General features: G+C 70.8%; 83 protein-coding genes and 1 pseudogene. 47 read left to right on the forward strand and 37 right to left on the reverse strand.

Annotated features, from left to right (window positions below):
- Window positions 1–402: nucleotide pyrophosphohydrolase (locus tag Aph01nite_RS19430; RefSeq protein WP_373872309.1), on the forward strand; the 402-nt coding region annotated here is incomplete at its 5' end.
- A gap of 85 nt (window positions 403–487) precedes the next feature.
- Here the strand turns inward: Aph01nite_RS19430 and Aph01nite_RS19435 are convergent.
- Both Aph01nite_RS19435 and Aph01nite_RS19440 read right to left on the reverse strand, forming a co-directional pair.
- On the reverse strand, window positions 488–1,360 hold the full coding sequence (locus tag Aph01nite_RS19435; protein ID WP_204042336.1) for a hypothetical protein: 873 nt from the start codon (window positions 1,358–1,360) through the stop codon (window positions 488–490).
- A gap of 164 nt (window positions 1,361–1,524) precedes the next feature.
- Window positions 1,525–2,112: a phosphoribosylanthranilate isomerase gene (locus Aph01nite_RS19440; protein ID WP_204042337.1), complete on the reverse strand. Its 588-nt coding sequence runs from the start codon at window positions 2,110–2,112 to the stop codon at window positions 1,525–1,527.
- Window positions 2,113–2,252: 140 nt separating this feature from the next.
- Between Aph01nite_RS19440 and Aph01nite_RS19445 the strand changes: the two genes are divergently transcribed.
- Window positions 2,253–4,112, forward strand: coding sequence for a DNA/RNA helicase domain-containing protein (locus Aph01nite_RS19445; RefSeq protein ID WP_204042338.1), 1,860 nt, complete (start codon window positions 2,253–2,255; stop codon window positions 4,110–4,112).
- Here Aph01nite_RS19445 and Aph01nite_RS19450 read toward each other — a convergent pair.
- From Aph01nite_RS19450 to Aph01nite_RS19485, 8 genes are all read right to left on the reverse strand, one after another.
- Window positions 4,109–4,570: a MarR family winged helix-turn-helix transcriptional regulator gene (locus Aph01nite_RS19450; RefSeq protein ID WP_204042339.1), complete on the reverse strand. Its 462-nt coding sequence runs from the start codon at window positions 4,568–4,570 to the stop codon at window positions 4,109–4,111. The two genes, Aph01nite_RS19445 and Aph01nite_RS19450, sit on opposite strands and share 4 nt — an antisense overlap.
- 1 nt (window position 4,571) lies before the next feature.
- Window positions 4,572–4,943, reverse strand: a complete 372-nt coding sequence (locus tag Aph01nite_RS19455) for a DoxX family protein (RefSeq protein WP_204042340.1) — start codon at window positions 4,941–4,943, stop codon at window positions 4,572–4,574.
- A gap of 67 nt (window positions 4,944–5,010) precedes the next feature.
- Window positions 5,011–5,205 (reverse strand): helix-hairpin-helix domain-containing protein, encoded by a 195-nt coding sequence (locus Aph01nite_RS19460; protein ID WP_204042341.1) that lies wholly within the window; start codon window positions 5,203–5,205, stop codon window positions 5,011–5,013.
- Between the two features lie 73 nt (window positions 5,206–5,278).
- Window positions 5,279–6,733: a family 43 glycosylhydrolase gene (locus Aph01nite_RS19465; protein WP_204042342.1), complete on the reverse strand. Its 1,455-nt coding sequence runs from the start codon at window positions 6,731–6,733 to the stop codon at window positions 5,279–5,281.
- Between the two features lie 93 nt (window positions 6,734–6,826).
- Window positions 6,827–7,588: a class I SAM-dependent methyltransferase gene (locus Aph01nite_RS19470; protein WP_204042343.1), complete on the reverse strand. Its 762-nt coding sequence runs from the start codon at window positions 7,586–7,588 to the stop codon at window positions 6,827–6,829.
- Window positions 7,589–7,593: 5 nt separating this feature from the next.
- Window positions 7,594–8,583, reverse strand: a complete 990-nt coding sequence (locus tag Aph01nite_RS19475; RefSeq protein ID WP_204042344.1) for a hypothetical protein — start codon at window positions 8,581–8,583, stop codon at window positions 7,594–7,596.
- A 241-nt stretch (window positions 8,584–8,824) separates the two neighbouring features.
- On the reverse strand, window positions 8,825–9,514 hold the full coding sequence (locus tag Aph01nite_RS19480) for a zf-HC2 domain-containing protein (protein ID WP_204042345.1): 690 nt from the start codon (window positions 9,512–9,514) through the stop codon (window positions 8,825–8,827).
- Window positions 9,507–10,019 (reverse strand): RNA polymerase sigma factor, encoded by a 513-nt coding sequence (locus Aph01nite_RS19485; RefSeq protein WP_204042346.1) that lies wholly within the window; start codon window positions 10,017–10,019, stop codon window positions 9,507–9,509. The genes Aph01nite_RS19480 and Aph01nite_RS19485 overlap by 8 nt, the downstream gene beginning before the upstream one ends.
- Before the next feature lie 113 nt (window positions 10,020–10,132).
- Between Aph01nite_RS19485 and Aph01nite_RS19490 the strand changes: the two genes are divergently transcribed.
- The 3 genes from Aph01nite_RS19490 to Aph01nite_RS19500 are packed head-to-tail and all read left to right on the forward strand — an operon-like array spanning window position 10,133 to window position 13,196.
- The gene (locus Aph01nite_RS19490) at window positions 10,133–11,188 is read left to right on the forward strand and encodes an alpha-hydroxy acid oxidase (protein WP_204042347.1); all 1,056 of its coding nucleotides are present in this window, start codon (window positions 10,133–10,135) and stop codon (window positions 11,186–11,188) included.
- Window positions 11,185–11,850: a sulfotransferase family protein gene (locus Aph01nite_RS19495; RefSeq protein ID WP_204042348.1), complete on the forward strand. Its 666-nt coding sequence runs from the start codon at window positions 11,185–11,187 to the stop codon at window positions 11,848–11,850. The genes Aph01nite_RS19490 and Aph01nite_RS19495 overlap by 4 nt, the downstream gene beginning before the upstream one ends.
- Window positions 11,847–13,196 (forward strand): cytochrome P450, encoded by a 1,350-nt coding sequence (locus Aph01nite_RS19500; protein WP_204042349.1) that lies wholly within the window; start codon window positions 11,847–11,849, stop codon window positions 13,194–13,196. The genes Aph01nite_RS19495 and Aph01nite_RS19500 overlap by 4 nt, the downstream gene beginning before the upstream one ends.
- A 292-nt stretch (window positions 13,197–13,488) precedes the next feature.
- Here Aph01nite_RS19500 and Aph01nite_RS19505 read toward each other — a convergent pair whose 3' ends face one another.
- Complete coding sequence (locus Aph01nite_RS19505) at window positions 13,489–14,022, reverse strand: hypothetical protein (RefSeq protein WP_204042350.1); 534 nt, start codon at window positions 14,020–14,022, stop codon at window positions 13,489–13,491.
- A gap of 133 nt (window positions 14,023–14,155) precedes the next feature.
- Between Aph01nite_RS19505 and Aph01nite_RS19510 the strand changes: the two genes are divergently transcribed.
- The 3 genes from Aph01nite_RS19510 to Aph01nite_RS19515 all read left to right on the forward strand — a co-directional run bounded on the left by Aph01nite_RS19510 (window position 14,156) and on the right by Aph01nite_RS19515 (window position 17,945).
- A complete protein-coding gene (locus tag Aph01nite_RS19510) occupies window positions 14,156–15,613 on the forward strand; it encodes a class I adenylate-forming enzyme family protein (RefSeq protein WP_204042351.1) in 1,458 nt (485 codons plus the stop codon).
- Between the two features lie 156 nt (window positions 15,614–15,769).
- Window positions 15,770–15,895 carry a hypothetical protein gene (locus Aph01nite_RS42190; RefSeq protein ID WP_275419255.1) on the forward strand — a complete coding sequence of 42 codons (126 nt, stop codon included), beginning with the start codon at window positions 15,770–15,772 and terminating at the stop codon, window positions 15,893–15,895.
- A gap of 739 nt (window positions 15,896–16,634) precedes the next feature.
- Complete coding sequence (locus tag Aph01nite_RS19515) at window positions 16,635–17,945, forward strand: DNRLRE domain-containing protein (RefSeq protein ID WP_204042352.1); 1,311 nt, start codon at window positions 16,635–16,637, stop codon at window positions 17,943–17,945.
- A 272-nt stretch (window positions 17,946–18,217) separates the two neighbouring features.
- Here Aph01nite_RS19515 and Aph01nite_RS19520 read toward each other — a convergent pair whose 3' ends face one another.
- Entirely contained in the window at window positions 18,218–18,604 is a 387-nt protein-coding gene (locus Aph01nite_RS19520) for a YxiG-like protein (protein WP_444978686.1), read from the reverse strand.
- A gap of 131 nt (window positions 18,605–18,735) precedes the next feature.
- Window positions 18,736–19,578: a LysR family transcriptional regulator gene (locus tag Aph01nite_RS19525; RefSeq protein WP_204042354.1), complete on the reverse strand. Its 843-nt coding sequence runs from the start codon at window positions 19,576–19,578 to the stop codon at window positions 18,736–18,738.
- 77 nt (window positions 19,579–19,655) lie between these two features.
- On the opposite strand from Aph01nite_RS19525, the gene Aph01nite_RS19530 reads away from it, so the two are divergent.
- The 3 genes and pseudogenes from Aph01nite_RS19530 to Aph01nite_RS19540 form a co-directional block, all read left to right on the forward strand.
- Entirely contained in the window at window positions 19,656–20,366 is a 711-nt protein-coding gene (locus Aph01nite_RS19530) for a CTP synthase C-terminal region-related (seleno)protein (protein WP_204042355.1), read from the forward strand.
- A gap of 545 nt (window positions 20,367–20,911) precedes the next feature.
- Entirely contained in the window at window positions 20,912–22,564 is a 1,653-nt protein-coding gene (locus Aph01nite_RS19535; protein WP_204042356.1) for a pentapeptide repeat-containing protein, read from the forward strand.
- Between the two features lie 32 nt (window positions 22,565–22,596).
- Window positions 22,597–23,172: pseudogene (locus tag Aph01nite_RS19540) on the forward strand (IS3 family transposase); the annotation flags it as partial.
- A gap of 160 nt (window positions 23,173–23,332) precedes the next feature.
- On the opposite strand, the gene Aph01nite_RS19550 reads toward Aph01nite_RS19540, so the two are convergent.
- The 5 genes from Aph01nite_RS19550 to Aph01nite_RS19570 form a co-directional block, all read right to left on the reverse strand.
- Entirely contained in the window at window positions 23,333–24,748 is a 1,416-nt protein-coding gene (locus tag Aph01nite_RS19550; RefSeq protein ID WP_204042358.1) for an aminotransferase-like domain-containing protein, read from the reverse strand.
- A gap of 267 nt (window positions 24,749–25,015) precedes the next feature.
- Complete coding sequence (locus Aph01nite_RS19555) at window positions 25,016–26,953, reverse strand: hypothetical protein (protein ID WP_239161816.1); 1,938 nt, start codon at window positions 26,951–26,953, stop codon at window positions 25,016–25,018.
- 233 nt (window positions 26,954–27,186) lie between these two features.
- Complete coding sequence (locus Aph01nite_RS19560) at window positions 27,187–28,890, reverse strand: monocarboxylic acid transporter (protein ID WP_204042359.1); 1,704 nt, start codon at window positions 28,888–28,890, stop codon at window positions 27,187–27,189.
- A gap of 1 nt (window position 28,891) precedes the next feature.
- Window positions 28,892–29,293, reverse strand: coding sequence for a DUF485 domain-containing protein (locus Aph01nite_RS19565; RefSeq protein WP_204042360.1), 402 nt, complete (start codon window positions 29,291–29,293; stop codon window positions 28,892–28,894).
- 96 nt (window positions 29,294–29,389) lie between these two features.
- Window positions 29,390–30,253, reverse strand: a complete 864-nt coding sequence (locus Aph01nite_RS19570) for an NAD(+)/NADH kinase (protein WP_239161817.1) — start codon at window positions 30,251–30,253, stop codon at window positions 29,390–29,392.
- A gap of 150 nt (window positions 30,254–30,403) precedes the next feature.
- On the opposite strand from Aph01nite_RS19570, the gene Aph01nite_RS19575 reads away from it, so the two are divergent.
- From Aph01nite_RS19575 to Aph01nite_RS19585, 3 genes are read left to right on the forward strand one after another with little or no spacing between them, the layout of a single operon-like run.
- Window positions 30,404–30,946, forward strand: coding sequence for a hypothetical protein (locus Aph01nite_RS19575; RefSeq protein WP_204042361.1), 543 nt, complete (start codon window positions 30,404–30,406; stop codon window positions 30,944–30,946).
- Complete coding sequence (locus tag Aph01nite_RS19580; RefSeq protein ID WP_204042362.1) at window positions 30,947–33,031, forward strand: flotillin family protein; 2,085 nt, start codon at window positions 30,947–30,949, stop codon at window positions 33,029–33,031. It abuts the gene before it with no gap.
- Window positions 33,028–37,806 carry a DNA repair ATPase gene (locus tag Aph01nite_RS19585; protein ID WP_204042363.1) on the forward strand — a complete coding sequence of 1,593 codons (4,779 nt, stop codon included), beginning with the start codon at window positions 33,028–33,030 and terminating at the stop codon, window positions 37,804–37,806. Before Aph01nite_RS19580 ends, Aph01nite_RS19585 begins: the two co-directional genes overlap by 4 nt.
- Here the strand turns inward: Aph01nite_RS19585 and Aph01nite_RS19590 are convergent.
- On the reverse strand, window positions 37,803–38,669 hold the full coding sequence (locus Aph01nite_RS19590) for a serine hydrolase (protein ID WP_239161818.1): 867 nt from the start codon (window positions 38,667–38,669) through the stop codon (window positions 37,803–37,805). The two genes, Aph01nite_RS19585 and Aph01nite_RS19590, sit on opposite strands and share 4 nt — an antisense overlap.
- A 125-nt stretch (window positions 38,670–38,794) precedes the next feature.
- On the opposite strand from Aph01nite_RS19590, the gene Aph01nite_RS19595 reads away from it, so the two are divergent.
- Window positions 38,795–40,459, forward strand: coding sequence for a spherulation-specific family 4 protein (locus Aph01nite_RS19595; RefSeq protein WP_204042364.1), 1,665 nt, complete (start codon window positions 38,795–38,797; stop codon window positions 40,457–40,459).
- Here the strand turns inward: Aph01nite_RS19595 and Aph01nite_RS19600 are convergent, their stop codons facing one another.
- The 4 genes from Aph01nite_RS19600 to Aph01nite_RS19615 form a co-directional block, all read right to left on the reverse strand.
- Window positions 40,460–41,314 carry an inositol monophosphatase family protein gene (locus tag Aph01nite_RS19600; protein WP_275419256.1) on the reverse strand — a complete coding sequence of 285 codons (855 nt, stop codon included), beginning with the start codon at window positions 41,312–41,314 and terminating at the stop codon, window positions 40,460–40,462.
- A 23-nt stretch (window positions 41,315–41,337) separates the two neighbouring features.
- Complete coding sequence (locus Aph01nite_RS19605; protein ID WP_204042366.1) at window positions 41,338–41,931, reverse strand: hypothetical protein; 594 nt, start codon at window positions 41,929–41,931, stop codon at window positions 41,338–41,340.
- A gap of 52 nt (window positions 41,932–41,983) precedes the next feature.
- The gene (locus Aph01nite_RS19610; RefSeq protein ID WP_204042367.1) at window positions 41,984–42,967 is read right to left on the reverse strand and encodes a hypothetical protein; all 984 of its coding nucleotides are present in this window, start codon (window positions 42,965–42,967) and stop codon (window positions 41,984–41,986) included.
- A gap of 126 nt (window positions 42,968–43,093) precedes the next feature.
- Window positions 43,094–43,528 carry a hypothetical protein gene (locus Aph01nite_RS19615; protein WP_204042368.1) on the reverse strand — a complete coding sequence of 145 codons (435 nt, stop codon included), beginning with the start codon at window positions 43,526–43,528 and terminating at the stop codon, window positions 43,094–43,096.
- Window positions 43,529–44,367: 839 nt separating this feature from the next.
- Here Aph01nite_RS19615 and Aph01nite_RS19620 point away from each other — a divergent pair.
- Both Aph01nite_RS19620 and Aph01nite_RS19625 read left to right on the forward strand, forming a co-directional pair.
- The gene (locus Aph01nite_RS19620) at window positions 44,368–44,613 is read left to right on the forward strand and encodes a hypothetical protein (RefSeq protein WP_204042369.1); all 246 of its coding nucleotides are present in this window, start codon (window positions 44,368–44,370) and stop codon (window positions 44,611–44,613) included.
- Window positions 44,614–44,703: 90 nt separating this feature from the next.
- Window positions 44,704–46,221, forward strand: a complete 1,518-nt coding sequence (locus tag Aph01nite_RS19625; RefSeq protein ID WP_204042370.1) for an AMP-binding protein — start codon at window positions 44,704–44,706, stop codon at window positions 46,219–46,221.
- Here Aph01nite_RS19625 and Aph01nite_RS19630 read toward each other — a convergent pair.
- Window positions 46,151–46,570 carry an ATP-binding protein gene (locus Aph01nite_RS19630; protein ID WP_204042371.1) on the reverse strand — a complete coding sequence of 140 codons (420 nt, stop codon included), beginning with the start codon at window positions 46,568–46,570 and terminating at the stop codon, window positions 46,151–46,153. The genes Aph01nite_RS19625 and Aph01nite_RS19630 overlap by 71 nt on opposite strands.
- A gap of 175 nt (window positions 46,571–46,745) precedes the next feature.
- Here Aph01nite_RS19630 and Aph01nite_RS19635 point away from each other — a divergent pair, with 175 nt between their 5' ends.
- Together Aph01nite_RS19635 and Aph01nite_RS19640 are read left to right on the forward strand one after the other, a co-directional pair.
- On the forward strand, window positions 46,746–47,588 hold the full coding sequence (locus Aph01nite_RS19635) for a helix-turn-helix domain-containing protein (RefSeq protein ID WP_204042372.1): 843 nt from the start codon (window positions 46,746–46,748) through the stop codon (window positions 47,586–47,588).
- A complete protein-coding gene (locus Aph01nite_RS19640) occupies window positions 47,585–47,803 on the forward strand; it encodes a DUF397 domain-containing protein (RefSeq protein ID WP_204042373.1) in 219 nt (72 codons plus the stop codon). Before Aph01nite_RS19635 ends, Aph01nite_RS19640 begins: the two co-directional genes overlap by 4 nt.
- A gap of 77 nt (window positions 47,804–47,880) precedes the next feature.
- Here the strand turns inward: Aph01nite_RS19640 and Aph01nite_RS19645 are convergent, their stop codons facing one another.
- The 3 genes from Aph01nite_RS19645 to Aph01nite_RS19655 all read right to left on the reverse strand — a co-directional run bounded on the left by Aph01nite_RS19645 (window position 47,881) and on the right by Aph01nite_RS19655 (window position 51,006).
- Window positions 47,881–48,237: a DUF8711 family protein gene (locus Aph01nite_RS19645; protein WP_204042374.1), complete on the reverse strand. Its 357-nt coding sequence runs from the start codon at window positions 48,235–48,237 to the stop codon at window positions 47,881–47,883.
- Window positions 48,238–48,506: 269 nt separating this feature from the next.
- The gene (locus tag Aph01nite_RS19650; protein WP_204042375.1) at window positions 48,507–50,015 is read right to left on the reverse strand and encodes a serine/threonine-protein kinase; all 1,509 of its coding nucleotides are present in this window, start codon (window positions 50,013–50,015) and stop codon (window positions 48,507–48,509) included.
- Window positions 50,002–51,006 (reverse strand): LacI family DNA-binding transcriptional regulator, encoded by a 1,005-nt coding sequence (locus tag Aph01nite_RS19655; RefSeq protein ID WP_204042376.1) that lies wholly within the window; start codon window positions 51,004–51,006, stop codon window positions 50,002–50,004. The genes Aph01nite_RS19650 and Aph01nite_RS19655 overlap by 14 nt, the downstream gene beginning before the upstream one ends.
- Before the next feature lie 703 nt (window positions 51,007–51,709).
- Here Aph01nite_RS19655 and Aph01nite_RS19660 point away from each other — a divergent pair.
- The 4 genes from Aph01nite_RS19660 to Aph01nite_RS19675 all read left to right on the forward strand — a co-directional run bounded on the left by Aph01nite_RS19660 (window position 51,710) and on the right by Aph01nite_RS19675 (window position 55,415).
- Window positions 51,710–53,008 (forward strand): DUF4331 domain-containing protein, encoded by a 1,299-nt coding sequence (locus tag Aph01nite_RS19660; RefSeq protein ID WP_204042377.1) that lies wholly within the window; start codon window positions 51,710–51,712, stop codon window positions 53,006–53,008.
- Entirely contained in the window at window positions 53,005–54,249 is a 1,245-nt protein-coding gene (locus Aph01nite_RS19665; protein ID WP_204042378.1) for a tetratricopeptide repeat protein, read from the forward strand. The genes Aph01nite_RS19660 and Aph01nite_RS19665 overlap by 4 nt, the downstream gene beginning before the upstream one ends.
- Window positions 54,239–54,607: a hypothetical protein gene (locus Aph01nite_RS19670; protein WP_204042379.1), complete on the forward strand. Its 369-nt coding sequence runs from the start codon at window positions 54,239–54,241 to the stop codon at window positions 54,605–54,607. The genes Aph01nite_RS19665 and Aph01nite_RS19670 overlap by 11 nt, the downstream gene beginning before the upstream one ends.
- A 127-nt stretch (window positions 54,608–54,734) precedes the next feature.
- Window positions 54,735–55,415, forward strand: coding sequence for a DUF305 domain-containing protein (locus Aph01nite_RS19675; protein WP_204042380.1), 681 nt, complete (start codon window positions 54,735–54,737; stop codon window positions 55,413–55,415).
- Between the two features lie 4 nt (window positions 55,416–55,419).
- Here Aph01nite_RS19675 and Aph01nite_RS19680 read toward each other — a convergent pair whose 3' ends face one another.
- On the reverse strand, window positions 55,420–56,028 hold the full coding sequence (locus tag Aph01nite_RS19680) for a hypothetical protein (protein ID WP_204042381.1): 609 nt from the start codon (window positions 56,026–56,028) through the stop codon (window positions 55,420–55,422).
- Between the two features lie 42 nt (window positions 56,029–56,070).
- Here Aph01nite_RS19680 and Aph01nite_RS19685 point away from each other — a divergent pair, with 42 nt between their 5' ends.
- From Aph01nite_RS19685 to treZ, 7 genes are all read left to right on the forward strand, one after another.
- Window positions 56,071–56,745, forward strand: a complete 675-nt coding sequence (locus tag Aph01nite_RS19685; RefSeq protein WP_204042382.1) for a response regulator transcription factor — start codon at window positions 56,071–56,073, stop codon at window positions 56,743–56,745.
- Entirely contained in the window at window positions 56,742–58,037 is a 1,296-nt protein-coding gene (locus Aph01nite_RS19690) for an ATP-binding protein (protein ID WP_204042383.1), read from the forward strand. Before Aph01nite_RS19685 ends, Aph01nite_RS19690 begins: the two co-directional genes overlap by 4 nt.
- 28 nt (window positions 58,038–58,065) lie before the next feature.
- Window positions 58,066–61,275, forward strand: coding sequence for an ATP-binding protein (locus Aph01nite_RS19695; protein ID WP_204042384.1), 3,210 nt, complete (start codon window positions 58,066–58,068; stop codon window positions 61,273–61,275).
- 94 nt (window positions 61,276–61,369) lie between these two features.
- A complete protein-coding gene (locus Aph01nite_RS19700) occupies window positions 61,370–62,074 on the forward strand; it encodes an oxygen-binding di-iron domain-containing protein (RefSeq protein WP_204042385.1) in 705 nt (234 codons plus the stop codon).
- A gap of 241 nt (window positions 62,075–62,315) precedes the next feature.
- A complete protein-coding gene (glgX, locus tag Aph01nite_RS19705; protein ID WP_204042386.1) occupies window positions 62,316–64,418 on the forward strand; it encodes a glycogen debranching protein GlgX in 2,103 nt (700 codons plus the stop codon).
- A gap of 31 nt (window positions 64,419–64,449) precedes the next feature.
- Window positions 64,450–66,657, forward strand: a complete 2,208-nt coding sequence (gene treY / locus Aph01nite_RS19710) for a malto-oligosyltrehalose synthase (protein ID WP_204042387.1) — start codon at window positions 64,450–64,452, stop codon at window positions 66,655–66,657.
- Window positions 66,658–66,680: 23 nt separating this feature from the next.
- Window positions 66,681–68,378, forward strand: coding sequence for a malto-oligosyltrehalose trehalohydrolase (gene treZ / locus Aph01nite_RS19715; RefSeq protein ID WP_204042388.1), 1,698 nt, complete (start codon window positions 66,681–66,683; stop codon window positions 68,376–68,378).
- On the opposite strand, the gene Aph01nite_RS19720 is transcribed toward treZ, so the two are convergent.
- From Aph01nite_RS19720 to Aph01nite_RS19730, 3 genes are all read right to left on the reverse strand, one after another.
- Window positions 68,337–69,272: a YbgA family protein gene (locus Aph01nite_RS19720; RefSeq protein ID WP_204042389.1), complete on the reverse strand. Its 936-nt coding sequence runs from the start codon at window positions 69,270–69,272 to the stop codon at window positions 68,337–68,339. The two genes, treZ and Aph01nite_RS19720, sit on opposite strands and share 42 nt — an antisense overlap.
- Complete coding sequence (locus Aph01nite_RS19725; protein WP_204042390.1) at window positions 69,269–69,763, reverse strand: RNA polymerase sigma factor; 495 nt, start codon at window positions 69,761–69,763, stop codon at window positions 69,269–69,271. The genes Aph01nite_RS19720 and Aph01nite_RS19725 overlap by 4 nt, the downstream gene beginning before the upstream one ends.
- Window positions 69,764–69,842: 79 nt before the next feature.
- Window positions 69,843–70,763 carry a MerR family transcriptional regulator gene (locus Aph01nite_RS19730; protein WP_204042391.1) on the reverse strand — a complete coding sequence of 307 codons (921 nt, stop codon included), beginning with the start codon at window positions 70,761–70,763 and terminating at the stop codon, window positions 69,843–69,845.
- A gap of 127 nt (window positions 70,764–70,890) precedes the next feature.
- On the opposite strand from Aph01nite_RS19730, the gene Aph01nite_RS19735 reads away from it, so the two are divergent.
- The 3 genes from Aph01nite_RS19735 to Aph01nite_RS19745 all read left to right on the forward strand — a co-directional run bounded on the left by Aph01nite_RS19735 (window position 70,891) and on the right by Aph01nite_RS19745 (window position 73,575).
- On the forward strand, window positions 70,891–72,174 hold the full coding sequence (locus tag Aph01nite_RS19735) for a cryptochrome/photolyase family protein (protein ID WP_239161820.1): 1,284 nt from the start codon (window positions 70,891–70,893) through the stop codon (window positions 72,172–72,174).
- A gap of 63 nt (window positions 72,175–72,237) precedes the next feature.
- Complete coding sequence (locus Aph01nite_RS19740; protein WP_204042393.1) at window positions 72,238–73,011, forward strand: SAM-dependent methyltransferase; 774 nt, start codon at window positions 72,238–72,240, stop codon at window positions 73,009–73,011.
- 24 nt (window positions 73,012–73,035) lie between these two features.
- Window positions 73,036–73,575 (forward strand): MOSC domain-containing protein, encoded by a 540-nt coding sequence (locus Aph01nite_RS19745; protein ID WP_373872310.1) that lies wholly within the window; start codon window positions 73,036–73,038, stop codon window positions 73,573–73,575.
- On the opposite strand, the gene Aph01nite_RS19750 is transcribed toward Aph01nite_RS19745, so the two are convergent.
- Window positions 73,572–75,491, reverse strand: coding sequence for a glycosyltransferase family protein (locus Aph01nite_RS19750; protein ID WP_204042394.1), 1,920 nt, complete (start codon window positions 75,489–75,491; stop codon window positions 73,572–73,574). The genes Aph01nite_RS19745 and Aph01nite_RS19750 overlap by 4 nt on opposite strands.
- A 105-nt stretch (window positions 75,492–75,596) precedes the next feature.
- Between Aph01nite_RS19750 and Aph01nite_RS19755 the strand changes: the two genes are divergently transcribed.
- Together Aph01nite_RS19755 and treS are read left to right on the forward strand one after the other, a co-directional pair.
- Window positions 75,597–77,303, forward strand: coding sequence for an asparagine synthase-related protein (locus Aph01nite_RS19755; protein WP_204042395.1), 1,707 nt, complete (start codon window positions 75,597–75,599; stop codon window positions 77,301–77,303).
- A 153-nt stretch (window positions 77,304–77,456) separates the two neighbouring features.
- Window positions 77,457–79,100 carry a maltose alpha-D-glucosyltransferase gene (gene treS / locus Aph01nite_RS19760; protein WP_239161821.1) on the forward strand — a complete coding sequence of 548 codons (1,644 nt, stop codon included), beginning with the start codon at window positions 77,457–77,459 and terminating at the stop codon, window positions 79,098–79,100.
- Window positions 79,101–79,151: 51 nt separating this feature from the next.
- Here the strand turns inward: treS and Aph01nite_RS19765 are convergent, their stop codons facing one another.
- Genes Aph01nite_RS19765 through Aph01nite_RS19780 form a run of 4 tightly spaced genes read right to left on the reverse strand, consistent with a single transcriptional unit; the run spans window position 79,152 to window position 82,818 of the window.
- Window positions 79,152–81,407 (reverse strand): ABC transporter permease, encoded by a 2,256-nt coding sequence (locus Aph01nite_RS19765; RefSeq protein ID WP_204042397.1) that lies wholly within the window; start codon window positions 81,405–81,407, stop codon window positions 79,152–79,154.
- Window positions 81,397–81,567 carry a hypothetical protein gene (locus tag Aph01nite_RS19770; protein WP_204042398.1) on the reverse strand — a complete coding sequence of 57 codons (171 nt, stop codon included), beginning with the start codon at window positions 81,565–81,567 and terminating at the stop codon, window positions 81,397–81,399. Before Aph01nite_RS19770 ends, Aph01nite_RS19765 begins: the two co-directional genes overlap by 11 nt.
- 10 nt (window positions 81,568–81,577) lie before the next feature.
- A complete protein-coding gene (locus tag Aph01nite_RS19775; protein WP_204042399.1) occupies window positions 81,578–82,312 on the reverse strand; it encodes an ABC transporter ATP-binding protein in 735 nt (244 codons plus the stop codon).
- A complete protein-coding gene (locus Aph01nite_RS19780) occupies window positions 82,309–82,818 on the reverse strand; it encodes a PadR family transcriptional regulator (RefSeq protein ID WP_204042400.1) in 510 nt (169 codons plus the stop codon). Before Aph01nite_RS19780 ends, Aph01nite_RS19775 begins: the two co-directional genes overlap by 4 nt.
- Before the next feature lie 113 nt (window positions 82,819–82,931).
- On the opposite strand from Aph01nite_RS19780, the gene Aph01nite_RS19785 reads away from it, so the two are divergent.
- From Aph01nite_RS19785 to Aph01nite_RS19810, 6 genes are all read left to right on the forward strand, one after another.
- On the forward strand, window positions 82,932–84,170 hold the full coding sequence (locus tag Aph01nite_RS19785; protein ID WP_204042401.1) for an ABC transporter substrate-binding protein: 1,239 nt from the start codon (window positions 82,932–82,934) through the stop codon (window positions 84,168–84,170).
- Window positions 84,171–84,172: 2 nt separating this feature from the next.
- Entirely contained in the window at window positions 84,173–85,489 is a 1,317-nt protein-coding gene (locus Aph01nite_RS19790) for an ABC transporter substrate-binding protein (protein WP_204042402.1), read from the forward strand.
- Window positions 85,490–85,493: 4 nt separating this feature from the next.
- Entirely contained in the window at window positions 85,494–86,807 is a 1,314-nt protein-coding gene (locus tag Aph01nite_RS19795) for an ABC transporter permease subunit (RefSeq protein ID WP_204042403.1), read from the forward strand.
- A complete protein-coding gene (locus Aph01nite_RS19800; protein WP_204042404.1) occupies window positions 86,804–87,670 on the forward strand; it encodes a carbohydrate ABC transporter permease in 867 nt (288 codons plus the stop codon). Before Aph01nite_RS19795 ends, Aph01nite_RS19800 begins: the two co-directional genes overlap by 4 nt.
- Before the next feature lie 72 nt (window positions 87,671–87,742).
- Entirely contained in the window at window positions 87,743–88,420 is a 678-nt protein-coding gene (locus Aph01nite_RS19805) for a uracil-DNA glycosylase (RefSeq protein WP_204042405.1), read from the forward strand.
- Window positions 88,421–88,431: 11 nt separating this feature from the next.
- Window positions 88,432–88,767, forward strand: a complete 336-nt coding sequence (locus Aph01nite_RS19810; RefSeq protein WP_204042406.1) for a hypothetical protein — start codon at window positions 88,432–88,434, stop codon at window positions 88,765–88,767.
- Between the two features lie 68 nt (window positions 88,768–88,835).
- Here Aph01nite_RS19810 and Aph01nite_RS19815 read toward each other — a convergent pair whose 3' ends face one another.
- Window positions 88,836–89,651, reverse strand: a complete 816-nt coding sequence (locus tag Aph01nite_RS19815) for a PP2C family protein-serine/threonine phosphatase (protein WP_204042407.1) — start codon at window positions 89,649–89,651, stop codon at window positions 88,836–88,838.
- 61 nt (window positions 89,652–89,712) lie between these two features.
- Here Aph01nite_RS19815 and Aph01nite_RS19820 point away from each other — a divergent pair, with 61 nt between their 5' ends.
- The 6 genes from Aph01nite_RS19820 to Aph01nite_RS19845 all read left to right on the forward strand — a co-directional run bounded on the left by Aph01nite_RS19820 (window position 89,713) and on the right by Aph01nite_RS19845 (window position 96,886).
- Window positions 89,713–91,431, forward strand: a complete 1,719-nt coding sequence (locus Aph01nite_RS19820; protein ID WP_204042408.1) for an HsdM family class I SAM-dependent methyltransferase — start codon at window positions 89,713–89,715, stop codon at window positions 91,429–91,431.
- 9 nt (window positions 91,432–91,440) lie between these two features.
- Complete coding sequence (locus Aph01nite_RS19825) at window positions 91,441–92,328, forward strand: serine/threonine-protein kinase (protein WP_204042409.1); 888 nt, start codon at window positions 91,441–91,443, stop codon at window positions 92,326–92,328.
- A 224-nt stretch (window positions 92,329–92,552) separates the two neighbouring features.
- Window positions 92,553–93,197: a DALR anticodon-binding domain-containing protein gene (locus Aph01nite_RS19830; protein WP_204042410.1), complete on the forward strand. Its 645-nt coding sequence runs from the start codon at window positions 92,553–92,555 to the stop codon at window positions 93,195–93,197.
- 59 nt (window positions 93,198–93,256) lie between these two features.
- Complete coding sequence (lysA, locus tag Aph01nite_RS19835) at window positions 93,257–94,639, forward strand: diaminopimelate decarboxylase (protein ID WP_204042411.1); 1,383 nt, start codon at window positions 93,257–93,259, stop codon at window positions 94,637–94,639.
- Window positions 94,636–95,925, forward strand: a complete 1,290-nt coding sequence (locus Aph01nite_RS19840) for a homoserine dehydrogenase (RefSeq protein ID WP_239161822.1) — start codon at window positions 94,636–94,638, stop codon at window positions 95,923–95,925. Before lysA ends, Aph01nite_RS19840 begins: the two co-directional genes overlap by 4 nt.
- Window positions 95,926–96,118: 193 nt before the next feature.
- On the forward strand, window positions 96,119–96,886 hold the full coding sequence (locus tag Aph01nite_RS19845; RefSeq protein ID WP_204042412.1) for a polysaccharide deacetylase family protein: 768 nt from the start codon (window positions 96,119–96,121) through the stop codon (window positions 96,884–96,886).
- The last annotated feature ends 99 nt before the right edge of the window (window positions 96,887–96,985 follow it).

Consider the following 96,985-nt stretch of genomic DNA (forward strand, 5'->3'; position numbering starts at 1 on the left):
GGCCCGCCGTACTTCGGTGCGGCAGTAAGGTCGCCAGACATGACTGATGACCTGGGTGAGCTTTCCGCGCGGCTGCGGGAATTCGTGCGTGTACGGGAGTGGGAGCAGTTTCACACGCCCAAGAATCTTGCGATGGCCCTTGCCGGAGAGGCGGGTGAGCTTCTCGCCGAATTTCAGTGGCTGACTGCTGCTGAGTCCCAGAATCCGGATCCTGAAACGCTGGCGAGAATTCGTGCGGAAATCGCCGATGTGACCCTGTACCTACTCCGTCTGGCCGACGTTCTGTCCATTGACCTGATCGAAGTCGCCACCACCAAGCTGGAAGAGAACAACCGCCGTTACGATCCCGCCAACTACCGAGGGTCGGCCAGAAAGGCCCCACCCGCTCACCCCCAAATCTGACCTGGCTCCGTGCACGCTTGCGGGCGGGAGATGATGCGCAGCCACCGTGGCAGTTGGCGGTAGCGCAAGACCAGGTCAGGTTAGGTCAGGCTGGGTTTGGCAGGGCGGGTTTGGTGTGGTTGGTGGCAGGGCGGTTGCGGCGGGTTTCGACGGTTTCGTTGTGGGTCCAGATGAGGGGGCGGAGGGTGGCTGGGTCGTTTGGGGTGGGGTGGGTGGTCAGGGTTTCGCGGCGGGAGACTTTGGCGGTGGAGACCCGGCGGTGGTAGTCGGTGAACGTCTGGACCTCTCCGTTGGAGCGGCAGAGTTCGTAGTCGGGGTGGTCGATTTCGGTGTAGGACATCCCGTAGTAGACGTCGTCGCGCATTGTCGCCACGAGTAGCGCCCAGTTCCGGAGGAGGCTCGGGGTGCCGCGGAAGGTGAGCATGCCGCCGATCATGTCGACCTCGCCTCCCCGCCCGTCGGGGCTGGGGTGATACTCCCGCCACCAGGTGCGGTCGGCGCGCATCGCGTGATAGCGGGCGACCTCGGCGTCCAGGCCCCACGTGTGCCAGCGCACCGTGCCGCGCGGCTCTCCCGGTGCGGCCAGGCTTTGCCGTACGCGATGGGCGGTTTTGTGGAGGAGGTGGGTGAGGTCGGCGGGGACGAGGGCGATGGGGGCGGGGGGTTCCGCGTCGAAGGGGTTGGGGTCGAGGTGGGGGTGGCCGATGACGATCAGCGTGTCGGGGTGGCGCTGGTAGGAGAGGCCCCAGAGGAGGCGGGCCAGGAGATGGGCGCCGTGGGGGTCGGAGAGGATGTGCCAGGTCTGGTGGTAGTAGTTCGTGGAGAATCTGGCGCGTACGCCCGGCCGGGGCGTTATCACGTGGAATTCGCGGCCGTCGGCGCGAGAAGTGCGCAGGTGGAGTTTGAGGCGGTCGTCGATGTGGCGGGCGTTGGACGGTCGCAGCTGTTTGCGGCTCACGTTCCTCCATGGATCTGTGAAAAGGTGACCCAAGGAAGCGCGCGGCTCACGTTCCTCCACGGATCTGGGAAAGGTGATCCAAGGGAGCGCGGCCCACGTTCCTTCCATGGATCACACGGGTGATCCCATGGAAGCGCCCGTCCCGCGTCGCGCACAAACGAATTTCAGCCGCCGCGAGCCGCCGCGACGAATTCCCGGATGAGATCCGGGTCCTTCCTGCCGTCGCGTTCGACGCCGCTGGACACGTCCACACCCCAGGGCTGAGCTTCGGTAATCGCCCGGCGGACGTTCCCGGCGTCGAGTCCTCCGGCGAGCATCCATTTGCCGGACGGCCGCCCCCGCACCCCCGACCAGTCCCACGGCTCCCCGGACCCGGGCTTGGGCGCGTCCACGATCAGCAACTCCTCCCCGTACGCCCCGCACCGCAGATTCGCATGCGAAGCCACCGCCCGCACCAGCGTGACCCCCAGGTCCGCCAGCGCCAGAAAGTCGCCGTGCGGATGATCCCCATGCAGCTGCACGGCCCGCACCCCGGCCTCGGCCGCCATCGCCCGTACGACCTCCGGCGCCTCACCCGCGAACACCGCGACCGTCAGCACCCCCGGCGGAACCGCCTCCCCGAGCACCCGGGCCTCGTGCGGCGTGACCTGCCGTTTGCTGGCCGTCAGCACGAACCCGACCGCGTCGGCGCCCGCCTCCACGGCGGCGTCCACCTGCCCGGCTTCCCGCAACCCACAGATCTTCACGTACACGAACGAAGAGACTATCCACCCGGAAACCCCGCCCGCTAACCTCTAGCTGACCATGTGATGCGGCCCGACGGGCTTCCGCGTACCAACTCCGGATAAGCCCCCACCCGCACGAGTCTTCTCGTGCTGCCTGGGGGAAGTCCGTGACGGCGTTGCGGCTGTCGGTTGGGAACCTGCTCGCCTCCCCGAACGAGGTCGCGCTGGCGGCGGTGATCGCGGAACACGTGCGTACGGCCACCGGGCGCGGGCCGTCCCCGGCGGAGATCAGATCCTGGCAGCGGAGCCTGCCCGCGCTGGCCCGGGACCTGGCCGACGCCGGCCTGGACGGGGTCGAGATGCTGGTCGAGTACAAACTTCCGCTGACGAGCAGGCGCGCGGACGTCGTCCTCGCGGGTGTGCATCCGCGTACGGGCGCGGATTCCTACGTGGTGGTCGAACTCAAGCAGTGGAGCCGGGCCGAGCCGTCCGAACTGGGTGAGCACCTGGTCGTCGTGGAGGGTCACCCGGGTGGTGAGACGCTCAATCCGGCCGAGCAGGTCCGCCGCTACTGCGAATACATGCGGGACTTCCTGGGCGTCTTCAAGGACGAACCCGATGCCGTGCACGGTGTGGCCTACCTGCACAACGCGATGGACATGGACGTGGACGGTCTGGCCGACCAGGTCCGTGACGAGAGAAGCCGGCTGTTCACGAAACAACGGCGGGGCGATTTCCTCCGCTACCTGGGCGGACGGCTCTCCGGCGATTCCGGTGCGGCCGCCGCGGATCGGCTGCTGAAAAGCGTCGTGGCGCCGAGCAAGCAGCTCATGGCGTACGCGGCGAGGGAGATCCGCGAGCGGGAGCAGTTCACGCTGCTGGACGAGCAGCAGGTGGCCTTCGAAATGGTGATGCGCGCGGTGACCGACGCCCGCAGGGCCGACACCAAACAGGTCGTCCTGGTGACCGGTGGCCCGGGCAGTGGGAAGAGCGTCATCGCCCTCTCCCTGCTGGGCGAACTGTTCCGCCAGGGCCGCGCCGCTTTGTACGCCACCGGCTCCCAGTCCTTCACCCAGACCCTGCGGCGTTATCCCGGCCGGGGCAGCACCCGCATCAAGAACCTGTTCACCTACTTCAACAGTTTCGTCGACGCCGACCCGAACGACCTGGCCGTGCTGATCTGCGACGAGGCCCACCGGATCCGCGAGACGTCCACCAACCGCTTCACTCCCGCCGCGAAACGCACCGGCCGCAGCCAGCTCGACGAACTGCTGTCCGCGGCGCGCGTGCCCGTCTTCCTGCTCGACCAGCACCAGGTCGTACGGCCCGGCGAAGTCGGCACCGTGGAGCGCATCGAGACCGGCGCCCGGGCCAGAGGCTACGACGTGCACCGCGTCTCCCTGGACGAGCAGTTCCGGTGCGGCGGCAGCCGGAAGTACGAACGCTGGGTGCTGAGCTTTCTCGGCCTGACCGAAGCGCAGCCCTTCGCCTGGGACGGCGACGAGGATTTCGAGGTGCGCTTAGCCGGCTCGCCGCACGAACTCGAAGCCGCGCTTCGCGCCAGGCACGGCACGGCCAGGATGACCGCCGGATTCTGCTGGCCGTGGAGCGACCCGACCCCGCACGACACCCTCGTGGACGACGTGGTGATCGGCGACTGGGCCCGCCCGTGGAACGTCAAGAAGGACCGCGCCGTGGGTGACGCGCCGCCCAGCATGCTGTGGGCCAGCGAACCCGGGGGATTCGCCCAGGTGGGCTGCGTCTACACCGCCCAGGGCTTCGAGTACGACTGGAACGGCGTCATCCTCGGACCGGACCTGACCGTCCGGGACGGGCGGCTGGCCACGGTGCGCGAGGCCAACCGGGACCCGGCCTTCAAGAGCCGCCGATCCGTCTCCGACGAGGAGTTCGACCGGCTTGTCCGCAACGTCTACAAGGTCCTGCTGACCAGGGGCATGCGCGGGACACTGATCTACGCGGTCGATCCCGGCCTGCGGGAGCACCTGGCGGGGATCGTCGCCGCCTAGCTCTGGCCCGTGCACATGCGGAGGCCGGACATCACTGAGGTGAGGGCGTCGGCGAGGGCGCGGGTCTGGGCGGGGTCGAGGTTGTCGAAGATGAGGCGGCGGACGTCTTCGACGTGTTCGGGGGCGATCTTCTCGACGAGGGTGCGGCCGCTGGGGGTGATCTCGGCGATGGTGACGCGGCCGTCGTCGGGGCATTGGCTGACGGAGACCCAGCCGTGGTCGCGGAGTTTGTTCATGCGGTGGCTGAGGCGGCTCTGCGACATGTTGAGCATCGAGGCGAGGTCGCTGAGGCGGTAGGCGCGTTCGCTGAGGGCGGCGAGCAGGCCGTACTCGATGTGGACGAGGCCGTGGCGGCGTTGGGCGCGCTCTAGTTCGGGGAGCGCGAGCATGGCGAAGGCGAGGAGGCCCTGCCATGCCCGCTGTTCGGTGTCGTCCAGCCATCCACCCCGTGGTTCCACACTAGAAAGCGTACGGACCGAACCTCCCCCACGCGACGACGGCCGCGAGAGCGAACAGGACCAGGGTGACGGCGATGGCCGGGGTCTCCTTGCGGCGCACGTGGGTGAGCACGGCGCCGAGCATGATGATGGCGAGGCCGGCGGCGGCGAGGGGCGTGAGGATCGGCAGGATGCCGGTGAGGGCGGGCAGGATCAGCCCGATCCCGGCCAGGAGTTCGAGGGCGCCGATGGTCTTGATCTGGCCGGCCGAGAAGTCCTCGGTCCACGGCATCATCGGTTTGAGCTTCTCTTTGGGCTGAGTGGTCTTGGTGACGCCGGCGCCGGCGAAGATGACGGCGAGCAGGCCCTGGAGGACCCAGAGGAACACGTTCACATACACTCCTAGAAAACTTGATGCTTCAAGTTATCGGCTAAGTGATTGAAGCATCAAGTTCCTGGAGTCAGCTGGCGTTGCGGAAGGAGAGGCCCTTCTGCTGGAGGGCCTCGCGCAGGATTCCCACGGCCTTCGGGCCCATGCCGTGCAGCCGCAGCAGGTCGGCCTCGCTGACGTCGGCGAGCTGCTCAAGGTGCGTGTAACCGGCGGCGTCCAGCGCGCTCTGCGCCGGGCGGCTCGTCTTCGGGAACGGGGTGCCCATGCGGATCACCGTACCCGCCCTGCCGCGGACAGGGCGGGTGACGGCGGGCCGGAGCGAGGTCAGGACGCTCCGGTCAGACCGGGTTGAGGGACCACTGCTGGCAGTTGTTGTTCAGCCACGTCCACAGGCGGACGTCGGCGCCGTCGCCGGTGCCGCAGTTGGCGACGTCGGCCACCTTGCCGGTCGCCGCGTTGTGCAGCCGGACGAAGCCGCCCGTGGTGTGGATCAGCCGGAACCGCTGGCAGGTGTTGTTGAGCCAGGCCCACTGCCGGATGTCGGTGCCGTCGGCGGAGGCGCAGTTGGCCACGTCCAGGACCTTGCCGCTGGCCACGTTGACGAGCCTGCTCGTGTCGTCGGCCTGGTCCTCGATCCGCCAGCGCTGGTTGTTGCCGCCGGTGCAGGTCCACTGCTGCACGTTCGCGCCGTCGGCGCCGGACGAGCCGCTGACCTCCAGGCACTTCCCGCTGTTCCGGTTGACCAGTGTGTACGCGCTGGGCGTGCCGGCCGTCTCACCCGCCGGAGCCGCCAGAGAGACCCCGGTCGCGACCGGTGTGCCGAAGTTCGGGCTGCCGTCGGAGTTCCAGGTGAACCGCTGGGCGCGCGTGGTACGCCCGTTGTCGCACCCGCCGGAGGAGGAGCTGTTGGCGTGGTAGACGATCCAGTTCTCGGCGCCGTTGGGGGAGGTGAAGAAGCCGTTGTGGCCGGGGCCGTACACGCTGCCGGACTGCTGGAAGACCGGGGTGGACTTCTTCACCCAGGAGGAGGCGCTGAGCGGGTTCCCCCCGTTGAATGTGAGCTGCCCGAGCCGGTAGTTGGGCCCCCAGCAGGCGCTGGCGGAGTAGATGACGAACGTCTGCCCGTTGCGTTGCAGCGCCTCGGGGCCTTCGTTGACCGTGCCGCCCTGGGTCTCCCAGCTGTAGGTCGGGCTGGAGATCAGGCTGAAGGTGCTCCCGCTGACCGTGTACGGATTGCTCATCGGCGCGATCACCAGGCTCTGCGTGCTGCCGTTCACGAACCCGCTGCCGAGCAGGTAGAGCGACCCGTTGAGCTGCATCGGGCTGGCGTCGATGAGCCAACCCCCGATCCCGAGGTTCGACCCGGTCAGCATGTTCCGGTACGTGTACGGCCCGAGCGGATCGCTCCCCGCGCTCTCCAGCACGTGCGTGCGCTGGCTGTCACAGCAGGTCGCGCCGACCGCCCCGGCCGAGTAGTACAGGTACCAGCGGTTGTTGAACAGGTGGAGCTCCGGCGCCCACATGTTGGTGCCCCGGGACGCCGTGGTGTCCTGCCACACCTGCACGCTCGGCGCCGTCGCGAGACCTCCCAAAGTCGGAGATTTCCGGATCACGAGCGTGTTCGTGAACGAGGTGGTGATCAGGTAGTAGTTGCCATTGTAGTAGCGCAGCCAGGGATCGGCCCCCTTCTGGGCCTTGATGGGATTGCTGTACGACGTGGCCGCCGACGCCGGCAACCCGGGCATCAGCCCGAGCAGCAGCACGGCCAGCAGTACCAGGGATCTTCGGACCACGACTCCTCCTTGTGTTAGCGCTAACATTTCGCGCCGGAAAAGTGCTCCGTCGTTTTCCTGGGATGGTCGGTCGCCAACACCGGCCTGTCAATATCACTTGCGGGCGATGACGAACAGAACAGGCATGTCGCAGATGCCCGGATCATCGCCCAGTTCGGCCATCCGGGCCAGATAACGCGCCTCCGCCGCCGCAGGCACCTCCGGATGGAGCGGATTGCCCACGGCCTGCCGCCACAGCTCGTCCCCCGGCAGCGGTGGCCGGCGCACCACGTCGACCGCGATCCGCTCGACCCGGAACCCGGCCCGTTCGCACGCGTCCCGGCTGGCGCGCTCACTGCCCAGCTGCGCCATCGGATCCGGAATCGGCACGCCCGCCTCGGCCGCGCACTCCCGGAAGACCCGCATCGCGACCGGGAAACCCTCCCGCATGGCCGAATAGGCCAGCGTTCCCCCCGGCCTGAGCACCCGATGCCAGGCCGCCAGCGCGGGCGCGGCGTCCAGGTAGAGCACGCTCGACGAGCACAGCACGACATCGAACGACTCGGGAGCGAACTCCGGCAGAACGGTCACGTCTGCCTTCTGGTAGCGGACGTTGTCCAGTCCCGACTCCGCCAGCAGCGCTTCCGCCTCCCGGAGCATGCCCGACGAGATGTCCACCCCGACGACCCCGCCGGACGGCCCGACCGCCCGCGCGGCGGCCAGCGCGGCCAGCCCGGTCCCCGTCGCGGCGTCCAGCACCGAGGCCCCCGGCGGCAGCTCCGCCAACTCCACCAGCCGCTCCGCGTACCAGACGTGCCAGGTCAGCTTGGCGTACGTGCCGGCGCGCTGGTCGAAGTACGCCTCGTTGAGCTCCACGCCGATCATGATGCCGGATGCGCGGGCATCCGGTGGAGGCTGACCTCCAGGACGGTCGCCGTCGCCTTCGGCTCCTCGCTGAAGTAGAACTCGGCCGTCACGTCGCAGCTGTACGGCGCGTCCGCCACCGCGACCCGGTACACCCGGGTGTGCGGGCTGTCCCAGTGCACCCGGGGCGGCACGAACCCGATCCCCAGCAGCGCGTCCAGGTCGGCCCGGATCAGCGCGGTCGAGGACGGCTGGACCTTCACGTACTTGAACCGGCCGGCCCGGCTGCTGATGAGGAGTTCGGCCACGCCGGGCGGCGGCGGCTCCACGGCGAACTCGCCCCGGCGCGGCACCAGTTCGCCCAGCAGGCCGAGCGAGCGTGCCACCAGCGCGGGATCGTCCGTGCTCAGCCGGCAGAGCGCCTGCGCCCACGCCTGGAGCAGCCCCGCGTCCAGCGGGACTTCCGCCCGCCGCCGTACGCGGGCCTCGGCCAGTTCCAGCAGCTGGCGCGGCATCGGCGGGCGCACCCACGACCGCGGCCAGTCGTCCAGGTCGAGGTGTTCGTGCCCGTTCACGATCAGCGTGTAGAGCGGTTCCGCCGGGAAGTCGTTCACCCGCAGCGTCAGCGCGTCGCCGCCGACGTCCGCCCGGTAGGGGAACTCGCCGTCCCCCGTGTGCGCCCACGCGATCGGCGCCGAGGCGAAGTCCGGCCGCGACCGGCCCGCCACCAGGCCCACCAGGAGCCCGCGCAGGTCCTCGGGCGCGCACCAGCCCTCCTGGCCGTGCAGGCTGACCCTGACCCTGTTGCCCAGCCGGTCGAAGGAGAGGTCCTGGAAGCCGATGTCATGCCCGGCGCGCAGCCGGACGACCACCTCGTGCACCTCGGCCGGGCCCAGCCAGCCCAGCTCGATGGCGCGGACCACGTGGTTCCAGCAGTCCCGCAGACCCGGATCCACCGGCCGCAGCAGCCTGGCCGAGGCCAGGAGCCGAGTGTCGATGTCTGGCATGCAGTTGGTCCTTTCGACGACCGGCCGCGGCGGACGGCCGGGTCGCCGACGGCTCACGACACCGGATCGGTGATGCGGAGGCCGAGAGTGGTGGTGGCGGAGGAAGCGGGGAGGCCGGACGTGCCGCTGATGGTCACGGTAGACGACTCACCGCGCGTTCGGGTGATTTGCGACCAGCGGTCAACCTGACCGTGACCGGCGGTGACGCCGGGCGTCGGAGCCGTCGCGGAGCGCCTCACCGTCAGGTGGAGCGTGGCGGGCCGAAGTCGGCGCTCAGGCAGGGCATGTCGTCCGCGCCGGTCAGGCTCACCTGGGCGATTCGCGAGACCGGCACGTCGATCATGCGTCCCCACGCGCCCGACCCCGACTGCACGGTGATCGTCCCCAGCGTCTGGAACCCGCCGTCCCTGGTGCTCAGCCTGACCGTGTACGGCCCGGCGGTCGTCCCGTACTTCACCGTGATGAAGATCCACGAGGGTGCGCCCTGGTAGGCGAAGATGCGGCCGGCGGTGCTGCCGTCCGGGGCGGTGAACGTCTTGGCCGTCATGTACCGGCCGTTGGCCGCCTCCAGGGTGCGGCGGTAGCTGTCGGCCACCCGGCGGTCGTCGGCCGTGGCCTGCCACACCCCGACCCCGCCGAGCGCCATCGCCACCAGGATCGCCGCCGCCAGCCGCAGCAGCCTCGGCCACCGCCGCCGCGGCGGGTTCAGCGCGGCCAGCACGCCGACCTCGAAACCCGGCGGCGGCTCCACCGCCGGCGCCAGCGGCAGCAGTTCGTCCACCACGAACGCGGCGGCGTCCAGTTCGCGGTTGCAGTCGGTGCAGGTGGCCACATGCCTGAGCGCGCGGGCCCGCTCGTCGCCCGCGGCCACCCCGGCCGCGAGTTCGGGAATCAGCTCCCGGACGGCCGCGCATTCCGGTGTCTCAGTCATCGGTCACCCCCAGTTCCTGCCTCAGTCTGGCCAGTCCACGCCTGATCCGGGTCTTGACCGTGCCCAGCGGAATGCCCTCCCGGTCGGCGATCTCTTTGGCGGTAAGTCCGTAAAATACTGACATCACGATGGGGCGGCTCTGTTCCAAGGGCAGCGCCCGCAGACCCGCGCGGAGCTGGTCGGATCCGTACGGCCCGGTCTCGAACGGATCCTCCGCCGGGGCGGCGTACATCGCCCGCAGCAGCGACTCCGGGTCGGACCGGTGTTTGTGGTTCAGCCGGATGGCGTCCACCGCCAGGTTGCGGGTGATCGTCAGCAGCCAGGTGGCCACCCGGCCCCGGCGGGGGTCGTAGGTGGCGGCATGCCGCCAGACGCGGACGAACGCCTCCTGGGCCACCTCCTCGGCCAGGCCGGTGTCCCCGACCACGCTCAGCGCGAGTCCGAAGACCCGTGCCTGAAACCTCCGGACGAAGGCCGCGGCGGCCTCCGCGTCGCCCGAAGCCATCCCCGCGACGAGAGATTCATCCGACAGCGCCACACGTCTACGACGAATCGCGGACGCCGTTGGTTCAGTGAATCTTCTGACGATTTTTCACCGTATAACCGGGCGTGGAGGCCATGGTGAATGTCCGGGACTTCGAGGGCGCGGCGAAAGCCGTACTCGATCCCGTCTATTACGACTATTTCGCTTCGGGCGCGCAGGACGAGGTCACCGTACGGGCCAACGAGGAGGCGTTCCGGCGTCTCGCCCTGGTGCCCCGAGTCCTGCGTGGTCACAAGCCCCCCCGTCTCGGTCATACCGTGCTCGGCAGTCAGGCCTCCATGCCGATCATGGTGTCGCCCACCGCGTTCCACCGGCTCGCCCATCCCGAGGGGGAACGGGCCAGCGCCAGGGCGGCGGCCGAGGCGGGGGTCATCATGATCGCCGCGATGCTGGCCACCGTGGCCGTCGAGGACATGGCCGCCGAGGCCCGCAAGGTCGCCGACGACCCCGCCCTCTGGTTCCAGCTCTACCTCCAGCCCGACCTGGGCTTCACCGAGGCGCTCGTACGCCGGGCCGAGGCGGCTGGCTGCGCCGCCCTGGTCGTCACCGTGGACTCCCCGGCGCTCGGCCGCAACGAGCGCGGCGACCGCAACGGCTTCCACGACCTGCCGCCCGGCATCCGCTGCGAGAACCTCCGCGAGGCCGGCGGCGACGTCCGGAGTGTGGTGCTCTCGCCGGAGATCTCCTGGCGGCACATCGACTGGCTGCGCGGCGTCACCGCCCTGCCGATCGTGCTCAAGGGAGTGCTCCACCCGGCCGACGCCGCCCTCGCGCTGCGCCACGGCGTGGACGCGATCCTGGTGTCCAACCACGGCGGCCGCCAGCTGGACGGCACGCCCGCCGCCGTCGACCGGCTGCCCGTGCTCGCGGACGCGGTCGGCGGCGAGATCCCGCTGCTGCTCGACGGCGGGATCCGGCGCGGCACCGACGTCGTCAAGGCCCTCGCCCTGGGGGCCAGCGCCGCCGCGATCGGCCGGCCGGTGCTGTGGGGGCTCGCGGCGGACGGCGAGCAGGGCGTCAGCCGGGTGCTCGGCCTGCTCCGCACCGAACTGCTCAACGCGCTCACGTTGTGCGGCTGCGACTCGGCCGAGTCGGTGCCGCGTGATCTCGTCGTCCGAGGAGCCATGTGAAGATCATCGGGGCCGGCGTCGGCCGGACCGGGACGTTGTCGCTCAAATCCGCCCTGGAAGTGCTCGGGCTCGGCCCGTGCTTCCACGGCCGGCACGTGCTCGACCACCCCGACCGGCTCGCCCTCTGGGAAGCCGCCGCCGAGGGCAGGCCGGTCGACTGGACGGCCGTCTTCGACGGCTACCGCGCCAGTGTGGACTGGCCGGGCGCCGCGTACTGGCGGGAGCTGCTCGCCGCCTTCCCCGACGCCAAGGTCATCCTCACCGTCCGCGAACCCCAGGGCTGGTACGACAGCGTCAACCGCACCATCTACCCCATGTTCGGCAGCGGCGCCGACCCCCGCGCCCAGCACGCCCTGCGCGTCGTGCCCGGACTCGACGTGTTCACCGCCTTCCACCGGCGGATGATCTGGGACGGCTTCTTCGGCGGCAGGTTCGCCGACCGCGACCACGCCGTCGCCGTCTACGAGGAGCACAACGCGGCCGTGCTGCGGGAGGTGCCGGCCGAGCGGCTGCTGGTCATCCAGCCGGGGGACGGGTGGCAGCCGCTCTGCGACTTCCTCGGGCTGCCGGTGCCGGTGGAGCCGTACCCGCATCTGAACGATCCCGACCGGTTCTGGGGGCGGGTGGCGGCCCGGATGGCGGAAGCCACGCGGGAAGGATGATGCTGCTCGCCGGGCTTCTGGTGGCGGTGGGGAGCCTGCCGTACTGGATGCCGAGGGCGGTGGTGGGCCTGCGGATGTGGATCTTCACGAGGATCAACGGCGAGGAGGGCATCCCGATCCCCGGGCCGCTCGTGCCCGTCGAGCGGTTCCGGCAGGTCTACGCCGACCCCGCCGCCAGCGGGCGCAGCCGCGGCGCCGCCCTCTCCGACCTGTTCTGGTACTGGCTGTCGCCCGGCGCCCACCTCCACCAGGAGCACCTGGAACCCGGCGAACGCTACGACGAGGTGGCCCGCGCCACCCGCCGTTTCCTCTCCCTGCCCACCGCCGAGGTCACCGCCCTCGCCGAACGCTGCGCCGCCCGCGTCCACCCATCCCGGCGGGTACGCCTCCGCGACCTGATGATGCCGCTCTGGGCGGAGTTCTTCTACGAGGTGGTCTTCGCCGAACGCTGCCCACCCGACGCCCGCGACCTGATCGTCGCCAACGCCGACGACGTGGTCACCGCGCTCAAGGGCTGCGGCCTGCGCCACATGGACCGCCGCCACCGCCTCACCGCCTACCTGGAAACCCGCCTCGGCGACGTACGGCATCCGCTCCCCGCCGGCCTCACCCCCCGCGAGCAGGCCCTCTACCTGCAGGGCACGTTCTTCAACACCGCCGTCGTGCAGCAGTCCGAGGCGTCCGCGCACATCCTGATGGCGCTGGCCCGGCATCCCGAGTCCCAGCAGGCTTCACTGGCCCACGTCATCGACGAGACCTTCCGGCTCTACCCGTTGTTCGGCGTCGCCCACCGGGTCACCTCCGCCGACATCGCCGTCGACGAGCGCACGGTGCTGCCCGCGGGCTCCGTGCTCTGCTTCAACTACCCGGCCTTCCACCGCGCCGGCTTCGACCGTCCCGGCGACTTCGACCCCGGCCGGTGGGAAGGCGTGTCGGCCAAGAACGCCAACCACATTCCGTACGGGATGGCCGCCAACCGGCCCTGCCCGGCCTGGCGGCTCTCCCCGATCGCCCTGCGCGCGGTCGTCGCCGAGCTGACGCGGCGCCACTCCTTCCACAGCACGGCCGCGCAGACGCGCTCCCTGCCCAACCGCGGGCCGTGCCTCGTGCTGCCGGCGGGGGCCAGGCCCTCCGCGCTCGCTCTGCTGTTCATCCGGGTCAGGGACCGCTGGGAGGACGTCGGGCGCGGGCTCGTGCAGCTCGTGCTCGGCAGCTACATGGTCTGGGACGCCCGGCGGGAGCGCCTGTGCGAACGCCACTTCGCGGCGAGTGGCAGCAGCAGTCCGGCTCCCGCGACCAGCATCAGCGACGTGACGATCCACTCGTTGGAGCCACCGGGGCCGTAGACGTACGCGCGGCGGCCGATGTCGACGGCCGGGATGCGCTGGCCCTGGGTGAGGGCGGGGCTGCCGTACAGGTAGACGTCGCGGCGTTCGCCGCCGGCCGTGAACGTGCCGTACCAGGAGCAGGCCTCGTGGCCGAGGTGGGAGACGCACCGGGAGTAGGTCGCGGTGAACGTGCCGGGCACCCCTTCGGCGCGGGCCGCGCGCAGCGCCGGGCCCATCGCCGGGACCGCCAGCACCAGCAGGAGCACCGCCGCCGTGGTGGACACGGCGACGGTGAACCCGGACGGCCCGCTCAAGCGGGCGCGCACGTGCAGGCGGCGTTCTCGGACTGCCTGCGGTGCAGGACCATGGCGACGATCATGGGGATGAAGACCAGGGTGTTGTAGAACAGGTGCAGCTCCACCCGGGGCACGATCAGCTGCGCGATGCTGGTGGGCACGGCCTTGCCGGCCAGGAAGAGGCCCGACTGCGCCTGGAAGAGCAGAAGCAGGTGCTCCAGGTGGTGCCAGACCTGGATGCCGAGCGAGATGTTCCACCACGTGCGAGCCGTTCCGGTGAACCCCTTGCGAAGCACGATCAGACCGACGAGCATGATCAACGCGTACCCGTAGTGCAGCGCCTCGGACTTGACGACCCACGGGAAGAACTGCCCGAGAACGCCGCGCGATTCGGGGACCGGCCAGCCCAGACCCCAGATCTGGATGGCTTGGACGATGTGTTCGGCCCAGTGGGCGATGACGATGAACAGGAAGACATTGAGCGCTGTGCGGTGACCACCCGCGTTGAGCGACTGCCACCTACCTCCACGGATCGGGATCGCTGTCATCCAGGTCTCCTTGGTAATTGCCTACCTTCTCACCATGTTGTACGGGAAATCGGTGGCGGCGAGATTCCTCGACATGGTCTGAATCCCGTGACTTTCCCCCGCCGTACTACCGAATGACCCCAGGAGGAGATCGATGTTCCCCGCCCCCGTTCTTGACGCGCTGCGGATGTCGCCGGACCGTACCGCCATCGAGTACGGAGGGCGCGAGATCTCCTGCGGTGAGCTGCTCACCACCGTCGCGCGCATGGCCGCGGGACTGCGCGCCGCCGGGCTCGGCCGCGGCTGCGGCGTCGCCCTCATGACCGCCACCAACCCCGACGCGTACGCCGCCCACCTGGCCGCGCACGCCCTCGGCTGCCGGGTCGCCGCCTTCCGCCCGCGCTGGAGCGGCAAGCAGATCGCGCACGCCCTCGGCTACCAGTTCGACGCCCTCATCGTCGACCCCGGCGCTCGCCCCGGCGATCTGGACGTCCCCGTCCTCGACACCGCCACCCTGCGCGCCAACCCCGCAGGACCCCTCACCGCCGGCGCGCGCCCCGACGACATCGCCCGGCTGACCTTCACCAGCGGCAGCACCGGCCAGCCCAAGGGCTGCGCCCAGACCTACCGGGCCTTCAGCCTCGCCTACCAGCGCGACGACTGGCCGCCGCAGCTGGCCTCGCTCATGACGGCCTTCCAGCGCTGCCTCATCCACGAGAGTCTCGCCAGCCCCGTCATGATGACCTACCTCGGCCGCTGCCTCGTCGCCGGCGGCACCGTCGTCATGAGCAACGAGGAACTCACCCCCGAGCTGCTGGAACGCCACCGCGTCACCGCCACCATGATGCCGCCGCCGCGCCTGCACGTCCTGCTCGCGACCCTGCACCAGCGCCCCGCCGACCTCAGCGCCCTGCGCGCGGTCGTCCTCGGCGGCTCACCCGCCGACCCCGGCCTCCTCGCCGCCGCCATCGACCGCTTCGGCCCCATCGTCTGGCAGGGGTACGGCCAGGCCGAAGGCGGCGTCATCTCCATGCTCACCCCCACCGACATCGCCACCCACCCCGACGCCCTCACCACCGTCGGCCGCCCCCTCCCGACCGTCGAACTCAGCGTCCGCAACTACGAGGACCACGCCTCCGTACCCGGCCAGATCTGGGTACGCAGCCCGCACATGATGTCCCGCTACTGGAACGACCCCGACCAGACCGCGGAGGTCCTCCAGGACGGCTGGCTCCACACCCGCGACATCGGCTACCTCGGCCCCGACGGCCTGCTCCGCCTGACCGGCCGCAGCCGCGACGTCATCCTCGTCAACGCCGAGGTCTGCTACCCCACCGCCATCGAACGCGTCCTCGCCTCCCACCCCTCCGTCTCCGCCGCGTACGTCACCAGCACCCCCGATCCCGCCACCGGCGAAGCCGTACACGCCTTCGTCGTCCCCACCCCCGGCCACCCCATCGACAACGAAGCCCTCCTCTCCCTGGTCACCTCCTCCCTCAGCAAAGCCCACACCCCCAAAACCATCACCGTCCTCACCTCAGTCCCCACCACCCCCGCCGGCAAACCCGACAAACACGCCCTAACCACCCTCCTCCCCCTCCTCAACCCCTGACCCTTAAGGCACCGTTCAGTTTGGGCATAGACGCGGAGCGTGATGGACGGGTCGGCGTGGCGTTCGGGACACGCGGATGAAGACGGTCGTCGCCGTGGGCGTGAACTGGTTCGTGCTCATCCGCTGCCAGATCCAACTCCCGCCGCGGAGCCGCTCATGACCTCGATGTTGAAGTACTGGTTGCCCGATCTGGTCCAGGCCGAGAACTGGCAGTTGGCTTGGGCCCCGTTCGCCACCGGGGTGATCCTCAAGCTCCGGCCCACCGAGGACCACGTCCCGTAGAGACCGCCCGAGGACAGATCGGCATAATACGAGGGGCTGTGCGCGCCGGAGGGTTCCTCCGCTGTCCCCTGGCGAGGAGACGAACTTCCCGGCGCCGCCATCGTGGTCGAAGGTGAAGCGCGACTGGGGCGGCATGAAAGTGCGGACCTCCATGTCATCGGAGAAGCTCCACGAGGCCGCCTGCGCATTCCCGGGCATTCCCACGATCACGGATGCGACTACGGTGACCACGGCGACCGTCGTACGAGCCAGACGATGCGCGGCGCTTCTCATGCACGCTGCCTTCCGACGGCGGCGGCGACGACGTCAGCAACTTCTCCCATCTCCGAGGCTCAATCTGACGAGAGGGGCACATCAGGGGTTAGACCGGGGAACTGGATCGGCCGCACAGGCGACACCACAGACGGGGTATTGCGAGCCAACCCGCCCGCCGCCCGCCAGGAGATTCGCGTGTCTGCTTCTCTCTATCGGAGGTGCCTACCCAGACCGCCGGACGGCCCGCTCAAGCTGCTCCCGGCCTTTGGGTTGGGTTCGAGGTCGCGAGTGGTGCACCGCTGACCGGTCCACATGATTAATAGACGGATTTTGTCGGTCATTTGAAATTGCATTCGAAAATGTCAATATTTTGATTTGTCGGATGATTTGTTAACGTCCCTGTGATGTCAATGATCATTTCCGCGTCTTAAGGAACTCGATGATGTCTGTGCCATCCCTCCTGCGGAGGAGGGCCCTGTCCCTGATGACCGCCGTCGTGACGGCGGTCGGGCTGGCCATCGTCCCGTCCACCGCCTCGGCCGACGTGCCGACGCTCGTCGTCGTGCAGGATCTCCTGCTGAGGGACGACATCCACGTCACCTCCACGCACGACGAGGATTCCCCCGCGTCGTCGCTCCACGAGATTCTCCTTTCAGGCACCAAGCGCGGTCTGACGGCCCGGAGCTATCTGAAGTTCGACATGTCCTATCTGCCTGAAGGCGTCATCCGGTCGGCTACGCTGCGGCTCACCGGGCTCGGCGCGCCGGCCTGCGGGCCCGTGGTCGGGGAGGGCGTCCAGGTGCGCCGCGTCACCGATCCCTGGTCCGGCGACTTCCTGCACTGGGACAACAAGCCCGATTCGACCGACGAGGACGCCCAGATCGCCACCAAGGGGGTGACCACGCAGTGCGCGGTCTACCCCGACCAGGTGGAGTGGCCGATCACGGACATCGTCAACGCCTGGGCTGGTGGCGCGGAGAACCACGGCCTGGTGCTTCAGTCCCCGGACGAGAGCACCGACGACGGCCTCTGGGCCTTCTCCTCATGGGAGAACCCTGCTGACGCCATACCCGTTCTCACGGTCACCATGGACGTGCCCTCCGTTCCGTACACGAGAGCGTCGTCCATCGCGAGTCATGAGGACGGCGCTAACACCTGGGTGGCCGGGCTGACGCCCCGTATCCAATCGCAAGTGGTCGACCCCGCCGGTGGCAGCCTGACCGCCGAGTTCGAGGTCGAGCACGATCCCGACGCCCCCGGTCAGGGCAGCGGGCAGATCTGGACCGCCACCTCCGCCCCGGCGTCCAGCTTCGGCAGGCCCTCGGTGCTCGTGCCCGTGGGGCTTCTGGAGGACGGCTGGCGTATCCGCTGGCGGGTCCGCGCCCACAACGTGACGGCGGGCACGGTCTCCGACTGGTCGGCGTGGAACTCCGGCACTGTGGCCGCCCACGTCCCCCAGATCAGCGCCCGTCAGGTCGTCCCGTCGTGGGAGAGCGAGGACTCGACGGTGAGCATGAGCCTGACTCCCGAACTGCGGGCCACGGTGACGCATCCGCTCCTCGACTCGACGCGGGTGGTGTTCCAGATGGCGTACGATCCGGACGCGCCGTTGCAGGGAACCGGCCTGATCTGGGAAGAGACCGTCCTGGACGTTCCCTCGGGCGGCCAGGCGGTGGTGACCGTCCCCGATGGCCTCGTCGACGGCGGCTTGCAGGTCCGCTGGCGGGTGGGCGCGTATGGCGGGCCGTTCCAGTCGGGCTGGTCGGACTGGCAGAAGCTCACCATCGACATGTAGATGCACCGACGAGTGACGTATAGATGACATGAAGCTCGCGATGGGCCCTCAGCACGGTCACGGCGTGATCGCCGATGTCGCCGGGAATCTCCGGCGGCCGGGTCGTGCTGAGGGCGGAAACGTTGTACGCGTTCCTCGATCGTCTCACCGGTGAAAGTGCGACCGCCGCCGGGAGGCCGAGCGTCTCACCCGGTTCCGGCATGCCCGGGGCCCGTCATAAGGCTCGAGAGGCGGGTGACACTCCGGCTAGATGATTTGTCGTTCTCCGACGCCTATTGAATCGGAAACTTGTGGTCGGGCATCTGCCATTCGGACGGGAGTTCTTCGATCTGCAGGTCGGAGAAGACCAGGGTCAGATCGTGGGCGTTGGTCTGGATCCGGATCTCGTGGAAGTCGATGCCGACGGCTGCGGCCCAGTTCTGGGCGGTCGGCGAGTCGGTGACGAGCGTGGCTCCGGGATAAAGCAGCTGCCAGTTGACGCCCCAGACGTATCCGTCGAGGTCGGCGCCGGTTCGGTAGGTGGTGAGCCGGTCATCGAGGGACTCTCGCCAGATGCCGGCCGGCACGGTTGTGGTGCAGTCGGCTTGCACGCAGAAGCGGAACAGGTAGCGCAGCGTCGATGGTGTGATCCCGCTGCGCGGGTCTACGATCGCCGCGATGGGCTTTTTCGATCTTCAGGCAGAGCGCAATGGACCGTTTGGCCTGGACCCGCCTCCCCATCAGGGCACGGCGACGGTCATCACCACGACCATCATCATCACAAGCACAGTGCGTGTGGCGAGTAGGGCGACTAACGGAGCCGCCCCGTGACGGCCTGGGCCGGACCCGGCGTACGGAGACCGTGCAGCACCTCCACCCGGTGCACTATGCGCGGCGCGGTCAGCGGCACTCCGACCGCCACCGACGAGGGCAGCAAGGTCAGGCCGTGTCCAGCGGCGGCGAGATTCAGGAGGGTGTGCACATCTTCGCCGCCGTAGCGGAATCCGACACGGAACCCGTCCGTACCCGCCACTTCGCGCAACCGCTCCACCGACACGGCGGCAGGGGCCTGCAGCCACAGTGCGTCGGCCAGGTCGGTCAGCGCGAGCCCGCGCCTGCGGGAGAGCGGGTGATCGCTGGGCAGGACCACCACCAGCTCCTCCTCGGCCACGCCGATGGCGGTCAGCGGTCCCACGTCCGGCAGGCGCAGCGGATCGCTGGGCGCGGCGATCCCGTCGACGAATCCGAGGTCGACAGTGCCGGAGGCGACCTGCTCGGCGACATTCTCACGTCCGACCGTGTGAAGGGTCACCGCCAGCCGCTCCTGCGTCAGGCTCCTGGCGATCGTCGGAGTGCACGCCAGCGGCGAGGCCGCTACGGTCAGCCGCTCGATCGGGCCGGCAGCGGCACGCAGGACGTCGGCGCGGACGGCTCGATGGCGTAGCAGCAGCGGACCGGCGTGTTCCAGCAGGCGTTCCCCCGCCGGGGTGAGCGTCACCGGACGGCGATGCAACAGAGCCAGTCCCAGGTCCGCCTCCAGCACGGCGATCTGCTGCGAGACCGCCGACTGGGTGTAGCCGAGATCCTCGGCCGCGGCGGAGAAGGACCGCCGATGAACGACGGTGATGAACGTGCGCAGCAGATGCGGATCCACGATGCATCAGTATCGCTTATCCAGATAGCAAGAATCATCGTTGGCGCTTACCGCGGTGTTCCGGTGAAGGTGAGGATATGACGATCGCCAGAGTCGCCCTGATCGGCGACAGATCCCCGAGTGTCCAGGCCCATGTGCGCATCCCGTCGATCTTCGGAGCGCTGCGTGGGCGCGACGGGCTGACGCTGGACGGCTATTGGATCCCCACGACCGAGGCTCAGGATCTGGAGGGGTTCGACGGCATCTGGATGATGCCCGGCAGCCCGTATCGCAGCGAGGCAGGCGCGGTGAACGCCGCCCGGGTTGCCCGCGAGCGCGGTATCCCGTTCCTGGGCACCTGCGGCGGCTTCCAGCACACCCTCCTGGAATACGCGCGTAACGTCCTCGGCCTGCCGGTCGCGCACGCCGAGAACGATCCGGACGCCGACGACTTCCTGCTGCTGCCGCTGGCGTGCTCGCTCGCTGGCCATGAAGAGGAGGTCCAGTTGACGCCCGGCTCTCTGGTCGAGAAGATCATCGGCTTCGACAGGAGTGTGGAGAAGTACTCCTGCAGCTTCGGCCTCAACCCCGACTACGTGTCCGTGCTGGAGGAGGGTGGCCTGAGCTTCACCGGCCGCGACAGCGCGGGCGCCGTGCGAGTGCTCGAATTGCCCGGTCACCCGTTCTTTCTGGCCACGCTCTTCCAGCCGGAGTTGGCCGGGGACGGCACCCGGCCGCACCCGATCATCACCGCATTCGCCTCGGCCTCCGTGGCGCGGGCCGCCTCGAGAGTTCCGGCCCCGCTCTAGCCACCGCTGCGACACTATTTCCGCGTGGCGAGTCGGCATTTCGGTGCGTACGTGGATCGTCCGGGCTGATCGAGCCGCGACGCTCAGTTCCGTGCGGCTCAGGTCCACGCGGCTCAGTTCCGCGTCGCCCAGGTTGGCTTGATCTTCGGCCTGTTCGTGCGACGGCTCGCCTTGGTCGCAGGGCGATGTGGCCGGGGGTGCTGGTGGAGGTCGCGGAACGTGCGTCGGGTCCGTCGGGGAGCGGGCGCGGGTAACGCGGCGCCGAGCTGCTGCCCGGATGGCCGCGCACACACGCCTGCGGGCCCCGCCGCGAGGCGCTGATGGTAGTGGCCTCGCGGTAGATCCACAGACTCGTTATCAGGCCCTCGGGCCAGCCACGATAACGCGGCTCCGGCCGATCCCGCGGGGACGGCGACCGCAGGATGCGCCCCCCGATCTCTCCGGAGAGCGGGGGCGCTGTCGTGATCTACACTGCCGGAGGTCGCTGGATCACGGCTTGAGTACTCGCCGCTGAAAGCAGGCCACCACGAGGTGCAATGGGTGACATGGGCTTACTCCGCCGCTCCTCCGATCCGCCTGCCCGGCCCCCAGACCTGCGCCCGCCCCGCTCGATGTGGTGGTGGATCATCCCCGGAGCGCTGCTCATCGGTGCTGCCGCCTGGGCCACCATGCAATGGCTGCTCGGGGACCTGACAACCCTGACCCCCGAGCAGGCCACCATCCGCATCGAGGCGGCCCGCACCGCGCTGGCTGCCGCGGCCGGTGTCGGTGCCGCGGTGACGCTAATGCTGGCGGTGCGCCGGCAGCGGCACCAAGAGCTGGCCACCGCGCACACCACCCATGACGCCACCGAGCGGCGGGTCACCGAGCTGTACACCAAGGCCGTGGAACAGCTCGGCAATGCCCAGGCCCCTGTCCGGCTCGGAGGGCTGCACGCACTGGAACGCCTCGCCCAGGACACCCCTCAACTCCGCCAGACGATCGTGGACGTGATCTGCGCCTATCTCCGCATGCCCTACACCCCACCGCCCGAGCATGAGGACCGGCAGGCGAAGATCCGGGCAGCGCACCGCGCCGTCCGGGCCCGAACCCGGCCATCCACTGATACGCCATGGCGTGATCCCGCGGAGGAGCGGCAGGTCCGCCTCTCCGCTCAGCGCATCCTGCGCGCCCACCTGCACTATCTGCAATCGAACGCACGCCGACGCTGGTGGCAGCGCCCATCTACGCCACCACGGCTCTTCTGGCCCGACATCCGGCTCGACCTGACCGGAGCTACCCTCCTCGATCTGGACCTCTCCGCCTGCCGCATTGGCAACGCCCAGTTCGGCATGGTGGCCTTCTCCGGGGACGCCAGGTTCGACGGCACGACCTTCTCCGAGTCCGTCACGTTCGACCAGGCGACGTTCTCCGAGTCCGTCACGTTCGACCAGGCGACGTTCTCCGGGTCCGCGGTGTTCGACGAAGCGACGTTCTCCGGGTCCGCCAGGTTCGAAGGGGCGATCTTCTCCGGGTACACCAGGTTCGGCCAGGCGACCTTCTCCGAGGGCGCCGGGTTCGAGGGGGCGATCTTCTCCGGGTACGCCACGTTCGGCCAGGCGGCCTTCTCCAGGTCCGCCGTGTTCGGTCGGGCGGCCTTCTCCGGGTACGCCGTGTTCGACCAGGTGACCTTTTCCGGGTCCGCCGGGTTCGACGGGGCGACCTTCTCCAAGGACGCCAGGTTCGGCGGGACGACCTTCTCGGGGTACGCCGTGTTCGGCGGGGCGATCTTCTCCGGGTACACCACGTTCGACGAAGCGACCTTCTCCGAGGACGCCTTGTTCGACAAGGCGACCTTCTCCGGTCCCACCAGGTTCGACGAGGTGACTTTCTCCAGGTCCGTCAGGTTCGGCGGGGTGACCTTCTCCGAGTCCGTCACGTTCGACGAGGCCACCTTCTCCGAGGGTGCCGTGTTCGGCGGGGCGGCCTTCTCCGGGCACGCCGTGTTTAGTCAGGATGAGCAATCCAGGAATGTCGATCTCGACGGGGCGGCGGTATCTCCGGCGTCGGAAGCGAAGCGGGTGTGGCCAACTGGGTGGCGCGTAGAAAAGGCATCAGATGGACAGAGCGACGTCCTTAAGAAAGCCGACTCGGCAGCTACCGAGGGCGAAGCCCCACAACACTCCAGCGAGGCTATTTCAGATCCTCAGCGGGAGTAGTTGAATCTCAATCAGCTCGATCTGCGGTGCGCATGGTCGCCGAGGTCCGTCCGAACTATTCGACCGAGTGGGCGGCGATGAAGGCGGTCGCGGCCAAGCTGGGGGTCAAGACGCCGGAGACGGTTCGGATCTGGGCGCGTAAGGCGCAGGTGGACGCCGGGCAGCGCCCGGGAACGACGTCGCAGGAAGCGGCCGAGATCAAGCGGCTGCGGGCGGAGAACGCCGAACTGAAGCGGGCCAATGAGATCCTGAAGGCGGCGTCGGCCCTCTTCGCGGCCGAGCTCGACCGGCCACACAAGCGCTCGTGCGTTCATCGACGAGTTCAAGCAGGGTTCGGGGTCGAGCCGATCTGCCGTGTCCTGACCGGCCACGGGTTGAAGATCGCAACCAGCACCTACTACGCGGCCTCCCACCGCGAGCCCTCAGCCCGAGCGCTGCGGGATGAGGAGATGAAGAAGGAGATCGCCCGCGTCCATCAGGACAATTAGGGCGTCCGTGGATTCCGGAAGGTCTGGCGGCAGCTGCACCGGGAAGGGATCGTCGTGGCCCGTTGCACGGTCGCCCGGCTGATGCGCGAACTCGGCCTGGAAGGCGCCCGCCTGTCAAAGGTCAGCTTCTCCGGCACCATGTCCCGATGATGAGGCGGGCAGATCATGCCCGTAACCCTCGCACCGCGCCATGGTCGCCTCGGTCCGCTCGGTCTCGATCAATCGATTGGCCAGCGCCCAGCTGCCGTTCTGACAGCGAGGGTTCCCGATATCCGGCCGGTCAGGCGACGGTTCTGGTGTGGCGGGGGAGGCCGTGGGTGTCGAGGGTGGTGGTGAGGGTGCGGAGGGCGCGGCGGAGGGTCATTTCGTCGAGGTGGGCGTAGCCGAGGACGATGCCGTTCTTGGGGTGGGAGTGGGGGTGGTAGTAGTCGGCGAGGGTGGCGGTGATGACGCCCCGGTCGTGGAGGGTGCGGGTGAGGTGGGCGGCGGGGAGTGAGGGTGGGAGGAGCAGGGTGGCGGTTGTGCCGGTGTGGGAGCCGAGAAGGGTGGTGTCGGGGTAGGCGGCGAGGGACTGGCGGAGGAGGGTACGGCGCTGGGCGTACAGGGTGGAGAGGCGGTCGAGGCGGCGGGTGGCGCAGCCGGAGCGGAGCAGGTCGGCGGTGACCTGCTGGGCCATGGCGGACGGGGGTTCGGGGCCGTACGGGACGCGGGCTCGGATGGTCGGCGCCAGGGGGCGGGGGAGGACGAGGAAGGCCAGGCGCAGGGACGGGGTGAGGATGTCGCTGAACGAGCCGTACATGAGGGTGCGGGTGGGGTCGCCGGAGGCGAGGACGCTGGGGCGCGGGTTGACGCTCGGGTTGTAGACGCCGTCGAAGGCGGGTTCGACGATCAGGGCGTCGTGGTCGGCGGCCCAGGCGGAGAGGGCGTGGCGGCGTTCCATGGACATGCGGGCCCCGAGGGGGTCGTTGCGTTCGGGGGAGATGACGACGGCGTCGCAGCCGGTCGGGATCAGGTCGACGCGGGCGCCCGCGCCGTCCACGGGCACAGGACGTACGGTGGCGTGCCGGGCCAGCGCGTTGCGGAAGCCGGCGGGGGACGGGTCTTCGAGGGCGACGGTGACCGGTCGTTCGCCGCCGCCGGGGAGGGCGAGGCGGAGGGCTTCGGCGTACCCGGAGACGACGATGATCTCGTGGTGATCGAGGACGAGACCGCGGGTGTCACGGAGCAGGGCGGCGATCGCGTAGCGGAGTTCGAGGAGGCCGGCGAGGGGCGGCTCGTCGGCGGGCGGGGCGTGGTGGCTGGCGCGGCGCCAGGCCGCGCGCCAGGCGGCGATGGGGAAGGCTTCGGCGGTGCGCCGGCCCGGGGTCAGGTCGACCGGGCCTCGCGCGGGCGCCGAGGGGGCGGTCCGGGGCGTGCGGTCGTTCTCGGCGCGGGTACGGGTCGCCACGTACGTGCCGGAGCCGTGTTTGCCGGTGACGTACCCCTCGGCGAACAGGATCTCGTACGCGGAGAGCGCGACCCCGCGCGATATCCCGAGCACCTCGGCCATGGTCCGGGTGGACGGCATGCGGGTGGCCGCGGCCAGCTGGCCGGAGTCGATGGCCTGCCGCAGCTGGTCCGCCATCTGGTCGTGGAGCGGGGTGGGCAGGCTTCGGTCCAGTCGGATCGGAACACGTAGTCCCTGCGGGTTGCGCATCCATTCCCCCTGTTCACGACAGCATGGCCGCCACGGTCAGGGACGGCGGCAGCGGTGGTCCCGGGTGCGGGCCCACCGGCCGCCTCCCTCATCAGGAAGGCGTGACATCCCGTTCCATCCGATGGAACCCCGCCGGCGAGGCCTCACACACCCAACAGAGCGACCCAAAGCCGACGATTCTCGCCGTCATCCAGCGCCGTCGACGCAGGCTTGGCCGGTTCACGCGGCACCGCCGAGAGCGACCGGGTTTCGTCCCGTTTGGGCCTCTTAGCGGTCCGAGGGGCGGTAGCAGCAGCGGAGGCCGGTCTGGACCGTGGTGCGGAGTTCCTCGCCGATGATGGGGTCGGCCTCGGTGATGCGGGCCAGGGCCCGGCGGATGGCCTTGCCGACGGCGATCCTGGCGCGCTCCTCGCTGCCGGTGAACCGGCGGACCCGGCCGCTCATGCCGGTGGCGGCGGCCAGCTCGTCGACCAGCCAGTCGCGTTCGGCGCGCAGCGCCTCGGTGCGGCCGAGGTCGTGCTGCGACTCCAGCTCGTCGATCTCGGCCTGCAACTGGGCCAGGCGCTGCTTGTACGTGCGCTTGGCCTGCTCGTCCAGGAGCGGCTGCCCGGTGTCGGTCTCGCCCTCCGTCATGCCGGGCCCGGCGGCCAGGTCGGTGGCGCGGATCTCACTGCCGGGGTTGGAGATGAGGGTGGCCAGGTGGCGCATGCCGACGCTGTGGTCGACCAGCACGCTGCGGCCGCTGAGCTCGATCAGCCAGTGGCGGCCGTGGCGGCGGCACTTGCCGGCGTCCTTGGACTTGACCGGGGTGCGCGCCTCCGGAGCGGCCGGCAGCAGCATGCCGAGCTCGTCCGCCTCCTCCTGCGCCTGCGCGAGCTCCCGGTTGGCGGCCTCGTCGTTCGGGCCGCCGCGCCGGGCGAGCGCCTGCCCGAGCCGCCACCGCGACAGCACCGCGGCCGGCCAGTGCCCGAGCGCCAGATTGTCCTGTACGGCCCCGCGCAGATGCTCCACCGCCCGGTCCACGTCGCCGACCGTGAGGCTGGCCATGCCGAGCGTGTGCCGGGTGGAGCCGAAGCAGGAGACGCCCAGACTCACGATCATGGGCAGCCGGGCGAACGGGGTGAGCAGGTGGTACGCCTGGGCCGCGGTCTCGGCGTCGTCGAGCAGGTGGGCGGCTTCCACGATGCCGTACATGGTGGTGAGCCAGCTGCTGGAGCGGGGCAGGTCGCCGAGGTCGCGGCCGCGCAGGCGCGCCACCATGCCGGCGGCGAGCCGTTTGTCGCCGTTGCTGGCGGCGGCGACGGCGAGGGCGGCGAAGTAGGAGTTGTCGACGGCGCTCAGCATCGGCGAGTTGACCATCTCCATCAGCACCGGGACGAGTTCGGCGATCCGGCCCTGGTACCAGCGGATGGTGCCGAGCTGGCCGCCGTACCAGCCGGTGGTGTCGACGTCGCCGGCGGTGGCGCCGCGCTCGGCGGCGACGTTGGCGAGGGTCTCGGCGTGGCCGAAGCGGCCGGTCCTGATGGCGAGCATGACGTCGATGGCGCTGACCACGAAGCCGACGGCGCGGTGGTCGTGCAGGTCCAGCCGGCCGCGCAGCTCCTCCAGGGCGCGCTCGGCGTGCGGGTCGGCGGCCAGGAAGCGGTCCACGGTCTGCCAGAGCAGGCCCATGAGCAGGTCGCCGCGGCGGCCGGTGCTCCCGGCGTGGGCGACGAGCTCTTCGGCCAGGTCGGCGCGGAGCATGCCGTGCTCGGGGGCGAGCAGGCAGTGGTGGGCCAGGCTGAGGGCTTCGGCGAGGGCCTGCGCGTCGCCGGCCCTGCGGGCCTCCGCGACGACCTTGATGATGGCGGCGTGCTCACCGTTGCGGTAGTCCTCCTCGCCGGTGAGCCGGGCCCGCAGGCGGAGGGCGAGGGTGGAGCGCGGGTCGATGCCGGACAGGGCGTGCCGCTGGCGCATCCGGACCAGGCCGGCGTCGACGGTGGTGCGGTGCTCGTGCACCCAGACCCCGCCGAGCCCGAGCGCGGCCCGTGCCATCGCGATGGAGTTGTCCTCCCCCTGCGCCATCCGGTACGCGTCGTCGAACCACCGTCTGGCCGCCTGCAGGTCCCCGTCCACGTAGAGCGCGCGTTCGCCGGCGACGAGCGTGAATTCGATGCCGTCGCCGAAGTCGGCTGATAAGGTCTCCAGCCCTTGTACCAAGCTCACGGCTTCCTCTCATCCTGCAGGTCGTTTCGGTTCCCCCAGGCCCCACGCCTGTACGACTCAAGTGATAGACGACCCGGGTTGCATGTCCCTTGACGGCCGCTTGCTGTGACCCGTGTTGGAACAGCGTGGAACGCCCTATCTGGAGAAGCCCCGCCGGACGCCGGATTTCGGCACAGAGGAACACTCGTTGGTCACAACGGTCCCGAGCGGTGAGCGGTTCATTGAAATGAGAATTATTTGCGCCTGGGCGGGCGGCGGTGCGCGGCCCGGTGCGAGCCGGTGCCGGTCAAAGCGCGGACCGACAGTTCGTCGTACCGCTCCTGGTCGGCTTTCTCCCTGCTCAGCAGGGTGCCGGCGACGGCGCACAGGAAGCCGAACGGGATGGAGACCAGGCCGGGGTTCTCCAGCGGGAAGACGTGGAAGTCCACTCCGGCGGGGAGCAGTGACAGGCTGGCCCCCGTCGCCGGGTCGATCTTGCCGGAGACCACGGGGGAGAAGGCCATCAGCAGCAGCGAGCCGAGCAGCCCGCCGTAGATTCCTGCGACCACGCCGGTGGAGTTGAACCGGCGCCAGAACAGCGACAGCACGATGGCGGGCAGGTTGGCGGAGGCGGCCATGGCGAAGGCGAGCGCCACCAGGAAGGCCACGTTCAGGTTCCTGGCCACCACCGCCAGCACCACGGCCAGCGCGCCGACCAGGAAGGCGGCGAACCGCGCCACCGCGACCTCCTGCGACTCACGCGGCCGGCCCAGCATCAGCACGTGCCCGAAGTAGTCGTGCGCGAGCGAGGTGGAGGAGGCCAGCACCAGGCCGGAGACGACGGCCAGGATGGTGGCGAAGGCGACCGCGCCGATGAAGGCGAGCAGGATGTCGCCGCCGAGCGGCCCGCCCGCGAACTCGCCGAGGGTGTGCGCGAGTTGCAGGGCGGCGGTGTTGCCCGCCGGGTCCTGGGCGGTGATGGCCTCCTGGCCGACGACGGCGGTGGCGCCGAAGCCGAGGGCCAGGGTCATCAGGTAGAAGAGGCCGACCAGGCCGATCGCCCAGTTCACGGAGGTACGGGCGGCGCGGGCGTCGGGCACGGTGAAGAACCGGCTGACGATGTGCGGCAGCCCGGCCGTGCCGAGCACCAGGGCGACGGCCAGGCTGATGAAGTCCAGCTTGTTGATGAGCGTGCGCAGCGGGTCGCCCTCGATCTCCCTGCCGTACTTGAGGCCCGGCTGGAGGAAGTCGGCGGAGCGGCCGCTGGCCTCGGCGGCGGCGCCGAGCATGTCGCTCAGGTTGAAGCCGAACCGGCCGAGCACGAGCACGGTCAGCACGGTCGTGCCGGCCATCAGCAGCACGGCCTTGATGATCTGCACCCAGGTGGTGCCCTTCATCCCGCCGTACGTGACGTAGAAGACCATCATCATCCCGACCACGATGATGGTCAGGACCTTGGCCGAGCCGGCGGACAGGCCGAGGAAGGTCTCGCCGGGGTGGATGCCGAGCAGCAGGGAGACCAGCGCGCCCGCGCCGACCATCTGGGCCAGCAGGTAGAAGACCGAGACGGTGACGGTGGAGACGGCGGCGGCGGTGCGCACCCGAGGCTGCCGCCTGGCCCGGTAGGAGAGCACGTCTGCCATGGTGAAGCGGCCCGCGTTGCGCATCAGCTCGACCAGCAGCAGGGTCAGCAGCCAGGCGACCAGGAAGCCGATGGAGTAGAGGAAGCCGTCGTAGCCGGACAGGGCGATGATGCCGGCGATGCCGAGGAAGGACGCGGCGGACATGTAGTCACCGGCGAGGGCGAGGCCGTTCTGCGGTCCGGAGAAGGCCCGGCCACCGGCGTAGAAGTCGTCGGCGTCACGGGTGTTGGCCCGCGCCCAGAGAGTGATGCCCAGGGTGATCAGGATGAACACCACGAACAGGCCGAACGTCAGGAAACGGCCGTCGCTGTGCATGTCAGCCCCTCGTCCAGTTCTCGATCCGCCGGCGCTCGGCCATGACCCGCTCGATGTGCTCGCGTTCGGCCTGGCGGCGGCCCGCCTCGTCGCGCAGTTGCGCGGAGAGCGGGTCCAGCATGCGGCGGGCGTACCGGGTGTAGCGCCAGGCCAGCAGGAAGGTCGAGACGAACTGCAGCACGCCGAGGAGCAGGGCCATGTTGATGTGGCCGAAGGCCGGGCGGGCCATGAAGTCGCGGGCGAACGCGGACAGCGCGATGTACAGGAAGTACCAGCCCAGGAAGGACGCGACGAGCGTGCAGGCCAGGCGGCGGAACCTGGTCCTGAGCAGGCGGAACCGGTCGTCTTGGGCGAGGGCGGTGAATTCGCCGGGGACGGCGGCGCGGCGCGGCGTCTCGGCCATCGGCCCTCCCATGGTCACCGTCTGTGCTCGTGTCACTTCACAACGAAACCAAACGATAAGGGCGGGTGCTGGCTTTTTCCGGAAAACGCCGAATAACTAATCGGCTTCGGCGCTGCCGCTCACCCGGAGCTTGCGCCGGGCCCGCTCGTAGAAGGTGGTGGTGCCGAGCCGTACGACATGGGCGGCCGAACGCCGGGCGCTCACGGTGATCGACTCGCCGGGGTCGAGGTGGCCGCCGACCTGGCCGTCCACCTCGACGGCGAGGCGACCGCTGGAGGGCAGCACGTCCAGGGTGACCTCCTCGTCGATGGAGAGCACCAGGGCCCGGTTGAAGGTGGAGTGGGCGGCGGCGGGCACCACCAGGAAGCCCTCCACGGTGGGCGAGACGATCGGCCCCCCGGCCGAGAAGCTGTACGCGGTGGACCCCGTCGAGGTGGCCACGATGACCGCGTCGGCGGCGAGCCGGACGAACGGGTGACCCTCCACCGAGACCGACACGGCGGCCAGGCCGTCGCCGGGCGTGCGGACCAGGGCGATGTCGTTGAAGGCCCGCCGCTCGCCCTCCCGGGGGAGCATGGCCTGGATGGCCATCCGCGGCTCGATCGTGTACTGGCGGTTGTCGATGGCGGACAGGGCGGGCTGGAGCTCGTGCACGTCGATCTCGGCGAGGAAGCCGAGTTTGCCCAGGTTGACGCCGAGCACGGGGGTGCTGCGGCCGGCGTTGAGGCGCATCGCGCGCAGCATGGTGCCGTCGCCGCCCAGGCTCACCAGCAGGTTGGAGCGCCCGGCGAGCGCGGCCGCGTCCACGGGGACGGCGCTGCAGTCGATGCGGTCGACCTCCTCGTGCAGGCCGAGCACGGTCACGTCGCGGCTCCTGGCCCAATCGATGATCGTCTGGATGGCCTCTCTGGAGTCCCGCTTCGGGTGCAGGACCATACCGACCGTACTCACCATGCCCATGGGGTAACTCTAGGTGAACCATCTGAACCCCGACTCATCGGCCGTAGTCCCATAAGGACAGAAATCAGATGAAATATTGATCTCCGGAACCCGTGTAAGTAGATTTCACGTTCAGCTGTCCAGGGGGCTTGGCGACGGCCGGAGGGCGGCATGAGCGACTTGGTGGAAACGGCGCTGGAGTTTCCCGCCGTCCTGTTCACGTTCGCGCTGCTGGTCGTGCTGGTGTTCTGGGTGCTCGTGGTGACCGGGCTGGCCGATCTGGACGACGGCGAATTGCTGAGCATTCCGATGGCCGCGGCGGTCTCGTTTTTCGTGGCCGTGGCCTGGTTCGTCACGCTCGCCGGAACACATCTCTTCACTGGTGGCCCGGCCCGGGTCGCCGTGCTCGCCGTCGCGCTGGCCGGGGGCTGGCTCAGCGCGCGCCTGCTGCTGTCCGCCGTGCGCAAGGCGCTGCCCGCGGTCCGGGCGCCGTCCCGTACGGACTTCGTCGGCCGCCTCTGCGTGCTCCGCACCAGCACGGTGACCCGGGATTTCGGCCAAGCCGAAGTGCACGCCGAGGACGGCTCCTCCGCGGTGATCCAGGTCCGGCAGACCGGCACCGACACCTTCCGCGCGGGCGGCACCGCGCTGATCTTCGACTATGACGCGGAAGGCGAGTTCTTCTGGGTCATGCCCTACGAGGGGGAACTCTGAATGGACGTCATCTCCGCCGGGTTCGGCATCTTAGTCGCCGTCATCCTGCTGATCGTGATCGGTCTGGTGTTCATCATCAGCCGCCTGTTCCGCAAGGTGGAGCAGGGTAAGGCGCTGATCGTCTCCAAGGTGCGCCGGGTGGACGTGACGTTCACGGGCGCGGTCGTGCTGCCCGTGGTGCACAAGGCCGAGGTGATGGACATCTCGGTCAAGACCATCGAGATCGAGCGGTCCGGCAACGAGGGGCTGATCTGCCGGGACAACATCAGGGCCGACATCCGGATCACCTTCTTCGTCCGGGTCAACAAGACCGCGGAGGACGTGGTGAAGGTGGCCCAGGCCATCGGCACCGCCAGGGCCAGCGACGAGGGCACCCTGCAGACGCTGTTCAACGCCAAGTTCTCCGAGGCGCTCAAGACGGTCGGCAAGCACCTGGACTTCGTCGACCTGTACACCAAGCGGGACGAGTTCCGGGACCAGATCCTGCGCGTCATCGGCACCGACCTCAATGGGTACAGCCTGGAGGACGCGGCCATCGACTACCTGGAGCAGACGCCGCTGGCCAAGCTGGACCCGGCCAACATCCTGGACGCCCAGGGCATCCGCAAGATCACCGAGTTGACCGCCATCGAGCACGTGCGCACCAACGAGTTCCAGCGCAACGAGGAGAAGGAGATCACCCGGCAGAACGTGGACGCCCGGGAGGCCATCCTGGAGCTGGAGCGCCGCCAGGCCGACGCGGAGACCAAGCAGAAGCGCGAGGTCGAGACCATGCAGGCGCGCGAGGAGGCGGAGACCGCCAAGGTGCGCGCCGAGGAGCGCCTCAAGGCCGAGGCCGCGGCGGTGCGGACGGACGAGCAGCTGGGCATCCAGCGGCAGAACCGGGACCGGGAGATCGCCGTCGCGCAGAAGAACCGCGAGCGGGTCATCGCCATCGAGACCGAGCGCATCGAGAAGGACCGCCTGCTCGAGGTGATCGCCAGGGAGCGGGAGACCGAACTCTCCACGATCGCCAAGGACAAGGAGATCGAGGTCGAGAGGCGGGCCATCGCCGAGGTGACGCGGGAGCGCATCGCGGTCGACAAGACGGTGGCCGAGCAGGAGGAGCACATCAAGCGGCTGCGCGTGGTGGAGGAGGCCGAGCGCACCCGCCAGGCCGTCATCATCGGCGCCGAGGCCGAGGCCCAGGAGAACCTGGTCAAGGACATCAAGGCGGCCGAGGCCGCCGAGCAGGCCGCCAAGTTCCGGGCCCGCGAGGAACTGGTGCTGGCCGAGGCCCGGCAGCAGGCGGCCGAGCTGGACGCCCGCGCCAAGATCCGGCTGGCCGAGGGCGTGCAGGCCGAAGCGGCCGCGGCCGGCCTGGCCGAGGTGCAGGTCAAGGAGCGGGACGCGGCCGCCATCGAGAAGGTGGGCCGGGCCCAGGCCGCCGTCGAGCGGGAGAAGGCCCTGGCGAGCGCGGAGGGCACCCGGGAGCGGCTGAAGGCCGAGGCGGACGGCGAGCAGGCCAAGGCCCTGTCCGCCGCCATGATGGTGGGCGAGAAGCTGAAGGCCGAGGCGGAGGGCCTGACCGAGAAGGCCGCCGCGATCGCCGCGATGACCGACGCGGGCCGGGGCCACGAGGAGTACCGGCTGCGCCTTGAGGCCGAGAAGGAGATCCGGCTGGCCGGGGTCAAGGCGCATCGCGAGGTCGCCGAGGCGCAGGCCGCCGTGCTCTCCGCGGGGCTCCAGCAGGCCAGCATCGACATCGTCGGCGGCGACTCGGTGTTCCTGGACAAGCTGGTCGGCTCGGTCGCGCTGGGCAAGAGCGTGGACGGGTTCCTGGACAGCTCCGAGGCGGCGCGGTCGATCGCGGCGCCGTACCTGAACGGGACGGGGAGCCTGGCCGACGACCTGGCGAAGATCGTCAATGGGGTGGACAGCGCGGACGTGCGGAACCTGACGCTGTCGGCGTTCCTGCTGCGGCTGATCCAGACCGGTGGCGCGGACACCGACAAGCTGCGTGAGCTGCTGACCACCGCGCAGCGGCTCGGCGTGGCCGAGGCCCCCATGGCCACGGTCGCCGCGCTCGACCCGGCCAAGTCGTGACCGCCGATGTCGAGAAGGCCGATGTCGAGAAGGCCGATGTCGTGACGGCCGGTCTGGACGCGGGCACGTACGAGATCCTGCGGGCCCGGCTGGCCGGGCAGGCCGGCGAGCTGGCCGCCGCGGCGGAGCAGCTCAACCAGCGGCGGCTCGGCGTGTTCGGCAGCTCCGAGCTGCGGCTGATCGGGACCGAGCGGATCAGGACCGAGAACAACTGCGTGCCCAGGGACATCGTCTCGGCCGGGGACACGATGGTGTTCGGCTACAACGTGTTCATCGGGCTGAAGCCGCAGACCGCGGTGGCGGACGTCTTCGCCTTCCACCGGTTCTCCCGGGACGGGGACGCCTTCCGGTTCGACGACGCGCCCAGCCTGTTCACCGACCCGCAGTTCGAGCGGGACTTCGGCGAGCTGTACCGGTACTACAAGGAGACGCGCCTGCTGCAGCTGCGCCGGGTGGAAGGGCGGCTGCTGGCGGTCTTCCAGACCGGGCCGCAGGACATCCGGGTGCTGCGCTGGGCGGTCGGCAACGACGGCGGGCTCACCTACCTGGACAACCGGGGCGAGCGCGACCACGTGTTCCCGCCCGCGCACGACTTCGAGTGGGTGGAGACCACCCGGGACGACCACGTGCTGGGACGGCATCCGCACATCTCGATCGGGGGCGAGGTGTTCGTCGAGACGGTCGGCGGCGACCTCACCATCAAGGTCGAGAACAACACGGAGACGGGGGAGGGCGTCTACCGGGAGCCGGTGGCGGAGCCGCTGCAGAGCCTGGCCGACGCGGACGTCTGGCACGCGCGGGTGGGGCCGCTGATCCTGCTGAAGATCAGGCCGTACAAGGAGACCGAGTGGCGGTACCTGGTGTTCAACACCAGGACCAGGGAGGTCGTACGGCTGGACGGCATCGGGCAGGCGTGCCGGCGGCTGCCGGAGGACCAGGGGATCATCTTCCCGGGCGGCTACTACCTGACGACCGGCGTCGTGAAGACCTTCGAGACCGACGTGGCCAGCCTGGAGTACGAGCGGGTCATCCGGGCCGAGGAGGACGTGCTCTACGTCTTCCACGCCCGGGAGGAGGGGCGCTCGCTGCTGCTGCCGTACAACGTGATCCGCAAGGAGGTGGCGACGCCGATCTCCTGCCACGGCTACTCGCTGTTCGACGACGGCACGCTCGTGGTGTTCAAGGCGGTGTCGGACGAGCCGACCCGGGTGCATCCGATGCAGGTGTGGCAGACGCCGTACCAGACGGAGACGGCGGCGCCGACCGGGACCGGGCCGCTGGAGCGGATCGGCAACGGGGAGCTGGTCCGGGGCATCTCGGACTGCCTGTCGATCACCCGGATGGTGCGGGAGATGTCGCCGGCCGCGCCGGTCTTCGAGGCGCTGATCGCGGCCTGCGAGCGGGCCTTCGACGCCTACCACTGGCTGGGCGAGCACGGGCTGCGGGAGCCGCTGACCGCGCTGCGGGCCACCGCCGAGCAGGTGCTCGACGAGTTCGAGAACGTGCAGGAGATGACCGCGCAGGCCGTGCTCGCGCTGGACGAGGCGGCGGCGCGGATCAAGGCCGTCGACGGGGACGGGGTGACCCGGCTGGCCGAGCTGCGGCGGGCGCAGGGGCACCTGGTGACGCTGCGGGAGCGGCGGCACATGGACCTGGCCCGGCTGGACGGCATGGCGGCGGGCCTAGCCGAGGAGCTGGCCGCGACCGCCGGGCGGGTGGTCGGGCAACTGCGGGACGCGGACGCGTTCACCGGCTACCACGACGAGGTGAACCGGCTGGCCGCCGACGCGGAGGCGATCACCACCGTGGCCGGGGCGGGACCGGTCACCGACCGGCTCGACCGGCAGGCGACCGGCCTGGAGACCCTCGTCGAGGTCGTCGGCACGCTCGACGTCGACGCCACCGCGCGCACCGCCATCCTGGAGCACGTCGGATCGGTGCTGGCCGGGATCAACCGGGCCAGGGCCACCCTGGACGCGCGCCGCCGCGAACTGCTGGGCAGCGAGGGACGCGCGGCCTTCGCCGCCGAGTTCGCGCTGCTCGGACAGGCCGTCGCCGCCGCGCTCGCCGGGTCCGGCACGCCGGAGCGCTGCGACGAGCAACTCGGGCGGCTGCTGCTCCAGCTGGAAGGGCTGGAGTCGCGGTTCACCGACTTCGACGACTTCCTCGCCCAGCTGGAACGCAAACGGGAGGACGTCTACGAGGCGTTCTCGGCGCGCAAGCAGACCCTGCTGGACGAGCGGGCGCGCCGGGCCGACCGCCTGGTGGAGTCCGCGGACCGCATCCTCGGCAGCGTACGGCGTCGCTCGGCCGCCCTGGCAAGCCTCGACGAGGTCAACACCTACTTCGCCACCGACCCGATGGTGGGCAAACTGCGCGGGGTCGCCGAGGAGCTGCGCGAACTCGGCGACCAGGTGCGGGCCGAGGAGCTGGACGGCCGGGTACGGGCCGCCCGCCAGGAGGCCGGGCGCAGCCTCCGCGACCGCCTCGACCTGTTCGACGGCGACGCCGTACGGCTGGGCAGGCACCGGTTCGCCGTCAACACCCAGCCCGCGGACCTGACCCTGGTGCCGCACGAGGGCGGCCTGGCCTTCGCCATCACCGGCACCGACTACCGCTCGCCCGTCGCCGACCCGGCCTTCGCGGACACCCGGCCGTTCTGGAACCAGCTCCTGATCTCCGAGACCGCCGAGGTCTACCGCGCGGAGCACCTGGCCACCGCCGTGCTCGCGGCCGGGAACCCGCCCGAGGGCGACCTGCTGGCGCACGTACGGCGGGCCGCCGAGGAACGTTTCGACGAGGGCTACGAGCGGGGCGTGCACGACCACGACGCCGCCGCGATCCTGGACGTGCTCCGCCACCTGCACGCGGGCGCCGGCCTGCTGCGCTACCCCGCGCCGGCCCGCGCCGCCGCCCAGTTCTTCTGGGCCTTCGGCACGGACGAGCCCGCCCGCGCCCGCTGGACGACACGGGCGCGCTCGCTCGCGCGGGCCCGGGAGCTGTTCGGCGGGACGGCGGCGGCCATCGCGGAGCTGCGCGGCGAACTGGCCGAGGCCGTCACCGCCTTCGCGGGCGAACACGGGCTCACGGCCGACCAGGACGCGGCCGAGTATCTCGTCGAGGAACTGGCCGACCACGCCGACGGGTTCGTGACCAGCGCCGAAGTCCGCTCATTCCTGGACAGATTCCGCGGCTCACTCGGACCGGAACGGGCGGCGGCGCTCACCGGGGAACTGGGCACGCTCGACCTGTGGGCCCGCCACCAGCTCGCCCTGGCCTGGCTGACCGCCTACGCGACGACCGCCGGCGGGACGGACCTGCTGCCGGAGGCGGTCGCGGTGCTCCTGTGCGACCTGCCCCGGCAGGAGTCGTCGGCGGCGCTGACCGGCACGGCCGACGGGCTGCTCGGCGCGCACCCCCGCATCGACGGGCGGCGGCTGGAGATTCGGCTGGACGAGATCCTGGCGCGCACCCGGCGGTTCCGCGACGAGCGCATGCCCGCCTACCGCGACTACCAGCGCCGGCGGGGCGAACTCGTCGAGGCGGAGCGGCTGCGGCTGCGGCTGGCGGAGTTCCGGCCGAACGTGATGAACGCCTTCGTACGCAACCGGCTGCTGGACGAGGTCTACCTGCCGCTGATCGGCGACAACCTGGCCAAGCAGCTGGGGGACGGGAACCGCGTCGACCAGATGGGCATGCTGCTGCTCATCTCGCCGCCCGGCTACGGCAAGACCACCCTGATGGAGTACGTGGCCGGCCGCCTCGGGCTGGTCTTCGTCAAGGTCAACGGCCCGGCGCTCGGTCACACGGTGACCTCCGTGGACCCGGCCGAGGCGCCCAGCGCGACCGCGCGGCAGGAGATCGAGAAGATCTCGTTCGCGCTGGAGTGCGGCAACAACGTGCTGCTCTACCTGGACGACATCCAGCACACCTCGCCGGAGCTGCTGCAGAAGTTCATCTCGCTGTGCGACGCGCAGCGCCGGATGGAGGGCGTCTGGAACGGGCGCGCCCGGACGTACGACCTGCGCGGCAAACGCTTCGCGGTGTGCATGGCGGGCAATCCGTACACCGAGTCGGGGCAGCGGTTCCGCATCCCCGACATGCTGGCCAACCGGGCCGACGTCTGGAACCTCGGCGAGGTCCTGTCCGGCAGGGACGAGCTGTTCGCGCTCAGCTACATCGAGAACGCGCTGACCTCCAACGACGTGCTGGCCCCCGGCGCCGACCGCGGCGACATCGCCCAGCTCGTACGGCTCGCGCGCGGCGAGGGCAACGCCGACCAGCTCGACCATCCGTACGGGGCGGCCGAGCTGGAGCAGGTGCTGGGCGTGCTGCGGAACCTGCTGCGCGTGCAGGAGGTGGTGCTGGCGGTGAACCGCGCCTACATCGCGTCGGCTGCGCAGGCGGACGCCAGCCGTACCGAGCCGCCGTTCCTGCTGCAGGGCTCGTACCGGAACATGAACAAGCTCGCCCAGCGGGTGGTGCCGGTGATGAACGAGACCGAGCTCAACGCCATGATCGACGATCACTACCTGGGGGAGGCGCAGACGCTCACCTCGGGCGCGGAGGCCAACCTGCTGAAGCTGGCCGAGCTGCGCGGCACGCTTGGCCCGGCCCAGAGTGCCCGGTGGGCGGAGGTCAAGGCCGGCTACCTCAGGGAGCGCGCCCTCGGCGGGGACGGCGACGACCCGATGAGCCGGGCGGTGGGCGCGATCGGCCTGCTCGCCGACCGCGTCTCCGGCATCGAGAAGGCCCTCACCAGAGGCGAGACCTAGAGGGCGGCGCGGTAGACGTCCCCGACGAGCTTGGTGATCTTCTTCGTGGCGTCGGCCCAGGGGGTGGTCTGGGTCGTCAGCAGGACCATGATGTAGCGGTCGCCGAGCACGCCGGTGGTGTGCAGGACCGGGTGCACGAAGTCCACGTCGGCCGACGCGGCGCGGGCGCGTACGCACGTGGAGGGCGGCACTGAGCCGTACCCGGACCAGCCCTGCTTGACCGCCCAGGGCTTGGGCACGGCCCGGGGAATGCCGAAGAACTGGTCGAAGCCGTCGCTGCCGCACTGGCCGGCCTTGCGCAGCTGAGTCATGATCGTGTCGCGGACCTTGGGCTCGGCCTTCTCCAGCAGGTAGCGGTAGACCTTGGCGATGTCGAGCGCGCTGATGGCGGTGTAACCCCAGAAGCCCGGTTTGTCGGCGGGCGGCGGGCCGGTGTCGGTCAGGCCGAGGCGCTTGGACATCCGCAGAATGATCTTGCCTTGGCCGCCGCGCCGCCACAGGGCGGTGGCCGCGTTGTCGTCGCTGACGCGCAGCATCGGCTGGAGCAGTGCCAGGTCGGGCTTGGCGACGTCCTCAAGGTGGTCGATGGCGATCAGCAGCTTGACGACCGAGGCGGACCGGAAACGTTTGTGCACGTTCCGGAAGACGGTCACCTTGCGGGCCTGGCGGTCGAAGACGACGTAGCCCGCCGTCACTCCCTTGGGCACGAGCACGGGCTTGCGCGCGGTCCGGGTGGGGGAGGGCGTGGCCTCGGAGACGAACGAGGCCGCCTTCGACACCGGGACTTCCGCCTCCGGCGCGCAGCCGGCGACGGCGGGAGCGGCGAGAAGAAGGGCAACGGAGGCCACCATGGTCGGGCGCACGCGCCCAAGCTAGCCGAGGATCACAGTTCGGCGTGACGATATGAATCACTTTCGGGTTGCGCGGGACAGCGGCTTCGCGGTTGTTCGCGCGCCCGGTGAGCTATTGCCACTAACCTTCTGTGCTCATGCTGCTACTGCGGGTCATCGCATCCTTCGTCCTGTTATCGCCGCCCGTTCCCAGCACGGAGGTGGGCCAGCTGCTGGGGGTGCCCGCGTACTTCGCGCCCGCCACCTGGGGGCGGCTGAGCGGCCCCGGGATCGCGGTCGCCAACCCGGTCTCCGGGCCGGGACGCACCGTGGACGCCGAGCTCGCGCAGGCCATGCGGGCGGCGCACGAGCGCGGCGTCACCGTGCTCGGCTACGTGACCACCGGCTACCTCGGGCGGACCGGCAGAGTCACCCGGTTCGGCGAGACCGGCCGCGCCGCCTGGCTGGCCCAGACCCAGCAGGAGATCGCCGCCTGGTACCGCCTCTACGGCGAGCACGGCCTGACCGGCGTCTTCCTGGACGAGGTCGCCGACGACTGCGCCTCCGCCGACGGCTACCGCGACCTGCGCGCCTTCACCCGCCGGTACGACCCGGCCGCCCGCCTGGCCGCCAACCCCGGCACCGGCGTGCCCGAATGCTTCTCCGACGTCGCCGACGTGCTCGTCTCCTTCGAGGGCGACCTGGAGACCTACCGCGGCTGGCAGCCCCCGCAGTGGCAGCTCACCCAGGACCCCCGCCGCTTCTGGCACCTCGTCCACGACGCCCCCGCCCCGGCCGAGGCCATGAACCTGGGCAAACAACGCAACGCCGGATACATGTACGTGACCCCCGACGTCCTCGCCAACCCCTGGGACACCCTGCCCGGCGACGACTACCTGGCGGCCGAGAAACAGGCGGCGCAGGCCACCGACACCGTGCCGCCGTCCCGTCCGGGCCAGCCGGAGGCGGTCCGCCGCGACCTGGTCAGCCTGTCGCTGCGCTGGTCCGCGTCGCCGGACGCCGTCGCGTACGAGGTCTACGTGGACGGCCAGCACGTCACCGGCACCCTCGGCGCGACCCCCGCCGTCGAACTCGCCCAGCTCAGGTCCGGCCGGCCGTACGAGATCCGGGTCCGGGCCAGGGACCACGCCGGCAACCTCTCCCACTTCAGCCCGCCGGCCCGGCTCTCCACGCTCCCGTGCCCCGGCGTACGGCCCGCGCCGCCGGAGGACCTCGCCGCCGCCCAGATCCGCCCGTCCGGGCTGCGCCTGAGCTGGACGGCCTCCCCGGGCGCGCACGCCTACGACGTCTACCGCGACGGCCGCCTCATCTCCACCACCCCCGGTACGGCTCTCGCCGTCGGCGCGCTCAGCCCCGCCACGCCGTACACCTTCACGGTCGTCGCCAGGAACGACGCGGGCGGCGCGTCCGGACCCGACCTGACCGTCACCACCGCCACGGCCGGAAGCGCCCCCATCACCGACCCGGCGGGCGAGATCGGCCCCGACTCGGTCGTCTACTCCGTCCGGTACGGCACCGCCTTCGACGTGCACCAGGTCCTCCTCGACCTGGACGGCGACGAGACCACCGGCCTGCCCGTGCTCGGCCTGGGCGCCGACCACCTGGTGGAGAGCGGCTGGCTGTTCCGCCACCAGGGCCCGGCGTGGGCCTGGACCCCGGTCGCGCCCGTGGACCTGGACGTCTCCGACGACCTGCACGTGTGGCGTGTCCCCAAGTCCGCCCACCCGGCGATCTCCGCGCATCGGGCGGTCTTCCGCGGCGCCACCCCGGACTCCTACAGCGAGGTGATCACCGTCGAGTGATCAGCTGTCCCACAGGTCGGGCACCCGGCTGCTGAGCTTCTCGGCCGCGGACCACAGTTCCAGCAGCCAGGGCACGGCCTCCCCGGTGCCCGCCACCAGCGAGCGGTCCTCCGTGAGCGTGCCCACCCGCGGGTCGAAGGCGCGCCCGGAGGGGTCGGTGACCCGCAGGCCCGCCTCGGTGGCGATCAGCGCGCCCGCGTGCAGGTCCAGCTCGCCGATCTCGTAGCCGACGATGCCGTCCAGGTCGCCCCTGGCCAGCATGACCCAGCTCAGCAGCGGCGCCCACAGCCGCAGCACCCGGGTGGACTCCCGGTCGAGCACCAGCCGCAGCGCGGTCGCGGTCGGGTCCTCCGGCGTGACCCGGTAGCCCTGGTTCCACGCCAGCGTCGGGCGGCTGCGCGGGGGCCGCTCCCGCCGGACGAGCGGGCGGTCCCGGCCCGCGAACGCGCCCTGGTGGCGCACGGCCGACCAGGTGTGCCCGGAGCCCGGCTCGTGCACCGCCGCCACGACCGGCAGGCCGCGCAGGCAGAGCGTGATCCCCACCGTGTAGACGTTGAGGCCCATCGCGATGTTGTTGGTCCCGTCCAGCGGGTCGACCAGCCAGTTCCACCGCACGTCGCCGCTGAGCGTGCCCGCCTCCTCCGAGACGATCTGGTGGTGCGGGTAGCGGGCCCTGATCCGGTCCACGATCAGCCGCTCGGCGGCCAGGTCCAGCTCGGTGACCAGGTCGCCCTCGCTCTTCGCCCAGACGTCGAAGTGCCGGTCGGACCGGCCGCGCAGCAGGCTCCCGGCGCTCTCGGCCGCGTCGATCGCCACATACCGGGCCTGTTGAAGGTCAACCGTCTCCCGCCGCATCCCTGAAGCCCTTCTCGCCGGGATCACCGGTCCAGTCCCAAGACTTTCGCCGCGATGCACAGTTCGTCGTGTCCCCCGGGATGCCTGATCACGTCATGTGAGGGCGCCGCTACGTCTCCCAGACTAAGTTCCTGGTTCTCGCGATGGTTGTCGGCCATCACAAGTGTGGCGGTCGCGCCAAGGGCGGCGGTGGCGTGGAAGCGGCCCGCCGCGAGGCCGTAGAACTGGCCGGCGCCGAAGTGCTCGGAGGCGACCGTGGTCTGCCGGACCAGCCGGGAGGTGCGCCGCAGCCGGTCCCCCGCCGAGCCGGGCCGGATGGTGAAGACCCGGTGGGTGGGCGCGGTGTCGTCCGGCACCACGTCGATCAGGTCGTTGCGGAGCGTCCCGGTGAGCACGTAGCTGGTCAGGCCCCAGCTGTGGGCGTGCACCGGGGAGGTGGTGGGCGCGTCGAACACCAGGTCGTCCGACCAGACGTGCAGGCAGAGGCCGAACCTCGGGCCGCGGTGCATGGGCACGCACAGGAAGCCGAGCGGGTGCCGGACCGTGACGGGGCTCGATCTGAGCAGGTCGTGCGCGGCGGCCAGGAACGCGCCGTCGGGGGAGGCGGCCAGCAGCATGCGCCGCAGGCCCGCCGCGTGTTCGCCGGCCTGGTGCGGCCCGCCGGTCCGCTCAGGAGTACGGGTTCTTCGGCCGGATCGCCTTGGCGACGATCTGCGGTATGAGGTCATGGGAAACCACCAAGGGGACGTCGAGTGCGTCGAAGAGCCGGAGGACCTCATCGACGGTCGGCTCGGCGCTGAGCGCGATTCCGTCTGCTTTATCGAGATGGACCGGCCTGGCCTGATCGAGACTGGTCCGCAGTTCGGTTTCGTACGAGGCGTAGAGGAAACTCTGCCGGGGCACGACCATGGCGGGCCCGTCGTCCTGGGTGATCACCAATCTGTCGTCGGACATATCACACCGGAAGATTCCCATGGTGGTGGCCAGGCCGATCCGCACGTCCAGCAGGCTGTACATGGCCTGGTACCAGCAGGCCGCGAAAATCGTGGCGTACGACTCCAGCTGGGTGCGCTCGGTCGTCCATATTTCGCCGGTTCCGTCCGGGAGTTCCGAGACTGAGCGGCGAAAACGGGCGTACCGATCGCACACGGTTAAGTCGGTGGGGTCCAGGATTTCCAGGCGGACGTTGAGCGGGCGGCGTTCCAGACGGGCGCGGCGAATCAGCTCCGGCAGGGTCACGGCGCGGATGTACGTTCCGGTGCCGCCGCGGAACAGCCACCGCCCGGTGTTCTCCCGCGCCCGGGCGAGTTCCTCGGCCACCGACTCCCGACGTGACCTGATCTGGGCCAGCGACTGCTCGCCGAGCGCCACCGTGGCCTGCGCGAGCACCGTGTTGGCGCGGGCCATCTCGGCGGCCACGCCGTCCATGCCGCGCAGCGTCTCGACGATCTCCTCGGTCATCTCGGCCCGCCGCCAGCGGTCCCGCAGAATCGACAGGGAAAGCACGCCCAATGTGACCAGAACGGCATTTCCGGTCACTGCTTCCGACGCGACGGACGTGATACCCAGGATGCCCACCACGACCGCGATGCCCAGAGCCAGTACGGCGTCCGCCTCGTTGGCGAGCCTGCCGAGTATTCGCAGCAACGTCACCCGACCCCCAGGAATGGTGATGCGAGTAGGGTAACAGGGAAATAGCGGGAAATGCAGTCCTAGTTACTCGGAAATCGGGGCGGGGGGAATCTGGGGAATTACACCGATGTATGCGATCCCGGGAAATCACCGTTCGAAGATTGTCACGGTGATCCGGGTGGGGGCCTCAATCCGGATGATTCGCGTCACCCGGGGGTTGCGCTCCAGTAATGGCCGCTCGATGAGCGTCCAGAAGTTCAGGGTGGCCAGGTCGTAATCCATCGGCAGGATCACCCGCACCTCCCCGGAACAGGCCACCGCGAACCGCGCCGACAACATCGCCCACGCGTCCTCGGCTTCCTCGCCCGGCGCGGACGGCGGGAGCACGACCCCGCGCAGCGACATGACGGCTCCGATGGTCTCGCCGCCGAGCGTCCGGGCGAGTTCCTCCGCGTAGGCGGCGTCCACGCCCGACCAGAAGATCGCCCGGTTGGGGGAGGTGCGGACATCGAGCAGGGCGACGCGGTCACACAGTCCGCCGGGGGCGACGCGGGGTCTGTCCAGCACAATCGCGTGTGCCATGGTCTGAGAATGCGGCAGCGACCCAGCTGATCTCAAGGGGAGCCCGTCCGGGCCCGCCGATCACGACGGAACCGATCTCCCCCACCGCCCACCCTGCGCTTTGGAGGGTTGACCAGGCCTGCGGGGCCTGCCCTGCCTGGGTGTGGTTCTGGCGGGGACGTTTCCACGTTTTGGCCAGCGGTGGTTGTTCCCGCCCGCCCACCCCGTTGCCCTGGCGGGCTGCCTGGCCTCACGGGGTGTACCCGCCCGGAGTAACTCCGACCGGGATACCCGTGCGCGATTTGCCGGCAGTGGCAGTTCCCGCCCGCCACCCCACCGAACCGGCAGGCAGAGCCAGGGCCGGGCAGGCTGGCCGACGGGGATAGCACCCGTGCCGCTTCCGGAGGTCTCGGCAGGGGGTCGATGGTCGCGCGTCCGGGGGCCTGGCTGTGTGTCAGGCTGCGCGAGCGTGAAAGGGGTGGGTGGGGCAGCACCCGTGCCGCTTCTGGGGGTCTCCGCAGGGGGTCGATGGTCGTGTGTCCGGGGGCCTGGCTGTGTGGCCGGCTGCGCGCGAGCGCGAATAAGGGTGGGTGGGTGGGGCAGCAACTGTGCCGCCTTCGGAGGCCTGCGCAAGGGGGCCCGGCCGTGTGTCCGGGGGCCCGGCCGTGTGGCCGGCTGCGCGCGAGCGCGAACAAGGGTGGGAGAACCACGGTAAGCCGTCGCGCAGCGACAAAGAGGGGACATGCGAGGCAGCCCGGGATGGGGGTGCCATCCCGGGCTGGGTGGTGTGGAGGGGTCAGTTGTGCTGGGGGCGCTGGGGCTCCCGGAACGGTGACGAGGACTGTGAGCGCGAGGATGGTGTGGACGAGGTCGACTGCGTGGTTGAGGTGCGCGATGTCGACGAGGCCGCCGACGTGCGCGAAGAGGATGAGCGTGCCGCCGAGGAGCGGCTGGCCGATGAGTCCTGGGAGCCTTCCCGCCGGGCGGTCCGGGCTTCCTTGATCGCGGCCTTCTTGGCCTTACCCGTGGCCTTGGCGGACTTCTTCTTCGGAGTGTCAGGCATCTTGCCCCCGTTTGTCGTGTTATGCGGCCTATGGAGCGGTTGATACCCATTTCAGCCAGTTAACACCCGTAACCTGGAGTCATGCCAGAATGATCCCGACGATTATTCTGGATGATTGTTCTGGAGGCCTCGCGTGTTCGATCTGGCGACGTTGCACGAGGCGCTCGCGGCAGCCGTACCGGACCGGGACTGCCTGGTCTGGCGGGACCGGCGGCTGAGCTGGCGGCAGGTGCACGAGCGTACGAACCGGCTCGGGAACCTGCTGCACGGCCACGGCCTGGGCGTGCCCGACCGCGTCGCCGTGTACCTGCACAACGGCCCCGAGTACCTGGAAACCCTGCTCGCCGCCCACAAGGCCCGCACGGTGCCCTTCAACGTGAACTACCGGTACACCGAACACGAACTCGCCTACCTGTTCGCCGACGCGAAGCCCCGCGCGGTCGTCTACCACGCGACCTTCGCGCCCCTCGTGGAGAAGGCCGCCAAGGACGCGCTCCTCATCCAGGTGCCGGACGAATCCGGCAACCCGCCTCCCGCGGGCGCGCTCGACTACGAGGAGGCCATCGCCGCCGCCGCACCGGACCCCGTCCCCGTCCGGCCCACCCCGGACGACCTGCACATCATGTACACCGGCGGCACCACCGGCATGCCCAAAGGTGTGCTCTGGCGCATCGGCGACCTCCTCGACGGACCCCTCGGCGTCCGGTTCCCGTCCCTGGACGCGCTGGTCGCCCACGCCGTGGCCGCCCGCCGCAAGGTGCTCCCCGCGGCCCCGCTCATGCACGGCACCGGCCTGTGGTTCTCCCTCAGCGGCTGGTGCCTCGGCTCCACCGTCGTGATCGCGGACCAGGTGGACCGCTTCGACCCGGCGGGCCTGCTGACCACCCTCGAACGCGAACAGGTGACCGGCACGATCATCGTCGGAGACGCGTTCGCGCGCCCGCTGGCCGAGGAGCTGGAGCGGCGCCCGTACCGGCTGGCGCTGGGCATGATCGGCACGTCGGGCGCGATGCTCGGGGACGGCCTGGCCGCGCGACTGGCCGAACTGATCCCCGGCGTGCGGATCGTGGACACCCTGGGCTCCTCGGAGTCCGGCAACAGCGCGGTCCGCCTGGACGGCGGGCCCTTCGTGGCGGGCCCGGACACCGTCGTGCTGAGCGCGGACAAGACCAGGCGCCTGGAGCCCGGCGGCGAGGAGATCGGCTGGCTGGCCAGAGGCGGCCCCATCCCGCTGGGCTACCTCGGCGACCCGGAGAAGACCGCCGACACGTTCGTGGAGATAGCGGGCGAGCGCTACGCCATCCCCGGAGACCGGGCCAGGCTCCGCGCCGACGGCACCGTCGAGCTGTACGGCCGCGAGGCCACCGTGATCAACACCGCCGGCGAGAAGGTCTACGCCGAGGAGGTCGAGGTCGCGCTCCGCGAGGTGCCCGGCGTGGTGGACGCCGTGGTCGTGGGCCGCCCAAGCGAGCGGTGGGGCCAGGAGGTGGTGGCGGTCGTCCAGAGCGACGTGCCCGACGAGGTGCTGCGCGCGGCGTGCGCGGAGCGCCTGGCCCGCTTCAAGCTACCGAAGGCGTTCGTCAGGGTCCCGCATGTGCGCCGTCATCCGAACGGGAAGGCTGACTACGCCTGGGCTCGTGAGGTGATCTAGTCACCTCGAACCAGACGGTGGTGCCGTGGTCGGTGGTCATCGCCCCCCAGAGCGGGGTGAACTGGGAGACCAGGTGCACGCCCCGGCCGAGCGCGGGCCGGGTCCAGCACGCGCAGCGGGACTGCGCGGAGAGCACCACCCGGCAGGTGTCCCGCGTGGTGGTGACCGCGATCGTGTAGCCCGCGAGATCGCCGCAGGCGACCGCGTGGCGGAGCGACTCGGAGATCAGCTCGCCGGCCAGCTGGACGGCGTCGTCCCGGCACGGATGGGCGGCGCCGAGGGAGTGCGAGATGAACCGGCGGGCCGCGCCCGCCTCCGCCGCGTCCCCGAAATAGGGTCGCGAGATCACGGTTCTCCCCGCGCGGTTGAGAATTGTCATTCCCTGATAACTCCCTGTGCACCCATGAAGGCAGCGCTCACTTGAGTCCGTGGCAGACTTCGATTCATCCTGCACCGTGGATTACATCTTTGCAATCCTGCGAATGCAATATTGCAAAGTGTCGTTTGTGGGGAGTTGTCCGCTTATGAGCGTGGGACGTAGTCCTTCGGTCCGGTTGAGGCGCCTGGCCGGCGAACTCATCCGGATGCGCTGTGAGGCGGGCTATTCACGCGAAGAAGTGGCCCAGATACTCGGACTGGCCAGTTCCACGGTGTATCGGATCGAGACCGGGCACACCCGGCCGCAGGGCCGGACCATGCGGGATCTCCTCGCTCTCTACGGCGCCAACGGACACGAGCGGGACGCCCTGCTCGAGCTGATCCGGGACGCCGGGCGTCGTGGGTGGTGGCACCATTTCGGGGACGTGCTCCCCGGGCCGTATGTCGGACTGGAAGCGGAAGCCGCCAGTGTCCGGAACTACGAGCCGGTGATGCTGCCCGGACTCCTGGAGACCGAGGCGTACGCCCGCGCGGTGATCGGTGCGGCTCTCGTGGAGGACCCCGAAGAGATCGAGCGGCGGATCACCGTACGGCTGGAGCGGCAACGGCGCCTGTCCGACCCGGCCTTCGAACTCTGGGTGGTTCTCGACGAGGCAGCCCTGCGGCGTCCCGTCGGGGGACCGTACGTCATGGCCGAGCAGTTGCGCAGGCTCCAGGAGATCGCCGTCCAGTCGAACGTCACCATCCAGGTGCTGCCGTTCGACGCGGGGGCGTACCTGGGGATGGGCAACCCGCTGGCGATCCTCACCTTCGCGCATCCCGAGGATTCGGACGTGGTCTTCCTGGAGAGCGCGGGCGGTGAGCTCTACCTGGAGAGCGCCGACGACGTGCGCCGCTACGCCACGGTCTTCGATCATCTCCGCGCGGCCGCGCTCAGCCCGGAGAAGTCCAGAGAGAAGATCGAATCGGTCGAGAAGGAGATGGCATGAAGGGCGTTCAGCCTACGGATCTGGCCGACGCTACGTGGCGGAAGGCCACCCGATCGAACACCCAGGGCAACCAGTGCGTCGAGGTCGCCCAGCTCAAGCACGGTATCGCCGTGCGCGACTCCAAGGACCCCGACGGTCCGAAGCTGATGTTCACCCCGGGCGAGTGGGACGCCTTCGTGCACGGGGTTAAGGGCGGGGAATTCGACCTCTCCTGACCCTGCATAGAAACCCGTACGGCCCGTGCGCCAGACCTCCCGGAGCGCGGGCCGTACGTCATGGTTGACCAGCCGGGTCAGCTGCAGGCGGCGCGCAGTTCCGAGTCGAAGTTGGCGCTCTTGGTGGTGAACTCGGTGATGGAGTTCGGGTCGGCCGGGTCGATCTTGAGGTCGCCCCAGGTGGTGGCCATGGTGTCGAGGGTCTTCTTGAGGTCACCGTCGGCCTTGGCGGAGATGTCGTTGAGCTTGCCGGCCAGGTCGGTGTTGGCCTTGTTGATGGCCTCGATGTCGGTGCCCGCGCCGGTGACCTGAGAGGTGTAGTCGAGCAGGGCCTTGGTGGCCTCGGCGCACAGCGCGGTGTTGGCTCCCAGTCCGCAGGCGGTCAGGAACGTGGTCGCGGCGACGGCGACGACAGTGAGGCGAACGATTCTCATTGGGACGGAAGCCTTCCTAGTGATCTCGGGACATCAGTAACACTAGGGAGGTCGGCTTGCGGGTTGCTTTCACCTGGCTTACAGCTCTTTATACGGAACTTATCTGCACGAAGAGTTCTGAAAGATTCAGGTATTTCCGCTGGGTCTGACGGGGTTTTCAAGGGCAGACAAGCATGATCACTGGGAGCGCTCCCATACGAGAGCCTAATTAGACGCGTTTGTCAACCCCCGTTCCGGTGCGGCTCGCGACCCGCGAGCCGCACCGGCCGTCAGGTTCCCCGCGCGTCGAACGCGGCCTTGACGCGATCCAGCGCCGCGTCCAGCTTCGACTTCAGTCCCGGCGTCAGCGCGCCCTCGCGCAGCCGGTCGTTGAGCTTGATCCGGATGTTCCCCACGGCACTCGGATCATTGTTCGCGATCATGTTCTGCACCAGGGTGCGCAGGTCCTGGACGGCCAGTGAAGTGATCTCCCCGCTCCCGGCCCCGGAGTCCAGCAGCGCCACGAAGGCCGCCGCCTCCTCCTCGACCGAGCCCGAGCTCACCGGGCTGGCCAGGGGCAGCGGCGCCAGCGTCCTGGTAGCGCCCGGCTTCTTGCCCGTCGGCGAGGGCTGCGGCCGGGTGCCGGGCGTCGGGTCGGGATCCGGATCGGCACCGGACCCGCCGCCGTCGTTGTCACCGTCGTCACCGGCGTCGGCGGAGCCGGTGTCCCGGTCGGGTTCCGGCTCGCCGGTGCGATCCGGGTTGAGGATCGGCCTGGCCCGGTCGGTGGCGCGCGGGGTCGACTCCGCGGCCTCCCCGGTGCGCTGGGTGGCGTGGGCCGCCGGGGTCGGCAGGGTCTCGGCGGCCACGCCCGCGGGGGCGAGGGTGGGCTGCTGCCAGAGCAGCACCCCGAGCGCCAGCACGCCGGCCACCCCGGCCGCCCACTTCAGCCAGCCGGGCTCCCGCCCGGTCTCGCCGGGCATCAGGGCCTCGGCCACCTCGCGCGCGCTCGGCCGTACGGTCGGGTCGGGGGACAGGCACTGCCGGCACAGCGCCGCGATCTCCGGCGGCAGCCCCGGCACGCTGTCCGGGCTGGGCGGCGGGCCCTCCCTGCGGGCCGCCTCGATCCCCTCCCAGGTCGTCTCCGGGTACGGCGGGACGCCGGTGAGCATCTCGTACAGCAGGACGCCCAGCGAGTAGACGTCCACGGCCGGGGCGGCGGGTAGCTCCTTGAGCCGCTCCGGCGCCACGTAGGGCGGGGTGCCGAAGTCGGCCACCAGCTCGTCGTCGGCCTCGCCGGCGAACACGGCGATGCCGAAGTCGAGCAGCTTCGCCCCGTCCGAGGCGAGCAGCACGTTCTCCGGTGTGACGTCGCGGTGCACGATGCCCCGCTCGTGGGCCGCGGCCAGCACCAGGGCCAGCCGGGCGGCGATGGCGGTGGCCTCCGCCCACGGCAGCGGGCCCTCGCTGAGCCGGTCGGCCAGTGACCTGCCTTCCAGGAGCCGCATCACGACGTACGCGGCGAGCCGGCCACGGGGGGTGACCGTCTCGCCGTAGTCGTACACCTCGATGGCGTCCGGATGGATCAGCCGGGCGGTGGCCCGGGCCTCGCGCCTGATCAGCTCGCGGCCCGGGTTGTCGCCGTCCAGTGCCCCGTCCAGCACCTTGATCGCCACAGTCCGCTGTAAGGACTGGTCGAAGGCACGCCAGATCACCGACATGCCTCCCGTGGCGATCCGCTCCTGAAGCAGATAGCGACGGGTCAGGACGTCGCCTTCGGCCAGCTCAGGTTGATTCACGGACGACCAGTTCCGTGGGCAGCACGGGGTTGCCCTTGGGTATCTCGTCCTCGGCGAGGGCCATGAGCAGCATGCGCGCCGCCAGGGCGGCGAGCTCCTCGACCGGTTGGCGGACGGTGGTGAGGGCGGGGGTGGTGTGCCTGGCGATGGGCGCGTCGTCGAAGCCGATCACCGCGACGTCGTCGGGCACCTTGCGCCCGGCCCGTCGCAGCGCCTGCATCGCGCCGGCGGCCATCACGTCGGACGCCGCGAAGACGGCGTCCAGGCGCGGCGCGCGCTGCAGCAGCCACTGCATCGCGTGCGCGCCGGAAGCGTGGGTGAAGTCGCCGTAGGCCACGGGCATGTCGGTGATGCCCGCGTCCCTGAGCGTCTCCCGGAAGCCGTCGAGACGGTCCCGGGCGGCGGGCAGGGTCGGCGGCCCGGCGATGGTGGCGATCACGCGGCGGTTGCCCAGCAGCAGGTGTTCCGCGGCCTGCCGCCCGCCGTCCCGGTTGTCCATGTCGACGTACGGGAGATCCACGCCGTCCGGCGGCCGGCCCGCGCTGCGCACCGGGATGCCGGACGCGGCGAGGGTGACGGCCAGTGGGTGCCTGGCCCGGGCGCCCACCAGGAGCACCCCGTCCACGGCCCCCGCGACCAGCGGTGGGGCCGCGATCGCCGCGGTGGCGGGGGTGGCCGTCATCACCACGAGGGGGACCCCGTGGGCGGCGAACACCTCCTCGGCCGCCGACAGCAGTCGGGCGTAGAAGGGTTCGCTGAACAGCCGTGGAGTCTGCTCGCAGATCACGGCGGCCACGATCTGGTCGGTGCGTCTGGCGGTCGAGCCCCGAGGGGCGCGGCGCCTTACATAACCAAGGCGGGACATGGCGTCGTGCACCTGTCGCCTGGTCGATGTAGTGACGCGTACCGAGCCCGTCAGGACTCGGGAAGCGGTTGCCGGGGAGACGCCAGCAGCGGCGGCTACCTCTGCGAGGGTGGGAAGATCGGCCATCCGGTCTCCTCAGGCCCGAAGTGTGTCACGCGGCGGCTTGGGAGCGCTCCCAAGAACGTATCACTGTTTCGGGCGTGTCAACAGAGGTTTCATAGCGATGAAACCTTTCATCGTTTTTCACCGGCCTTGCACACACGGGCAGGGTAGATGAATACCTGCCAATCTGTGGGGATATCGGGGCAATCGAGACTCTAAAAACTGGAAAAATGACGTTTTGTAGTCAAAGATGTACATAATGTAGTCAAATATCTTGACATCGAGAATTCACATGTTTCCCCGGCTATTTGTCCGAGTCGGCGGGGGCGCGGCCGGCTCGATCTCCTACACAGCGCAGGAGCAGGCACTCTGTTCGACAAAGTGTTTGATGATTATCGGAGGGCCGCGGTGGGTCCGGGTCAGAGCGGGGGGACTGGACAGCGGAGGGGCGGCCCCGCGCAAATTGCCGGAGGGGTGAGAGGGGTCGCCGGCGCCCGCCATCCGGCCGGTTTGACCTCCCCCTGGGTACGTTCACAGGCCCGGCGTTACCACCGTCCGTTAGACGCCGGGTGTTTCGGTGCTCAAGTGGAGCGTATGTACCCGATCTTTCATATCCGTCCCGATTGCCATGGGCGATAGGGGGGACGATCACCACTGATCACCCTGTGTAATGGAAATCGTTACACATCGTGATACTGGAAACTGGTACATCTCGATGAGGAAAAGCATGAATCAGGCCTCGAAGCGGATCGCGGCTGGAGGAGTCGCGGGCTCGATGCTCGCCGCGGGCTTCCTGGCGGGTCCCGGCACCCTTCCCGGTCAGGCGTCCAACCACCTCGCCGCCCCGACCCAGATTCTCGACCCGCGTACGGACGTCACCGACCTGTACGCCTTCACCAGCCCCGACCGCCCCGACACGGTCACCGTCATCTGGAACCACCTGCCCTTCGAACTGCCGGACACCCCGCTGCCCTGGTACCGCTTCGCCACCCAGGGCTTCTACGACCTGCACTTCGACAACACCGGCGACGGCAGACCCGAGCTGACCTACCGGTGGCGGTACCACGACGGCCGACCGGACCTCCGCGAGCAGCCGCCGCAGAGCTACCGGCTGGAGGTCCTCCAACCGGGGCGCGGGCTTGAGGTGCTGCTGGCGGACGCGCCGGTCGGGCCGTACCCCGTCGAGGACCCCGTCGAGGACACCGTCGGGGCCGGGTTCGCGGTGGAGTGGAAGCGGGCCGTCGTGCCGCTGCCCGGGGGCGGGCAGACCTTTTCCGGCCAGGTCAGGGACCCGTACGCGGAATTCCGCGTGCTCGCAGGCGGCACGCCGTTCAACGTGCACTCCATCGCCGTCCAGCTGCCGAAGACGGAGCTGGCGCTCAACGGGGACGTCGGACGCAACCCGGTCGTGGGGATCTGGGCGACCTCGTCGCGGCGGTCGCTCGACCTGCGGGACGCGGCGGCGCGGCCGTACCGGCAGGTGTCGCGGGAGGGGTCGGCCATGTTCGGGGACGGTCTGCTGCCGCAGCCGCTGCGGGACGCGTACCAGAACGTGTCCTCGCCGCACACCGACCACGCGTGGGCGGAGCTGCGGGCGGCGGTGCACCACCCGCTCGTGTCCAGGACGCTCGCGACGGGGCTGCCGCCGAAGGAGCCGCGCATCGACCTGGAGCAGGTCTTCCTCACCGGCATCGCCGAGGCCACCGGGCCGATCAGGATCGACCTCAACGCGCACCTGCTCAACCGGGACGCCGATCCCGCCAGGATCGTCCCGGCCGAGATGACCCGGCTGAACATGACGACGCCGGTCACCGCCAGGCCCGACCCGTACGGACTGGCCGGCGGCGACCCGCAGGGCTGGCCGAACGGGCGGCGGCTGACCGACAACGTGACCGTGGCGTTCACGCGCCTGGCCAGAGGCGAACCCGTGGGCGGGGGCGCGCCGCCGGCGGCCTGGCTGAGCCCGGCCAAGGGCGTCACCGGCTTCCCGTACGAGGCCGCCCCAGAACTCCGGAGGCAGCCATGAGACGCGCCGCGTCCGTGCTGGTCACCATCGCCGCCCTGGTGGCCGTGGCGCTCATCGTGTACGGCGACCCGGACGAGGACACCGGCCCGCCCCCGATCCGCGCGTTCGCGTTCGACCTGCCCGGGCGCATCGAAGCCGACCGGCGCTACCTGACGCGGGCCCCGGGCGACGCCACGGTCTGGGCCGAGCTGGGCCTCGGCTACCTCGAGCAGGCCCGGGTCACCGCGAACCCGGCCTACTACCCGAAGGCCGAGAACGCGCTGCGCGAGTCGCTGCGGCTGCGGCCCGCCGGCAACGACACGGCCCTGGTGGGCATGGCCGCGCTGACCGGCGCCCGGCACGAGTTCGACGGCTCCCGGGACTGGGCGATCAAGGCCGCCGCCGCCAACCCGGCCAACCCGCTCGCCCACGGCCTGCTCTCCGACGCGTACCTGCAGCTCGGCGACCCGCGCAAGGCCCACAAGGCCCTCCAGGCCATGCTGGACACCAAACCCGGCGTGGCCTCCTTCGTCCGCGCCGCCCACCTCTTCCGGCTGAAGAACCAGTACGGCCGGGCCTCCGACGCCCTCAAGATGGCCCTGGACTCGGCCGCCGGCATGACCGACATCGCCGACATCCACTGCCGCAGGGGCGACCTCGCCTGGCACACCGGCCGCCCGTCGCTGCGCTCGTACGAGCTGGCGCTGGCCGCCCACCCCGGCTACCCGGCCGCGCTGGCCGGCCGGGCCCGCGCGCTGGTTTCACTCGGCCGCGACCGGGAAGCCGTCCGCGCGTACGCGACCGCGGTCGCCCGCAACCCGGAGCCGCAGACCCTCATGGAATACGGCGAACTGCTCAAGTCCCTGGGCCGCGAGGCCGAGGCCGAGACCCAGTTCCGGGTCTTCCGCGCGGCGCTCAAGCTGTTCGCCGCCGGCGGCGTCATCGACGACCTGACGGCGGGCCGGTTCGAGGCCGACCACGGCGACCCGATGACCGCGGTCGTGTATCTGGCCGGGGAGTGGTCGCGCCGCCCCACGAGCGAGGTGTCCGACGCGTACGCTTGGGCGCTGCACCGGGCGGGACGGGACCGGGACGCGATCAGGTTCGCGCGCGCCGACAGCGCGCTGGCGGCCTACCACCGGTCCGAGATCGAGCGCGCCCTGGGCCGGCGGGCCGCCGCGAAGCGCAGCCTGGCCCGGGCGCTGGAGCTCAACCCGAACCTGCCTGTCCTGCGGAGAATGGAGGTGGCGCGTGGACGGTGATCTGCTTCGCCGACTGGTGGACGAGGTGGCCGAGCAGTTCGGCGGCCGGGCCGAGGTGCAGCTGGACGAGGTCGAGGAGTGCGACCCCTACTGGGAACCCGGCCCGGACGGCACCGCGCCGGCCTCGGTCCGGCACAGCTACGTGGTGCACGTGCACAGCGACCTGCCCGACGTCTCGGAGACCGTCTTCGGCGCCGTACGGCAGCGCATGGGCGCCGAGTGGCAGATCGCGGAACGCCCGGTGGGGGAGACGTACGCGGTGGACTTCACCGGCCGGGACGGGACCTTCCTCGGCGTCGTCTTCGACCCCAAGGGCAACGGCCCGATCGTGGTGATCGGCCGGACCGCGAACTCGTAGCGGGAGCTCCCACGGGTCCGCTCGTGGGAGCTCCAGCCAGACGTATACGGCGTGGCGGCGGACAATTCATCTCCCGCCTTATCGGTCTGAGCTTCCTCTTATCCGGCTTTCGGTAAGGTCCAAGCCCATGACGACCTACCGGTGGATCGCCGTGCCCGTCCTGATGGCCCTGCTGACCGCGTGCAGCCAGGAGACGCCTGCGGCGGCCCCCGCCAGCCCGCCGGCCACCGCCGAGACCTCCGCCGCGGCCTCTCCCCCTGCGGCATCTTCCCCCGCGGCCACGCCCGAAGCCGAGCCCAGCGCGACGGCCGGCGCAGAAGCCAGTCCCGCGGCGGCCGTGACCACCCCGGCCGCCGGCTACAACGACGCCGACGTCACCTTCGCGGCCTCGATGATCCCGCACCACCTGCAGGCCCTGGACCTGACCCAGCTGGCCGCCACCCGCGCCGACGACCTGTGGGTCAGGGACCTGGCCGGTCGCGTCCGCAGCCAGCGCGAGCCCGAGATCCGCCTGCTCAAGGGCCTGCTGGACGGCTGGGGCGAGGAGCCGCTGCCCCGCGACCACGACCTGCCCGGCGGCGTCTCGAAGGCCGAGATGGACAAGCTGGCCGCCGCCTCGGGCGCCGCCTTCGACCGCATGTTCGTCACGCTGCTGATCGCGCACCACGAGGGTGCGCTCACCCTGGCCAGGGCGGAGCAGGAGCAGGGCGCGCACGCGGACGCCAAGGCCATGGCCGGCGGCATGGTGGTCACCCAGGAGTCCGAGCTCAAGGAGATGAAGAAGTACCTGACCCGGCTGAAGAAGTGACCGGTCAGTTCTCGTAGGTGTCCAGGCGCGGGGGGAGCGTGTTCCAGGTGCAGAAGGCCGAGGACTCCGTGCCGCCCTTCAGGAACGTGATCCGCAGCCAGAACGCCTCCTCCCAGACCTTCAGCTCGTAGCCGTCGGCGGGCGTGGCCGACACCATCCGGCAGTCCTTCTCCCGTACGGCCACGGTCGCCCGGCCGCCCCTGAGCGTGAACGTGTGCAGGACCTCGCCGGGCGTCGGGCTGGGGGTGGTACGCGGGGTCCTCGGGCGCGGCGGGCTCGTGGCCCCGGGCGTGGAGCTGGGCCGTACGGGCTGGGGGGTCGCGGTCGGGCGGCGAGCCGGGGACTTGGACGGCCGGGGCCCGCGCGCGGACGGGGACGGCGACGCGGCCGGCGGTGACGACGACGAGGCGGGGATCGAGGGCGGGGGCGAGAGGGCGCGGGACACGCCCGACACCGCGGTGGGCGGGGCCGCCACGAGGAGGGGCGCGGGCGGGTCCTCCCCGAGGACGGTGGCGTGCAGCACCTCGCCGACACCCAGCCAGGCCACGGTCACCGCGAGCGCCGTCGCGCCGCACCAGGCGAGTGTGTACCCGATTGCCCTTGGTAGGTGCATAGGTCGGAATTATGACCTAGAAGTGCCGTAGCGTACTGGCTCATGGCTACCGTGCTGGTGGTGGAGGACGACGAGTTCGTCCGTTCGGCGATCATCCGGGACCTGGTCGGGCGCAGCCACGCGGTGCGCAGCGCGGGACGCGCCCTCGACGCGCTCCGCGACATCGCGCACTACCCGCCCGACGTGGTCGTGCTCGACCTGGGGCTGCCCGACCTGGACGGTGCCGAGGCGCTGAAGATGCTGCGCGCGATCTCCGATGTGCCGGTGATCGTGGCCACGGCGCGCGACGACGAACGCGAGATCATCCGGCTGTTGCGGGCGGGTGCGGACGACTACCTGATCAAGCCTTTCTCCGGCGACCATCTGAACGCCCGGCTGGAGGCGTTGCTGCGGCGGGCCAGGGCCGTACCGGTCACCAGGACGATCCGGGTGGGCGGGCTGAGTGTGGATCCGGATCGGCGGGAGGCGTACCTGGACGGGACGCAGCTGGAGCTGACCCGGCGGGAGTTCGACCTGCTCGCCTACCTGTGCGCGCGGCCCGGCACCGTGGTGTCCCGCAAGGAGCTGCTGGCCGAGGTGTGGCAGCAGTCCTACGGCGACGACCAGACCATCGACGTGCACCTGTCCTGGCTGCGGCGCAAACTCGGCGAGAGCGCGTCCCAGCCGCGCTACCTGCACACCGTGCGGGGCGTCGGCGTACGCATCAGCGCGCCGTGAGGCGGGGCCTGGCGCTGGTCGCGGTGGCCGTCACCGCGATGGTGGCGCTGGCGTTCCTGATCCCGCTGGCCGCCGTGGTGAAGGAGGTCGCCGAGACCAGGGCGCTGGCCGAGGCCGAGCGGCAGGCGACCGCGATCGTGCCCGCGCTGGTGCTGACCGTGGACGCCAAACGGCTGGAACGGGCGCTGGCCAGCACTCCCGCCGGGGCCGCCGGGCGGCTGGCCGTACACCTGCCCACCGGCACGGTCGGGCGCGGCCGGGCGCCCGGCACGGCGGTCGCGTCGGCGCGGGCCACGACGCTGCGGCTCCCCGGCGGCTACGTGCTGCTGCGGCCGGTCGCGCTGGATCGCGGCCGCACCGCGGTGATCGAGGTGTACGCCCCCGAGTCGGACCTGACCAGGGGCGTCGCCACGTCGTGGGCGGTGCTCACCGGGGTCGCGGTGGTCCTGGTGGCCGGGTCCGTGGTGGTCGCCGACCGGCTGGGCGCGCGGGTGGTGCGGGCCACCCGGCGGCTCGGCGACGCCGCGACCTCGCTCGGCTCCGGCGACCTGTCGGTACGGATCGAGCCCGACGGGCCGCCCGAGCTGGTCGCGGCAGGGCAGGCGTTCAACACCATGGCCGACCAGGTGGCCGGGCTGCTCGCCGCCGAGCGTGAGATGGCCGCCGACCTGTCCCACCGCCTCCGTACGCCCCTGACCGCGCTCCGCCTCCAGCTCGGCGACCACGGCCCGGCGGCCGAGCAGGTGGACCGGCTGGAACGGGAGGTGGACGCCATCATCGAGGCCGCCCGCCGCCCGTCCCGTCCGATGCCCGGGCGCTGCGACGCGGCCGAGGTGCTGCGCGAACGGCTGGTCTTCTGGTCGGCGCTGGCCGAGGACCAGGGCCGGCCGTGGGAGCTGATCGGGGCGGACGCCCCCGCCCCGGTCCCGGTGGCCGCCGCCGAACTCAGCGCGGTCGTGGACGCCACCCTCGGCAACGTGTTCCGGCACACCCCGCAGGGCACGCCCTTCGCCGTCACCCTGCACCAGGGCAGCGGCATGGTCGGCATCCTGGTCGCCGACGCGGGGCCCGGCATCGCCGACCCGGAGGGCGCCCTGAAACGCGGCCACAGCGGGGCCGGATCCACCGGGCTCGGCCTGGACATCGCCCGCCGCCTGGCCGAGTCCACCGGCGGGTCGGTCCGCGTCGAACGCTCCGCCCTCGGCGGCGCGGGCGTGCAGCTCTGGCTGCGTACCTCGCCGCAGACGCCGAAGCCGCGTACGCGCAGGCTGCTGGGCCGAGCCCTGAGTTGATGTGACATATCCCGATAGAGTCGGCGGCGTGGAATTCCGGGTTCTGGGGCCTATCGCGGTGATCGGCGCGGACGGCGGCCCGCTCGACATCGGCCCCGCCCAGCAGCGTGCGGTGCTGGCGCTCTGCCTCCTGGCCGCGCCCCGTCCGATGAGCGTGAGCCGCCTCATCGACGCCCTCTGGGAGGACGGCGCTCCCGCCGGCGCCGTCAACACCGTCCAGGCGTACGTGTCGAAGCTGCGCCGCGTGCTCGAACCCGGCCGGGCCCGCAGAGGCGCGGCCTCCATCCTGGTGAGCAGACCCGGCGGGTACGCGCTGGACATCCCCGACGAGGTCGTGGACCGCCGCCGGGTCACCGCACGGGCGGCCGAAGGCCGGCGGCTCCTGGCCGCCGGAGATCCCGCCAAAGCGGTCAGAGAACTCCGCCTGGCCCTCAGCGAATGGCGCGGCGAACCGCTGGCCGGCTTCGAGGACCAGAGCTGGGCCAAAGACGAACGCCTCGCCCTCACGGAACTGCGCCTCTCCCTGGTCGAGGACGCCGCTGAAGCCGACCTGGCGCTGGCCCGAGGCTCCGACCTGGTCCCCGACCTCACGCTCCTGGTCTCCGCCCACCCCCTGCGCGAACGCCTCCGCCGCCTCGCCGCCCACGCCCTCTACCAGTCCGGCCGCCAAGCCGACGCCCTCGCCACCCTCGCCGAGGGCCGCCGCCTCCTCGTCGACGACCTCGGCCTCGACCCCGACCCCCGTTCCCGCGACCTCGAATCCCGCATCCTCTCCCAGGACCCCGCTCTCACCCCGGTTCCCCTCTCCCCGGCCACCCCCACACCCGCCCCCACCGTCGTCCTCGGCCGCACTACCGAAACGGCCACCCTCCACCGCGCCATCACCACCCCCGGCCACCGCGTCGTCCTCATCTCCGGCGAACCCGGCATCGGCAAAACCAGCCTCGTGGAATCCGCGGCGCTCCAGCGCGAACCCGGTTCGCTCGGGGATGCCGTCCCCCCTTCCCGTCAACGGGACGAACCCGGCTTGTCCGGGTATGCCGGGCGCGGTGCGGACAGTCGAGTCGTATTCGGGCGGTGCTGGGATGGGGGTGGGGCGCCGCCGTTCTGGCCGTGGGTGCAGGTGGTTCGCGCGCTGACCGGGCAAGCCGGGGAACTGGCTGAGATCACCGGGGCGACCGGTGAGTTTCCGATGTTCGAGGCCGTGGCCCGGCTGCTCAACGCCGGGCCGGTGCTGGTGGTGCTGGACGACCTGCAGTGGGCGGACGCGTCCTCGTTGCGGCTGCTCGACTTTCTGGCGAGTACGCGGCCGTGTCCGGAGTTGACCGTGCTGGCCACGTACCGGGACACCGAGGTGAGTGAGCCGCTGGCGCGTACGCTGGCCACGCTGTCCCGGCTGCCGCATGTGGAGCGCGTCACGCTCGGCGGGCTTTCCGAGGACGCGGTCGCCGAGTACCTGGAGCGTTCCGGGGCGGATCCGGCGCGGGCGGCCGAGGAGTTGCGCAGGACCGGGGGCAATCCGTTCTTCCTGAGCCTGGGCGAGGAGGCTCCCGGGGCGGTGGCCGACGTGCTGCGGGGGAGGCTGGCCGCGATGCCGCCCGGCGCGCACGACGTGCTCAGCGCGGCGGCGCTGATCGGCCGGGAGGCCGAACTGGGAGTGCTGCTGGACGTGCTGGACCTGCCCCAGGACGACGTCCTCGACGTGCTCGACGAGGCCGTACGGTCCCGGCTGCTCACCGAACGCTCCCTCGTCTACGCCTTCTCGCACGACATCGTCAGGGACGTGCTGCGCGACGGGCTCGCGCCACTGCGCCGCCGTCGCCTGCACGCCCGGGTGGCGGCCGTCCTGGAGGGGCGTGGCACCCACCTGGCCGAACTCGCCTACCACTACCGGGAAGGGCTGGTCATCGCCGGCATGGCGGCCAGGGCCATCGAGTACGCCAGGCAGGCCGCCCGGCACGCGACCGAGCAGTTCGCGTACGAGGACGCGGCCGGGCATCTGGAGCAGGCCGTGGCGCTGACCGGGCAGCTGCCGGTGACCGACCTCGAGCTCAAGTGCGATCTGCTCCTGGAGCTGGCCGAGGCGCAGTCGGTGGCCGGGATGAACTCGCGCGTGCACGCCACCCTAGACGAGGCCGCGGCCCTGGCCGACCGGCTCGGGGACGACGAACGGCTGGCCAAGGCCGCGCTCGGGTTCTCCGACCCGCTGGGCTGGGCGATGTACGAGGAGTGGGCGGCCTCGGAGGCGCTGCTGGGGCGGATCGACCGGGCGCTGGCTCAGGCGGGGGAGCGGTGGCGGTCGCCGCTGCTGGCGGCTTCGGCGATCATGGGGTCGTTCATCCGGCCGCCGGGGGAGAGCCGGGAGCTGGCGGCCCGGGCCGTACGGGAGGCGCGGGACGACCGGTCGCGGCTGCGGGCGCTGAGCGCGGTCGAGATCCTCTCGCGGGGGATCGCCGGGGCCGCGGAGCGGCGTGAGCTGGTGGCGCGGATGGCGGAGAGCGCGGCGGCCACCGGCGATCTCGTGGACGAATGGCTGGCCGGCGAGGCGCGCTACGTGGAGATGGTCTCCTCCGGAGAGTTCACGGCCGCGGGCCCGCTCCTGGACTGGCTGCGTCAGACCGCCCGACGCTTGCGCCAGCCCTCCCTGATCGGGCTCGCCGAATGGCAGGCGGCGATCCGGGCCTACCTCGCGGGCGACCTGGACACGGCCATCGCCGAAGCCGAGGAAGCCGCCCGCGCCCACCCCGAAGGCGCCCTCGGCGGCGACGGCGCCCAACTACGCGCCCTGCTCATGCGCGCCCAGACCGCCCGCCTCCGCGGCGACCTCCACACCGCCCTGACCATCGCCGACAACGTCCTCGAAACCCGCCCAGGCCAGCCCGTCTGGACCGTCCTGCGCTGCCACACCCTCCTCGACCTGGGCCGCCACGACGAAGCCGCCGCCATCTTCACAACCCTCGCCCAGGACGGCTTCGCCACCATCGCCAGCGACCTCACCTACCGTTTCATCCCCGACTCCCTCAGCCGCATCTGCGCCACCCTCCGCAACCCCCAAGCCGCCGAAGCCCTCTACACCCACTTCCACCCCAACAGCGGCCGCCTCCTCGGCTGGTCCATCACCGACCTCTGCCTGTCCCACCTGGCCCGAACCCTGAACCGCCCCACCACCGCCACCCACCACCTCACCGCCGCCCACCACTTCCTCACAACCTCCGGCCTCCCAGCCCTCACCGAATAGCCGAGCCCCGCTGGGCGCCCGACTCCGCAGGCCTCTCCAACCTGGGCAAGTAGCCGCCAAGACGGAGGCAAGCCGCTTCCGCGACCCTGTCCGCATGGTTGGACCACATCGCATCGCCCCCGACACCGTGCTCATCCCGAGACTCGAACGGATCGAGGACGGCTACACCGCCATCAACACCATGGTGATCACCGGGCGGGAGCCGGTCCTGGTGGACACGGGCGCCGCGATGCACCGCGACGCCTGGCGTGAGGACGTCTTCTCCGTGGTCGACCCCGCGGACGTGCGCTGGATCTTCATCAGCCACGACGACCCCGACCACATCGGCAACCTCCCCCTGGCCCTGGACCTCTGCCCCAACGCCACCCTGGTCACCTCCCCCCGCCTGCTCCACCCCCTCAGCGACCGCACCCACCCGATCACCGACGGCGACGCCTTCCACGCCGGCGACCGCGTCCTCACCGCCGTCCGCCCCCCGCTCTACGACAACTCCACCACCCTCGGCCTGTACGACGACCGCAGCGGCGTCTACTGGTCCGCCGACTGCTTCGGCGCCATCACCCCAACCCCCACCCTCGACGCCGCCGACCTCCCCCTGGACGACTACCTGGACTCCCTCCATCACCACAGCACCACCCTCAGCCCCTGGCACGCCTGGCTGGACCCCCACGCCCACGGCCACTACCTGGACCACCTCGCCACCATGGAACTCACCGCCATCACCACCGCCCACGGCCCCACCATCACCGGCCCCCACATCCCCCGCGCCTTCGACACCCTCCGCGACCTCCACCACTAACCCTCACTCGACTTCGACCCCCAAGGTGCCGGCGCAGGCATCGCTCATGCTCGTCCCGGTGAGCAGTGTCCTCACGGCGGCGGGATTCACCTCGGGCGGGATGCACCGCGGTGGCGTGGATGGCGAGATGCGACTTCGGAGGATCACTGGTTGCTCTCGGTTGTCCACCGAAGGTGTGGTCACGTGGGCTTAACACGGGAACGGTGGGCAGGGAGTGGGGATGGCGTGGACGATGGGTGGCATGCGGGAGATATGGCCGGGGGATCCCTATCCGTTGGGGGCTACCTATGACGGGGCGGGGACGAACTTCGCGTTGTTCAGTGAGGTGGCGGATGGGGTGGAGCTGTGTTTGTTCGACGCGGAGGGGGTGGAGGAGCGCGTCCCGCTGAGTGAGGTGGAGGCGTTCGTCTGGCACTGCTACCTGCCGGGGGTGCAGCCGGGGCAGCGGTACGGGTACCGGGTGCACGGGCCGTACGAGCCGGCGAAGGGGTTGCGGTCCAATCCGCGGAAGTTGCTGCTCGATCCGTACGCGAAGGCGATCGAGGGGGCGATCCAGTGGGACCAGGCGGTGTACGGCTACAACTTCGGGGAGCCGGACAGCCGGAACGACGAGGATTCGGCGCCCTTCATGCCGCGGTCGGTGGTGATCAATCCGTTCTTCGGGTGGGGGCATGACCGGCCGCCGGCGACGCCGTACCACGACACGGTGATTTATGAGGCCCATGTCAAAGGGCTGACGATCAATCATCCGCGGATTCCGGAGCGGATCAGGGGGACCTACGCGGCGCTCGGGCACCCGGAGATCATCGACCACCTGACCAGCCTGGGCGTGACGGCGATCGAGTTGATGCCGATTCACCAGTTCGTCAGCGATGACGTGCTGGAGAAGCGGGGGCTGACGAACTACTGGGGATACAACACCATCGGGTTCTTCGCGCCGCACAACGCGTATTCCAGTTCCGGGGAACTGGGCGGGCAGGTGCTGGAGTTCAAAGCCATGGTGAAGGCCATGCACGAGGCCAATATCGAGGTCATTCTCGACGTGGTCTACAACCACACGGCCGAGGGCAATCATCTGGGCCCCACGCTGGGAATGCGCGGAATCGACAACCGGAACTACTACCGGCTGGTCGAGAGCGACCCGAAGCATTACATGGACACCACGGGGACCGGAAACAGCCTCCTGATGCGGTCGCCGCACGCGCTGCAGCTGATCATGGACTCGCTCCGGTACTGGGTCACCGAGATGCACGTGGACGGCTTCCGCTTCGACCTGGCCTCCTCGCTGGCCCGGGAACTGCACGACGTGGACCGGCTGAGCGCCTTCTTCGACCTGGTGCAGCAGGACCCGGTGCTGTCGCAGGTCAAGCTGATCGCCGAACCCTGGGACGTGGGGCCGGGCGGGTACCAGGTCGGGAACTTCCCGGCGCGGTGGACGGAATGGAACGGCCAGTACCGGGACACCATCCGGGACCTGTGGCGGGGTGAGCCCGCGCGGCTGCCGGAGTTCGCGTCCCGGCTGACCGGCTCCAGCGACCTGTATCAGGACGACAGCCGCAGACCAGCCGCATCCATCAATTTCGTGACATGTCATGACGGGTTCACGCTGGAGGACCTCGTCTCGTACAACGAGAAGCACAACGAGGCGAACGGCGAGGACAACCGGGACGGCGCGAACGACAACCGGTCGTGGAACTGCGGGGTGGAGGGCCCGGCGACCGGGCCGGTGGCGCAGCTCAGAGAGCAGCAGAAGCGGAACTTCCTGGCGACGCTGTTCCTGTCCCAGGGCGTGCCGATGCTGTCGCACGGGGACGAACTCGGGCGTACGCAACAAGGGAACAACAACGCCTACTGCCAGGACAACGAGATCAGCTGGGTGGACTGGCACGAGAACTGGCTGCTGCTGGACTTCACCCGGCGCGTGTCCCGGCTGCGGCGGGAGCACCCGGTGTTCCGGCGGCGGCGATTCTTCTACGGCCGCCCGGTTAGGGGCTCCGACGACCAGCTGAGCGACATCGTGTGGTTCACCCCGTCCGGGACGGTGATGGCCGACGGCGACTGGAGCAACGGGTACGCGCGGGCGCTGGCGGTCTTCCTCAACGGGGACGCGATCACCGAGCCCGACCGGCGCGGCAGGCGCATCCGGGACGACTCGTTCCTGCTCCTGTTCAACGCCCACTACGACGTGATCACGTTCACCATCCCGAAGGACTACGGCGAGATGTGGACCACCGAGTTGGACACCGCCATGCCGATCAGCACCGACTCCCGGATGTGCCGGGCGGGCGAGGGCATCCCGGTGGCCGGCCGGTCGGTACGGGTGCTGCGCAGAGAAGCCGGGTGATCCTCGCTTTCGACGGCCCGGAAAGGTCAGTATGGGAGCTGTGAGAGAGGCCGTGACGTCCACGTACCGGGTCCAGCTGACGCCCGAGTTCGGCTTCCGCGAACTCGCCGACCTGATCGGATACCTGCGCGACCTGGGGGTCGGGCACGTCTACCTGTCGCCCGTGCTCCAGTCGGTGCCCGACTCCCAGCACGGCTACGACGTCGTCGACCACGCGCACGTCCGGGCCGAGTTCGGCGGCCGGGAGGAGCTGGTGGCGCTGGCCGGGCAGGGGCTGGGGCTGATCGCCGACATCGTGCCGAACCACATGACCGTGCCGGTGCCGGAGTCGGCGAACGCGGCGCTCTGGTCGGTGCTGAAGGACGGGCCGGAATCGCCGTACGCGGACTGGTTCGATCTGACCTGGCCGGTGGATCTGCCCGTGCTGGGCGACGACCCCGAGCTGGTGGTGGACGGGGACGTGCTGCGCTATCACGAGCACGAGTTCCCGATCAGGGCCGGGACCGAGGGGCTGCCGCTGCACGAGTTGCTGGTGGCGCAGCACTACCGGCTGGTGTCCTGGCGGGACTCGCCCGGCTACCGGCGGTTCTTCGACGTGTCCTCGCTGATCGGGCTGCGGGTGGAGGATCCGGCGGTCTTCGACGCGACGCACGGGGTCATGCTGTCGCTGGTCGCGGACGGGGTGATCGACGGTCTCCGGGTGGACCATCCCGACGGGCTCGCCGACCCGTACGGCTACCTGCGGCGGCTGCGCGCGCGGGCGCCGGGCCCGGTCTGGGTGGAGAAGATCCTGATGGACGGCGAGCGGCTGCCGCCGGACTGGGACTGCGACGGGACCACGGGCTACGACGCCCTCAACATGGTGACGCGCCTGTTCGTGGACCCCGCCGCCCGGGACCGGCTGGTACGCGCGTTCACCCGCCACACCGGCATGCCCGACGACTACGACCACGTCAAGTACGACGGCAAGAAGCAGGTGCTCGACCTGTTCTTCCGGGGCGAGGTGGACCGGCTGGCGGCGGCCCTGGGGGAGCCGGGGCTGCGGGACGCGCTGGTGGAGCTGCTGGCGGCCATGCCGGTCTACCGGGCGTACGTGAATCCGGGGGAGGAGCCGGGCGAGGAGGCGACCCGGGTGATCCAGTCGGCCGCCTGGGAGGCCGCGGCGCACGCGGACCCGGCGGCCGTGGCGAAGGTGGCCCAGCTGGTGCTGCGCGGCCCGGCCGAGGCGGTGACCCGGTTCCAGCAGACCTGCGGGCCGGTCATGGCCAAGGGCGTGGAGGACACCGCGCTCTACCGGTGGTTCCCGCTGGCCAGCCTCAACGAGGTGGGCGGCGAGCCGGATCGTTTCGGGGTCTCCCCGGCCGAGTTCCATGCGTTCTGTACGGAGATGCGCCCGACGACGATGACGACATTGTCGACGCACGACACGAAACGCTCCGAGGACGTACGCGCCCGTCTCGCCGTTTTGTCGGAAATTCCGGATATTTGGGCGGATGCGGTGGAGTCGTGGGCGGGAGCCGTACGGTTCGATCCGAAGCTCGATTATCTGGCGTGGCAGACGCTGATGGCCGCCTGGCCCATCAGTCCAGAACGTTTCACGAAATATCTGCTTAAAGCCGCTCGTGAGGCTAAAACGTCGATTTCCTGGCAGAACCGCGAACAAGGATATGAAAAGGGGATCCGGGAGTTCGCCGCGAAGGCGATCGAGCTGTGCGGCTACTCGGTCGCCGCGTTCACGCGGGTCGTGGACCGCTACGCCCGCGTCAACTCGCTCGGCCAGAAGGTCGTCCAGCTGATGATGCCCGGCGTCCCCGACGTCTACCAGGGCAACGAGATCACCGACTTCTCCCTGGTCGACCCCGACAACCGCCGCCCGGTCGACTACGCCCGCCGCCGCGAGCTGCTGAAGAGCGGCGAGGACAGCTGGGACGGCGACAAGCTGCTGGTCACCACGACCGCCCTCCACCTGCGCGGACGGCTCACGCCCGGCGCGCCGTACCTGCCGATCGAGACCGGCGAGCACGCGGTGGCGTTCGCGCGCGGCGACCAGGCGGTGGCGGTGGCGACCAGGCTCCCGTACCGGCTGGAGCGGGCCGGCGGGTGGCGGCACGAGAGCCTGCGGCTCCCGCCCGGCAGCTGGCAGGACCTGCTCACCGGTTCCGAGCACACCGGCCTGATCCCGATGGCTCACCTGCTGTCCCGTTACCCGGTTGCAATCCTGGAACGGAATACCCAATGAGCCCTATGGGAAATAGGTGAAACATGTACGAAGTCTGGGCGCCCCTCGCGACGCGCGTCGAAGTCGAATCCGGGGGCGTCAGACGGGACATGTCTTCTGAGAACGGCTGGTGGCGGGCATCAGGCGGCGAACACGGCGACGACTACGCATTCCACGTGGACGGCGCGGGCCCGTACCCCGACCCCCGGACGAGGCGGCAGCCGTACGGGGTGGAGGGGCCGAGCCGGGTCTACGACCACGCCAGGTTCACCTGGGGCGACCAGGACTGGCGGGGGCGCGGCCTGCGCGGTTCGGTCATCTACGAGCTGCACGTCGGCACGTACACGCCGGAGGGAACCTTCGAGGCCGTCGCCGGCAAGCTCGGGCACCTGGTCGATCTGGGCGTCGACTTCGTCGAGCTGATGCCGGTCGCGCCCGTGCCCGGCCGCCGCAACTGGGGCTACGACGGCGTCGACCTCTACGCCGTGCGGGAGGAATACGGCGGCCCCGACGGCCTCAAGGTCCTCGTGGACGCCTGCCACCGGGCCGGGCTCGGCGTGATCCTCGACGTCGTCTACAACCACCTCGGCCCGTCCGGGAACTATCTGTCCAAGTTCGGGCCCTACCTGCACGGATTCAAGGGCTCGTACTGGGGCGACGCGGTCAACCTGGACGGCCCGCACTCCGACGAGGTGCGCCGCTACTTCATCGAGAACGCGCTCCAGTGGCTGCGCGACTACCACGTCGACGGGCTGCGCCTGGACGCCGTGCACGCCCTCCACGACAAGCGCGCCACGCACTTCCTGGAGGAGCTCGCGGGCGAGGTCGAGGCCCTCTCCACGGTGCTCGGCCGCCCGCTCACCCTCATCGCCGAATCCGACCTCAACGACCCCGGCCTGATCACCCGGTACGGCCTGGACGCCACCTGGAATGACGACGTGCACCACGCCCTGCACTCGGCCGTGACCGGCGAGACCCACGCCTACTACGGCGACTTCGGCTCGCTGGCGGCCGTCGCCAAGGTGATGACCTCGGCGTACTTCCACGACGGCAACTACTCCACGTTCCGGGGCCGCTCGCACGGCCGCCCGGCCACCGGCGTCTCCGGTCACCGCTTCGTCTGCTGCGTGCAGAACCACGACCAGATCGGCAACCGGCCGCTGGGCGACCGGCTCCGCCCCGAGCAGCTCTGGCTGGCCGCCGGGCTGCTGCTGACCTCGCCGTTCACGCCGATGCTGTTCATGGGCGAGGAGTGGGGAGCGAGTTCCCCGTTCTACTTCTTCACCGACCACCACGACCCGGAGCTGGCCGCCGGGGAGGGCGAGCGCCGCCGCCGCGAGTTCGAGGCCTTCGGGTACGACTGGAAGGCCCCCGACCCGCAGGACGAGCAGACCTTCCTGCGCTCCAAGCTGGACTGGTCGGAGCCCGCCGAGGACGGCGCGGCCTCCCTGCTCGGCTGGTACCGCGACCTGATCGCGCTCCGCAAGGCCCACCCCGACCTGGCCGACCCCCGCCTGGACCGGGTCCGGGTGCGCTACGACGACGACCGCCACTGGCTGGTGGTACACCGGGGCTCGATGCGGATCGCCGCCAACCTGGGCGACTTCCCCGTCCCGGTCCGGCTGAGTCCCGGCCACGTGCTGCTGGCCTCCGACGAGGGCATCACGCTGACCGGCGCGGACCTGTACCTGCCGCCGCTCTCACTGGCCGTCGTTCACGTGGTTGCGCAGCCGAAGCTCTGACGGGTACGGCGCGAAGTAGCTCTGGTCCCGCACGTACGGCGCGGCCTCGCCGCGGGCGTGGTGGAGCAGGAGCGTGACCGGCACGGACAGCGGCACCTCGCGCCGCGCGTAGTCCACGATCACCTCCGCCAGGTCGGCGCGGCGGACCCGGTCCAGCGCGTTGCCCACCATGCCCATGCAGTGCTGGAGCACGTTGACGTTGCGGCCGACGCTGGCCCGGCGGCACAGCGCCCGCCGGAACACCTCGGCGTAGGCGGCCCGCACGTCGCCGGATCCGGCGCCGGCGACGATCCGGCCGGCCTCCCGGTAGGCGGCGGCGTCGTGCGCGAGCAGCTGCATCTTGTGCCGCGTGTGGAAGGCGACCAGGTCCCGGGGGTGCCACTCGGCCGCCAGCAGCTCCCGCAGCCGGGCCGCCGCGAAGATCCGCTCGACGAACTCCTCCCGGAGCACGGCGTCGTTGAGCCTGCCCTCGTCCTCCACCGGCAGCAGCGGGAACGCCTCGATGATCTTCTCGGCGAACAGGCCCCGGCCCTTGCGGCTCACGGCCTGGTCCCCGGCGTACACGGGGATGCCGTGCAGCCCGCAGGACGGGCTCTTCGCCTTGAACACGTACCCGTCGACGTCCAGCGTGCCGATCCGCCGCTCGGCCGCCTCCGTCACGGCCCCCGTCACATCGGTACGGCTCCGCCGCTGCACCAGCCTGCCGCCCCGCTCCAGCCGCAGCGTCTCCCTGGGCGTGCCGAGACCGGCCTCCATCTCCGGGCAGACGTGCACCCAGTCCACGAACCGGTCCAGCTCGTCGGCGAGGAACCGGTTGCGGCTGTGGCCCCCGTTGTAGCGGATGAGGTCGCCCAGCAGGCACCCGGAGACCGCCACCCTCGGCCGGGGGGTCATGCCGCCACCAGCGTGGACAGGCGGTGCAGCGCCCGCGCGGTGCGCGCCTTGACGGTGCCGAGCGGCACGTCCAGCCGGTCGGCGATCTCCCGCTGGCTCAGCTCGGCGTAGTAGGCCAGCTCGATGGCCTGCCGCTGCGGCGCGGGCAGCACGGCGAGCGCCCGCCTGACCTCCTCGCGCCGGCTCAGCCGGTCGGCGTGGTCGTCGGGGTCGTGCGGGTCGCACGGCTCCGGCACCACGTCCAGCGGGACCGTGACCGGCGCGCGTCCGCGCAGGTAGTCGATGGCCCGGTTCCTGGCGATGGCCTGCAGCCAGGCCTCCAGGCTGCGGGACGGATCGTAGCGGCCCCGGCAGCGCCAGACCTCGGCGAACACGACCTGCAGCACGTCCTCGATGTCCTGGGACGGCACGAAGCGCCGGAGGTAGCTCCGCACCAGCGGCGCGTGCGCCCGGTAGCACTCCGTCACCGCGTCCGGTCCGGTGAGCGACATGGTGACCTCCCCGACTGAAAACTTACTCAAAACCTATTCATATCTGCTCGTGCGGAATCACGCAAGCGCAGGTGCGAGATCAGCGCAGCAAGCCGACGATGCGGATGATCGCCTCGTTCATCGAGGCCAGGTGGGTGATCCCGGGCGGCAGCTCGCGCCAGCCCGGCCCGCCGGTCATGATCGGGCTGGTCGGGCGGAGCACCGGCAGCCGGGTCAGCGGAGCGGGGTCGCCCGTCTCGGCCAGCTGCGACCAGACGAAGACGACGGCGGGGTTGAGGCGGCGCATCGCGTCGCCCAGCGCCGAGAACGGCGTGCGCGCGCCCAGCACCCGGACCTCCACCGAGTGCTCCGACGCCAGGGCGGCGGCCAGCGCGAACACGGGCAGGCTGTGCTGCTCGTCGGCCGCGCAGGCCAGCAGGGCCGGCCGGGGGTTGATGGGCAGGGCCGGGCGCCCGATCCGCGCGGTGAAGGCGGCCATGACCCGCTCGGAGAAGACGTGCTCCACGTCCACCCCGACGCCCGTGGCGGCCTGCCGCCTGCTGATCACCGCGAACGCGGGCAGGATCAGCCGGTCCCACGTCTCGGTGACCCCGAACCTGCCCAGGCCCGCCTCGACCGCCTCGGCCACCGACCAGCTGTCCAGCGCGATGGCGGCCCGCGCGAGCCGCCCGGCCAGCTGCTCGACCGGCAGCTCCGGCCGGATCTTCCCCCGTGGCGCGGGAGGTTCGGGCGTCCGGGGCGCATGGTCCGCCGGGACCGAGCGGATGCGCAGCGCGGCCTGCGCCGCCTCGGCCGGGGGCGCGCCGGCCTTGATCAGCCGGTTCATCTCCTCCAGGCGGGTCAGGTCCAGCGCGCCGTACCGGCGGTGGCCGCCCGGGCTGCGGGAGCTCGGGCCGATGCCGTAGCGGAGGTTCCAGGTGCGCAGGGTGGGCGCGGGCACGCCGAGCCGGCGCGCCACCGCGCCGATCCCGTAACTCAGGCCGTCCTGCGTTTCGTCCATGTATGAGTCCGATCGGTTCCCGTGGATGACAAATCATGCCCTGCCTGGGACACCTCTCGCCGATTCCTTCGGGCGCGACCTCGCAACGGATGCAACCGGTGAGCGGCCGGTTTCCGAAGGTGTTCTTGTGAAGGAAATCGCCAGGGAAACCGTCGTCGTGCTGTTCAACCGCGACCTGCGGGTCGGCGACCATCCCGCGCTCGCCGAAGCCTGCGCGGGGGCCCGGCACGTGCTGCCGCTCTTCGTGCTCGACCCCGGGATGGACGCGCGCGGCCGGGCCGGTTTCCTGGCCGAGTGCCTGGCCGACCTGCGGGCCTCACTCCGCGACCGCGGCGGCGACCTGGTGGTCCGCCGCGGCGACCCGGCGGCCGAGGCGGTACGGCTGGCGCGCGAGGTGAACGCGTCCGCCGTCTGGGCCTCCGCCGACGTGACCGCGTACGCGCGGGCCAGGGAACGGCGGCTGGCCCGGGACTGCGAGCGGGAACGGCTGGAGTTCCGGCTGTTCCCCGGGGTCACGGTGGTCCCGCCCGGCCGGTTGATCCCCACCGGCGGGGATCACTACAAGGTGTTCACGCCGTACTGGCGGGCGTGGGCGGGGACGCGGTGGCGGGAACTCGTGGAGGCGCCGGAGCGGGTGAGCCTGCCGCCCGGGGTCGAGCCGGGGGAGCTGCCGGAGGCGGAGCGGGAGCCGTACGTGCCGGGTGGGGAGAGCAGGGTGCGGCGGCGGATGGAGCTGTGGCTGCGGCACGGCCTGGAGGACTACGCGGCCGGGCACGACGACCTGGCGGGGGACCGGACGTCGCGGCTGAGCCCGTACCTGCACTTCGGGTGTGTGTCGCCGCTGGAGCTGGCCCGGCTGGGATCGCGGAACGAGGAGTTCGTACGGCAGCTGTGCTGGCGTGACTTCTACCACCAGGTCACCTACGCGTTTCCTGAAATTTCACGACGTGATTATCGGCCGCGTGGGCGGGACTGGAACGAGGACAAGGACGTCGCCCAGGCCTGGCGGGAAGGAATGACCGGAATTCCCATTGTGGACGCCGGCATGCGGCAGCTCGCCGCCGAGGGCTGGATGCACAACCGGGCCCGCCTGATCGTCGCCTCGTACCTCACCAAGACCCTGGGCGTGGACTGGCGCGTGGGCGCCGACCACTTCGCCGACCTGCTCCTGGACGCCGACGTGGCCAACAACTGCGGCAACTGGCAGTGGATGGCGGGCACCGGCAACGACACCCGCCCCAACCGCGTGCTCAACCCGATCCGCCAGGCCAGGAAGTTCGACCCCGAGGGGGAGTACGTCCGGCGCTACGTCCTGGAACTCCAGTCCTACCCCGGCGGGGCCGTCCACGAGCCGTGGCGGCTCTCCCGCCCGGTGCGCGGCTACCCGTCACCGATCACAGCACAGGCCTGACCGCTGGGCGAGTTGGCCCTGCTATTTCAGGAAATCGGGCATAGCGCGCGATACGATGCGCCCATGGCCGACCGCAATCCCCCGGGCGGTGTGGACGTTTCGACGCCCAACTCCGCGCGCATCTATGACTACATGCTCGGGGGCAAGGACAACTTCGCCGTCGACCGGGCGGCGGCGGCCGAGATCCTGAACGTCTTCCCGGAGTCCCGAGAGGGCGCCAGGGCCAACAGGAAGTTCCTGGGCGACGCGGTGCGGTTCATGGCACGGTCCGGGATCCGGCAGTTCCTGGACATCGGGGCGGGCCTGCCCACGCAGGACAACGTGCACCAGGTAGCGCGGCAGGAGGCTCCGGACGCGCGGGTGGTCTACGTGGACCGGGACCCCGTGGTCTGCGTGCACGGGCGCGCGATCCTGGCCAGCGACGCGGGCGTCTCGATGGTCGAGGCGGACCTCGCCGACGGCGAGAAGGTCACGGCGGGGGCGAGCGAGACCGGCCTGATCGACTGGTCCCAGCCGCTGGGCGTGCTGATGGCCGGCGTGCTCCACCACCTCCCCGACCCGTACGACCAGGTGGCCAAGATCCGCGAGGCGATGGCCCCGGGCAGCTACCTGGTGATCAGCCACATGACCGTCCAGGAGTCCCGCCGCGGCGACACCGACGTGGTCAACGACACCTTCACCACCCCGCGCGGCGGCGGACTGTTCCCCCGTACGGTCGAGGAGATCGACCGTTTCTTCGGGGACTTCGAGAGGCTGGACACCCTCGACTTCATCGAGGCCTCCGTGCTGCGCAGGTTCGCCGCCCTCGGCTGGGGCGGAGTCGCCAGGAAGCCGTGAGATCGGGCGATCTATCCTGGCCTGATGGCACACGTTGAGGCGGTCAGCAGCAGCGGCGCGTACACCTTCAGCAAGCCCAACCAGGATGTGATCCGCCTGCTCGCCGGGCTCGGCGTGGAGGGCGACGCGCACCAGGGCGTCACGGTCAAGCACCGCTCCCGGATGGCCCGCGACCCCAGCCAGCCCAACCTCCGCCAGGTCCACCTCATCCACGCCGAGTTCCACGACGAGCTGGCCGGCTCCGGCTTCTCCGTACGCGCGGGCGACATGGGGGAGAACGTCACCACCCGGGGTCTGGACCTGCTGGGGCTGCCCACCGGGACCAGGCTCCGGCTCGGCCCCGAGGCCGTGATCGAGGTGACCGGCCTGCGCAATCCGTGCGCGCAGCTCGACCGGTTCCAGGACGGCCTGATGAAGGAGTGCGTCTACCGCGACGAGGACGGCGAGCTGGTCCGCAGGGCGGGCGTGATGGCCGTCGTGATCACCGGCGGCGAGATCCGTCCCGGGGACCCGATCGCCGTGACCTACCCGCCCGAGCCGCACACGGCCCTGGTGCCCGTCTAAAAGAGGGCCAGGGATTCGGCCGGGACGTACCCCTCCAGGGCGGCCGAGGCGAACAGCCGGCCTTCGGCGATCTCGCGGACGCAGACGTAGGAGTAGCGGTCGGCCGAGTAGACGCGGATGGCGTCCGCGCGGGCCTGGCGCATCAGGACCTCGTCCCAGTCGTCGGTGACGTCGGCGAAGCCCAGCTCCTGGAGGGCGGGACGGCGGGCGAGCAGGGTGCCGCCGGCGACCTCGGCCAGGAACCGGTGCTCGGTGCCGGGCTGGCGGAGCAGGGTGGCCCCGGCGACCTGGATGTAGCAGGAGGCCTTGCCGATGATCTCCGCGTCGGTGGCGGCGAAGTGGCGGAGGGCGTCGGCGAGGTAGTGCTCGCCGTACAGGTCGCGGGGGTCGAAGACGGCGACGTGGTCGCCGTCGGCGAGGCGGAGGGCGCGGTCGAGGGCGGCGCCGCGGGTGAGCGGGCCCGCGGTGCGGATGACCGCCTCCACGTCCAGGCCGTGCAGCGACTTCTCCACGAGCCCGGCGTCCAGGCCGTCGGCCACGATCACCAGCTGCTCCGGGCGGCGGAGCTGGCGGGCCAGCTGGGCGACCAGATGGTCCAGCTCGCCGGGCGAGGCCACGGCCGCGATGGCGGTGACGACGCCGCTGTTGCGGACGCTGGGCACCCCGATCGTGTCCATGATCGGATCCAGGTACGGCGTGACCGCCGTGGTCGCCCGCCAGGCCAGATGGGCGTTCGGGACGGCCTCGCCGAGGTCCGCCGGGGGCTTGGCGCCGGCCAGCCGGACCACGGGCGTGCCGCACGCCTCGATCTCGGCGATCACCCGGGGGTCGGCGTCCACCCCGGCGAGCACCGCGGCGGGCTGCCGGTAGGCCGTCAGCACGTCGTCGTAGCTGGACTTGTCGGTGGACGACTGGCCGATCAGCGGCTCCCACTCGCCCTCGACCGAGCCGAGCGTGCGGATCTCACCGGTCCGGCCGCCGGCCGCCGGGATCTGGTTGTGCACCCGCGGCTGCACGGTGTGCGGCAGCACGCCCACCCGGTCGTGGCGGAGCGCGGAGCGCCACTCCCGGGCGCGGGGTTCGCTGGTGGCCAGCACGTACTCGAACAGCTCGGCCGCGGGGAAGGCCTTCCCGACCGAGCCGGAGGAGTGCCAGTAGACCGTCTTCACGCCGCGCTTCTTGCACGCCTCGACCAGGTCGCGCAGCGCCCGCGATTGGCCGTCCATGGCCTCCAGCCAGCGCCCGCCGTTGCCCTGGCGCGGCCCCGGCCGTACCGACTCCACGAAGAGCACGTGCGGCTGGTGCTCCTCCAGCATGGCCTGCCAGTTCTCGGGGCCGAAGTTGGTGACCTGCCGCCACTCGTACCGCATGAGCGCCTCGGTCTGCCGGTCCACGATCGCCGCCACCGTCAGGTACGGCCGGACCAGCGGCCCCTTCGGCACCACGAACGACTCGGCCAGCGGCGTGGAGACCGCGGGCCCGGCGGAGTCGGGCACGACCGGCGCCACGCCGCCCTCGTTCACCACCGGGTCCGGCGTGAAGTCGGAGCGCTTGGGCGCGGGGCGTTTCTTGACGGGGGCCTTGAGCGTCCTGGCCACCGTGCCGGGGTTCTTCGTCTGGATCGCGTCGCCGAGCTGGGACCACCGGCTGCCCTGCACCGATTCGAGCTTCCACTGCGCCACCTCGGTCAGGTAGCGCTGCTCGGCCAGGTGCTTGGCCAGCTGGGCGGCCTGCCTTTCGACCGCCCTGAGCCGGGCTTCGGCGGTCTTGGCCCTGGTCAGGGCGTCGGCCTCGGTGCGGGCGGCCTCGTCCAGCCGCGCCTGGTAGTCGACGAGCAGCCGGGCCAGTTCGGCGGCGCCCGCAGCCTGCTCGACGGCCTGCGCCAGGGCCCGCCGGACGCTCTCCAGCTCACTCATAGCGGTCACAATATCCGCATACCGGGCAGCGGAAGACGTCAATACGGCACCAAGCGCACCCCTCACCTCCTTAAACTCGTCGGAATACCGATCGGGAGGACACACGTGCGCAGAGGTGAGTGGCCGACATACCTGGCCAGGCCGTATGTGTGTGGTGCATTCGGGCCCTTCGACCAGTCCAGGCTGGACCTGCTGGCCCGCTCCGGGCCGCCGGTGGACGCCGCGTACGTCACGCGGGACGCCGCCGTGCTGAGCTCGGGGCCGCTCACGCCGTACGACAGCGGGCCGACCATGGCCGCGTTCTCGTGGGGCGACCGCAGGCCCATCGCCGGCGGGGACTGGCTGCGCGTCGCCGAGACCTTCGAGGCGCCCGGCCTCATCGACGCGCCGGACGCGGTGACGCTGCACACCGGCGCGTTCGGGCTCATCGACGTGTACTACCTGACCGACGGCGACGCCGTGTACTTCTCCGGCCTGATCGAGCCGCTGCTGGCGCTGGCGCGGCGGCCGTACGAGGTCAACTGGGACGCGTGGGCGGCCATCCTCAAGCTCACCTACCCACTGCTGGAGGACACCCCGTACGCGCAGATCAAGCGGCTGCCCGGGGCGACGGCGCTGAGCTGGTCGCGGACCAGGGGGCGGCTGGGCGTGGACCGGCGGGCGCCGCGCTGGGTGCGCGAGGAGCCGTTCGACCGGGGGATCACCGGCGGCGACATCGTGGCGCTGCTGCACGAGGCGCTCAAGCCGTACGAGAAGGTGCTGGTGCCGGTCAGCGGCGGGTACGACTCGCGGCTGCTGGCCAGCGTGGCGGTGGCCCAGCGCAAGGACATCGTCTCCTGGACGACCAGCCCGGACGACGGGCTGGACAACGACCTCGACTTCGCCAGGTACATCACCCGCGAGCTGGGCGTCGAGCACCGGATCGTGCCGCAGCGGGCCGAGGACTACCCGGACGAGGCCCGCTGGGCGGCCCGGCGGCTGGAGTACCTGACCAGCCACCACGCCTGGTACTCGCCGTTCGCCCGGGAGGTCCACCAGGCCGGCCGGGCGGTCGTGGACGGGCTGGCCGGCGGGCCGCTGATGAAGAACTTCCTGATCACCGCGGACGCGGTGGGCGCGGGCACCGGCCAGGACCGCAGGCGGGCCCTGCTGGCCGCGCTGGCCGTGGGCGACCCGCACCTGCCGGTGCTGGGCGAGCGGGCCTCCGCGTGGATGGACGACACCGTGAGCACCGCCTTCGACCAGGCCACCTCCATGCTGCGCGGCCACCGCAGCGAGCTGCCGCTGAGCGTGCTGCACACCAGGACCGCGCGCGGCATCGCCCGCTCCCCGGTCAACCTGGTCGGCCCGGAGGCGACGCCGGTCTTCCCGTTCCTGTATCCGGACTTCTTCGACGCGGCGCTCTCGGTGCCGGTCGCCAGGAAGGAGGGCGGGCGCTTCTACCGCGAGATCCTGCGCGCCGCCAACCCGAAGGTGGCCGCGCTGCCCTCCACCAACGGCGCGCTGCCGCACCGGCGGGTGCCGCTGCGCTCGTCCGCCCCGGCGGCGCGCGAGTGGAACCACGCGATGCTGCGCAGGGCCGCCCGCGTCCCGGGGCTGATGTCGCCGGGCATGCTGGAGGTGGTCGAGGCCGGACCGGACGCGCTGGCCGCCTTCGGATCCTGGAATTCCCGTTTCTGGCTGCGCGGTTTAGTACTTTTCGGTTCCTGGCTGACGGACTACGAGGACGTGCTGGGCGACCTCACGCCTCCCTGGAGCGCTGGTGAGATCACCGATGGTAACCGCGTGGAAACGCCAGAAAACCCGCTGTAAGGGCTACGTAATCGTTCCCTGTCAACCCAGGTCAGATGGTATTTTCTGGCAACCGCCGCACTGAGCTGCGGACTTGAACAACCCTCCTCCCCCGTAAAGCGATGTTCGATGACTGTTGCTTCGCCATGCCCAGAGCCGGTCTCTGACACCGGGATGTCACCCGATCCCGGCTGGTACAAGAGGGCCGTTTTCTACGAGGTGCTCGTCCGCGGCTTCAAGGATTCCAACGGCGACGGCACCGGCGACCTGCGCGGGCTGATCGAGAAGCTGGACTACGTCAAGTGGCTCGGCGTCGACTGCCTCTGGCTGCTGCCGCTCTACCAGTCGCCGCTGCGCGACGGCGGCTACGACATCTCCGACTACATGAAGATCCTGCCGGAGTTCGGCGACCTGACCGACTTCACGGCGATGATCGAGGCGGCCCACCGGCGCGGCCTGCGGGTCATCACGGACCTGGTGATGAACCACACCAGCGACAAGCACCCGTGGTTCCAGGCTTCCCGCGAGGACCCCGACGGGCCCTACGGCGACTTCTACGTCTGGACCGACGACCCCACCACGTACGACGGCGTGCCGATCGTCTTCGTCGGCGCGGAGGAGTCCAACTGGACCTACGACCCGGTCCGCCGCCAGTACTACTGGCACCGCTTCTTCCACCACCAGCCCGACCTCAACTACGACAACCCGGTCGTCCAGGAGACCATGCTGGACGTGCTCCGGTTCTGGCTGGACCTGGGCGTGGACGGGTTCCGGCTGGACGCGGTGCCGTACCTGTTCGAGCGGGAGGGCACGGACTGCTCCGGGCTGCCGGAGACGCACGCGTACCTGAAGCGCATCCGCGCCGAGGTGGACGCCAACTACCCGGACCGGGTCCTGCTGGCCGAGGCCAACGGCTGGCCCGAGGACGTGGTGGAGTACTTCGGCGACCCGCTCACCGGCGGCGACGAGTGCCACATGGCCTTCCACTTCCCGCTCATGCCCCGCATCTTCATGGCCGTACGGCGCGGCGACAGGGAACCCATCTCGGAGATCATGTCGCGGACCCCGAAGCTCCCCGAGACCGCCCAGTGGGGCATCTTCCTCCGCAACCACGACGAGCTCACCCTCGAGCAGGTCACCGAGGAAGAACGCGACTACATGCACAACGAGTACGCCAAGGACCCGCGCATGCGGGCCTACCTCGGCATCCGGCGCCGGCTGGCCCCCCTGCTGGAGAACGACCGCGACCAGATCGAGCTGTTCACGGCCCTGCTGCTGTCCATGCCCGGCTCCCCGGTCATGTACTACGGCGACGAGATCGGCATGGGCGACAACATCTGGCTGGAGGACCGCGACGCGGTCCGCACCCCGATGCAGTGGAGCCCGGACCGCAACGCCGGCTTCTCCCAGGCCGACCCGGGGCGGCTCTACCTGCCCGCGGTGATGGATCCGATCTACGGGTTCCCCTCGGTCAACGTGGAGGCGCAGCAGCAGAACCCGTCCTCGCTGCTCCAGTTCACCCGGCAGATGCTGGAGATCCGCCGCCAGCACCCGGTCTTCGGCACGGGGGCGTACATCGAGCTGTGGTCGCACAACCCGGCCGTGCTCGCGTTCCTGCGCGAGGACGGCGGGGACCGGGTGCTCTGCGTCAACAACCTGTCCAAGCACCCGCAGCCGGTGGAGCTGGACCTGCGCAGGTTCCAGGGCTGCACGCCGGTGGAGTGCCGGGGCGGCGTGCCGTTCCCGACCGTGGGCGAACTGCCGTACCTGCTGACCCTGCCGGGTCACGGGTTCTACTGGTTCGCCCTGAAGGACTGAAAAGGCTGGCGGGCTGACCTGGGCGCGGACGGGCGCGGTTCCGGGTCCGGGTCAGCCCGCCGTCACCGGCACGCGGGCGCGGGCGGCCCGGCGGGCCGGGATGAGGGCGACGAGCAGGCACGCGCCCACCGCGATCAGCACGGCGGCGGCGAGGGTGGCGGGGGTCGGGGCGCGGCCGATCCCGGCGCCCACGCCGCTGCCGTGCCCCTCCCAGTCGATCAGCGCCCGGGACAGCAGGGCCCCGGCCGCCGCGCCGGACAGCACGCCCAGCACGGCCAGGATGCCCGTCCCGGTCACGAGGGTGGCCATGACCTGGCGGGGGGTCAGGCCCATGGCCTGGAGCACGGCCAGGTCGCGCCGGTGGTCGCGCAGGCCAAGGGCGCTGGCGGTGAGCAGGGTGGTCAGGCCGATCAGGGCCAGCACGACGACCAGCGCGACGATGATCACGCGGATGACGGCCAGGCGGTCGGCCGGGTTGACCGTCTGGGTGACCTCCAGGCCGCGATCCGACCCGAGGAGCCTCGCCCTGACCTCCCGGGCGTCCGCGCCGTCCTTCAGCACGAGCGCGTAGAAGTGCGGCGGCACGGCGTCCTTGGCGGCCAGGGTGTCGATGCCGAAGGAGAGGACCTCGCCGTCCTGCTCGGGTTCGATCACCCGGCCGACGATGTGCACGATCAGCGGGGTGCCGCCGACGGTCAGCCGGACCCGGTCGCCGATCCGGATGCTGAGCAGGTCGAGCAGGCCCTGCCCGGCGACCGCCTCGCCGCGTTCGCGGAACATGCGGCCCTCGATGACGTGGAACGGGTAGGGCGCGGTGGACGAGCCCAACGCCCGGGTCCGCACCGTTCTGGTCTGCCAGGGGACGAGGGCGTCCAGTTCGACGCCGGGGTAGGCGGCGAGCACGGCCGGGTCGGCCATCGCGCGCAGGCGCGCCTCGCCCGCGCCGAGGTCCCCGGGCCGGACGGACAGGGCCGCGGCCTGGCCGACCTTGGCCGGGTTCGCCGTGAAGTCGTCGAGGGTGGCCCAGCAGCCCAGGCCGATGGTGATCATCATCATCGGGACGGCCAGGCCGGCGCTGGTGAGGACCGCGGGGGTGCGCCGGGTGAACGCGTCCCGGGTGCCGAGGACCAGGGCGGGCGGGAGCCGTACCAGGAGGGCGAGGCGGGCCAGGCGGGACAGGCGGCCGTGGGGCGGGACCGCCGGAGCGGCCGGGATGGGGGCGGTCCTGCCGCCGCGCCAGGCGGGCAGCAGGACGGCGACCAGGACGATCAGGATGGTGCCGAGGCCGATCGCGGCCAGTTGGCCGGGGGAGGGCGGCACCCGCAGCGTGGCGGCGGTGATCACGTGCCCGGCGGCCAGGCCGATCAGGATGCCGAGCAGCCCCAGCAGCCCGTGCTCCGCCAGGAGCATGGCGGAGACCTGCCGGGGCGTGAAGCCGAGCGATTTGAGCGTGGCCAGGTCGCGCAGCTGGCCGAGCACCCGGCCGCCGGTCGCGTTGGCCAGCGCCAGCGCCGCGCCCACCAGGCCGGCCGCGCCGAACAGCGCGAGCAGCAGGCCGAGCAGCCGGTTGTCCAGTTCCATGGAGGCCCGCACCTCGCGCCAGGTGGCGACCCGCTGCACCTGCCCGGCCAGGACGGTCACCGACCGCTGCACCACCAGGTTGGTGTCCTCGGGGTCGGCGAGCCGCAGGCCCGTGACGTTCTCGCTGCGGCCGGGCGCGGGCTCGACCGTGCTCAGCGTCTGCCGGAGCGTCCAGGCCAGGCCGGGCGCCCAGTCGGGATAGAAGCCCTGGTCGCCGCTCTCCGCGACGCCCTTCACGAAGAGGGCGTGGGTGGCGCCGTCCAGGCCGGTCACGGTGAAGGCGCTGCCCGGCCGCAGCCCGGTGGCCGTCGCGAACGAGCGCTCCACGACCACGCCGCCGGGGTCGGCGGGGTCCAGCCACCGGCCCTCGGTCATCAGCGGTGTGGCGACCTTCGGGGGCACGGCGGGGGCCTCCTGGAGGGCGACGGGCACCTTGCGGCCGCCGGCCGCCAGCGTGGCGGGCGCGCTCACGTAGGGCCCGGCGATCTCGGTGACGCCCGTCAGGCCCCGCAGTTCCGCGACGTCGGGCGCGTCCTTGGTGTGGATCCAGACGTGCGCGCCATGGCCGCGGGTGAACAGCCCGCGCCACGGGTTGGTGCCCTCCTCCAGCAGCGTCGCGGCCGTCACCAGCGCCGCCACGATCCCCGCCACGGCCAGCACCGTGAGCGCCACCTGCGCCCGCCTGGCCAGGAGATCCGCCCGGATCCACCGCCACTCAGCGACCATCGCCGGACCCCTCGGTGTCGCCCACGGTGAATTCCATGTCGCGCACGGTATCCATCGCCACCGACATTTCCGCGCCCCGCGTCCCGCCGGTCATCTCCCGGTGCCGTCCCCGGTGCGTGCCGGGTCGGGATCCGCCGTCTCCGACGATTTCGCGCGCCACGCGCCGCCGGTCATCCGCGCAACTCCACCACGTCGCCCGCGGTGCCGGGCGGGAGCCGGCGGCGGCGCATGGACGCGTCGTCCACGATCATCCCGTCGGCCAGCGTCACCACGCGATCGGCCTTGCTGGCCACCTTGGCGTCATGCGTCACCACCACGACCGTCTGTCCCTGCCGGTGCACCTCGCCGAGGAGTTTCAGCACGTCGCGCGTGTTGCGGCTGTCCAGGTTGCCGGTCGGCTCGTCGGCCAGCAGCAGCCGGGGGCCGTTGGCCAGCGCGCGGGCCAGGGCGACCCGCTGCTGCTCGCCGCCGGACAGCTCGGCCGGGGCGGCGAACGCGCGCTCGGTCAGGCTCAGCTCGCCCAGCAGGTACTCGCGCCGCTCCCGCGCCTCCCGGGGCGACATTCCCGCCAATAACGCAGGTAACTCCACGTTGTCGGCCACGGTCATGTTGGTGACCAGGTTGTAGAACTGGAACACGAACCCGATCTTCTTGCGGCGCAGCACGGCCCACGCGCTCTCCGAGAGCGTGTCCACCCGCTTGCCGTCGAGCCAGATCTCCCCGCTCGTCCGGACGTCGAGCCCGCCCAGCATGTGCACGAGCGTGGACTTCCCCGACCCGGACGGGCCCATGATCGCGACGAACTCGCCCGCCTCCACGGCGAAGTCCACGCCGCGCACCGCGGGCACCGGCACACCCCCGTTCTGGTAGATCCGCACCAGGTTGAGCGTGCGCAGAACAGTCATGTCACGAGGTCCTCCTGGCAGCGTTCCAGCCAGTCGAGGTCGGCCTGCAGGTGCAGGGTGGCGCCCTCGATGAGCAGGAGAGCGACCCGATCCCCCGGGTCGGTGCGCTCGGCGAGTTCGGTGAGATCCCGCATGAGCGAGAGGTAGTGGCGGCGCTGCCGGTTGATCAGCGCCATCCGGTCGGCGATGCCGGTGAGCGGCGCGAGCACCAGCTTCATGAAGAACTCGTCGCGTACGCGCGGGCCCTCGGTCGGCTCGTCGACCCAGGTCTCCAGGGCCTCCCGGCCGTCGGCGGTGAGGTAGTAGACCTTCTTGTTCGGGCGGTTGGACTGCTCCACGTCGACGGCCCTGACCAGTCCGTCCTTCTCCAGGCGGCCGAGCGTGACGTAGATCTGCCCGATGTTGGGGGACGGGTAGGCGCTGCCGAAGGTCTGCTCCAGGGCCTGTTTCAACTCGTAGCCGTGGGCAGGTTCCTTCGCCAGGAGTGCCAGCAGCGGCAGCCGCACCCGCCCACCTCCGTTACCGAATTGCCGGTTGACGTCCACATTAGCGCTATGCATAACATGCATGCACCTACCTAACACGTATGTAAAGCGATGTTCACGCGGAGGAAAAGATGATGCGTCGAACGCTTGCGTTCCTGGTCGCTCTGGCGACCGGGTGCTCGGCGCTCGGCGCGCCCGGCGGCGAACCCCCGGCGGCGGGGCCGATCACCCTGGTCATCGGGCGGGACACCACCGCCTACCTCCGTCCCCTGCTCGAACGCTGGAACTCGGCCCACCCGGCCGAGCCGGTGACGCTGCTCGAACTGCCGGAAGCGGCCGACGAGCAGCGGGCCCAGATGGTGGCCAACCTGCAGGCGCGCTCCGACCGGTACGACGTGCTCGGGCTCGACGTCGTCTGGACCGCGGAGTTCGCCGACGCCGGCTGGATCGTGCCGCTGGACCGCGGCGCGTTCCCGCTGGCCAAGTTCCTGCCGCCGGTGGTGGACACCGCCGTGTACCAGGACAAGCTGTGGGCGGTGCCGTACACCAGCAACGCCGGGCTGCTCTACTACCGCACCGATCTGCTGGGTGCCGAGAAGCCGCCGCGGACCTGGGCCGAGCTGCGCGACCAGGCCATCCGCCTGGGCCGCGACAAGGGACTGGGCGGGTACGCCGGGCAGTTCCTCCCCTACGAGGGGCTGACGGTGAACTTCGCGGAGGCCGTGCAGTCCGCGGGCGGGTCGATCCTCAGCCCGGACGCGCGGCAGGTCACCATGGACCCGCCGGTCGCCACGACCGCCCTCGACTTCCTGGCCTCCGGCGTACGGGAGGGCTGGATCCCCCAGGAGGCCCTCTCCTACAAGGAGGAGGAGTCCCGGCTGGCGTTCCAGGAGGGGCGCCTGCTCTTCGCCCGCAACTGGCTGCCCGCCTACGGCCCGGCCACCCACTCCGCGGTGGCCGGCAAGTTCGCGGTCACCCGGCTGCCGGGGCTGCACGGCCCCGGCTCCAGCTCGCTCGGCGGCGTGAACCTGGCCGTCAGCGCGTTCTCCCGCCGGCAGCAGTCGGCGATCGACTTCATCCGGTACTTCACCGGCCTGGAAAACCAGCGCCTGGTGCTCACCGAAGGGTCCTTCCCGCCGGTGTGGACCCAGCTGTACGACGACCCGGCGCTGATCGAACGATTCCCCTACCTACCGGTGCTCAAGGAAGCCATCCTCACCGCCAGGCCCCGGCCGGTCACGGCCAACTACAACCAGGTCAGCCTGGCCGTCTCCAGCGCCGTCTCGGGCGCGCTTTCCGGCACCACCCCCGTCGAGGAGACCGTCGCCGATCTGAAGCGACAACTCGGCGAGGTCATCCGCTCAGGAGGATAACCATGCGCAAACCCGCCTATCTGCTGATCGCCGCCCTGGCCCTCACCACCGCGTGCGGCGGCGGGTCCGAAACCCCGGCGGCCCCGGCCGGGTCCGCCTCCGCCCCCGCGGCCAAGGCCCTGGCCGGCGTCAAGATCGAAGTCGCCGCCAAGTGGACCGGCGAGGAGCAGGCCAACTTCGAGCAGGTGCTGGCCGCCTTCGAGGAGAAGACCGGCGCCGACGTCGTCTACGCCTCGACCGGCGAGGACACCGGCGCCTACCTCGGCCCGCGCATCGAGGGCGGCACCCCGCCGGACGTGGCGATCCTGCCGCAGCCCGGCCTGGTCCAGCAGTACGCGGACCAGAACGCGCTCAAGCCGCTGAGCGCCGGCGTGCAGAAGCAGATCGACGACAACTACACGCCGTACTGGAAGGAGCTGGGCTCGGCCGGCGGCCAGGTCTACGGCGTGCTGGTGAAGGCGGCGCACAAGTCGCTCATCTGGTACCGGACCCCCGCGTTCGAGGACGCCGGCGCGGCCGAGGCCACCACCTGGGACGACCTGATCGGCAAGACCGCGCAGACGCTGGCCGACGCCGGCACCCCGCCGTTCTCGCTCTGCGGCGCCTCCGGCTGGACGCTCACCGACCTGTTCGAGAACGTCTACCTGTCCAGCGCGGGCCCGGAGAACTACGACAAGCTGGCCAAGCACGAGATCCCGTGGACCGACGCCACGGTCACCACGGCGCTGACCAAGATGGCGCAGATCTTCGGCAAGCCCGACTTCGTGCTCGGCGGCGCGTCCGGCGCCCTCCAGACCGACTTCCCGACCTGTGTGACCCAGGTGTACGGCGAGAAGAAGGCCGCCATGGTGATCGAGGCCGACTTCGTCGCCTCCTCCGCCACCCAGTCCGGCGCCACGGTCGGCGAGGACGCCAAGATCATGCCGTTCCCGACCGTGGGCGACACCGCCCCCGTGGTGCTCGGCGGCGACATCGGCGTGGCGCTGAAGGACACCGAGGGCGCCATGGCGCTGCTGGAGTTCCTGGCCTCCAAGGAGGGCGGCGAGATCTGGGCCAAGCTGCCCGGCTACCTGTCGCCCAACCGCAACGTCTCCCCGGACAACTACCCCAGTGAACTGACCAAGCAGCTGGCCCAGACGATCATCTCGGCCGGCGAGTCAGTCCGGTACGACATGTCCGACCTGGCCCCCAGCGCCTTCGGCGGCACCGACGGCAAGGGCGAGTGGAAGCACCTCCAGGACTTCCTCCGCGACCCGGCCGACATCAAGGGCACCCAGGAGAAGCTCGAAGCCGACGCCGCGAAGTCCTACAAGGAGTAGGTCCATGGCCACCCCCCAACCCCCGGGCGGGCGTCTCCGCCTGGGGCCGTCCCCCGCGATGGCATGGCTCTTCCTGGCCCCGGCGCTGATCCTGCTGGCCGCCTGGATGGTCTACCCGATCATCTACTCGATCTTCCGCAGCCTGCACGACTCCGGCGGGAACACCTTCGTCGGCCTGGCCAACTACGGCGCCATCTTCAGCGACCCGGCCACCCTCATCACGATCCGCAACAACATCATCTGGGTGGTGGTCGCGCCGCTGGTGGTGACCGTGCTCGGGCTGATCTTCGCGGTGCTGACCGAGCGCATCCGCTGGGCGACCGCCTTCAAGCTCGTGCTGTTCATGCCGATGGCCGTCTCGCTGCTGGCCGCCGGCGTCATCTTCCGCCTGGTCTACGAGCAGAGCCCGGACAAGGGTGTCGCCAACGCGATCATCACGACCGTGCAGAGCGTCTTCTCCGGCGACCAGGGCTACCCGGGGGCCCGCCCCCGGGAGAACGAGGCGGCGCCCGCGGCGCTCCAGAACGGCGCGGTGGTCACCAAGCAGCCGGCGCAGCCCGGTCAACCGGCGCTGATCCCGCTGGTGGGGCTGAGCCCCGACGCCGTGGCCGGCTTCCCGGCCGCGGCGGCCCCCGCCGCCGGCCCCGGCCTGTCCGGGACGATCTGGATCGACACCGTCCGCGGGGGCGGCGGCACGGTCAACCAGATCGACCCCCAGGAGCGGGGCCTGGCGGGGGTGACCGTCGAAGCGCTGGAAGGCGACACGGTCCGGGCCACCACCGAGACCGAGGCGAACGGCAGCTTCCGCTTCGAGGAGCTCACCTCCGGCTCGTACACGCTGCGGCTGCCGCAGTCCAACTTCGCCGCCGCGTTCGGGGGCGTGACGTGGCTGGGGCCGGCGCTGATCACTCCGGCGATCATCGGCGCGTACATCTGGGTCTGGGCGGGGTTCGCGATGGTGCTGATCGCCGCCGGGCTCTCCGCCATCCCCAGGGACGCGCTGGAGGCGGCCAGGATCGACGGCGCCACCGAGTGGCAGGTGTTCCGCAAGATCACCGTACCGCTGCTCTCACCGGTCCTGCTGGTGGTCTTCGTGACGATGATCATCAACGTGCTGAAGGTCTTCGACCTGGTCTTCATCATCGCGCCCGGCTCGGTCCAGCCCGACGCGAACGTGGTCGCGCTGGAGATGTGGCGGGTCTCCTTCGGCGGCGGCGGCAACCAGGGCATGGGCAGCGCGCTGGCGATCTTCCTGCTCCTGCTGGTCCTGCCGTTCATGTTCTTCAACATCCGCCGGTTCCGGAGGGACGAACGATGAGCGAGACGACCATCCAGCGCGGACCCGCCGGCCGTCTGATCGACCGGATCGGCGGCGGCGTGCTCCAGGTGGTGCTCATCCTGGTGGCGCTGTTCTGGCTGGTGCCGACCCTCGGCCTGCTGGTGGTCTCGCTGCGGAGGGAGACCGACAACAACTCCTCCGGCTGGTGGACGCTGTTCGCCAAGCCGGCGCAGCTGACCCTGGAGAACTACGGCAACCTGATCGCCTCCGGGTTCAGCGCGTCGTTCTGGAACACCGTGCTGATCACGGTGCCGGCCACGCTGCTGGTCATCGGGATCGCGGCCACGGCGGCGTACGCGTTCGCCTGGATCGAGTTCCCGGGCAGGGACGCGCTGTTCCTGGTGGTCATCGCGCTGCTGGTGGTGCCGGTGCAGATCGCCCTCATCCCGATCGCCAAGATGTACGGCGCGCTGGGCATCTTCGGCTCCGTCGCCGGGGTGGTGCTGTTCCACGTGGCCTTCGGGCTGCCGTTCGCCATCTTCCTGCTGCGCAACTTCTTCGCGGGCATCCCGCGGGAGCTGCTGGAGGCGTCCCGGATGGACGGGGCGCCGGAGTGGCGGATCTTCGTGACCGTGGTCTTCCCGCTGGCCAAGCCGGCGATCGCGTCGCTGGGCATCTTCCAGTTCCTGTGGGTCTGGAACGACCTGCTGGTGGCCCTGGTGTACGCGGACACGGAGAACCAGCCGATGACGAAGGCCCTGCAATCACAGATGAGGCAGTTCGGGACGAATGTCGACATCCTCGCGCCCGGCGCGTTCCTGTCGCTGATCATCCCGTTGGTGCTGTTCTTCGCCTTCCAGCGGTACTTCGTCCAGGGTCTGCTGGCGGGCTCGGTGAAGTAGGCCGGAAATGTACGACATCGCGCGGCGGATTCGTGCGCGCGATGTCGTACCCGGTCGGTAGGCTCCGCGACCATGACAGCACGTCCCTTACCCGAGATCATGGAAGCCGGTTGGGCCAAGGCCCTTGAGCCCGTCGCCGGGCGGATAACCGCGATGGGAGACTTCCTCCGGCAGGAGATCAGCGAAGGCCGGCAGTACCTTCCGGCCGGGTCCAATGTGCTCCGCGCGTTCCAGCAGCCGCTGGCCGACGTGCGGGTGCTGATCGTGGGGCAGGATCCGTACCCGACGCCCGGGCATCCGATCGGCCTGAGCTTCTCGGTGGCCGCCGACGTGCGCCCGCTGCCGGGCAGCCTGCGCAACATCTTCACCGAGTACACGGCCGACCTCGGCCTGCCCGCGCCGTCCAACGGGGACCTCACCCCGTGGACCGAGCAGGGGGTGCTGCTGCTCAACCGGGTGCTCACCGTGATGCCGGGCAAGCCCGCCTCGCACCGGGGCAAGGGCTGGGAGGAGGTCACCGAGCAGGCCATCCACGCGCTGGTCGAGCGCGGCGGCCCGCTGGTGGCGATCCTGTGGGGCCGCGACGCCCGGAACCTGCGGCCGATGCTGGGCCCGGTGCCGTGCATCGAGTCCGCGCACCCGAGCCCGCTGTCGGCGCGCAGCGGCTTCTTCGGCTCGCGCCCGTTCAGCCGCGCCAACGCGCTGCTGACCGAGCAGGGCGGGTCTCCGGTCGAATGGAAGCTCCCCTAGGATTCACCACCATGAGCGATGCAACGGACACCGGACGCTATCTGCGGCTGACGGTCGATCTTGTCGTAGAGGTCACCGACGTGGCCGCCCTCCAGGCCGCCGCGCTGAAGGAGATCCGTCACCCCGAAGCCGATCTGGACGCCGACGAGCGCCAGGAACAGATTGACCTCGTCAACGGCGACGAGACCGGCGCCGCGGCCCTGCAGTGGCTGATCGAGCCGGACCACGTGCTCAGCCTGGTCGACCACATCGACGAGGTGGAGCCCAGGGAGGCGATGCTCGGCGTCGAACCCTCCGACGGCACGCTCGAGGACGAGGACGACCCGCACGACCACGATCACGACTAGACCGGCACCCGGTGGACCGGCCCTTCCGCGAAGGGCCGGTCCACCGTCATGCGACGGTCATGCGACCGTCATGCCACGTGATCGGCCGGGTCGGGGGTGGGGTCTTGCTCGATGGCCGCGGCGCCGACCATGATGGGGTGCCCGTCTCCGGCGGCCCCCTGCGCCAGATCGACCACGTCGAAGACGACGCAGGTGATGTTGTCGGGGCCGCCGCCCCGGTTGGCGAGGTCGACGAGCGTGCGCGCGACGGTGTCGAGGTCGGCGACGGAGGTGAGAATCTCGTGCATCGTGTCCGGCGACACCACGGCGGGCAGCCCGTCCGAGCACAGCAGATAACGGTCGCCCGGGTACGCGCCGCGCGTGGACATGTCCGGATTCACGTTGCCGGTGCTCTCCAGCGCCCGCATCAGCATCGACCGGCGGGGATGCTCGGCCGCCTGCTCCGGCGTCATCCGCCCGTCGTCCACCAGCGACTGCACCAGCGTGTGGTCATGGGTGATCTGGTACAGCACGCCGTCGCGCAGCATGTAGCCGCGCGAGTCGCCGACGTGGGCCAGCGCGAAGCCCTGGCCGTTCCACAACATGGCGGTCAGCGTGGTGCCCATGCCGTTCATCGCCGGGTCGGCCTCAGCCATGCTCTTCAGCGTCTGGGCGGCGGTGTGCACCGCGGCCTCCAGCGCGGCCACGGGGTCGCCGTCCATGGGCAGCCCGGACAGCACTCGGATCGCGGTGGCTCCGGCGACCGCCCCGTGCGGGTGGCCGCCCATCCCGTCGGCGATGGCGAGCAGCCGCCCGCTCGCGTAGGCCGAGTCCTCGTTCTTCTGGCGGCGCTGCCCGACGTCGGATCGGGCGGCGTACCGGAGTCCCAGCGTGCTGTGTTTCATATGCACAGTAAAACATTGGTTGAAGGACTTCACAAGTAGGCATGTCGTGTAGAGTGATGACGTGACTTACGTGAACGCTGGCGACATCGCCCGGCTGGCCGACGTCGGCCGGGCCGCGGTGAGCAACTGGCGTCGCCGTCATGACGACTTCCCGCAACCGGTCGGCGGCACCGCCGCGAGCCCGCTGTTCTCGCTGGCCGAGGTCGAGTCCTGGCTGCGGCGCAACGGCAAGCCGTACGAGGTGTCGCAGGCGGATCTGACCTGGCAGCGGCTCCGGGCCGCGGGCGACGACCTGCACCTGGGGGAACTGGTAGCGGCGGCGGGAGACTTCCTGGAGGGCCGTCCGTCGGGCCTGCGTGCCGGGGTCACCGAACTGCTGGCGGACCTGGCCGCTGAGCGCGGGCCGCTGGACGCCTTCGAGTTCCTGTGCGAGCGCTACGTCGAGGCGCACTCCCGCCAGCTGGCCGTCACCCCCGCCGACCTGGCCGAGCTGATGAGCCGCCTGTCCGGCGGCGGCGCGCTGCTGGACCCGGCCTGCGGGATCGGCACCCTGCTGCTGGGGGCCAAGGCGGCCCTGGGCCAGGAGCTGTCCGGCTCCTCGGCCAGGATCGCGCAGATCCGGCTGCGCATGCGCGGCGTGGCCGGCCACGTGGTGGCGGGGGACTCGCTGCGCCACGACGGTTTCCCCGGCGAGCGCGCCGACGCCGTCGTCTGCGACCCCCCGTTCAACGAGCGCGCCTGGGGTCACGAGGAGCTGGCCGGGGACCCGCGCTGGGAATACGGCCTGCCGCCACGCGGCGAGCCCGAGCTGGCCTGGGTGCAGCACTGCCTGGCCCGGGTGCGGCCCGGCGGCACCGTGGTGATCCTGATGCCCCCGGCGGCGGCCTCCCGCAGGACCGGCCGCCGGATCAGGGCCAACCTGCTCAGAGGCGGCGCGCTGCGCGCGGTGATCGCGCTCGGCGGGGCCGACCTGTGGCTGCTGCGCCGCCCCGAGGCCGGGGAGCGCCCGCCGGCGCAGGTGCTGATGTTCAACGGCGACCTGGCGACCGTCTGGCCCGCCTGGCTGGAGTTCCAGCGTGATCCGCGCGGGGTGCCCGTCATCGACCTGCTCGACGACGAGGTGGACGTCAGCCCGCTGCGCTTCGACCGCAGGGGAACGCCCGCCGAGTTCCTCGCCGAGCAGGAGGGCTTCCGGCAGGCGGCGAGCAGCCTGACCGGGCCGGACCTGGGCGTGCTGGAGCAGCCCAGGGACCTCAACATGACCACGGTGGGGGAGCTGGCCAAGGCCGGGCTGCTGGCCGTGCACCATTCGGCGATGAAGCCGGACGAGGTGGCCGACCGGGGCGAGGTGCCGGTGCTGTCCGGCGAGGACGTGCTGCTCGGCGGCGTCCCGTCCGGGTGGGCGGGCTCGGCCGACGGGCAGATCGTGATCGAGTCCGGCGACGTGGTCACCACGCCCGCGGGCGTGGTCCGGGTGATCGCGGAGAGTGGCGCGGTGCTCGGCCCCCAGCTCACCCTCTACCGGCTGGACCCGGCCCGGCTGGACTCCGACTTCCTGGCCGGCTTCCTGCGGGCCGGGGGCGGGCTCAGCCGGGGGACCAGCCGGCTCGACGCGCGCAGGACCAGGGTGCCGCGCCTGCCGCTGGCGGAGCAGCGGCCGTACGGGGCGGCGTTCCGGCGGCTGGCGGAGCTGGACGACGCGCTGCGGGCCGCCACCCGCCGGGGAGAACGGCTCATCCGGCTCGGCTTGGACGGGCTCGCCAGCGGACATCTCCTCTAAAGTAGCCGCATGGTCATCGCTGACCGATACGAGCTCGACGACCTCCCCCTCGGTCAGGGTGGCATGGGGGCCGTCTACGGCGGTCACGACAAACACCTGGACCGGAAGGTCGCGGTGAAGTTCCTGCGGCTGCCCGGCGGCCCCGACGAGGAGCTGGAGCTGCGCTTCATCCGGGAGGCGCGCATCCTGGCCCGGCTGGAGCACCCCGGCGCGCCCGTGCTGTACGACTTCGGCACCCACGAGCAGCGCCTGTTCCAGGTGATGCAGTTCATCGAGGGCGTCACCGTGGCCGACGTGGTCAGCGAGCACGGGCCGCTCCCGGTGGCCTGGGCCGCCGCCATCGGCGCGCAGGCGTGCGCCGTGCTGTCGGCCGCGCACGCGCTCTCCATCTGCCACCGGGACTTCAAGCCGACCAACCTGATGCTCTGCCCGGACGGCACGGTCAAGGTGCTCGACTTCGGCCTGGCCATCCTGCGGGAGGCCGACGGCGCCCAGTTCACCCGGGTCGGGCAGATCCTGGGCACCCCGGCGTACATGGCGCCCGAGCAGATCAAGCGCGGCGTCGCCGAACCCCGCAGCGATCTGTACGCCCTGGGCTGCGTGCTCCACGAGATGCTCACCGGCCGTCAGCTCTTCACCGGCCCGACCGACTACGTCGTGTTCGAACGCCAGGTGAAGGAGCGCCCGCCGCCCGTCGAGGGCGTGCCGCCCGCGCTGGCCGACCTCATCGCCGCCCTGCTGGAGAAGGACCCGGAGCGACGCCCGGCCGACGCCGACACCCTCTACCAGCTGCTCCAGACCTTCGCCGTGGACCTGCCCGCGCTGCCCGGCTTCCTGGACAAGGGCCCGGCCCCCGGCCGCATGTACGCCCGCGTGGTCGGCCGTGTCCCCGGCTGAGAATCCGCCAGGTGAAACGACCCGGGGCTCGGCGGGATGCGGTCGGGCGCTTGGCCGGGGATCGCGCAGGGATACGGCCGTGGGTTCGGCGGGGGTTCGGCGGGATCCAGCCGGGGTTCGGCGGGGATACAGCCGGAGGTTCGGCAGGGATACAGCCGGAGGTTCGGCGGGGATGCGGTCGAGTTCCGGTTGGTTCCGGTCGGGGTTGCGGTTAAGGTCCTCCGGTGACTCCTGACCGGCTCGGCGCGCTGCTCGGCGCGCCCCCCACTCCGGTGGGCACCTGGGCGGACGCCGCGCGCTACACCTCGCCCGCCCTGCTGCACCCCCGCGAAGGGGCGGACCTCACCGTCGAAGGCCTGCGCTCGGTGGACGGTGTGGCGGCTGTCGAGACCCAGCCGAACGGCCTGCTTCTGGTCACGGTGACCCTTCCGGGTGAGCACGTCGCGGAGCTGGAGGAACTGCCGCATCTGGCCTGGTGCGTCTGGCCCGACCGCCCACGCACCTGGGACAATCCCGGATTTGTCGTGAAATTTGCATATGCGCGGGCGGTGGCCGTGGCCCGCTGGGCGGCGCGGCTGGACGTGCCGATGACGGGATTCCGGCCCGAGCTCCTCGACGCTCCCGAGGACCGCGCCGTGCTCCGGCGGCTGGCCGAACTGCCCAGCCGCCGGGCCAGCCGGGATCCCCGCTGGGCGTCCTTCGCCCAGCAGTTGGCCGGGGCGTACCACGATGCCCATGAACACGCCCCCGCGATCCCCGCCGGAGACGAGCCGGTGTGCGAGCGGCACACGGCTCGGCTGTGGCTCGCCCGGGCGGTGCGGATCGTGCTGGCGGCCGTGTCCGCCGAGGTTCCCCCCGACCGGCTGTAGCGTCTCGCCCCTCGGGCAACCGTCTCAGCGGGGGTGGCGAGTCCGATAACCTCGTTAGGGTGAGTCGATTCGCCCATCCGGCCGGTGACAGGCACGCCGAAGTGCTGCCCGAAGAACGCCCGCCGCACGCGCCCGCCGACCTGAACGCCCTCAACCCGGCGATCTGGCCGCGAACGTCGGAGCGAATCAACGGAACGATCACGATCGGCGGCGTGGACGTCCGCGATCTGGCCGCCGAGCACGGCACGCCGCTCTACGTGATCGACGAAGAGGACTTCCGCTCCCGCTGCCGCGACTACCGCGCCGCCTTCCACGACGGCGAGGTGCACTACGCGGCCAAGGCGTTCCTGTGCCGCGAGGTGGCCCGCTGGATCATGCAGGAGGGCCTCGGCCTGGACGTGTGCAGCGCCGGCGAGCTCGCCGTGGCGCTGAGCGTCGGCTTCCCGCCCGAGCGCGTCACCATGCACGGCAACAACAAGTCGCCGGCCGAGCTGGAGCGCGCGGTCGTGACCGGCGTCGGGCACATCGTGGTCGACTCCTACGAGGAGATCGCCAGGCTCGGCTACCTGGCCGACAAGCACGGCACCCGCCCCAAGGTCATGATCCGGGTGACCGTCGGCGTGGAGGCGCACACCCACGAGTTCATCGCCACCGCCCACGACGACCAGAAGTTCGGCCTCTCGCTGAGCAGCGGCGCGGCGGCCGAGGCGGTGCGCCGGGTGCTGGCGCTGCCCTCGCTGGAGCTGGTCGGCCTGCACTCCCACATCGGCTCCCAGATCACCGACACGGCCGGTTTCGAGGTGGCCGCGCGGCGGCTGGCCGGCCTGCTCGCCCAGATCAGGGACGAGCACGGGGTCGTGCTGCCGGAGCTCGACCTGGGCGGCGGCTACGGCATTCCGTACCTGGACGGCGATGACGCGCCGGACATCAAGCTGATCGCGGAGAGCCTGCGCGAGATCGTGGCGAACGTCTGCCGCTCCGCCGGGCTGCCCGTGCCGCGCCTCACCGTCGAGCCCGGCCGTGCCATCACGGGCCTGGCCGGCGTCACGCTGTACGAGGTGGGCACGGTCAAGGACGTCGAGGGCCTGCGCACCTACGTCAGCGTGGACGGCGGCATGAGCGACAACATCCGCACCGCTCTGTACGGCGCGGACTACACCGCCCGCCTGGCCTCCCGCGCCAGCCAGGCGGGGCCGATGCTGTCGCGCCTGGTCGGCAAGCACTGCGAGAGCGGCGACATGGTCATCCGCGACCTCTACCTGCCGGCCGACCTGGCCCCCGGCGACCTGATCGCCGTCGCGGGCACCGGGGCGTACTGCCGCTCGCTCGCCAACAACTACAACTACCTGCCCAAGCCCGCGGTGGTCGCGGTGTCCGGCGGCAAGGCCCGCGTGATCGTCCAGCGCGAGACCGAGGATGACCTGCTCAGGGGGCAGCTGTGAGTAAACCGCTGAAGGTCGCGCTGCTCGGCTGCGGCGTGGTCGGGTCCCAGGTCGTGCGGCTGCTGACCGAGCAGGCCGAGGACCTGGCGGCCCGGGTGGGCGCCCCGCTGGAGCTGGCCGGCGTGGCCGTGCGCAAGCTGGGCCGCAAACGCGACGTGCCGGTCCCCGAGGAGCTGCTCACCACCGACGCGCACGCGCTGGTCACCCGGGACGACGTGGACATCGTGGTGGAGGTGATCGGCGGCATCGAGCCGGCCAGGTCGCTCATCCTGGCCGCGATGGCGGGCGGCAAGTCCGTGGTCACCGCCAACAAGGCGCTGCTGGCCGAGGACGGCGAGACCGTGCACGCCGCCAACCGGGCCGACCTGTACTTCGAGGCCGCGGTCGCGGGGGCGATCCCGCTGATCCGGCCGATGCGCGAGTCGCTGGCGGGCGACCGGGTGCACCGCGTGCTCGGCATCGTCAACGGCACCACCAACTACATCCTCGACAAGATGGACTCCACGGGCGCGTCCTTCACCGACGCCCTGGAGGAGGCGCAGTCGCTCGGCTACGCCGAGGCTGACCCGACCGCCGACGTGGAGGGCTTCGACGCGGCGGCCAAGGCCGCCATCCTGGCCGGGATCGCCTTCCACAGCCGGGTGACCGCCGCCGACGTGTACCGCGAGGGCATCACCGAGATCTCCGCCTCCGACGTGGCGTCGGCCAAGGCGATGGGGTATGTGATCAAGCTGCTGGCCATCTGCGCGCGCTCGGACGACGGGCGTTCGGTCGGGGTCCGGGTGCACCCGGCGATGATCCCGCGGTCGCATCCGCTGGCGGGGGTGCGGGAGGCGTACAACGCGGTCTTCGTGGAGGCGGAGTCGGCGGGGCGGCTGATGTTCTACGGCGCGGGCGCGGGCGGCGCGCCGACCGCCTCGGCCGTGCTGGGCGACCTGGTCGCGGTCGGGCGCAACCGGCTGGCCGGGACGCGCGGGCCGAGCGAGTCGGTCTACGCCGATCTGGCCGTGCATCCGGTGGGCGAGACCGTCACGCGCTACCACGTGTCGCTGGACGTGGCCGACAAGCCGGGCGTGCTGGCCACGGTGGCGGACGTCTTCTCCCGGCACGACGTGTCCATCCAGACGGTCCGCCAGGAGGGCCGGGGCGACGACGCCCAGCTCGTCCTGGTCACTCACCGGGCCAGCGACGCGGCGCTGTCGGCGACCGTGGAGGGGCTGCGGGAGCTGGACATCGTCCGCGCGGTCGCGAGCGTGATGCGGGTGGAGGGCGACGAAACCCCCTGAAAAGCACCCCGAAAGGGCGGTTTGCGGAGAAACGCCTGGGGAAGCTGGGATTCGTCATAGAGATCGGGAATGGTTGGCACGTGCCCAATCGGTCGATGGCAGACTGTGCGGCACGCGAACTCCACTTTGGGATGATGTTGTGAGACTCCTCGGCGCTGTCTGCGCGCTCTTAGCCGCGACCTTGACTCTGGCCTTGACCGCGCCCGCCAGCGCGGATACGGCCCAGACCGCCGGCCGGGCCGCCAAACCCAAGATCATCGTGTCGCTGGGCTTCGACGACGGCGACGCCAGCCACGCCATGGTCGGCAGCCTCCTCAAGCGGTACGGCATGCGTGGCACGTTCTACATCAACAGCGGCGACCTCGGGAAGTCCGGCTTCCTGACCCGGCGCCAGGTCAGGACCCTCGCCAAGCAGGGGCACGAGATCGGCGGCCACACCCTGCACCACGTACGCCTCACCGAGGTGGCCCCGCTCACCGCCCGCAAGGAGATCTGCCAGGACCGCAAGGCCCTGCTCGGCATGGGCTTCAAGGTCCGCACCTTCGCCTACCCGTACGGGGCGGAGAACGCCAAGGTGCACAAGATGGCCGCGTACTGCGGCTACAACGCGGCCAGGACGGTCGGCGGCCTCACCCAGCCCGGCTGCCTGGAGTGCGGCGGCTACGCGGAGACCCTCCCGCCCCGGGAGCTGTACCGGGTCCGCACCCCGGGCTCCGTCCGCGCGGACAACACCCTGGAGGAGATCCAGGAAGAGGTGATCGCCGCCGAGGAGAAGGGCCACGGCCTGCTCCCGCTGGTCTTCCACCGCGTCTGCGAGGAGGACTGCGGCGAGTACTCGGTGACGCCCCAGCTGCTGGAGGAGTTCGTGGCCTGGCTCAAGGAGCGCGAGGCGGACGGCACGGTGGTCCGCACGCTCGCCGACGTGATCGGCGGGAAGGTCAGGCCGGTGCCCGGAAGGTGAGCCGCCGCAGGACCCGCGCGGCGCGCCCGCGCATGGTGGGCCTGCGGCTCAGCTTCGCGGCGGCCACCCGCCACTGCTCGGCCTTGTCCCGCCAGCGGG

The sequence above is a fragment of the Acrocarpospora phusangensis genome, from assembly GCF_016862995.1.
GTDB classification, from domain to species: Bacteria; Actinomycetota; Actinomycetes; order Streptosporangiales; family Streptosporangiaceae; genus Acrocarpospora; species Acrocarpospora phusangensis.

What these genes read in the sequence shown, in the direction of transcription:
- Aph01nite_RS19765 (WP_204042397.1), bottom strand. Translation starts at nt 81,407, where the DNA reads ATGGTCGCTGAGTGGCGGTGGATCCGGGCGGATCTCCTGGCCAGGCGG.
- Aph01nite_RS19565 (WP_204042360.1), bottom strand. Translation starts at nt 29,293, where the DNA reads ATGGCCGAGACGCCGCGCCGCGCCGCCGTCCCCGGCGAATTCACCGCC.
- Aph01nite_RS19720 (WP_204042389.1), bottom strand. Translation starts at nt 69,272, where the DNA reads ATGACCCCCCGGCCGAGGGTGGCGGTCTCCGGGTGCCTGCTGGGCGAC.
- Aph01nite_RS19500 (WP_204042349.1), top strand. Translation starts at nt 11,847, where the DNA reads ATGATGCTGCTCGCCGGGCTTCTGGTGGCGGTGGGGAGCCTGCCGTAC.
- Aph01nite_RS19800 (WP_204042404.1), top strand. Translation starts at nt 86,804, where the DNA reads ATGAGCGAGACGACCATCCAGCGCGGACCCGCCGGCCGTCTGATCGAC.
- Aph01nite_RS19660 (WP_204042377.1), top strand. Translation starts at nt 51,710, where the DNA reads ATGAATCAGGCCTCGAAGCGGATCGCGGCTGGAGGAGTCGCGGGCTCG.
- Aph01nite_RS19805 (WP_204042405.1), top strand. Translation starts at nt 87,743, where the DNA reads ATGACAGCACGTCCCTTACCCGAGATCATGGAAGCCGGTTGGGCCAAG.
- Aph01nite_RS19675 (WP_204042380.1), top strand. Translation starts at nt 54,735, where the DNA reads ATGACGACCTACCGGTGGATCGCCGTGCCCGTCCTGATGGCCCTGCTG.
- Aph01nite_RS19680 (WP_204042381.1), bottom strand. Translation starts at nt 56,028, where the DNA reads ATGCACCTACCAAGGGCAATCGGGTACACACTCGCCTGGTGCGGCGCG.
- Aph01nite_RS19560 (WP_204042359.1), bottom strand. Translation starts at nt 28,890, where the DNA reads ATGCACAGCGACGGCCGTTTCCTGACGTTCGGCCTGTTCGTGGTGTTC.
- Aph01nite_RS19595 (WP_204042364.1), top strand. Translation starts at nt 38,795, where the DNA reads ATGCTGCTACTGCGGGTCATCGCATCCTTCGTCCTGTTATCGCCGCCC.
- treS (WP_239161821.1), top strand. Translation starts at nt 77,457, where the DNA reads ATGTCACCCGATCCCGGCTGGTACAAGAGGGCCGTTTTCTACGAGGTG.
- Aph01nite_RS19460 (WP_204042341.1), bottom strand. Translation starts at nt 5,205, where the DNA reads ATGGGCACCCCGTTCCCGAAGACGAGCCGCCCGGCGCAGAGCGCGCTG.
- Aph01nite_RS19725 (WP_204042390.1), bottom strand. Translation starts at nt 69,763, where the DNA reads ATGTCGCTCACCGGACCGGACGCGGTGACGGAGTGCTACCGGGCGCAC.
- Aph01nite_RS19485 (WP_204042346.1), bottom strand. Translation starts at nt 10,019, where the DNA reads ATGGCTTCGGGCGACGCGGAGGCCGCCGCGGCCTTCGTCCGGAGGTTT.
- Aph01nite_RS19600 (WP_275419256.1), bottom strand. Translation starts at nt 41,314, where the DNA reads ATGCGGCGGGAGACGGTTGACCTTCAACAGGCCCGGTATGTGGCGATC.
- glgX (WP_204042386.1), top strand. Translation starts at nt 62,316, where the DNA reads ATGCGGGAGATATGGCCGGGGGATCCCTATCCGTTGGGGGCTACCTAT.
- Aph01nite_RS19795 (WP_204042403.1), top strand. Translation starts at nt 85,494, where the DNA reads ATGGCCACCCCCCAACCCCCGGGCGGGCGTCTCCGCCTGGGGCCGTCC.
- Aph01nite_RS42190 (WP_275419255.1), top strand. Translation starts at nt 15,770, where the DNA reads ATGACCTCGATGTTGAAGTACTGGTTGCCCGATCTGGTCCAGGCCGAG.
- Aph01nite_RS19475 (WP_204042344.1), bottom strand. Translation starts at nt 8,583, where the DNA reads ATGCCAGACATCGACACTCGGCTCCTGGCCTCGGCCAGGCTGCTGCGG.
- Aph01nite_RS19730 (WP_204042391.1), bottom strand. Translation starts at nt 70,763, where the DNA reads ATGGACGAAACGCAGGACGGCCTGAGTTACGGGATCGGCGCGGTGGCG.
- Aph01nite_RS19580 (WP_204042362.1), top strand. Translation starts at nt 30,947, where the DNA reads ATGGACGTCATCTCCGCCGGGTTCGGCATCTTAGTCGCCGTCATCCTG.
- Aph01nite_RS19515 (WP_204042352.1), top strand. Translation starts at nt 16,635, where the DNA reads ATGACCGCCGTCGTGACGGCGGTCGGGCTGGCCATCGTCCCGTCCACC.
- Aph01nite_RS19775 (WP_204042399.1), bottom strand. Translation starts at nt 82,312, where the DNA reads ATGACTGTTCTGCGCACGCTCAACCTGGTGCGGATCTACCAGAACGGG.
- Aph01nite_RS19665 (WP_204042378.1), top strand. Translation starts at nt 53,005, where the DNA reads ATGAGACGCGCCGCGTCCGTGCTGGTCACCATCGCCGCCCTGGTGGCC.
- Aph01nite_RS19535 (WP_204042356.1), top strand. Translation starts at nt 20,912, where the DNA reads ATGGGCTTACTCCGCCGCTCCTCCGATCCGCCTGCCCGGCCCCCAGAC.
- Aph01nite_RS19785 (WP_204042401.1), top strand. Translation starts at nt 82,932, where the DNA reads ATGCGTCGAACGCTTGCGTTCCTGGTCGCTCTGGCGACCGGGTGCTCG.
- Aph01nite_RS19640 (WP_204042373.1), top strand. Translation starts at nt 47,585, where the DNA reads ATGAAGGGCGTTCAGCCTACGGATCTGGCCGACGCTACGTGGCGGAAG.
- Aph01nite_RS19685 (WP_204042382.1), top strand. Translation starts at nt 56,071, where the DNA reads ATGGCTACCGTGCTGGTGGTGGAGGACGACGAGTTCGTCCGTTCGGCG.
- Aph01nite_RS19480 (WP_204042345.1), bottom strand. Translation starts at nt 9,514, where the DNA reads ATGACTGAGACACCGGAATGCGCGGCCGTCCGGGAGCTGATTCCCGAA.
- Aph01nite_RS19530 (WP_204042355.1), top strand. Translation starts at nt 19,656, where the DNA reads ATGACGATCGCCAGAGTCGCCCTGATCGGCGACAGATCCCCGAGTGTC.
- Aph01nite_RS19825 (WP_204042409.1), top strand. Translation starts at nt 91,441, where the DNA reads ATGGTCATCGCTGACCGATACGAGCTCGACGACCTCCCCCTCGGTCAG.
- Aph01nite_RS19810 (WP_204042406.1), top strand. Translation starts at nt 88,432, where the DNA reads ATGAGCGATGCAACGGACACCGGACGCTATCTGCGGCTGACGGTCGAT.
- Aph01nite_RS19575 (WP_204042361.1), top strand. Translation starts at nt 30,404, where the DNA reads ATGAGCGACTTGGTGGAAACGGCGCTGGAGTTTCCCGCCGTCCTGTTC.
- Aph01nite_RS19615 (WP_204042368.1), bottom strand. Translation starts at nt 43,528, where the DNA reads ATGGCACACGCGATTGTGCTGGACAGACCCCGCGTCGCCCCCGGCGGA.
- Aph01nite_RS19605 (WP_204042366.1), bottom strand. Translation starts at nt 41,931, where the DNA reads ATGCTGCTGGCCGCCTCCCCCGACGGCGCGTTCCTGGCCGCCGCGCAC.
- Aph01nite_RS19700 (WP_204042385.1), top strand. Translation starts at nt 61,370, where the DNA reads ATGGTTGGACCACATCGCATCGCCCCCGACACCGTGCTCATCCCGAGA.
- Aph01nite_RS19550 (WP_204042358.1), bottom strand. Translation starts at nt 24,748, where the DNA reads ATGCGCAACCCGCAGGGACTACGTGTTCCGATCCGACTGGACCGAAGC.
- Aph01nite_RS19645 (WP_204042374.1), bottom strand. Translation starts at nt 48,237, where the DNA reads ATGAGAATCGTTCGCCTCACTGTCGTCGCCGTCGCCGCGACCACGTTC.
- Aph01nite_RS19790 (WP_204042402.1), top strand. Translation starts at nt 84,173, where the DNA reads ATGCGCAAACCCGCCTATCTGCTGATCGCCGCCCTGGCCCTCACCACC.
- Aph01nite_RS19815 (WP_204042407.1), bottom strand. Translation starts at nt 89,651, where the DNA reads ATGAAACACAGCACGCTGGGACTCCGGTACGCCGCCCGATCCGACGTC.
- Aph01nite_RS19750 (WP_204042394.1), bottom strand. Translation starts at nt 75,491, where the DNA reads ATGAGTGAGCTGGAGAGCGTCCGGCGGGCCCTGGCGCAGGCCGTCGAG.
- Aph01nite_RS19505 (WP_204042350.1), bottom strand. Translation starts at nt 14,022, where the DNA reads ATGACAGCGATCCCGATCCGTGGAGGTAGGTGGCAGTCGCTCAACGCG.
- treY (WP_204042387.1), top strand. Translation starts at nt 64,450, where the DNA reads ATGGGAGCTGTGAGAGAGGCCGTGACGTCCACGTACCGGGTCCAGCTG.
- treZ (WP_204042388.1), top strand. Translation starts at nt 66,681, where the DNA reads ATGTACGAAGTCTGGGCGCCCCTCGCGACGCGCGTCGAAGTCGAATCC.
- Aph01nite_RS19745 (WP_373872310.1), top strand. Translation starts at nt 73,036, where the DNA reads ATGGCACACGTTGAGGCGGTCAGCAGCAGCGGCGCGTACACCTTCAGC.
- Aph01nite_RS19490 (WP_204042347.1), top strand. Translation starts at nt 10,133, where the DNA reads ATGGTGAATGTCCGGGACTTCGAGGGCGCGGCGAAAGCCGTACTCGAT.
- Aph01nite_RS19510 (WP_204042351.1), top strand. Translation starts at nt 14,156, where the DNA reads ATGTTCCCCGCCCCCGTTCTTGACGCGCTGCGGATGTCGCCGGACCGT.
- Aph01nite_RS19635 (WP_204042372.1), top strand. Translation starts at nt 46,746, where the DNA reads ATGAGCGTGGGACGTAGTCCTTCGGTCCGGTTGAGGCGCCTGGCCGGC.
- Aph01nite_RS19570 (WP_239161817.1), bottom strand. Translation starts at nt 30,253, where the DNA reads ATGGGCATGGTGAGTACGGTCGGTATGGTCCTGCACCCGAAGCGGGAC.
- Aph01nite_RS19655 (WP_204042376.1), bottom strand. Translation starts at nt 51,006, where the DNA reads ATGGCCGATCTTCCCACCCTCGCAGAGGTAGCCGCCGCTGCTGGCGTC.
- Aph01nite_RS19740 (WP_204042393.1), top strand. Translation starts at nt 72,238, where the DNA reads ATGGCCGACCGCAATCCCCCGGGCGGTGTGGACGTTTCGACGCCCAAC.